Origin of the sequence: Streptomyces sp. NPDC050674, assembly GCF_040654575.1 — a bacterium.
In the GTDB taxonomy this organism is placed as follows: domain Bacteria; phylum Actinomycetota; class Actinomycetes; order Streptomycetales; family Streptomycetaceae; genus Streptomyces.
The window spans coordinates 230687-346029 of record NZ_JBFAIG010000003.1; the positions used below are offsets into that span (position 1 = coordinate 230687).

Below are 115343 nucleotides of genomic sequence, written 5' to 3' on the forward strand. Positions count from 1 at the left end.
GGCCGGTGTCCGCCTCCCGCACGGTGGCGGACACCGGCCCACGCCGCCGCGCGCACCACTGGCTCGACAAGCCGGACATGGCCCCGCTACGGCGGGACTTCACCCTGGTGGACCTGGCACGGGAGGCCGCGGCGGTGGGGATCGACCGAACGATCCTGGTCCAGGTTCTGCCGGAGACCGACGAGACCGCGGAGTTCCTGACCCTGGCCGCGAGGACCGATCTGGTGGCAGGTGTCGTCGGCTGGGCGGACCTGACCTCCAGCCGCCTCTCCGACACGCTGTCCGCGCTTCGGGCAGCGCCCGGCGGCGAACTCCTGGTGGGAATACGCCACCTGGTCCAGAGCGAACCTGATCCCGACTGGCTGACCCGGCCCGACGTACACCGGGGCCTGCGCACGGTCGCGACCGCGGGCCTCACCTACGACCTGCTCACCCTCCCGCACCAACTGCCCGCCGCCATCGCCACCGCACGAGCGCTGCCAGAGCTGACGTTCGTCCTCGATCACCTGTCCAAACCCCCCATCGCCCGGGGCGAACTCCAGCCGTGGGCGTCACTGATCCGTCAACTGGCGGCGCAGCCCAACGTCTTCTGCAAGCTGTCCGGCATGGTCACCGAGGCCGAGTGGGACCACTGGAACGCCTCCACCCTGCGTCCCTACGCCGACGTGGTGCTGGACGCCTTCGGCCCGGAGCGGGTGATGTTCGGCTCGGACTGGCCGGTGTGCCTCCTGGCCGCCTCGTACGAGGAGGTCGTTGCCGCCACCGAGGAGCTGACCGGTGGCCTCGCCGAAGCCGAGCGCTCCGAAATCTTCGGCGGTACGGCGACTCGCGCCTACCGACTGAGGAGGGAAGACCTGTGAAAGTGCGTCTTGCCTAGGGTCCTGCCGCTCCACCATGAGGCACCCGCGGACCAGACGGCCGTACTGCGCTCGGCCCTGCACAACCCCGTCGCCGGGCCACCCTTGCGTGAACGAGTACGCGGGGACCTGGTCATCCTGGTCGCCACAGGCACCCACCGCGGCAACAGCGAGGCCGAACTGCGCAGATGTTCGGCGACGAGACCGTGGACCGCGTGCGGATCATCAATCACGACGCCCGCGACCCGGGACAGCTGACCTGGATGGGCAGATACGGCGACCGGGCCGGTGTGCACAACACCGGCCCGGTCCTCGTCACCCGCGTCGCGCTGTAGGCCTGGACACCGGCCTGAGCTAAGCCGTACGCAGCCTCAGTCGGCACTGGTCGCCGCCGACGTGGAACGAACCCGCCACACCGTGCCGGCCAGCCGTATCCGCTACGGCATCGAGGTCACCCCGCATCGCCTGGCCCGCGTCGATCGCGCCGAGTTCGCGCTGCGCGCGCTTCTGGCCGCGCACGGGATCACGGTGGGCGATCTCAGGGCCCGCGACCTGGGCGACACCGTCCGCGTCGAGCTGGACGCTCCGCTTGCCGACCGCGTGTCCGCGCTGCCCGGCCTCCGGCGGACACTGACGGAAGCCGGATTCGGTGAAGGTGTGGATACCGGCGCGCATACCCCGCTCCTTGACGCTGTGCCCCGGTCGTGGGCGTCCAGGACGGCCATGGACCTGCCCGCCGCGACGACTTCCCGCGCCGCCGTCGGACCGGCAGGCCCGGCACCGATCACGACGACATTTCGCGCTGGGCTCGGCCTGAGGCATCGACGTCCTTCTTCCGGGCGCCGGTCATGAATCGCTCCGTTGGGCGGTGAGCGGGCGAGGCGAATCATGTGATGCAAGCGACTTGTGCAGTCGACTTGAGCGAGTGATAAAGTCGAGCGCACGGATCGATCCGAGTCGACGTGCGGCGCTGCACCGCCCTCCATTCCCCCAACCGTCGCTCGGCTACTAGAGCCGCCCACTGCTCGTCCGGCGTCCGTGTCGAGGCGTCCTGGAATCCCGTCACCGACTTTGGGAGTTCGTCATGGCTGTCCTGCTCCACCGGCTGGGCCGGAGTGCCTACCGTCACCGCAAGCTGGTGCTCGGCATATGGCTCGTGGTCCTGGCCGCGCTCATCACCTGCGTCGGTGTCTTCGGCGGCAAGCTCGACGACCGCTTCATCGTGCCGGGGACCGAATCGCAGCGGGCCCTGGACACACTCGGCAGGACGCTGCCCGAGGCCTCCGGAGCGGCCGCCCAGATCGTCTTCACCGCCCCCGAGGGCCACCGCGTCACCGAGGCCCCCTATACGGCGGCCATCACCGGAGCCGAGGCGGCGGCCGCGAAGGTGCCCCAGGTCAGCGCCGTCATAGGCCCGACCACTTCCGGCGCCGTCTCGGTCGACCGGACCACCGCGATCGTGCAGGTGCAGTACTCGGTGCAGCAGCCCGAGGTGCGCGCCTCATCCCTGGACGCCATCGAGCAGGTGGCCGAGGCGGCCGAGAAGGACGGACTCAAGACCTTCGTGGGCGGCAGCGTCTACGGCAGCAACGGTGTCCACATCGGCCCGTCCGAGATCATCGGTGTCGCGGTCGCCCTGCTCGTCCTCGTTGTCACGTTCGGCTCACTGCTCGCCGCGGGCATGTCGCTGCTGCCCGCCCTGCTGGGTGTGGCGGTGGGGCTGACCGGACTGCTGGCCCTCGCCCCGGCGGTCAGTATCTCCTCGACGGCCGTCACGCTCGCGCTGATGCTCGGTCTGGCAGTGGGCATCGACTACGTCCTGTTCATCCTCTCCCGCCACCGCCAGCAGCTTGCCCGTGGAACCGACCCGCAAGAGTCCATCGCGCTGGCCAACGGCACGGCCGGCAGCGCGGTCGTCTTCGCCGGCAGCACCGTGATCATCGCCCTCGCCGCCCTCAGTGTCATCGGCATCCCGTTCCTGACGACGATGGGCCTCGGTGCCGCCGGCGCCGTCCTCATCGCCGTCCTGGCCGCGATCACGCTGCTTCCGGCTCTCGCCGGATTCCTCGGCGCCCGGCTGACCCCCAAGGCCGGCAGCAAGGCGGCCCGGCGGGCCGTCGACTCCGGCGAATTGGCAGGAAGGGCCGCTTTGGGCACCCGCTGGGTGAAGTCGGTCGTCGCCAAGCCCCTGCTGACCGTTCTGGCCGTCGCGGGCATCCTGGTCGCGCTCACCCTCCCGGCGGCGGACCTGCGTCTTGCCCTGCCGGACAACGGCTCGGCCCCGGTGAGTTCCACCGAGCGCAAGGCGTATGACGTGGTCGGCGACAAGTTCGGCCCCGGCTTCAACGGCCCGCTCCTGGTGCTGACCGAGACCCACACCGGGCCCGGTGCGCAGGCGGGCACTCAGGCCGCGCGGAAGCTGCGGGACCTCAAGGGTGTCAAGGCGGTGCTGCCCCCCGTGCCGACACGTGATCCCGCGCAGACCGTCATCCAGGTCATCCCCGAGACCGGTCCCGACAGCGCCCGCACCGGCCGCCTCGTCCGCGACATACGGGCCGCGGCCCCGGACATCCGCGAGACGACCGGAGCGAGGGTCGCGGTCACCGGAACCACCGCTGTCAACATCGACGTCTCCAACCGGCTCAGCGACTCCCTGCTGCCGTTCATGGCGATCGTCGTCGGGCTGAGCCTGATCCTGCTGACCATGGTGTTCCGCTCGCTGCTGATCCCGCTCAAGGCCGCCGTCGGATTCCTGCTGTCGGTCGGCGCCGCGCTCGGCATGGTCGTCGCTCTGTTCCAGTGGGGCTGGCTGGCGGACGCCTTCGGCCTGGACCACACCGGTCCGGTCGTCAGCTTCCTGCCGATCATCCTGGTCGGCGTGCTGTTCGGACTCGCCATGGACTACGAGGTGTTCCTCGTCTCCGGGATGCGGGAGGAGTGGGTCCACACCGGTGTGGCCCGCGGGTCGGTGATCGACGGCGCGCGGCACAGCGTACGGGTCGTCACCGCGGCCGCCCTGATCATGTTCACCGTCTTCGCCGGGTTCTTCCCCCTCGACGATTCCCTGATCAAGCCCATCGCCTTCGCGCTGGCCGTCGGCGTGGCCATCGACGCCTTCGCCGTCCGCATGACCCTGGTCCCTGCCGTACTCGCCCTCGCCGGACGACACGCCTGGTGGCTGCCCGCCTGGCTCGACCGTGTCCTGCCCGACCTCGACGTCGAGGGCACACGTCTGCGGAAGTCCGTGTCAAAGCACAGCGAGCCCGCCTCGGAACCGAAGCCTGCCTCGGAACCCGAGCCGGTGTCCTGAGCCGGGACGCATCCCAGTCACGCGGGCGGCTGCACAGTGACGCTGTGCAGCCGCCCCATGCGCCGTGCGGCGCGTGCGTCGTCACGGGGCCGCAACGGCCGGCCGCTGGTGCGCGGCCGTCGCCCATGCCATCAGGACGTCGAGGGAAACCGTCGGTGGCTTCGGAGGGGCGGTGGGCTCAGTGCCGGGCGAACTGGACCCGGGTGGGCTGGACGACGTCCGCCCGCACCGGGAGCCCGGTGATGGTCAGCCGTTCGCCGTAGACATCGGTGATTCTGATCCCACCGCCGCACCCGCTGCCGTCGGCGGAGATGAAGTAGTTGTAGGCGGTGCGGGGCAGTCGCCGCCAGCCGCCCGCGGTGCGGACCTCCAGCCCGGCGACCGGGTTCCTGTGGTTGATCGCCTGGATGGCGCACCAGTGCTGGCTGGACCCGGTCTTGTACCTGATGGAGATCGGGCCGATCGTGCTCGGGCTGACCAGGCTCCAGGTGATGGGGAGTCGGCCGAGCTTGAGGTCGGCGAGTTTGGCGAAGGCCTGTTCACTGAGGTCGATCTGCCCGGGTGCGCAGGGCAGGGGGCATTCGTTGGTGATCCGTACCGTGACGGACTTGCCGTTGGCCGCCCGGACGAGCACGTACGCGCCGCATGCCTTGGACGTCTCGTAGTCGGTGGTGTTCATGGCCGCGATCATGAGGTCGGGGCTCGGGCCGAACAGGCAGGCGCCGTCTCCGACACCGGCCTTGTAGGCGGTGGCGACGCCCTGGTAGGTCGAGCCGGGCTTGATCCGTCCTGCCGACGGAGTGGTGGTCGACGCCTCTCGCGGGGGCTGACGGGTGCCTTTGGGTGACGGCGCTGCTGTCGTCGTGGTCGCGGAAGCCTTGGGGCTGGGGGAACCGGTCGGGCTCGCCGTCGCGCTCGGGGTGCTTGTCTTGGTGGCCGTGGCGGTGGCGGCCTTCTTGTGGGGGGTGGCGAAGGGGGTGGCCGCGGCAGGTTTCGCATCCGCGGTGCGGTCGGGTGAGGACCACATCAGCAGGTAGGCGAGAACGCTCACGGTGGTCAACGCCACCGTGGTGCCCAGGATGAGCCTGCGTCTTTGTCTGCGCTGCCGCGCGGCCTGCCTTGGAGTGTTCATTTACTGTCCGTTTCGGAAGATCGAGCCGGTGGTGCACTACTCAGTGACCGCGGGAAGCGAAAAGGTTGCCGACGATTTCCGGGGCCCTGGCGCCGTCTGAACCCATGGACAATGACCCGCTCGACGCCCGCGACCTCGGGTCTCTGGAGGACCGACCGCGCTCCTCGCGCGTGCATGGCAGCGGGCTGGCCGGTCATCCCGTCCCGACGGTTACGGGTGAGGGCTGGAGTGCTGTTGGGCAGAGGCCAGTGGTGTGCCACTCCGGTATCGCCCCTGGTACGTACGACGTCCCCATGCGCCGCCGCCCGGACGCATCACCCGCTCGGGCGCTCCCGCGGTGCCGTGCCGCGGCATGAGTGACCCGCCGCCGCCCGACCGGCATGGGAGGGGGCATCGGGCGGAGGGAGCACGGGAGACGGGCGCGGCCAGTCGGCGAGGGGTTCCTCCGGCGCCTCGTTCAGGCTGGCCGCCAGCCACTGTTCGACGGCGGTGATGTGCACCGTCGCGGCCGAGGCGGCCAGCAGCGCGTCGCGTGCCCGCAGGGCGCCGAGGATCTGCTGGTGGTCACGATGCGCGTTGTCCACGGTGCGCCGGGCCTGGGTGCCCCGGACGATGCGTACCCGCTGGGTGCGGGTGGACAGCACGCGCAGCAGCATGGACAGCACCGGGTTGCCGACGGCTTCGACGATCCTCACGTGGAAGGCGATGTCGTGGGCGATGAACTCCTCGACCGTGGCGGCCGATTTGGACCGCTCCAGGATGTCGCCGAGTTCTCGCAGGTCCTTGGGGGTCAGCAGCGCGGCGGCCAGCCCGGTCGCCTGTGGCTCCAGGAGCCTGCGCACCTGGAGCAGTTGCAGGGCGGTCCGTCCCTGGGAGACGTCCGAGGCGAAGGAGAGCGACTCCAGGAGGAGATGGGGCTCCAGGCTGGACACATAGGTGCCGTCCCCCTGCCGCACGGTGAGGATGCGCATCGCGGTGAGCGCGCGGACGGCCTCCCGCAGCGAGTTGCGGGACAGGCCCAGTTGCGAGGCGAGCAGCTCCTCCTTCGGCAGGCGGGAGCCGGGGGCGAGTTCACCTGCGACGATCATCGCCTTGATCTTGTTCATCGCCTCGTCGGTGAGTGCCACGTGCGTGCCTTCCTGTGCCGGGGACGTACGAGCGCCGCACCGCCACTCGGCACCGGGCCGGGGCGGAGCGGGCGACCGCTACTCCTGCTTCTCGCCGGAGGCGAATCGGGAGATGATCAGGGCGACGATGATGATGGCGCCGTTCAGGAACTGGTTCCACAGCGCCGGTACGCCCGCGAGCGTCATGACGTTGACGACCAGCTGGAGGGTCAGGACACCCGTGAGGGCGCCGAACACGGACCCCTTGCCGCCGTTCAGGCTCACGCCTCCGATGACGGTCGCGGCGAAGACCTGGAAGATCCAGCCGCTGCCCTGGGTGGCGGAGATGGAGCCGTAGTGGCCGCTGTAGAGGATCCCGGCGAACGCGGCGAGCAGGCTGCCGAGGATGAGGACGGCCCACACGATCCGGTCGACGCGGATGCCGGCGGTGCGGGCCGCCTCCGCGTTGCCGCCGATGGCGTACAGCGCACGGCCGTGCCGCAGCCAGGCCAGCGCGCTGCCCCCCGCCGCGAACAGCACCGCGCAGATCCAGATCGCCGCGGGTACGCCGAGCCAGGACGCCTTGCCCAGGTAGGTGAACGAGGACGGCAGGTCCACGATCGACTGGCCCTCGGAGAGGGCGACCTGGAGGCCGCGCAGCATGGTCAGACCGCCGAGAGTGACGATGAACCCGTTGAGCCGCAGCTTGAGGATGAGGAAGCCGTTCAGAACGCCGATCGCCACGCCGACCAGGAGGCACAACGGGACCGCCGTCCACTCGGGGAAGAGCCCGAGCCCGTTGAACCGTCCACCGGTCGTCGGCAGGACTAGCCATACGGCGATGACCGGGGCAACGCCGATGGTCGATTCCAGCGACAGGTCCATGCGCCCGCAGATGAGGATGAGTGCGGTGGCCAGGACGAGCAGGCTCAGTTCGGTGGACTGCTGCGCCACACCGATGAGGTTGTCGGCGGTGAGGAAGGCCGGCGAGACGATGAACCCGATGAGGCCCAGCACCAGGATGGCCGGGACCAGGGACAGTTCACGGAAACGGCCGAGGTCGAGCCGGCGCCGGGCGGTGTCCGCCGCGGCCTGCTCCGTTGTGCTCGGTGCGGGCTCCGTGACTTCTGTGGTGGCGGACATGTCTACCTTCCGTGCTGGTGAGTGCCGGACGCCGCGGACGCGGCGGATGCGGTGGTGGTGTCGGCGACGCCCTCGATGGCGGCGACGACGTGCTCGTCCTTCCAGCCGCGGTCGAACTCGGCGACCACCCGTCCGTGGAACATGACCACGACGCGGTCGCAGGTTCTGAGGTCGTCCAGTTCGTCGGAGACGATCAGGGCGGCCTTGCCCTCGTCGGCGGCCCGCCGGATCCTGCCGAGCAGGAACTCCTTGGATTTGACGTCGACGCCGTTGGTGGGGCGGATGGCCACCAGGACGTGGGGGTCGGTGACCAGGGCGCGGGCGACGACGACCTTCTGCTGGTTGCCGCCGGAGAGCGCGGAGACCGGGGTGTTGGCCGCCGGGGTCTTGATGTCGAGGTCACGGATCATGCGCCGGGCGAAGGCCCTGGTCCGGGCGGGCAGGACGGTGCCGAACGGGCCGAGCTGATCGGTGACGGTGAGCGTCGCGTTCTCCGCCACGCTCCGGTTGTTGACCAGACCCTGCAGATGGCGGTCCTCGGGGACGAAACCCACTCCGGCGGCCAGAGCGGACGGCACGCTGCCGGTGCGCACGACTGTGCCGCCGACGGTGATCCGGCCGGCCTTGGCGCGGTGCAGACCGGCGACGGTCTCGCCCACCCGCACATTGCCGCTGGCCGTCGCTCCGGCGAGCCCGATGACCTCGCCGGAGCGCACCGCCAGGGAGAGGTCCTCGCAGGCGCCGGGCAGGGTGAGGCCGTCGATGCGCAGCAGCTCCGCCCCGTCGACCGGTGCGACCGGGGACGCGCTCGCGGGGCCTGCGGCCACGGAGGCGGCGTCGCCGGTCATGGCCTCCACGAGGGAGTTGTGCCCCAGTTCGGCCACGGGCGCGGTCAGGATGTGGCGGGCGTCGCGGTAGACCGTGACGGTGGTGCAGAGGTCGTAGACCTCTTGCAGGTGGTGGGAGATGAAGAGGAAGGCGACGCCCTGCTCCTGCAGGTCCCGGAGCTTGTCGAAGAGGCGGCCGATGCCGCGGGCGTCGAGCTTGGCGGTGGGCTCGTCCAGGATGATGAAACGGGCACCGAAGGACAGCGCGCGGGCGATCTCCACGAACTGCCGCTGCTCGACGGTCAGGTCCCTGGCCCGTGCGGCGGGGTCGACGGCCACGCCGTACTCGCCGAGGAGTTCCTCCGCACGCTGCCTGAGCTGCTTCCAGCGGATGGGGCGCACCGCGCCGGGACTCTGCCGGTTCAGGAAGAGGTTCTCGGCGACGGTCAGATCACCGATGATCGTGGACCGCTGGTAGACGCAGGCGACCTTCGAGCGCCAGGCGTCGATGTCGCCGTAGGCGGGCGCCGGCACACCGGAGAAGCGCAGCGAACCGGTGTCGGGCTGCTGGAGGCCGGTGAGGATCGACACGAGCGTCGACTTGCCGGCGCCGTTGCGTCCCACCAGGGCGTGCGCTTCACCCGCGGCGATGCTGATGCGGGCGTCGCGCAGGGCGACGGTGGCGCCGAATCGTTTGCTGATGCCGGTCGCCTCGGCGACCGGTGCCCGGGTTCCGGGGCCGCTCGCCGGGCTGGTGGCGGTGTCCGCCATGGTGGATACCGTCCTTCGCGTACGGATGGTGGGGGCCGGGGATCGGGAACCGGGAGCAAGGAGCCGACCGGATCCGGGTCGCGGGTACCGCCGCCGGGGGAGGGGAACGAGGTCCCCCGGCGCTGACGCGGTCGGTGGCTGCCGGTCGTCAGCCGACGTTGTTGCCCCACAGAGACTTGTCGTCCACGTTGTCCTTGGTCACCAACGGGGCGGGCAGCTGGTCCTCCAGCCCGTTCGGGATCTTGATGATGGTGGAGTCGTGGTCGGTCGCACCCGGCTTGAAGGTCTTGCCCTCGGCCGCGGCCTGGGCGTAGTACAGCGCGTACTTCGCGTAGAGGTCGGCGGGCTGGGACACCGTGGCGTCGATCTGGCCCTTGCGGATGGCGTCGAACTCCTGCGGGATGCCGTCGTTGGACACGATGCTGATGTGGCCCTTCTCGCCGGCGGGCTTGAGCAGGCCCTTCTGCTCCAGCAGCGCCAGGGTCGGCTGGAGGAACGCGCCGCCGGCCTGCATGTAGATACCGTTCAGATCCGGGTGCTGGGCCAGCAGCGACTGCAACTTGGCGGAGGCGACGTCACCCTTCCACTCCGTGGGCAGCTCGAAGACCTTGATCTTGGGGAACTTGGTCTTCATGCACTCGGCGAACGCCTCCGAGCGGTCGCGGCCGTTGATGGAGTCCAAAGAGCCCTGGAACTCGGCCACCTTGCCCTTGCCGCCGAGCTGCTTGCCGAGGAACTCACAGGCCTTGGTGCCGTACGCCCGGTTGTCGGCGCGGACCACCATGTAGACCTCACCCTTGTCAGGCCTGGTGTCGACACTGACCACGGGGATCTTCTTGGACGCGAGGGTGTCGAGGGTGGAGGCGATGGCGCCGGTGTCCTGGGGTGCCATGACGACGGCCTTCGCTCCGGTGTTCTCGAAGACCTGGACGTTGGCGACGAGCTTGGTGACGTCGTTCTGCGAGTTGCTGACCGGCAGGGCGTTGATGCCGTCCGCCTTGATGCCCTTCTTCAGGTACTGCGCGTAGGAGTTCCAGAAGTCGGAGTCGGAACGCGGCAGGTCGATGCCGATGGCCGGCTTGTCACCGCCCGCGCCGACCGACTCCGAGCCGTTCCGGTTGCACGCGGTGGCGAGGGCGAGGACCGCGAGCACGGCGGTGGCGGCTGCGGCAGTGGAACGGGTGCGAGTGAGCTTCATGGCCGTGTTGTCTCCTTTTACGGGGCGGAGGACCGCGAGACAGCGATGAGAGGGAGGCGTACTCGCCTGCCGGAGGAGACCGGCGAGGCCGCGGGCCGGGCAGAGGGTGGCCCGGCACAAGGCAGTGCGGGACCGCGCCCGAGGGGGACGGAAAGGAGGGAGAGCCTGCCCGAGAGACGCAGGTCAGGGGCTGTATCCGACCGTTCGGAAGGGCTCCAGGCGCCCCCGGGCCATTCCTCCGATGTCTCTCGGACGTCGAGGACGTTACGACGGGGTGCCGAAGTTGACAAGACTCCGCGGCCGTTGAATCGCACAGCATGGCGAAACCATGCCGATCGGCCCCCCGTGAACGCGTGAGACGGTCTGGTGCGCCACCCTGGGACCTGCACCTATGCCCAATCGGTCGATCGCGTCGCACCGAGCGGACGAGCCTCACGATTCGGCAACGACCGCTGCGTCAGCTGGGCTGTCACGTCCACGGAACGGTGCTGCCGGGCTGCTGTCACCCATTCCGGTCCGGGTCGGCGGAGGAGGTCACGGCTCCCACCAGCGGTGTCTCCCGCAGATGGCTCGCCCGGAGTCATCGGACGAAAGCCCGGTCGTCACCCCACATCAGCAGCGACCGGGGCGCAACTTCCCTTCATGTCCGGATGAACGCTCACGGCAGAAGAAATACATCCGAGGAATCCGTTGCCAGCGGGTGGTCTTGCGTCTACAGTCTCGATGCCGCCATTCATCCGATGACTGAGGGAGCGGGCCATTGAGGCCCTCCACACGGTCCGGTCGGGGCGCTACCGGCGGCAATGGCCCGTACGACCGACCGTCACTCCCCCCTCCCTGAACCCGCCTATGGCAAGGGAAACGCCAGTGAAACTGCTACGAGTCGGCGCTCCCGGCGAAGAGCGGCCCGCTGTCCGCACCGACGACGGCCGGCTGTTGGACCTGTCCTCCGTGACCTCCGACGTCGACGGCGCGTTCCTCGCCTCGGACGGCATCGACCGTGCCCGTGCCGCGGTCGCGGCAGGAGCCCTCCCCGTTCTGGACGCTGACGGCCTGCGGATCGGTCCGCCCGTCGCCCGCCCCGGAAAGATCGTCTGTGTTGGTCTGAACTACCGGGACCACGCCGCCGAGACCGGTGCCGCGATCCCGGAGCGGCCGGTGGTGTTCATGAAGGACCCGGGAACCGTGGTCGGGCCCTACGACGAGGTGCTCGTCCCTCGGGGCTCGGTGAAGACGGACTGGGAGGTCGAACTCGCGGTCGTCATCGGCCGCCGGGCTCGGTACCTGGACGGCCCCGAGGCCGCGCACGCCGTCATCGCCGGGTACGCGATCAGTCATGACGTCTCGGAGCGTGAGTTCCAGCTGGAGTACTCCCCGCAGTGGGACCTCGGCAAGTCCTGCGAGACCTTCAATCCCCTCGGGCCCTGGCTGGTCACCGCCGACGAGGTCGGCGATCCGCAGGACCTCGGGCTGCACCTGAGCGTCAACGGCGTCAAGCGGCAGAACGGGCACACCCGGGACATGATCTTTCCGGTCGACCACATCGTGGCGTACCTGAGCCGGTACATGGTCCTGGAGCCGGGCGACGTGATCAACACGGGTACGCCCGCGGGCGTGGCTCTCGGTCTGCCCGGCACTCCTTACCTCCGCCCCGGCGACACCGTCGAACTCTCCGTCGACAGGCTCGGCAGCCAGCGCCAGACCTTCGGCCAAGCGTGAAAGGCACTCCCTTGACTGCCAACTCAGCCCGGATCACCGCGGTCGACACCTATGACGTCCGCTTCCCCACCTCGCGGGAGCTGGACGGTTCCGACGCGATGAACCCGGACCCCGACTACTCCGCCGCCTATGTCGTGCTGTGCACCGACGCCGGTGACGGGCTCGAAGGCCACGGTTTCACCTTCACCATCGGACGCGGCAACGATGTGCAGGTCGCCGCGATCGCAGCCCTGCGCCACCACGTCGTGGGCCGTTCCGTCGAGGAGCTGTGCGCCGACCCGGGCTCGCTGAGCCGCGACCTGATCGGTGACAGTCAGCTGCGCTGGCTCGGCCCCGAGAAGGGCGTGATGCACATGGCGATCGGCGCGGTCGTGAACGCCGTGTGGGACCTGGCCGCCAAGCGCGCCGGTCAGCCGCTGTGGCGCCTGCTCGCCCACGCCGAACCCGAGTGGCTGGTTTCCCAGGTCGACTTCCGCTACATCGCCGACGTTCTCACCCCCGAGGACGCACTCGCCCTCCTGCGCGAGGGCCGCACGGGGCTCGACGAGCGCGAGGCCGTGCTGGTGAACCGCGGATACCCGGGTTACACGACCTCGCCCGGCTGGCTCGGTTACTCCGACGACAAGCTGACCCGGCTGGCCAAGCAGGCGGTCGCCGACGGGTTCACCCAGATCAAGCTGAAGGTGGGCGCGGACCTGGAGGACGACGTCCGGCGTCTGCGCACCGCCCGTGCCGCCGTCGGTGACGGCATTCGCATCGCCATCGATGCCAACCAGCGGTGGAACGTGGACGAGGCGATCCGGTGGACCGACGCGCTCGCTGCCTTCGACCCGTACTGGATCGAGGAGCCCACCAGTCCCGACGACATCCTCGGACACGCCGCCGTGCGTGAAGCGGTCGCGCCGGTGAAGGTGGCCACCGGCGAACACGTGCAGAACCGCGTCATCTTCAAGCAGCTTCTCCAGGCCGGCGCCCTCGACGTGCTCCAGATCGACGCCGCCCGGGTCGGCGGGGTCAACGAGAACCTGGCCATCCTGCTGCTCGCCGCGAAGTTCGGGGTGCCGGTGTGTCCGCACGCCGGCGGGGTGGGTCTGTGCGAGCTGGTGCAGCACCTGTCGATGTTCGACTACCTGGCTCTGTCCGGTACCACCGAGAACCGGGTCATCGAGTACGTCGACCACCTCCACCAGCACTTCACCGTGCCCGTGGTGATGCGCGACGGGCACTACACCGCGCCTCTCGCACCGGGTTTCTCCGCCACGATGAAGGAGGAGTCCATCGCCGAGTACCGCTACCCGGACGGGACGTTCTGGGTCGCCGACCGCGCCGGGCAGGAGGAGGTGGCATGACCGGGATGTCAGGCCTCAGAGCCATGGTCACCGGCGGAGGGTCCGGCATCGGACTGGCCACGGCCCGGACGCTGGCCGCGCAGGGCGCAAAGGTCGCCGTGCTCGACCTGGAACCGTCCGGAGTGCCGGAGCCGCTGTACGCCCTCAAGGCCGACGTCGGCGACGACACCTCGGTCCGCCGCGCCGTGGAGGAAGCGGCCGCGCGGCTCGGCGGCCTGGACATCCTCGTCAACAACGCGGGCATCGGCGCCGTCGGCACCGTCGAGGACAACCCCGACGAACAGTGGCACCGCGTCCTGGACGTCAACGTCCTCGGCATGGTGCGCACCACCCGCGCCGCCCTGCCGTACCTGCGGCGCGCTGCCACCGCCCGTCCGGGCACCGCGGCCATCGTCAACATCTGCTCGATCGCGGCCACGGCCGGGCTCCCGCAGCGCGCCCTGTACTCCGCCAGCAAGGGCGCCGTGCTGTCCCTCACCCTGGCCATGGCCGCCGACCACGTCCGCGAGGGCATCCGCGTCAACTGCGTCAACCCGGGCACCGCCGACACCCCCTGGGTGGCCCGGCTCCTGGCCGCCGCCGACGACCCCGAGGCGGAACGTGCCGCCCTGAACGCACGCCAGCCGATGGGCCGCCTGGTCACCGCGGACGAAATCGCGGCGGCCGTGGCCTATCTGGCGTCCCCGGCCGCCGCCTCCGTGACCGGTACCGCCCTCGCCGTCGACGGCGGCACGCAGGGGCTCAGGCTCCGCCCGGCGGCCGGCTCATGAGGACAACGCCTCTGGGCGGCACCGGTGTCCGGGTCACCGAACTGTCGTTCGGAGCCGCGGGGATCGGCAACCTCTACCGCCCGGTCACCGCCGAGGCGGCCTTCGCCGCCGTGGACGCCGCCTGGGACGCGGGCATCCGCACCTTCGACACCGCGCCCCACTACGGGCTCGGCCTGTCCGAGCGCCGCCTGGGCACCGCGCTGTGCGAGCGCCCCCGGGACACGTACACCGTGTCCACGAAGGTCGGACGGCTGCTGGAGCCGAATCCGCGGGGCGGCGCGGGCGACGACCGCGCGCACGGCTTCGCCGTCTCCGACACCCATCGGCGTGTCTGGGACTTCAGCGCCGACGGCGTACTGCGCTCCCTGGAAGCGAGCCTGGACCGCCTCGGTCTCGACCGCGTCGACGTCGCACTCCTGCACGACCCCGACGACCACGCCGAGCAGGCCCTCACCGAGGCGTATCCGGCGCTGGAGCGGCTGCGGGACGAAGGCGTCGTCAAGGCGATCGGCATCGGGACCAACCACTGCGCGCTGCCCGCCCGCTTCCTGCGGGAGACCGACATCGACGTGGTCCTGCTCGCCGGCCGCTACACCCTGCTGGAACAGGAGGGGCTCGCCGAGGTGCTGCCCGAGGCCGCCGCCCGCGGAAGGAGCGTCATCATCGGCGGGGTGTTCAACTCCGGGCTGCTGACCGATCCGAGGCCCGGTGCGACGTACGACTACGCGCCCGCCCCGCGCTCCGTCCTGGACCGTGCCCTGCGGCTCAAGGCGATCGCCGCACGCCACGGTGTGCCGCTGCGCGCGGCCGCCCTGCACTTCCCGTTCGGCCACCGGGCGGTCGCGAGCGTCCTGAGCGGAGCCCGCTCCGCCGAGGAAGTGCGCGACACCGTGGACCGGCTGCGGCACCCCGTCCCCGCCGCCCTGTGGGACGAACTGCACGCCGAGGGGCTGCTGGCCCCGGACACGCCGGTCCCCGCCGCCACACCGTCGAAGGAGGCGCCATGAGAGTCGCCCTGCACACCAAGGTCCGCGCCGACCGCATCGCGGAGTACGAGGCGGCGCACCGCGAGGTCCCCGAGGAACTGACCGCGGCCATCCGCGCCGCGGGGGTCGGTGAGTGGACGATCTGGCGCAGCGGTACCGACCTGTTCCACCTCCTGGAGGTGGAGGACTACCCGGCGATGATCGCCGCACTCGAGAAGCTGCCGGTCAACATCGCGTGGCAGGCGCGGATGGCCGAACTGCTGGACGTCGTCCACGACTACTCCGCCGACGGAGCCGACGCCTCACTGCCCGTGGTGTGGCAGCTGTGACCGGGAACCACCCATGCGCATGGCCCTCTTCATCACCTGCTTCAACGACACGATGTTCCCGGACACCGGCCGGGCGGTCACTCGACTGCTGGAACGTCTGGGCCACACCGTGGAGTTCCCGCAGGACCAGGCGTGCTGCGGCCAGATGCACTTCAACACCGGCTACCGCCCCGAGACCCTGCCGATGGTGCGCCGCTTCGCGGAGGTCTTCGCGGGCTACGACGCCATGGAGGACTCCCCGCCGCTGACGCCAGGGCAGCTCGACGCGGCGGACGCGGTGCTCACCACCGCTGCGACCGCCATCGCCGTGACCGGGACCGGGATACCCGACCATGGCTCCGGCCAGGGGCGCCGGGCCCTGACCCTTCTCCCGGACCAGCACATCTGCGTGGTCCGCGCGGACCAGATCGTCTTCGATGTGCCCGAGGCTCTTGGCCGCGTCGATCCGTACCGGCCCTGACGCTCGTGTCCGGTCCCTCCGCCACCAGTGACATCGAGCTGGACCGCGTCGAGGGCGTGCACGGACCGCGGACGCTGGACATCATCGTCATCGGGGACACGTAGCGGCCGGATCCGGGTGGCAGAAGGCGCCTGGCGGGCGGTGTATCCGAGCGGTGGACCGTCGCCACGGCACAGGGATTGGGAGCGCTCCCGAAACCTGTGGTTGGAAGACTCCGGCTCGGGACACCCGGCGGGCGACGACGCTCGTCACGCCGATTCACGGACCTGCAGCCGCGTGCGGAGGATGACGTGGCGGTAGGCCACCGACGGCTCGTCCATGTCCTCCAGGAGCAGCCGGATCATGGCCCGGCCCATCTCCTCCAGCGGCTGACGCACGGTGGTCAGCGGCGGATCGGTGCGCTGAGCCAGCGGAAAGTCGTCGAAACCGATCACGGCGACATCCTCCGGTACGCGCCGTCCCGCCGCACGCAGTGCTTGCAGAGCCCCCGCCGCCGTGGTGTCCGACGCGGCGAGGACGCCGTCGATCTCCGGGTGCCGTGCGAGCAGTTCCGCCATCGCGCGGCGCCCGCTGTCCTCCGAGAAGTCGCTTTCGGCGACCAAGGACTCCTCGTACCTGGAGCCGGCAAGCGTCAGAGCATCCCGGTAGCCGCGCAGCCGGCACTGGGCGACGTACATGTCCAACGGCCCCGTGATGGTGGCGATCGTTCCGCGGCCCCGTGCCAGCAGGTGGGAGACGGCGCTGCGGGCACCGCCCACGTTGTCCGCGTCCACGTAGCTGACGTACTCGTCGCCCGAGCGGCGCCCCAGCATCACGGTCGGCAGCCGCGCCTCGGCGAGCATGTCCGGCAGCCGGTCGCCCGCATGCACCGACAACAGCAGAACCCCGTCGACCCGACCGCCGCGGGCATACTCCAGGAAGCGCTTGCGCTCGGTGTCCGAGCGGACCAGGGTCAGCATCAGCTGCATCCCGGTGTCCGTCAGCGCGTCCCCGAGCGAGCGGACGATCTCCGAGAAGAACGGCTCGGCGAACACGCGCCAGTCGGGCTCCGTCAGAACAAGAGCGACAGCATCGGTGCCGTGCCCGGCCAGGGAGCGCGCCGCGAGATTGGGAACGTACCCGAGCTCCTCGATGGCTCGCTGCACGGCTTCGCGCGTCGACTTCTTCACGCCGGCCGCGTTGTTGATGACGCGTGAGACCGTGCCACGCCCCACCCCGGCGTGAGCGGCCACCTCTTCCAGCGTCGGCGTACCGGGGCGTCGCCTGCCCATGACCACCTCCCCCACGAGATCATCCGATCTTACGGGGCGAAGGAGCGGGGCACACGGCTTCCAGGCGTGACCCGTGCTCCGTCGGCCAGGTGACGACGTCGTGTTCGCGTCATTCATGAGTGAATGCGCAGTGCACATCACCGGGTTCGTTCCGCGCACAGGGGAGCAGCGTCGAAACGGCGGGGGCCGTCGTCTGGGACGATGGTGGCATGGATGAGGAAGTCCTGCGGTTCCCCGATTCTCCGGCTCATGAGCCTGACTTCGAGGACGATTTCGCCGTTCCGCAGCTCAGGAAGGATCGCTGGGTCGATCACTATCTGCCTCATTGGACGTCACCCGAGCGCTCTCAGGCACGCTACGACATCGACGGTTCGGGGCTGCGGCTGCGGATCGACGCCGACCAGCCGGACTGGCGAGAGGAGGACGCTCCGCTTCGTGTGTCCAACGTGCAGACCGGGGTCTTCTCCGGCCCGGTGGGCTCCCACCGGGGAACACACCGACACCGTTCCGACGGACTCGTCGTCCGCACGGTGACCCCCCAGCGGCTGCTCTGGGCGCCCACGGCCGGACGGGTGGAAGTGACGGTGAGCGCGAGCGTGGACGAGGGATGCATGCTCGCGGCGTGGCTCGTGGGCACGGAACATCTGTCGGAGGGGGAGAGCGGTGAGGTCTGTGTCTTCGAGATCGACGCCGACGCCGTCGGCGAGAGGCGGAGTCACGCCCGGTGCGGGGTGAAAGCGCATTCGGACAGGCGGTTGACAACGGACATGACGGAAGTCGTCCTTCCCCTGGACGCCTCGAAACCCCACACCTGGACGGCTGTGTGGGGGCCATCGGGAACGGTCATCGGCTGTGAGGGCGTCATAGTGAAGCGGACGCGTCAGTCTCCCACCTACCCGCTCTTCTTGATGATCGACCTGTTTGAGATCGGCCCACGCTCGGACGCGGAGACCTCCTACCCCAAGACCGCTCATGTCCACCGTGTGCGTGGGTGGAACGCACTCGAACAGTCGGAGACGGGTGCCTCGTGAGAAGGACGGGGCCCGCCCGTCAGGCACGAGCCTGGCGGGCGGACCCCGGGTGAGCGGACGCGACTCGGGTCCGGTGTGTGCTCGGCAGTGGGGCGGCCGGCCGACCGGCGGCTCGGGTCAGGTGAGTCATTCCTGAAGACATCACGCGGTGGTGCAGGGCGTTCCGTTCAGGCTGAAGGCGGCCGGTTTGGCGAAGCTGCCGCTGTAAGAGGCCTGGAGGCCGAAGGAGACCTGGCCGCCAGGCGCAAGAGATGCGTTGTACGCCAGGTTGCGGGCCGTGACCGCTCCCGACGACGGAGAGATCCCGGCGTTCCACGCGCTGGTGATCGTCTGCCCCGCGGGCAGGGTGAACGCGAGATTCCAGCCGTTGACCGGCGAGGAACCCGTATTGGTCAAGGTGACATCGGCGGTGTAGCCGCCCTGCCACACGCTGGTGCTGTAGGCCACCTTGCATGCCGCGGGTCCGCCGGGAGTGCCGGGGCCGGGTGTGCCGCCGCCGAGGTTGACAGTGGACGAGAAGGAGTTCACCGCCAGTCCCGCGCCGTTCCGCCAAGGCTCGAAGCCCGCCTGAACGCTCGTCAGGTACCAGTCGGGCTGCGCGAGTCCGCGGGAGACGGCCTGCCGGACGAAGTCCATCGCGTCGAAGCTCCAGCTGTCGATCGCCGACGGCGCGACGAAGGAGAGCACGTCGTTGGAGCCGTTGCTGCCCGACCACACCTGCCAGGTGCGTCCGGCCACGCTCGCCGTACCGACCTGGGAGCCGATGGGCTGGATCGGGCCCACCTTGTTGAGCCAGATCATGATCTCGGTCCGGTTCACGCCGTCGGTGCGGGGCGTCGGGTCCAGCCAGATGTCGTACGAGGCGTTGTACGCGGCATCGCCGCCGACGTAGCTGTAGGAGATGCTCGTGGGTGCGTCGGCGATGGAGCTCAGTCGAGCGGGGAGCTTCGTGCCGGGGGAGCAGTTGGTGTAGTGGCAGCCGTTGTACACGGACGGGTAGGACTTCGGGGCGCCGTTCGTCGGGACCGAACCGTCGGCCTGGGTGACCCTGAAGCCCGAGTCCGTGACGGCGATGCACTGGGGCTGACTGGTCCCCCAGCGGTTGTTCTGCACGACGTAACGGCCCTGGATGGTGGTGGAGCCGAACGGCTCGCAGATCGTTGTGTCGGCGTGCGACGTCGAAGCGCTTGTGAGAAGCGCTGCCAGCGCGACGAGTGAGGTGAGCAGCGCACCGGACAGGGCTCGCACCCTGCGGGCGTAATGAAGTGATGGTTGCATGCGGCTCCTCCGCAGTGGATGTGGGGGAGAGGAGCACCCAGATTGGGAGCGCTCCCAATTCCTTCTTGCGAGGGGACTCTAGGAGACGGCCATGTACCTGACAAGGTGGCGGACGCAGTACTCTCGCGCGGATCCCGAAACCGCAGGTCGTTCCCGCGGAGGCCAACTCGATGCCAGGCCGACAGGCTCATGGGGCGGTGGAGAAACGGGCGGTCACCGGGCGGCCCCCGTGTGGCTGGGAGCCGCCCGGCGGGTGACCCCGTCTCCTTGTGACGGGGTCGCGCACGCGGGCCTCAGCGGGGGGTTATTCGAGGAGTTCCGCGTACGAGCTCATGGCCAGGGCGATGTCCGCCTGGGCCCAGAACCGGTGGTACGTGAAGGAGGGGGCGGCCCCGCCCTTCAGATAGGCCTCGATCTTCGACCAGGCCGGGTCGCTCTTGTAGAAGGACCGGATCGACTCGAACGTCGACGACGAGTTGATCGCGTCACCGTTCGGCATGGTGCCCGTCCAGCCGCTCGGGATGTAGACACCGTCGTCGAAGCGGTTGTAGTCGGTGCGGGTCTCCGGGACGGCGATGCCCAGGGCGTCCTGGTAGTTGGTCCACATCCCGTCCAGCAGTTTCTTCGCCGCGGACGCGGCCTCGGTGTCGCCGGACCGGTCGGCGTAGTACATCAGGGTCTTGGCGTACGCGGCCGCCACACCGACATCGTTGGTGTAGTCGGCGACGGTGACGTGAAGTCCGCTGTTGGCACCGGGACTTGAGGCGTTCCAGGTGTCGGGCTGGCCCGACCACTGGAGCGTCGACGGGATCCGGTAGGTGCCGTCCGGGTTGAACGTGGTCTTGGACAGCGCCCACTTGACCCACTTGTCCAGGACGGTCTTCGCGGTCGCGTTCCCCGTCTGCTGGTACAGCTCGGCGACCCGCTCCATCGACCACGCCTGGAAGCCGAACCACTGGTTGGACGGTGGGTCGTGGTAGACGGGCTTCTCGTCGTAGTACATGCCGTAGAACGTCGACTTGCCCGAAGGCGGGGTCGCGTAGCGGCCCTCCCAGCTGTTGGTCGCACCGCCGGCGATGGCACCCTCGCTGGACTGGAGCCAGCGGTAGAACTCCATCTGCCGCTCGAGCGACTTGGCCCAGTCGGCCTGCCCCGTCGCCGACTTCGGCTTCAGCGGTGCGTAGTTGGCGAGTGCGTAGGCCGCGAGGGGGTTCTGGTAGCCGCTGTGGGAGTGGCTGGAGCCGATGCGCCAGGCCCAGCCCGCCGAGGTGTCGGTGGCGCCGCCCCAGGCGTAGTACCAGGACATCAGGTAGTGCGAGGCGTCCTTGCCGGTGCCCGCCGGGCAGGTGGACGGGCCGACGCAGTTGCCGATCTTCTTGAAGTACTTGTCGTACATCGCGTAGCGCAGGTAGTCGCCCATCTTCGCGGCCTTGCTCACGGTCGTGGAGACGTCCGACCCCTTGCCCTGCTGCTTGGCCCAGATGTCGGCCCAGTAAGCGGCCTGCACCGCACGCGCGTCGGCGTCCGGGGCGTTGGTGAACTTCCACTGCTTGGCGTAGGAGGCGTCACCGGTGAACAGGTCCAGGTAACCGTTCTTGCCGCCGTACTTGAAGGCGTCGCAGGTCGGCTGCGGCACCGTCTCCCACACCGACTCCTGCGCACCGCGCTGGAAGGTGTTGATGTACGACGGACCGGTGTCCGACGGACCCGCCTCGCACTTGCCCGGCGAGTTGCCGAAACCGTAGACGTTGTCGACGTCCTGGAGCCAGTGCATAGCGTAGACGTCGTCCGTGCCGTACGCGCTCTTCAGCTCCGCCGCGATCGGGTCCCGGCCAGCCGCAACGGACGGGTCGAGCTTGGCCGGGTACTCGTTCGGGGTGTCCAGCTCGGGCGCGTACGTCGCAGGCTTGGAGGCGTTGTAGAAGGAGTTGGTCGGCTGGTCGGCATGGGTCGGGATCATGTACTTCTCCATGATCTCCCAGGCCCCGTTGAACTTGGACCAGTCACCCGTGACCTTGCCGTACATCGCCTGCAGCCACAGCAGGTAGCCGTAGGCCTCCGACGTGGTCTCGTGGCCGTGGTCCGGTGCCTCGACGATCAGCGTCTCCACCGAGTGGTAGGGGATGCCCTCGGGGGAGAAGTAGCCGTTCGCCGGGTTGGTGATCTTGCCGTACAGCTCCAGGAAACGGGCGTCGTACGCCTTCGTCGCTCCGAGCTGGGTGACGGTGACCGACGCCTTCGCGTGCCCGGGGGCCGCCGACTCGAAGGTCGCCGCGCCGGTACCGGAACCGTCGGCGGTGATGGTCACCTTCTGCGCCGTGTTCCAGTTCTGCGGCGTGAAGGTGAGCGAGGCGCCGCCGGTCACCGACAGACCTGAATTACCGCCCGTCCGAGCCGTGTCGACGGTGACATTCGAGGACGGCTGCTTCGACAGCTTCACCTCGTACGTGCCCGTCTTGCCCTGCTGGATGCCCAGTTGGGTGGGTGTTGCGACCACGGTGGGCCCTGAGGCGACCGTGATGCCCACGGGCGTGGACTCCGCTGACGCGCCCAGGCTGTCGTAGGCCTTGGCGAGCAGCGAATGACTGCCCACGGTCAAGCTGGAGACCGACAGCGAGTACGGCGCCGTCGTATCGGTGCCCAGCAGCTTGGTGTCGTCGTAGAACTCGACCTTGCTGATGGTGGCGTCGTCCGCGGCCGCGGCGGTGGCCGCGAGCGGGACCGCGTCGCCCTGCGTGTAGACCGCGCCGGCCGCCGGGCTGGTGAGCACGGTGATGGGGGGTTGGTGGGCACCGGTGCAGCTGGTGCCGTTGACCGCGAAGTTGCTGGGCGCGGCGTTGGTGCCGCTGTAGCTGAACTGCGCGCCGGTCGACACGGCCGCGCCGGCGGCGATCTTGCCGTTGTAGCCGGCGTCCTTCACGGTGATCGACTGTCCGGACTGGGACCAGGTGCCGTTCCAGCCGTTGCTCAGCTTCTGATTGCCCGTGTAGCTGTACGTCAGGGTCCAGCCGTCGATGACGTCCGTACCGCGGTTGGTGATCGTCAGATCCGCGGTGAAGCCGGAGCCCCAGTCATTGGTCTTGTAGTCGACACTGCACCGAAGTGCGGCGGCCTGGGCGGGAGTCGAACCCGTCGCCAGCAACGACATTGGCAGGGCTAAAGCGGTCGCCACGGCGGTCCACACCCGCCGAACGGCTCTGCGTTTGCGTCCGGGATCCATGAACTGGTTCCTCCTAGCGGCTTGCAGCTCGGGGAAGGACAAGTCTTGGCCAGTGGGAGCGCTCCCATCATGGGGATGCGGGCAGTGACGGTCAAGACGCTTGAAGAGTCGAAGGCGCAAAACCGTTGGATTCTCGAAAAGTTTCGCAGCACCTCTGGGCAACCGCGCCACTCGGCGCTACCTTCCTTCGCACCAGTGGGAGCGGTTCCAATCAGGCGACGCGTCGGTCACGGCGCGCTCAACTGCAAGGAGTCGCTCATGCGACACCCCCCACCTTCGTTACCTTCAGCCGTTGCGGGCGCCGGCACACTCGTCGCCACCACGGTCGTCCCGATGGTCTCGGCCCAGGGAGTGATGCCTTCCCTGTCGAGGGAGCACACCGTCGACGGCCAGTGGGGCAACGGCTTCCACGGATCAGCGCAAAGCACCGACGCATCCGCCGCGTCGAACAGTCGCACACCGCCGTTCGACTTTGGCGGACGGTCGCAAGCTCACCCAGGACCGGAACACTGCTTGGTCCCGGTCCGGAACGACGGTGCCCGCCACGACCGAGGGCTCCGAGCCGACCGGCAGCCAGGAGCGTCGACTCGGCCTGGCCGGCATCAACCCGGATCACGCGAGACCGTGGTCCTTGCCGACCCGTTCGGTGGGTCGTGCCCGGACCGCACGACCTGCGGTGTCGCGGACGTGCGGAAGTACCGGCGGCACGGTGACACGGCGGTGTCCGCCCAGGGGTCTCGTGCGAGGTCGCCGGCTCGGACCTGGTGGACGCTCATGTGCGCTCCACCAGAGCGAAGAACGTGATCCTGGCGGGTGGACCGGCATACCCCGGCAACCTCGATCTGTGGCTACTGCACGAGCCCACCGACCCGGCGGGCAATCCGGTCGCCCCCTGCGTGTCCACAACAGCAACAGCTGCTCCGACATCTGCACCGGGGAGAGCCGGCGGCCGGCCACGCTCGCTCCCAGCGCCGCGTACGTGCCTTTGGTGGCGCGAGAGACCGGTGCGGGCGCCTCCTCGCACGGCTTCACCGACAAGGTCATGAGTGGTCCGGCGACCGCACACCGCCCCACCTGGGATGGAGCGGGCACCCGGCACCGCTCCTCCGCCCCGTCCCCGGTCTCGAACCACGACGCCAGCCCGCACGCCATCGGACCGCGCAGCCGTCTGCGCGGCCGTGATCAGTAGAAGAATGTCGAAGGAGAAGGAACCCACACTCATGAGTCGCACCAGGACCTCACTGCTCGCCGCCCTCGCGCTGCTCACCGGAAGCTCAGGGGCTGCGCTTCTCACGGCACCGGCCGGTGCCGCCACCGCCTCCGCACCCTGCACGGTGGACTACAAGGTGCAGAACCAGTGGGACACCGGCTTCACCGCTGCCGTCACCATCACCAACAACGCGGCTGCCAAGTCGGGTTGGTCGGTGAAGTGGTCGTACGCGGGCAACCAGAAGATCACCAACTTCTGGAACTCGAAGATCAGCCAGAGCGGCGCCGCCGTCACCGCGGCCAACGAGAGCTACAACGCCGCGCTCGCCACCGGCGGCTCGGTCAGCTTCGGCTTCCAGGGCACCTACAGCGGCACCAACGCCATCCCGGCCACGTTCACCCTCGACGGCGTGACCTGCAACGTCGACGGCGGCCCGACGGACCCCGGCCCGACCGACCCGGGCCCGACCGACCCCGGCCCGACCGGGCCGAAGGCAGGCAACCCGTACTCCGGCGCCAAGGTCTATGTGAACCCGGAGTGGTCCGCGAAGGCCGCCGCAGAACCGGGCGGCAGCCGTATCGCCAACCAGCCCACCGCGGTCTGGCTGGACCGGATCGCCGCGATCAACGGTGTGAACGGCGGCATGGGTCTGCGCGCCCACCTCGACGAGGCCCTGAAGCAGAAGGGCAGTGGCGAACTCGTCGTCCAGCTGGTCATCTACGACCTGCCCGGCCGTGACTGCGCCGCTCTCGCCTCCAACGGCGAACTCGGACCGAACGACCTCGACAAGTACAAGAGCCAGTACATCGACCCGATCGCCTCGATCCTCGCCGACCCCAAGTACGCGGGCCTGCGGATCGCCACGGTCATCGAGCCCGACTCATTGCCCAACCTGGTCACCAACGCCGGCGGCACCCCCACCACCACCGACGCGTGCGTGACCATGAAGAGCAACGGCAACTATGAGAAGGGCGTTTCCTATGCCCTCGACAAGCTCGGCGCCCTCGCGAACGTCTACAACTACGTCGACGCCGGGCACCACGGCTGGCTCGGCTGGGACAGCAACCTCGGCCCGTCGGTGCAGGAGTTCCACAAGGTCGCCACGACCAACGGCGCGAGCGTGAAGGACGTCGCCGGCTTCATCGTCAACACCGCCAACTACAGCCCGGTCAAGGAGCCGAACTTCAAGGTCACCGACACCGTCAACGGCCAGACCGTGCGCCAGTCGAAGTGGGTCGACTGGAACCAGTACGTGGACGAGCAGTCCTTCGCCCAGGCGCTGCGTGACAAGCTCGTCGCGGCCGGCTTCGAGTCCGGCCTCGGCATGCTCATCGACACCTCCCGCAACGGCTGGGGCGGCACCGCCCGGCCCACGGGCCCCGGACCGATGACCTCTGTGGACGATTACGTCAACGGCAGCCGCATCGACCGGCGTATCCACGCCGGCAACTGGTGCAACCAGAGCGGCGCCGGCCTCGGCGAACGGCCCACCGCGGCACCGGCCGCCGGCATCGACGCCTACGTGTGGGTCAAGCCGCCGGGGGAGTCCGACGGCTCCAGCAGCGCCATCCCCAACGACGAGGGCAAGGGCTTCGACCGCATGTGCGACCCGACCTACGGCGGCAACCCCCGCAACGGCAACAACCCCACGGGGTCACTGCCGAACGCGCCCGTGGCGGGACACTGGTTCTCCGCCCAGTTCAAGCAGCTGATGCAGAACGCCTACCCGCCGCTTCCGTAACTCCTTGACGCGGTGAGCGTCCGCCGGTACCCAGCTCTCCCTGAGGGCCGGGCACCGGCGGATCGCGTCTGTATCGGCAGTGCGGCTCGTCCGGACCGCCCGGCACGCGCCGCGCCGCCGGTGGCTCAGCCGGCAGCTCGACGCGCCGTGCGGACTGCATGGTGCCGACTGAGATGCCGAGTCCGGCAGCGATCCGGCGGTCACCCGACCCGAACACGCGCTCATGCGCACCCGCCGTGACACTTCACGCGCTCCAGCGACCCGCCGAAGCGGATCAACCGCTCGGCAGAGCTCCTTGGATGAGGTCACGAGGTACGGCGACCATCTCCACGCGACCGCTGGCGAGGGCCAGCGTGGAGGAGATCAAGGCCTGGAGACAGGACAGTTCCGCCTCGTCGTCGGGGTGTGTCAGGTGTTGCAGCACGAGTCCGTCGAATCCGGCGAGGAAAAACCGCGCGACCGTGCTCGCCGGCTGTGCGAGCTGCCGGCCGGCGCGCTCGGCGGCGTCTGTCACAAGCTCCGATGTCACGCTGAGGACACCGAGGTTGTGCGTTTCGAGAGCCTCCCGGAGGTGGGGCGACCGGAGCGCGAACATGGTCAGTTCGGTGAGCAGTTGATAGCTCTTCGGCTGGTCGCGCACCGTGCGCCACAAGGCGGAGGCAAGCACTCCCAGGGTTTCCTCGAAGCCGGCGTCGACCGGTGCGGCCTGCCGCACCTGGCTCTCCATCTCCCGGGTCAGGTGCTGGATGACGGCACGGTACAGATCCTCCTTCGTGCCGAACGTGTAGTGCACCGTGGCCTGCGCGACACCGAGCTCGGCGGCGATCGCACGGGTACTGCCGGCAGCGACTCCCTCTCTCGCCATGAGCTCGATGGCTGCTTTGATCAACTGAGGGCGGCGCTCGGCCGCTGAGACATGAGCCATACGCCTACCATACCGACTTGATTGACCGAAGGAGTCACTCGAACAACTCGGATTTTCGCAGGTCGCGGCCTGGCGATCGGCTTCGCCCGGTCAATTCAGCCAGGGCGGCCTGGGCCGGGTGTGAGTGGTAGGTGACCTTCGCGCCGCTCCAGAAGTGAAAGGTGAGGGTTGCCGTCTCGCCGTCCTTGAGCGCGGACAGGTAGTCGGAGGTGAGGGTGCCGGCCGTGTAGTCGGGCTCGAACTGTGGTCCGAAAATCTGGAACGCGCTCCAGCCGAGAATCTGGCACCGCGAACGGTTCGGTCGCCATGGCCTCCACGTCCGGGGAAACCCGCGAATTCCCAAGCCGACCGCATGTCCGGGAGCACGGCTGCTTCACACCGGCCGCCCTCCTCCAGGCCCGGCGCGGGGGACCGGCACGGCAACCTGATCATGGTCCAACGGTCATGCGCCCGCCCCGTGCTCCAGCGCGACGGCGACCGCGCCCTCGCTGTGCAGGCGCGCGAACCCCGACGGCCTCGACGCTGCGTCCCCCTGACTCCGTCCCTCTGAGTGTGAACCGATCCAGGCTCTCATCCGTGCTCATGATAGATCGGATGTCTGGTGCGGTTCATGGAGTGAGAGGAGGGCTTCTGTCCGGCGGTCTCACGCGGGTGGCCACACGGAGTGGGCCAGCCGCCACCTGCTCTGCCGGAAGCGGTGACGCCGAACAGAATCGCCCATACCTTCGGCGCCCGAGCTCTGACGTTGTCTGGAGGTCGGACGAGCCATCCGCGAGAAACAGGCAGTTGTGCAGTTCAGATGTCGGTTGCGCTGAAGCTCATCGCTCATCCATCGACCGTCTCTCTTCAACGAAATCCGTCATGAACAAACAACCCCAGGAGAACGGATGCTGATCCACGGACACCCGCCCACTGGGCGCTGCCTACGCCGCCGCCTGCCGCGGACACTCGCCATGGTGTGCGCGCTCGTCATCGCAATGATCGGATCCATGCTCACCGCCGCCCCGGCTCAGGCCGCGACGTCGATCACCCTCGACGGCACCTCGGGCGGGCGTACCTTCGACGGCATCGGTGCCATCAGCGGTGGCGGGGGAAACAGCAGACTGCTGATCGACTACCCGGAGCCGCAGCGCAGTCAGATCCTGGACTACCTCTTCAAGCCGAACTACGGCGCCAACCTGCAGATCCTCAAGACGGAGATCGGCGGCGACACCAACTCGACCAGCGGCGCCGAGCCGAGCATCGAGCACACCAGGGGTGCGATCAACTGCAATGCCGGGTATGAGTTCTGGCTGATGGAGCAGGCGGTCGCCCGCAACCCCGGCATCAAGCTGGCCGGCCTCGCCTGGGGTGCGCCGGGCTGGATCGGCGGCGGCAACTTCTGGACCGCCGACATGATCGACTATCTGATCTCCTGGCTGGGCTGCGCCAAGTCGCACGGTCTGAACATCAGCTACCTGGGCGGCTGGAACGAGCGCGGCTACAACATCGGCTGGTACAAGAACCTGCGCTCGGCCCTCAACTCGAACGGCTACTCGTCGGTCAAGATCGTGGGCTCGGACGACCACAGCTGGGACATAGCCAACGACATACTCGCGGACTCCACGTTCGCCTCCGCCGTGGACATCATCGGCGCCCACTACCCGTGCGGCTGGCTCACCCCCCAGACCTCCTGCCCGAGCTCCGCCAACGCCAAGGCCACCGGCAAGCAGCTGTGGGCAAGTGAGAACGGCTCGCACGACTACAACAGCGGCGCCGCACCCATGGCTCGCGCGAACAACCGGGACTACATCGACGGCAGGATGACCGCGACCATCAACTGGCCGCTCATCGGCGCCATGACGCCCAACCTGCCCTATGCGACGACGGGCCTGATGGTCGCCAACCAGCCCTGGTCCGGCTGGTACTCCACGGGCCAGAGCCTGTGGGTCACCGCTCAGACCACGCAGTTCACCTCGCCGGGCTGGAAGTACCTCGACAGCTCCACCGGCTACATCGGTGGCAGCGCCTCCAACGGCAGTTATGTGACCCTCAAGTCCACCAACAACCGCGACTACAGCACCATCATCGAGACCACCCAGGCCTCCGCGGCGCAGACGCTCGACTTCACGGTGACGGGCGGTCTGTCCACCGGGACCGTCCACGTCTGGTCCACCAACGTCAACTCCACCGACTCCTCGACCGCCATGGTGCGCCGCAGCGACATCACCCCCTCCGGGGGCGCCTTCTCGCTCACCGTCCAGCCGGGGTACGTCTACACCATCACCACCACGACAGGGCAGGGCAAGGGCACCGCCGCCGGTCCGGCGAAGGGGTCTCTGGCACTGCCGTACGCCGACTCCTACGACAGCTACCCGACCGGCACCCAGGCGAAGTACGTCCAGGACCAGCAGGGCGCCTACGAGGTCGTCGGCTGCGGGGGCGGACGCTCCGGAAAGTGCGTCCGCCAGATGTCGGCCCAGGCGCCGATCACCTGGGCGCCCCTGTCACACCCTTACGCGCTCTTCGGTGACCTCGGCTGGAAGGACTACCAGGTCTCCAGCGACGTGCTGCTGGAGAGCGCGGGCTTCACCGAGCTGATCGGCCGTGCCACCTGGCAGCACTCCTTCGGTCCGGAGGGCCTGAACGGCTACTACCTGAGGGTCAGCAATACCGGTGCCTGGTCCATCCTGCGCAACGACACCGACAACAACTTCGTGACGCTGGCCGGCGGTACGGTCGCCGCGCTGGGCACCAACTCCTGGCACAACCTGAGGCTGGGCTTCTACGGCAACAGGATCACCGCCTGGATCGACGGCGTGAAGGTCGGTGCGGTCAACGACAACACCTACACCGAGGGGCAGGCCGGCTACGGCAACAGCCAGGGACAGACGGGCCAGTTCGACAACCTGTCGATCGGGTCGACCACGAAGGTCGTCGGCGCCGGGTCCGGCCGCTGCCTGGACGTGCCGGGCTACAACGACACCAACGGCACCCTGATGCACCTGTGGGACTGCCAAGCCGGTGACAACCAGCAGTGGACCTTGACCTCCGCCAAGGAGCTGCGGGTCTTCGGCGACAAGTGCCTGGACGCGAAGGACCATGGCACCAACAACGGCACACCCGTGGAGATCTGGTCCTGCAACGGCGGCGGCAACCAGCAGTGGACCGTCAGTGCGAACGGCACCGTGGTCGGGGTCGAGTCCGGGCTCTGTCTCGATGCCGTCGAGGGGCGCACCGCGAACGGCACAGGGATCCAGCTCTGGTCGTGCCACGCCGACACCAACCAGCGGTGGACGCGGAGCTGATCCGAGCCACGCACTGGCTGCTGCCACATCCGGCAAGACCGAGGTTCCGCCCGAGCCGGCCCTTCCGGCGGCTCGGGCGGTTCCCCCGGCGTGCCGACTCCTCTGACGAGACGGAGCCGGACGGCTCCGGACGGGGGCGTCGGCTTCACCGTCACCCGTGTGACCGATGAGGAGAAGCACGATATGAAAGCAGGGCTCATGAGAAGGTCCCGGCACAGGATGGCTGCCATGGGAGCCGCGGCTCTCGCGGTTCTGGGGCTGTTGCTCGTCCCGGCCGACGCGGCCACCGCCGCCACCGGGCCGCAGGACGGCCATGTATACGCGCTGACCGCGGCGCACAGCGGCAAGAACGCACAGGTCCAGTCGGCCTCGTCCGCCGACGCGGTGAACGTGGTGCAGAACACTCCCTCCGGCGGCCCGAGCCAACTGTGGCAGGCCGTCGCCGGCGGAGACGGCTCGTTCTCGCTGGTGAACATCAACAGCGGCAAGTGCATGGACGTGAACGGTGCGTCCACCGCGGCGGAAGCACAGGTCATTCAGTGGCCGTGTACCGGAAACGACAACCAGCGCTGGAGATTCAGCGGCTCCGCGATCGTTTCCGTCCACAGCCAAATGTGCCTCGACATCCCCGGCAACTCCACGGCCGACGGCACGGCGCTCATCCAGTGGCCGTGCACAGGCAACCCCAACCAGCAGTGGAACCTCACCGAACGCCCCCGGGTCGCGGCCTTCGGCCCTGGCATGACCGCCGGCGGTGAGACCTTCTCCGAGCAGACTCTGCGGATGGTCGTCCACACCGGTGTCGCCGGTTCCGGCGTGCGGATCCGGCTGTCCAACCTGCGCAGCACCACGCCGCTGTCCGTCGGCGCCGTCGACGTGGCCGTGCGCTCCGGCGGCGCGGCCGCGGTTGCCGGTACCCACCGCACCGTGACCTTCGGCAGATCCGGCAACCCGACCATCCCCGCCGGGGCGGAACTCACCAGCGACGTCATCCCGATGACGGTCACCGCGGGGCAGGACCTCCTGGTGAGCGTGTACCTGCGGGGCGCCACCGGCGCCTCGACCTTCCACCGTGACGCCTACCAGACCTCGTACCGATCGGCGGCCGGCTCCGGCAACCATGCCGGTGACGACGCCGCCACCGACTTCACCACCTCCATGTGGAGCTGGCACTACCTGTCGGGCGTGGACGTCGTGCCGACCGCCGTGACCACCGGAACCGTGGTGGCCTTCGGGGACTCCATCACCGACGGCGCCAGCACCACCTTCGACGCCAACCGGCGCTGGCCGGACCGCCTGGCCGCCCGGTTGCAGGCGGAGAGCGGCGGCCAGCGGTTCGCTGTCGCCAACGCGGGCATCGGCGGCAACATGGTGCGCGCCGATGCCGGCTGGGCTCCCCAGGGCCTGGCCGGCAGGGTCCGGTTCGCGCACGACGCCCTCGGTCAGCCCGGAGTACGCAGCGTGATCTTCATGGAGGGCATCAACGACATCAACAACAATCCCTCCCTCACCGCCGACCAGCTGATCGCCGGGTACCAGGACATCATCGCGCAGGCACACGCCGCTGGCGTGAGGATCATCGGCGGCACCATGCTGCCCTACTCCTCGCAGAGCAGTGCACAGGCCGGCATCCGGACAACAGTGAACAACTGGATCCGCACCAGTGGCGCGTTCGACGCGGTCGTCGACTTCGACGCCGTCATCCGGGACCCGGACAACCACGCCCGGATGCTTCCCGCGTACGACAGCGGTGACCATCTGCACCCCAACGACGCCGGAATGGCCGCCATGGCGAACGCCATCGATCTGGCCGTGCTGCGCTAGTGACCTGAGTCAGAGATGCGTCGGCAGGCCGCGGCCGCGGCGGTGAGGTCGTGGTGAAGGACCAGCACCGCCGCCCGTTTCGGGATGGCCTGCTACTTGATGCGGATCTCGGCGAGTTGGAGGCGGTACCTGTTGGCCTCGTCCGAGGCGGCCTTGCCGAGCTTCGAGGCCTTCAGCCGTACGTACCGGCCGGCGGCGGACGTGAGGGCGTACGTCTGAGCGGCTCCGCCCGGGTTGGGTTCGGCGGTGACCGTGCGGGCGGTGGTGTAGGTGGTCGACCCGTCGGGGCGGGTCTGGATGGTGAAGTCGACGGGGAATCCCGCCGTGCCGCCGCCGACTGCGCCGGCGTCGGTGCGGGGGTGGAGCGTGACGGAGCCGATGGCCCGGTCGGCGCCGAGGTCGATCTCGATCCACACGGGGGTGGCGCTGACGTCGGCGGAGGGGAAGTCGATGCTGGTGAAGCCCTTGGCGCCGGTCACGCTGGTGAGCTTGCCGTCGAGGACGCGTGTCTTGCCCCAGTCGCCGTTCTCCAGCGTGTAGTTGGCGGTGACGGTGGTCGCGGCTGTGGGCACGGTGAGTTCGGCGAGCTGGAGGCGGTACTTGGTGGTCTCGTCGACCGGAGGGGTACCGAGCTTGGTGGCTCGCAGCCGTACGTAGCGGGCGGTCGTGGTTTTGAAACCGTACGTCTGCACGAGCCCGCCCGGGTTGGGCTCGGCGGTGACCGTGCGGACGGTGGTGTAGGTGGTCGACCCGTCGGGACGGGCCTGGATGGTGAAGTCGACGGGGAAGCCCGCCGTGCCGCCGCCGGCCGCCGATGTGTCGGTGCGCGGGAAGAGCCGTACGGCGTCGAGGTCGGTGTCGGCGCCGAGGTCGATCTCCACCCAGACGGGGTTCGCGCTGACGTCGGCGGAGGGGAAGTCGACGCTCGTGTAGCCCTTGGCGCCGGTCACGCTGGTGAGCTTGCCGTCGGTGAGCCGGTTCTTGCCCCAGTCGCTGTTCTCCAGGCTGCTGTTGCTGGTGACGGGCCGGCCGAGGGCGAGGTTGTCGAGGCGGCCGGCGCCGGTGACGGTGAACGTCCAGCTGCCCGGCTGGAGGGTGAAGTAGACGTATGAGGAGTCCTTGCTCGCATAGCTGAGACCGGAGACGCCGCCGGTGGCGGAGCCGCCCGTGAAGACCGTGGTTCCGTTGGCCTTGATGGCCGGTGAGGATCCACGGTACGTCGGGACACCCACTCGCGCGGTCGTGCCGTTCGGGGAGGTGAGGGTCAGAGTGACCTGGTCGCCGTCGCGGGTGACGCCGAAGCGGATGTCGCCCTTGACGGTCGGCGTGACCGTGTTGATCTTCGTGAGGGTGCCGGTCTGCGGGACGACGTCGTACGTCTCCCAGCCGGGCTTGGTGGGACGGACGCCGGCGGCGTAGGCGGACAGGGTGTACAAGGGTCCGCCGTTCCAAGCGTGATTGTCGGTTCCGCCCGACTTGTCCCAAATCTCCCACAGTGTGTAGCAGGTGGGGTCGGCGACCTGGGCGGCGTAGCGGTTGCGCATCCGCTCCTCGGCGACGGTGGCCGCGCCCATCAGATACAGCGCCTCCAGGACGTAGAACTCCATGTAGGGGCTGGCGTTGAGGTGGGTGCGCAGCACCTCGGTGATCGCGCGGTAGCGGGAGGCGGGCGCGAGGCCGGCGACGACGGCGAGGCCGTTGGCGCGGTCATCGGTGTCGCCGTTGTAACCGGGTGAGCGGTATTCGTTCCTGGAGGCGTCCCACAGAACGCGGTCGAAGTTCGCCTTGATGCTGTCGCGCTTGGCCTGCCAGGCGGCGACGTCGCCACTGTTGCCGCTGAGGCCGGCGAGAGTGATGGCTGTGTCGAGGGCCAGGTAGTACCAGCAGTTGTCCAGGACGCGGGCGTCGATGTTGCTGCCCCAGTCCTCCCAGTCCCAGTCCCCGGCGCGGTGGTTGACCAGTCCGGCCGAGTCCAGGCTCCACAGGTTCAGGTATGCCTTCACCGCCGGATAAGTGCCGGAGACAGCACCGGAGTTGCCGGTGTAGAGGTGGTATGTGCCGAATCCCCACACCGAGGCGAGCATCTGGACGGGCAGTTCAGCGGTCCAGATGGTGGACGGGATCGGCGAGTAGAGCACGCCGCCGGGCTTCTGCCAGGCGGTCAGCTGGGCGATGGCCTTGGCGCCGAGGGCATGGGAGCGGGTGTCGAAGGTGTAGAAGCCTTCCTTGAGCTGGTTGACCACATCGCCCCACCACTGGGCGCGCTCGCGGGTGGGACAGTCCATGTAGTTGTCGCGCATGTTGACGTACATGGTGCGCGCCGCCTTGCCCCACAGGGTGTCGAAGAAGGCGTCATTGCTGCTGAACGATCCGGCGAAGTCGGTGTCGTAGCCGGACTCCCGGTACTTGAGGTCCAGGATGGTGACGCCCGTGGGAATCGTGTACTTCACCGCCGTGCCGCTCATCCAGGCCAGCGCCTCGAACTCCTGGACCCCGCCCGCGCAGACGTAGGTGGCGCGTATGTTGTTTTCCGCCCCGGGCGTGAGGCCGGTCAGGCCGTCGCCGTCAGCGTAGTGGTCGGTCTGCACGCCGATCACCGCGCCGGCTGGAGCGTCCACCTTCAGATATGGCGTGACCTGGAGGTTCGAGGGCAGGGTGGCTGTGATGGCGGTGGCGCCCTGCCCCGTGGACGGCAGCGACGACGCGTTGCCGTAGGACTTCAGGCTCGAGTACCGGAACTGTGGGACCGGCCGCCGGACGAGATCGATCCAGGGTGCGGCACCGGCCGCTCCGAAGTCGGTGGGGGCACTCCACGTGCTGTCGTCGAAGCCGGCCGACTCCCAGGCGGTCATGGCGGTGGCGTCGCGGGCGTCGTAGTAGACGTTCGACTCGGGCAGGCGGAAGTTGACCTGGGTGCCGCTGGTGTTGTTGGAGTAGCCCGGGTGGACGATGTGCTTCCAACTGGTGTCGCTGACGATCCGGGTGGTGGTGGAACCGGTGGTGATGTCGGACTGGAACAGCAGACCGCCCTTGCCGCTGCTGCTGTGCGAGAACCCCTGCTTGCCGAAGTACCACACCAGCAACGCCACCGTGTTGCGGCCGCTCGTGAGGTAGGGGGCGAGGTCGATCTCGTCGTAGTAGGTGCCCGTGCGGTTGGGGCCGCGCTTGAGCTGCCCGTCGAAGACCACGAGCGTGCCGTTGACCCACAGCCAGTACTTGGAATCCGCCGCGATCTGCGTCACCGCCTTGGCCGGCGCGGAGCCCAGGGTGAACGATCTGCGGAACGCCACCCACTGGTTCGCCGAGCTGGACGGAGCCCAGATCCACTTCGCGGTCCAGGAGACGGCGGCCGACGCCGCGGGAGTGAGCCCCGGCAGGAGTGCCGAGCCGAGGGTGGGCGCGAGCGCTACGGCTATGGCCGAGCGCAGGACGGACCGGCGCGATACAGAGGGCATGCGGGCTCCTGCTGTCTGTGGGCGGTGATGGGCGGGGCGGGGAGAGGCGTCCTGGAGATCGGGAAAGGGGGAGTCACAGGACGTCTGTCTTGAATCGTTTCATTAGCGTGTTTGCAGCGGGAATTCTTTGCCGCCGAGCGAGAGGGTGTCAAGGCTTGTGCAGGCGGCATAGGGAGACGCCTCCTCGAAGACGGGACCTCCGAGCCCCGGATCAAGTGACTTCGGCCGCCGGGCTCGTCAGGGGCACTCGGTGACGACGGGGAGGTCTCGTAGTCGCGAATCAGGCTCAAGGGTGAGCTCGTTGCGACGGGCGCAGCGCGGCGCGTGTCCGTCACACCACACGACACGACCCGCCATACCTCCTACGTATAAGGGCATCTAACCATCTGTGTGCGGGCGTCCGAGCATCGAACGTTACGTAAATGCAGGGTCATCAGACTGAGTCGGCAAGAACTCTGGACAAGTGGGGCGGCGATGCCCGTTAATACATCCGATGTCCAACGAGGTCAGCTTGAGCTCGGCCGGGCACGAGCCGCCGTAGTCCGTTGTCGGTGTCGCGTGCAGACAAGCGGCCGGCATCCCCTCGCTTCACCAGGAGCCGCACCATGCCTTCCGCACCCCTCAGCCGACGCTCGCTGATCAAGGCCGCCGCGCTCGCCGGCGGTACCGCCGCATTCGGTCTGCCGCAGGCCCTGTGGCCCGCCACCGCCGAGGCCTACTCCGTCTCCTCCAAGCTGGACTGGTGGTACCAGGCCCGCTTTGGAATGTTCATCCACTTCGGGTCCTACTCGCACCTCGGTAAGGGCGAGTGGGCGTTCAGCGAGGGCTGGACCAAGTCCGCCTGGCAGACGCAGGTCACCCAGGGGTTCAACCCGGTCAGCTTCAACGCCACCCAGATCGCCGATCTGGCCAAGAACGCCGGCATGAAGTACATCGTGATCACCGCCAAGCACCACGAGGGCTTCGGCATGTGGGACTCCAACGTTCCCAGCTTCACCGACGTCACCGGCACCAAGCTGTACAACCTGCACGACTACATCGGCTTCCAGCGCGACCTGCTGGGCGAGCTGAAGGCCGCGTGCGACGCCCGGGGCATCAAGTTCTGTCTCTACTACTCGATCCTCGACTGGAACCACCCCTCGCAGACCATCGACAGCCACTTCTCCACCATGTCGTCGATGACCGCCCGCACCAACTACATCAACGACATGAAGGCGCAGTTGACGGAGCTGATGAACGCCTACAACCCGGCTCTGCTGTGGTTCGACGGCGACTGGTGCGGCAACCCCTCCACGCCCACCCTCACCGACTGGTGGACCCAGGCCGACGGCCAGAGCCTGTACGACTGGCTGACCCGGACCTGGCCGAACGTCATCGTCAACGAACGCGTCAAGCGCGACCACGGCATGGGCGACTACGCGGTCGCGGAGTTCGGTTTTCCCAGCGAGCCGATGGACCGGCAGTGGGAGTACTGCGCCACCATGAACAACGCATGGGGCTACAACAAGGACAAGGAAACCCTGTACAAATCGACCCAGTACTTCATCCAGGAGATGGTCACCTGCGTCTCCCGGGACGGCAACTACCTTCTGAACATCGGCCCCGACGGCGGCTTCAACGCCGACGGCACCGCTGACGACGGCCACGTCACACAGGGATCGCTGAACATCCTGAACGGCCTGGCCTCCTGGATGGCGACCTACTCCGACAGCGTCCACGGCACCAGCGGCAGCCCCTTCGCCACCGAGCCGTCCTGGGGCAGGATCACCAAGAAGAGCGGCAAGCTGTTCGCCCACGTCTTCACCTGGCCCACGAACGGCACTCTGCAGATCCCCGCGGTGTACAACACGATCAACCGCGTCTATCTGATGAACAACCCCTCCGTCTCGCTCAACTACTCGGTCACCGGCGGCCAGATCAACGTCCAGGTCCCGGCCACCGCGCCCAACGCGAACGACTCCGTGGTCTGCGTGGAGGTCACCGGCATGCCGGCCGTACTCGCGGGCGGCGTCTACACGTTCGTCTGCGCCCAGAGCGGCAAGGCCCTCGACAACGCCAACACCACCGCCGAGGGCAACCAGTGCGTCCAGTGGACCCTCAACAGCGGCCCCACCCAGCAGTGGAGGGTCACTGACCTGGGCCACGGCTACTACAAGCTTGTCTCCGTCCAGAGCGGCAAGGCACTTGACAACAACAACAGCACCTCCGACGCCTCGACGGTGGTGCAGCGGACCGACAACAGCAGTTGGCAGCGGCAGCAGCAGTGGGCCATCGCCTCGCTCGGCAACGGCGGGTACCAGCTTGTCAACCGGGCCAGCGGCAAGGCGCTGGACAACGCCAACACCGCCCAGGAAGGCAACCCGGTCATCCAGTACACCAAGAACACCGGCCCCACCCAACGGTGGACCGCGACCAAGGTCGGCTGAGCACCCTGTGAGCGGATGAAGGAGCCGGTCGGGGCCGCGAGAGGCCGCGACCGGCTCTAGTGGTGCGCGCCCCCCGGCTGAGCGGGCGCGGCGCCACCGCCTACGAGGGATCCACGCGAGAGCGACTTGTCGAGGCGCTTCGACATTCGGTCGGCTGCGACCACCCCGGGCAACGAAATCCCCGGCGGCGGTGGCTCGTCGCTGCCGATACGGCTGTACCTCACCCCCACGCCCACCAGGAGGACGACGCGTGTGGGACACCGAGGAGCACACGACAACGCACTACTCAAGCTCAGGTGCTCCCCGCCCGGGCAGGCGGACGTGGCGAGGCAGAGGACCGGAAGCCCGCCGTCCCCGCCCTACAGGGGGAATGGTCGGGCGGGCAGCCCCGCCGCTCACTTCGCTGAAGCCGCTGCCGGACAAGGGAGACAAGGCGGGCAAGGCCATCGCGGGCCCCCTCCTGCTGCGGAACGTGCCCGAGGGGCTGCGCCTGTGCGCGGTCAACCCCCGGCCGGGGGCGCGATCGGCGCCTGCTTCACCGGCCGCTCGGTCACCCTCCGGCCGAGCTCGTCGTTCCCCGCGGAGGAGTGGCCGGTGAGGCGAGGTCGGGGAGGGGGCGCCGGGCGACTTCGTGGGCGTCGTCCGGTGGGACGCCCAGCATGCGCAGGACCATCTCGGCCAGGTCGACCGCGGCCTGGTCACCGTCCACGTCGGGGCGGGCGAACCTCAGCTCCACCAGGGCGAGCAGGGTGCCGCCCAGGGCGGTCAGGGCGACCGCCGGGTCGACGGGGGTGAAGCGGCCTGAGGTGAGGCCGGCCTCGAGGTCGCGCAGTGCCCGCCGGGCCAGGCCGTTGTCGGAGTGGATGTGACCGAGGCCGCGGCGGCGCAGGACCTGCATCAGCTCGGGGTGGGAGTCGGCCATGCGGGCGCTGAGCCGGAAGCCCGCCGCGACGAGTTCGGCCGGATCGTCGATCCCCGCAAGGCGCTCGTCGAAGTTCTGGCCGAACTCCTCCAGGGCGTCCACCACGGCTGCCTCGAACAGCTCCGCCTTCGACTCGAAGTGGTTGTAGAAGGAGCCGAAACCGACGTCCGCGCGCTCCGCGATCGCCTGGATGCTGGCGCTGGTGTCCCCGGTCTCGGCGAGGATCTGCCGCGCGGCGTGGATGAGCGCGCGACGGGTCTCGGCGCGGCGCCGCTCGAACCGGTTGCTGGGTGGGGCTGACGTAGGCATACCGAGAGTTTAACCGCGGGACCGATGATGGCAGCAGCTCTGATGAATGCATCATTTCCCGTTGGCGAATCCCTTGACGGCGATGTTGTCATAGTTGATGATTTCCTCATTACGGCAATGTCGCTCGGAGGGCACCATGTCTGAAACCCGCGTCGACGGGACCGCTGTCAAGACTGCCCACCAGGACCTGCACAGCGAACAGGGCGCCCTGCGCGGCGAACACCCCGGCCGCTCCCGGAACCCGGTGATCAAGGTGGCCGACCTGGCCTGGCTGGAGTTCGAGAAGCCGGACCTGGAGCGGGCGGAAGTTTTCGCCCGCGACTTCGGCTTCGGCATCGCCGCACGCACGGAGAGTGAGCTCTGGCTGCGGGGCACCTTCGCGGGCTCACCCTGCATGGTGATCCGGCGCGGGCGTACGTCCCGTTTCATCGGCCCGGCGTTCCGTGCGGCGGAGCGGGCCGACCTGGACCGGCTGGCGCGGGCCACCGGATCGTCCGTACGGGATGCCAACGTTCCCGGCGGCGGCAAGGTGGTCGACCTGCTCGACCCGTCGGGCTTCCCGGTGCGGGTGGTGCACTGCGGCGAACAGCTCCCCGCGTTGCCGGAGCAGCGGCCGCTGCTCCTCAACTTCGGCACGGACCACCGTCGTACGAACACCACTCAGCGTCCGCCGCGCGAGCCCTCCCGCATCCAGCGGCTGGGGCATCTGGTGCTGGAGACGCGGGTGTTCCGCCGGGCCCTGGACTGGTACCTGGACACCCTCGGGATGATCGTGTCCGATTTCCTGTTCCTGGACGGGCAGCGCGACCGCGGCCCGACGATGGCGTTCATCCGCTGCGACCTGGGCAGTGTGCCGGCCGACCATCACACGCTGGCCATGCACCTGGGACCGGGCACGGGGTACGTCCACTCCGCCTATCAGGTCACCGACCTGGACTCCATCGCCGTCGGCGGCGAATACCTCAAGGAGCGCGGATACATGCGCAGTTGGGGCATCGGTCGGCACATCCAGGGCAGCCAGCTGTTCGACTACTGGCGCGACCCCGACCGCTTCATGCTGGAGCACTTCGCCGACGGCGACCTGTTCTCCAGCGACGTCGAGCCCGGCTGGGCACCCATGTCGACCAGCGGCCTGGCTCAGTGGGGCCCGCCCGCCACCCGTGACTTCCTCGGCGCGAGCCCCTCCCCGCAGCGGGTCCGCGACGTCATCGAGGCCCTGCGTGGCGACAACGAGATGGACCCCGCACGATTCCTGGGCCTGCTCAAGGCCGCCAAGTCCTGACTCCCCGACCCCAGCACGAAGGTACTGTCATGAGCACCAATGTCCTGCGCACCACCGACGGATGGTGGGCGGTCCTCCCCCAAGCTCTCGACTCCGCTCGAGCAGGAGGGACCCCCATCGAGCGGGCCGTCCCCGTGGACACCAAGGCCGTCACCACCGCTGAGCTGATCGCCGACCGTGACGCCGTACGGGAGGCAGCGCTGTCGGCCGACGCGGGCACGCCCGTCGCGGACCTGGCCGCCCTCTCGCCGGTCACCACGCCCTGCCGGGTGGTCGCCCAGATGGTCAACTACCGCAGTCACGCCCGCGATTCGGGATTCACCGGAGACATTCCGCCCGCCTTCTTCCGGAAGGCGTCCGGCTCGGTCAACGGACCAGGCGAGGCCGTCGTCCGCCCCCCACACGTGAAGTTGCTCGACTACGAGATCGAGTTGGGCCTGGTCATGGGCGCGCCCCTGCCCGTCGGCACGGTGGTCGAGGAGCGGGACCTGCCGTCGTATGTCGCCGGGCTGGTGATCACCAACGACGTCAGCGCCCGTGAGGTGCAGCTGACCAAGACGCAGTTCTACGAGAGCAAGTCGTACCCGACCTTCACACCGACCGGACCGTACCTGGCGCTGCTGGAGCCGGAGGACTTCCCCCATCTTCTGGACCTGCGGCTGAAGTTGAGCGTCAACGGTGAGCTGCGTCAGGACCGCACCCTCGCCGACATGATCGTCCGCCCGGCGCAGGCCCTGACCCTGCTGGCCCGGTTCCAGACCCTCGACCCCGGCGACCTGCTGCTGACCGGCACGCCCGGCGGTACGGCGCTGAAGGCCCCGCCGAAGCCGGTGGAGAAGATCGGCGCCCTGCTGCCGCCCGCCGTGAAGTGGAAGGCGTTCTTCAAGAGCCAGGCCAAGAACCCGCACTACCTGGACCCGGGAGACGTGATCACGGCCACGATCGCGACCCCGGACGGCCGGATCGACCTCGGCGAGCAGCGCACCCCCGTCACGGACGCGAAATGAGACCCGAAGCATATGATCTTCGACCGTAACGGGGCAGACGTACCCGTGGTGATCGTCGGCGCCGGGCCGGTGGGCGTGACCGCCGCCCTCCTCCTGGCCCGGCGCGGAGTCCGCACCGTCGTCCTGGAACGCCACCAGGACGTCTACTCGCTCCCGCGGGCCGTCGCCGCCGACGACGAGGTCCGCCGGATCCTCCAGGCCGCGGGCGTGGGGGAGGAGTTCACCGCGATCGCCCGCCCGGCGAACGGGCTGCGGCTGCTGGACGCCCGGCACCGGGTGATGGCCGAGTTCCGGCGCACCGAGCACGGTCATCACGGCTACCCGCAGACCAGCATGTTCGACCAGCCCGGGCTGGAGCGGGTGCTGCGCGACGCACTGGCCCGGCACCCGGAATGCGAACTGCGGGGCGGAGTGGAGGTCACCGGCATCGGCCCCGACACCGTAGGCCCCGTGCGCGTTACCTACCGCGACGACGACGGTGAGCACGAGCTGTGGGCCGAGGCGGTGCTCGGCTGCGACGGTGCGAACAGCCTCACCCGCGAAGCCATCGGCGGCGTATGGGAAGACCTGCGCTTCGAGGAACGTTGGACCGTCATCGACGTCCGTACCAAAGCCGACGTCCGCTGCTGGGAAGGCGTCGACCAGGTCTGCGACCCCCACCGGCCCGCGACTTTCATGCGGGTCGGCGAGGACCGCTACCGCTGGGAGTTCCGGCTGCGGGACGGGCAGGAACCGGTCCGCGAGCTGATCGCGCCGTGGCTGCCGGCGTCGTACGACGGGGACTTCGAGGTCGTCCGTGAGACCCAGTACACCTTCCGGGCCCGCGTCGCCGACCGTTGGCGCAGCGGACGGGTCTTCCTGCTCGGTGATGCCGCCCACCTCACCCCGCCGTTCATCGGACAGGGGCTGTGCGCGGGCCTGCGGGACGCCTACAACCTCACCTGGAAGCTCGCCCGAGTCCTCCGACAGGGCGGTATCGAGCGGATGTTGGACACCTACGAGAGTGAACGCAAGCCGCACGCCCGGCATATGATCCGGCTCGCGGTCGCCACGGGCTGGGCCATGACCGGCGGCCAGGACAGTGCCGCCGCGATCCGCCGCAGGGCCCTGGCCGCGGCCTGCCGCATACCCGGCCTGACCGAACTGGCGGGCCGCGACCTCAGCCCGCCCCTGACCACGGGGCCTCTCGTACGCCGCCGCCTCCGCAAGGGCCTTGCGGGAACGCACTGCCCCCAACCATGGATCACCGCCGAAGGACGGCGCACCCGCCTCGACGAGGTGCTCGGCGACTCCTTCACCGTCCTGACCACCGCCGATCCCTGGCCCTCGCTGAACGCCCTCGCTCACGCGCTCGGTATCCGGGCCATCCCCGTCACCGGCCTCGGCGACGACGGCACCCTTGCCGCCTGGCTGCGCGCCGGCCGCGCGGACGCCGTCCTGCTGCGCCCCGACCGCGTCGTCATGGACGTCATCCCCGCCGGGGGCCGGGACTTCACCGGCACCGCCGCCTGGGCGCCCCTTCTGCACAGCACCCGCAGTCCCCACCCGCCGCGACGAACCGTCGACAACAGCCTGCTGAGGAGCGTCACCTGATGAGTGTGCCCGACCCTTTCATGACGCCCGATCCGCAGGCCGCCGCGGACAGCAACCTCATGGACTTCGCCCGCCATGTCGGGATGTCCGGCGCCGATTACGCCGACCTGTACCGCTGGTCGGTCACGGACCTGGAGGGCTTCTGGGGGGCGGTGTGGGAGTACTTCGACATCGACGTGGACACGCCGTACGAGCAGGTGCTGGCCGAGGAGCGGATGCCCGGCGCCCGCTGGTTCCCCGGCGCCACCCTCAACTACGCCCACCACGCCCTGCGCAACCTCGCCGACGACGCGGTGGCGGTCATCGCCCTCGACGAGACCGGCTCCTGCTACGAGGTGACCGCGAGCCACCTGCGCGCCCAGGTCGCCGGCGTCGCCGCGACCCTGCGCGAGCTGGGCGTGGGGGAGGGCGACCGGGTGGTCGGCTATCTGCCCAACACCCCGCACGCGATCATCGCGTTCCTCGCCGCCGCGAGCCTGGGCGCCGTATGGTCGGTGTGCGGGCAGGACTACGCGCCCAAGGCCGCCGCCGACCGCTTCGCCCAGCTCGAACCCACCGTCCTGATCGCCGCCGACGGCTACCTCTTCAACGGCACCACCCACGACCGCCGCGACGCCACCCTCGAACTCGCCCACGCGCTGCCGTCGTTGAAGGCGACGCTGCTGGTGGGCCATGTGGGCCTGCCGTGGCCGTCGAGGGCGTACCCGTCGCTGGTCGTCCCGTGGGAGGACGCCTCCACCCGCATCGAGGAACTCACCTGGGCGCCGGTGCCGTTCGATCACCCTCTGTGGGTCGTGTTCTCCTCGGGCACCACGGGCCTGCCCAAGGGCATCGTCCACGGCCACGGAGGCGTCCTGCTGGAGCACCTCAAAACCCTCGGCCTGCACTCCGACCTCGGCCCCGGCGAACGGCTCCTGTGGTACACCACCACCCACTGGATGATGTGGAACCTGGTCGCCTCCACACTCCTGACCGGTGCCGCCACCTGCACCTACGACGGCAGCCCGGCGCCCCTCGCGAAGCCAGACGTCCTGTGGGAGCTGGCCGCCCGCCACCGGGTGACCGTCTTCGGTACCAGCCCCCAGTACCTGCTGGGCATGGCCAAGTTCGGCATCGACCCCTCGGTGCACGACCTGTCGTCGATCCGCGTGGTCGGCTGCACCGGATCGACCCTGCCGGCCTCCGCGTACCCCTGGGTCTGCGACCACGTCGGCGAGCGCGTGCTGCTCGCGTCGATCAGTGGCGGCACGGACGTGGTGTCCGGCTTCGCCGGCAGCGCACCCAACACCCCTGTGTGGGCAGGTGAGTTGTCCGCACCCCACCTGGGCGTCGCGCTGGCCGCCTACGACGCCGAGGGCTTCCCGGTCGTGGACCGGGTCGGTGAGCTGGTCGTCACCCGCCCCATGCCGTCGATGCCGCTGTACTTCTGGAACGACCCCGACGGCACCCGCTACCGTGACGCCTACTTCTCGTTCTACCCGGGCGTCTGGCGGCACGGTGACTGGATCACGGTCACCAGCCACGGCTCGGTGATCGTGCACGGCCGCTCCGACAGCACACTGAACCGCAACGGTGTCCGCCTCGGCAGCGCCGACATCCACGACGTCGTCGAGCGCCTCCCCGAGATCGCGGAAGCCCTGGTCATCGGCGCGGAGGAGGACGACGGCGGCTACTGGATGCCGCTGTTCGTGGTCCCCGCCGCCGGAGTGACCCTGGACGACACCCTCCGCGACCGCATCCGTGAGGCCATCCGCAGCGGTGCCTCACCCCGCCACGTCCCCGACGAGATCCTCGAGGCGCCGGGCATCCCGCACACCCGCACCGGCAAGAAACTCGAAGTCCCCGTCAAACGCCTCCTTCAGGGCGCCCCGGTCGAACAGGTCGTCGACCTGGCCACCGTGGATGCCCCAGACCTCATCGCCTACTACGCCCGCCTGGGCGCTGAACGCAGGGACAGATCGGCATGACAACCGCACACACCACCCTCGCCGTCGCACTGGCCCTGGTCTTCCTCCCCCTGGGGCTGGCGAAGATCGCCGCGGTGCCGTTCATGCGTCAGGCAGCCGCGCACCTCGGCATGTCACCGGGCCTCTACCGCGTCATCGGCACCCTGGAAGTGGCGGGAGCCGCCGGACTGCTGCTCGGTCTGGCTTCGGCCCCGCTCGGAGTGGCCGCCGCTGCCGGGCTGGCTGTGCTCATGGTGGCTGCCGCGGTGGTTCACCTGCGCCATGGCGACCCGCCCGTGCGGGCCCTGCCCGCCGCCGTAATGGCCCTGACGGCGGTGGCGTACGCCGGGGTGGCGATCGCCGCCGGCTGACGGCCCGGGTGTGCGCCGCGTCGAGCGGGAGGCTGTCGATGCCCGACGCCTCACGGGCCTTCTGTCCGGCGTACCGTCGACAGTGTGGAGTACACGGCCGCCAGCCTTGTGTCCCGTGTCGCCGGCGACCTCGGGCCGATGGCGGACGAGGTGATCGCCGACGTGGTGCGGTGCCTGCGGCGTGAGGTCCCTGAGCTGTGGAGCAACCCGGATCTCGTCCGCATGACGTCCGAGAACATCGCCGAGCATGTCGCCGGCGTGCTGGCCGGCCTGGAATACGGCATCGAGCCGAGCGAGATGGATCCGCCGGCCGCCGAGCTGGAACGAGCACGTCGGCTGGCCCGGTACGGCGCGCCCGTCACGGCGCTGTTGCGGGCCTTCCGGCTCGGTCAGGGCGTCGTCCTGGACAGACTGCTTGCTGAAATGCCGCGGCTGACGAAAGACGCGGAGTTGATCAGCGCGGCGACGCGCCTCCTGCTCGCTATGGCGAACGGATACGTGGACGACGCGTCCGAACAGGGAGTCACGGCGTTCCAGGAGGAGCGGGACCGGCGACTGCGGTGGCGGCTGTCCTTGGTGAACGAGGCCGGTCTGCGCATCGGGACCACCCTGGACATCGCCCGCACCACCCAGGAGCTGGCGGACCTCGCCCTCGACCACTTCGCGGACCTGGTCACCGTCGACCTGCTCGACTCCGTGGTCCACGGGCACGACACACCGGCGCCGGGCCCCCTCGTACTGCACCGGGTCGCCCAGGCGCCGTCGACGCAAGGCGGTCCCGAGCCGGCGGTTGGGCCGGGGGCGGTGCACGCCTGTCCGGACGGATCGGTCATGGCTCGCGCCCTGGCCACCGGCCGGCCCTCCAGGCACACGGCGACACCGACGGATACGGTCGACGACTTCGGCATCCACTCCGCCCGCTCGACGCTGGTGGTGCCGTTGAGCGCCCGCGGCGCCACACTCGGTGTCGCGCGGTTCTGCCGCCACCGCAACCCGCTTCCCTTCGACGACGAGGATCTGGTCCTCGCCCAGGAGATCGCGGCCAGGGCGGCCGTGGCCATCGACAACGCCCGTCGCTACACGCACGCCCGAGCCACGGCTCTCACTCTCCAGCGCAGTCTGCTGCCACGGCGTACGGCTGAGCAGTCGGCCGTCGACGTCGCCTGCCGCTACCTGCCCGCCGGTGGCCAGGCCGGTGTGGGCGGCGACTGGTACGACGTCATCCCGCTGTCCGGGGCCCGGGTCGCCCTGGTCGTGGGCGACGTGGTCGGCCACGGCATCCACGCCGCCGCCACGATGGGGCGCTTGCGCACCGCGGTCCGCACCCTCGCCGACATCGACCTGCCGCCCGAGGAGCTGCTGACACACCTGGACGACGTCGTCATCCGCCTGTCCGCCGAAGCCTCGGCCGACCCGGACACGGAAACGGCCGGGGACATCGGCGCCACATGTCTGTACGCCGTGTACGACCCCGTCGACGGCCGCTGCTTCCTGGCCCGCGCGGGGCACGTGCTGCCCGTCGTAGTGAGCGGCGACGGAACCGTCGATCTTCTGGATCTGCCGTCCGGCCCGCCGCTGGGCCTGGGCGGACTGCCGTTCGAGGCGGCGGAGGTCGACCTGCCCGAAGGCAGTCTCCTGGCCCTGTACACCGACGGCCTGGTCCAAGCCCGCGACCGCGATATCGAGGCAGGCCTCGCCCTGCTGCGACACGCCCTCGCGCAGCCCTCCGCATCCCTGGAGGCCGCCTGCGACACGGTGCTCGAGGCCTTGCTGCCCGCGGGCCGACCCCACGACGACGCCGCTCTGCTGCTCGCCCGCACCCGTACCCTCGGAGACCACCAAGTCGGCGCCTGGGACGTGGACGCCGACCCGGCAGCCGTCGCCCGGGCTCGTTCGAGCGCCGTCCGGCAGCTGTCGTCCTGGGGACTGGGGGACCTCGGCTTCATCACCGAACTGGTGGTCAGCGAACTGGTCACCAACGCCATCCGCTACGGCCGGCCCCCCATCCGCCTGCGCCTCATCCGTGATCAGTCCCTCCTGTGCGAGGTGTCCGACGCCGGCGGTACCACCCCTCACCTGCGCCGGGCCCGCGCGTTCGACGAGGGCGGACGCGGCCTGCTCCTCGTCGCCCAGCTCGCCGAGCGCTGGGGAACGCGCCACGCCCGGCAGGGCAAGACGGTCTGGGCCGAGCTGGGCGAGGAGAAGCACGCCGGGCCCTGGGATCCGGCCTCCGCCCTTTAGCTTGCGTCGGCGGAGGAAGGGAGAACACCCGCAGTTCTGATGAGTTCATCGTTTTCTTTGCCGTAACTCTTGACGCAGCATTCCATCAAGCTTGAGTATTTCGTCATTACGGCGTTGCTGCGCCGACGGCGTCCGCCCGTGCACGGGATGGAGCGGGAGTTCGCCGAGGCTGCGCTCTCGTCAGCTGTCCGCGGCCCGCCCGCCCCAGCCGTACCCCCCGTCATGCCCCCGCTCTCTCACCGTCCCTTCAGGAGGGCTCTTCATGCCCATGCTTGCGGAGATTCCCGTCTACCACCCCGATCTGTACTCGACGTCGGCCATCCGCGACACTCATCCGCACTACGCCGCGCTGCGTGAGCTCGGCCCCGTGGTCCGGCTGAGCAAGCACAAGGTCTACGCCCTGCCGCGATACGCCGAGTGCAAGCAGGTACTGCTGGACGACGACACCTTCGTCTCCTCGGGCGGCGTCGGTCTGAACCCCGTCGCCAACCGCGTGGGCCAGGGCACCACGCTGTTCAGCGACGGCGATGAGCACGCCCGTCGCCGCTCCCTTCTCGCCCACCGCCTCACTCCCCGGGCGCTGCGCACGATGCGGGACACGGTCGACCAGCAGGCGGCCGCGGTGGTCGAGGCAGCTGTAGCCCGCCGAACGGTGGATGCGGTGGAGGTCGCCACGGCGCTGCCGATGTCGGTCGTCCCCGACCTGGTCGGCTGGCCCCAGCAGGGCCGTGAGCACCTGCTGCGCTGGGCCGGCGCCACCTTCGACGCGCTGGGTCCGTTCAACCGCCAGGCGGTGCGCACCCTCCCCGCGTCCCTCGGCATGATGCGCTACGCCCGCGGTGTCGTCCGCGACCGGTCCGTGCTGGACGGCAGCATGGGCCACGACCTGCTGCGCGCGTCCGACGAGGGCCGGATCATGCCCGCCGAGTGCGTCACCATGATGATCGACTACCTGGCGCCGTCCCTGGACACCACGATCAGCGCCATCTCCAGCGCCCTGTACCTGTTCGCCACCCACCCCGAACAGTGGCGCCTGCTGAAGGCGGACCCGGACCTGGTCCCGAAAGCGGTCAACGAGATCGTCCGCTACGAATCCCCGATCCGCGCCTTCTCCCGCACTGCCGCCCGCGACACGGAAGTCGCGGGCGTCCCGCTCCGCAAGGGCTCCCGGGTGCTGGTCCTCTACGGCTCCGCCAATCGCGACCCGCTGGAGTGGGACGACCCGGACACCTTCGACATCCGCCGCGACGCCGCCCGCCAACTCGGCTTCGGGCAGGGCACCCACGGCTGCGCCGGCCAGGGCCTGGCCCGCCTGGAAACCTCCGCGATGCTCCGCGCCCTGATCGAACGCGTCGACCGCATCGAGCCGACCGGCACACCCGAGTGGGCCCTGAACAACGTCATCCACCGTCTCGAGCGCCTGCCGCTCGAACTCATCCCCGCCTGAACCCCGCCGCTCGCCCGTTCGAGGACAGCTGAGGACAGCACCATGAAGATCTCCGTCGACCATCCACGCTGCGAAGGCCACGGCCTGTGCGCCGACCAGGCCCCCGACGTCTTCAGCCTGGACGACGACGCCGAACTCACCTACCACTTCGAGGGCACCGACGTCCCCGACGAGCATCAGCCCGCCACCCGCGCGGCCGTCAACGCCTGCCCGGTCGCCGCCCTGCGAGTCCTGTCGTGACCGCACCGCGCTCGGTGCTCATCGTCGGCGAGTCACTCGCCGGCACCACCGCCGCCCGCCACCTGCGCACCCTCGGCCACACCGGACCCCTCACGATCATCGGCGCAGAGGAACACGGCGCCTACTCGCGCCCGCCCCTGTCCAAGGTGGTCCTGAAGGACACCGCCGCGGACCAGACCCTGGGCCTGGCCCTCGACGGCCTCGACGCCGACGTCATCCGCTCGCCCGCCGTCACCGCCGACACCCGGCACCGCACCGTCACGACCGCCGACGGCCGCCAGGTCGGGTACGACGCGTTGATCGTCGCCACCGGCGCGGACGCTCGCAGGCTCGCCGCCCCCGGGCAGCGAGGCGAACTCGTCCTGCGCACCCTGGACGACGCCCGCCTGCTCCGCGCCCGCCTGGCGGACGCCGGCTCGGCGATCGTGGTCGGCGCCGGCTTCCTCGGCATGGAGGTGGCCAGCGCCTGCGCCGCCCGCGGCATCCCGGTCACCGTCGTGGACGCCGACCGCCCGCTGGAACGCATCCTCGGCGACCACCTGTCCGCCGAGATCACCGCACGCGCCTCGGCACACGGCATCCGCTTCATCCAGGCCACCGGCTTCGCCACCCTGACCGGCGACCCCGTGAGCGGCGTGGCGCTCCCCGACGCCACCGAGCTCACCGCGGACCTGGTGGTCACCTGCGCCGGAGAAGTACCCGGCACCGGCTGGCTGGCAGAGACCGGCCTCGCCGACCGCCTCGGCGTCGGAATCGACGATGCCTGCGCCACCACCGTGCCCGGCGTGTTCGCCGCCGGCGACGTCACCTACCTCCGCGGCGACGGCACCCGGCCCGACCGGCGTGCGCCCTTCTGGTCCAACGCCGTCGCCCAGGGCAGAACCGCGGCGGCCTCCGCTCTCGGTCTCCCACCGCCGGGACCAGCGCAGGACGACTACTTCTGGACCGAGGTCGCCGGCCTCACCGTCAAGATCGTCGGCCGTCTGCCACTCCTCGGCCAACCCGCCACGGTGCAGGGCAGCGTGGCCGACGGACGCGCACTGCTGACCTGGAGCCATGCAGACGGAACGTCGACGGCGGTCGCCTACGGACTGCGCAGACCGGTCGCCGCGCTGCGGGCCTTGGCCGCCACGTCTTTGCCGCCCTCGCCGTGACGGCGGCAGATGAGCGCCCGGTGCCCAGCTCCGATGATCTGATCCCTATGCCTGCTCGGCTCTGCTACCGCATGCCGCTCGCCACACCCTGAGGCCAGAGGCACTTCCCGGGGGAGGCACCCGCCGGACGGCGGGGTCACCAATGCCGTGCTTGAGCGTCCGTATTCTTTTGAAGATCCGAGACCCTGCCACCGGATTCAGTCGTCGCCGTCATCATTCACGGGATTTTCAGCCGGTGACCGGAATGTTTCCCGAGAGGCCGCTGTCTCTCCGCACGATTCCCGGATCACCAATGCACAGTCGAGCAAGTGGGATTCCACCGAGCCGGCACTGATCGCCTCGATCAGCATGTCCACCGCCAGCGCCCCCATTCTGGTCACCGGCTGCGAAACCGTGGTCAGCGGCGGATCCAGCAGCTGAAACCAGGGCGGATCGTCGAACCCGGCCACCGCGATGTCGCTGCCGATCCGCAGGCCCCGCCGACGCGTTTCCTGAAAGACTCCCAAGGTCATCAGGTTGTCGATGGCGAACACCGCCGTGATCGGGTCGTCCAGGTCAAGCAACTCGGCAGCGGCCCGCCGGCCGCTGTCCGCCTGGAAGTTTCCGAAACGCACGAGCTCATCCGGAAGGTCCAGCGAACGTGCCCGCATCGCGGTGCGGAAGGCGGCCAGCCGTTCGCGGCCGGTGACCGACGCTTGAGGGCCGGTGATCACCGCGATCCGTTCATGCCCCAGATCCACCAGGTGATCGACCAATTGTGAGATCGCCAGGCTCCCGTCCGCACGCACGACCGGAGCCTCCATGCTGGCCAGCGCCCGGTCGACGAACACCATCGGCACGCCCTGGCGTGCCACGGCGCGCAGGGCCTCCGACTCCTCCAGCACCGGCGTCAGCAGCAGACCGTCGACACGCCGGGCCAGCAGCAGCTCCACGTACCCGTCCTGGCGGTCGGTCTCCTCGTTGGCGTTGCACAGGATGACGCTGTAGCCGTGCTCGTGTGCCGCCTCCTCGATGGCCCAGGCGAGCTCGCTGAAGAACGGGTTCACCATGTCGGGGATGATCAGTCCGATCGTCTGCGTCCGCGTGGTCCGCAGCGAACGAGCGACGGTGTTCGGCCGGTATCCCAGGGCTTGAGCTGCCGCGATGACGCGTTCCCGCACCGCCGCGCTCACGCCGTCCGCACCCGACAGTGCCCGTGACACCGAGGCCGTCGAGACCCCGGCACGCCGAGCGACGTCTGCGACGGTCACCCCCATAGCCACCTCCCACACCTGGACCAAGGCCCTTGTAATCGATTACACCCCGCAGCGTCAAGGGTCCGGAGTCACATCAGTGCGATGACATTTCACCCTTGACACCCCTTACAGGCCGTGGTTTAAATAACTCGCCATCACCAACGTAATCGATTACGTAACTCTTTACAGCCCTCTTGGCTGACTGTTCCTGGAAGGGACGTGCGTGATGCAGCCTTGCGAAATAGTCGGCTTGTCGCGCGTCGCCAGCCAATGGACGTGGGCATTGCCGCCTCGAGATGACAATCGGAGCCGGCCCGGACCCGGAACTTCGCTCACTCCGGGGGAATTCCAGTCCAATCGGCCGGGCTTACCCTCCTTTTCCTTTTGATCCACTAGGTGGCCGAGGCCGGGCGGCGAACGGAATCAGATGAACCAACGCCCCATGGCGCAGGGATGAGCAAAGCCCATCACTCCCATGTGATTTCCACAGTCCGTCAGTCTGCCCACGCCGCTCGGCGCTGAGCGCTCAGCCGATCTGGCCGCGGCGCCGCTGCGTCGCGATGGCGGCACAGCGGCTACGGCGTCGACCTGTACGCCGAACACGTCATGCCGCGCGTCGGTTCCCCCTGCCGGTAGAAGATCGACGGCAGTCGGAATCGCCGATCCCTGAACCCTTGTCATGGCAGCCCGCCTGCCCGGTCGTCCGGGACATCAGCACCGGTCGGCTGCCCCCCACCGCACCCACCGCCGACGCCGCCGAGCGGACCCGTCGGCGGGTCGCATCCGCACCTTCGGCACGTACCGGCCGGAGGCCGGATCAGCCCTCGACTCCACGCTTGTAACGGAGCATCCCCGCGGCCCACTGCCCGGGCCACCTTCTCCCGGTCGACACGGATCCGACCGGACGCAATGACGCGAAGAAAGGCACACCGCCATGACCAAGCACACCAGACGCAGACTGCCCACCGTGACCATCGCCATCACCCTGCTCGCCGCAGTGGCGGCCTGCGGCCGGGGCGGACAGAGCGACGGCAGCGGAAGCGCTCAGAGCAAGGACGCACCCCGCATCGCCATCGTCACCCGTGACTTCACCAACCCCTACTGGGCGGCCCTGCGCGACGGCGCGATGGCCGAGGGCAAGAAGCTGGGCGTCACGGTGAACGTCCAGGCCGGTCAGTCGGAGACCGACTCCACCGGGGAGAACGCCAAGTTGTCCGCCCTGGCCGGGCAGAACTACAACTGCTTCGGCGTGGTGCCGGTGAACGCCACCAACGTGATCACCCCGCTGGTCCCGGTGGCGCAGAAGAAGATACCGATCCTCAACCTGGACACCCAGATCGACCCGAGCGCCTCGAAGCAGGCCGGCGTGTCCTACGCGTCGTTCATCGGCTCCGACAACCTGACCGCGGGCAAGCAGGCCGGAGAGGCGCTGCTGAAGCGCATGGGCGGACATGGCGATGTGGCCATACTGCAGGGCATCGCCGGTGAGCAGAACGGCATCAACCGCCAGAAGGGCTTCTCCGGGGCGGTGGCCGGCAAACTGAAGATCGTCGCCACCCAGCCGGCCGACTACGACCAGGCCAAGGCGCAGACGGTCACCGAGGCCATTCTCAAGGCGCACCCGGGGATCACCGGGATCTTCGCCGCCAACGACTCCATGGGTCTGGGCGCCGCACAGGCGGTGAAGAACGCGGGGCTGACCGGGAAGGTGTCCATCATCTCCGTGGACGGCATCACCGCCGCGCTGCAAGCCGTGAAGGCCGGCACGCTGAGCGGCACCATCTCCCAATACCCCTACGCCGAGGGGCAGATGGCCGTGCAGGCGTGCATCAACCTGGTCAAGCACAAGACCGTGCCCAACCGGATCGTCTCGCCGACGGCGCTGATCGACTCCAGCAACGTGGACAAGGCGATCAGCTCCTTCCCGCAGCCGATCGAGCCGTTCACCAACCCGCTGACCACGGACGGGAAGTGAGTCGACGATGACAGACGTTCAGGCGCCCGGACACCTCACGGGGCGCCTCTCAGTCGGGGCGGCGGCGCGTCTCGCCGCCCCGATCGGGGTGGTCGCGGTGTTCGTGGTGTTCTTCATCGCCACGCCCGACTTTCTGACCGTGAGCAACATCAGCGACCTGCTGGTGTCCACCTCGATCCTGCTGGTGCTCGCCATGGGCCAGCAGCTGGTGGTCACCGTGGCCGGTATCGACCTCTCGGTGGGGTCCAACCTGCCTTGGTCGGCGGCGGTGCTGGGATACGCCTACACCCACGGCTGGGGACTGCCCGTCTCGGTGCTCCTGGCGCTGCTGGCGGGCCTGGCGGTCGGTGTGGTGAACGGCCTGATGGTGGCCCGGCTGAACATGACGGACTTCATCGTCACACTCGGTTCACTGTCCGTGGTCAGCGGCCTCACCCTGCTGCTGAGCAGCGGCAACACCGTCGCGGTGAACTCCGGCTCCCTGCGCGATCTGGCTTTGGACGGGATCGGCCCGGTGCGCTGGTTCTGGTTGGTGGCCGTCCTCGGGGCCGCGGTGATCGGCTTCCTGCTCTTCCGTACGCGCACGGGCACGTATCTGCTGTCCACCGGCGGCAACAGGGACGCCGCCCGGGAGGCCGGCATCCACGTCGACCGCATGCGGCTCATCGCCTACGCCAGCTCCGGGCTGGCGTGCGGAATCGCCGCCGTGCTGTTCGTGGCCCGCACCGGCGGCGCCGACCCGAGCCTCCAGACCGACCTCCTGCTCGGCTCCATCGCCGCCGTCGTGCTCGGCGGGTCCAGCCTGTTCGGCGGGAAGGCCTCCGTGCTGGGCTCGGTGGCCGGCGCGGTGCTGCTGCAGTCCCTGGTCAACGGCTTCACCCTGCTCGGCATCTCGCAGTACTACCAGCCCGTCGCGGTCGGTGCCGTGGTGCTCGGCGCCGCGTTCATCTCCCGGTTCCAGAAGTAGGGACAGCCATGACAGATACCGCAGCCCGCACGGCGGGCGATGCCTCCGCCGTCGACCCGCCGCTCGTCACGATCAGCGGACTGTGCAAGTCCTTCGACGCGGTACGCGCACTCCAGGGTGTGGACCTGACGCTGGCCGAAGGCGAGGTCACCGCACTGCTGGGAGACAACGGGGCCGGCAAGTCCACCCTGGTGCGCTGCCTGACCGGGGTGCATCCCCCCGACGCCGGTGAGATCCGGTTCCGGGGCGAACCGATTCGGCTCAACTCCCCGGACGACGCACGTCGGCTGGGCATCGAAACGGTGTACCAGACCCTCGGACTGATCGAGGACCTTCCGGTGTGGCAGAACCTGTATCTCAACCGGGAGTTGACCCAAGGGTTCGGGCCGTTCCAGGTGCTGGACAGGAAGTCCATGATCGGCCACAGCAAGGACATCCTGGCCCGGCTGGACGTCAACGTGCCCAACGTACGGGCCACGGTTCGCCGTATGTCCGGAGGCCAACGGCAGAGCATAGCCATCGCCCGGGCGGCCAACTGGGGCAAAACTCTGGTGATCATGGATGAGCCGACCGCCGCGCTGGGCGTGCGGGAGACGGCGGCTGTGGAGGCCCTGATCCGCCGGCTGCGCGACGCGGCGGTGACCGTGCTGCTGATCAGCCACGACATGGCACAGGTGCTGCGGGTGGCGGACACCGCGTACGTCCTGCGCCGTGGGCGGACCGCCGCGCGACGGACCGTCGCCGACACCAACGGCGACGAGTTGGTCGGCCTGATCACGGGAGCACTCGAAGGGGACGCTCGTGTCTGAGTCCCGGCCGCCACGGGTGGTGGTGATCGGCTCGGTGAACATCGACCACGTCGTGGTGTCCGACGCCTTCCCGTCCCCCGGGGAGACCATCCTCGGCCGGTCCACGCAGGTCACGCTCGGCGGCAAGGGAGCCAACCAGGCCGTGGCGTCGTCCGCCGCCGGCGCGCGTACCGCGATGATCGCCAGGGTGGGCGCCGATCCCCAGGCCGCGCTCGCACGTGCGGGGCTCCTCGACAGAGAGGTGGATGTACGCGGGGTCGTCCCGGTGCCCGACGCCGAGACCGGAACCGCGTGGATCACCGTGGCGGCCGGAGACAACACCATCATCGTGATCCCCGGGGCCAATCACCGGTGGCCGTCCCAGGGCGACCCGCTGGAAGGCGCCGGCGCGGACGCGGACGTCGTGCTGGCCCAACTGGAGATACCGCTGGACGTGGTGGAGCGTGCGGCGGCCGCCTGCACGGGCCGGTTCCTGCTCAACGCCGCCCCGGCCGTCGGACTGCCGGACCAGCTGATCTCGCGGTGCGATGTGCTGATCGTGAACGAGCACGAACAGGCGGTGGTCTCCGGACAACCCGCCCCGGACAGGGCCGCGGACCCGTCCGCCGTGCGGGAGGCACACGCCGCGCTGCGCGCTCGCGGCGCCAAGGCGGTGATCACCACGTTGGGAGGGGCGGGCGCGATCATCACCGATGCGGACGGCACCACCACCGCGATCCCGGCCATCCCCGCCCCGGTCCGGGACACCACCGGTGCCGGCGACGCGTTCGTCGGGGTGCTCGCCGCCCGGCTGGTCGCCGGTGACTCACTTCTGGAGGCCGCCCGGCTGGGGACGGCCGCCGGATCCCTAGCAGTCCGCGCCGCCGGTGCCCAGCAGTACCGCGCCGACCTGGACGCCCTGCGCGCCACCCTCGCCACCGTCACCCCCGCAGAGAAGGGCTGAACCCGTGATACGAAACGGCATCATCCACCAGGAGCTGTCCGGCCTGATCGCCGGGCTCCGGCACACCGACACCTTCGTGATCAGCGACGCGGGACTGCCTCTGGCACCGGGGACCCCCGTGGTGGATCTCGGCTACCGGTACGGCCAGCCCCCGTTCCTGGACGTCGTGGAGGCCGTACTGGCGCAGGTCGTGGTCGAGCACAGCTGGGTGACCGACCGGATCCGCGAGGTCAACCCCAGTGTCCACGCCGGGCTGCGCTCCCTGGGGCTCGACCCCGAGCCACTCGATCACGACGAGTTCAAGGCGAGAGTCAGGGCCGCACGCTTTGCCGTGCGCACGGGTGAGGACAGCTTCTTCGCCAACGTCCTCTGCCGTGCCGGAGTCCCGTTCTCCGGAGGGCGCTGAGCATCTGGGCGCACCGGCTTCCCCTGCCTGCTGGCCGGCCGCGACACTGCGCGAATTCGCCGCCGTCCTGTGGCTGGACCGCCTCCCCCCTTGTCGGGCTCAGCCCGTTGCTGGCAGTGCCGGTGGCAACAGCGGTCTTCGAGCCCTGGAGCGCCGGTCGCTGACCTGCGCGAGGTGCGCCCGCGCGACCTCAGGGTCCGAGGCGGCTGGGCATCTGGCCCGGAGAGGGGTGCCGGCGTCACCGAGCAGACCCGCCCGATGCGGCACAGACCCCGCCCATGGCGGCGGTGCTCGGCCCCCGGGCTAAAGGCCGGCTCCAGCTCTGTGACGGCTTCGGGGGTGGACGGTCATTCGGAGGGCGCGCGGCCGTATGGTGAGCCGGGCGACTTGGCGAATGGGCTTGCCCTCGGCGAGTTCCAGCCGTACCGAGCGCAGCATCGTTGCGAGGGCCGTGACCATCTCGGTGCGTGCGAATCGCTCGCCCATGCACCTGTGCTTGCCGTCCCCGAAGGGCAGGAACGCGCCCGGCGGAAGCTCCTGCGCGGGGTCGTTCCACCGGTCCGGGTCGAAGGTGAGCGGGTCGGGGAAACGCTCGGGGTCGCGGTGCAGGGCGTGCTGGCAGTAGGCCAGCTCGGTCCCGGCGGGCAGTGTCCACCGGCCGAGCCGGGTTTCCTCGGTGGTTCGGCGGGTGACCAGCCAACCGGGGTGGTGCAACCGCAGCGTCTCGGTGATCACCCGGTTCAGGTACGGCAGCTCGGTCACGTCGTCAAGGGTGACCGGCCGTCCGCCGAGGACCTCGTCCAGCTCGGCCAGGATTCGGGCCTCGATGCCGGGGTGCCGGGCGAGTTCGTACAGGGTCCAGGACAGCACCGAGGCGGTGGTCTCGGTGCCCGCCACGGCCAGGGTGAGAATCTCCGAGCTGATCTGATGCCCGGTCAGCGGCGCGCCGGTCTCCTCGTCGATGGCGCGCAGCAGCATGGAGAGCATGTCTCCGGTGGCGTGCCCGGAAGCCTTCAGCTCGTCGACGGCGGTGTTGACGGTCGCGCGTACGCCGGCCCGGGCCCGGTCGAAGCGGCGGTTGAAGGGCAACGGCAGGCGCTCGGCCCAGTCGGGCAGCATGAGGCGCACACCGACGCCGTTCATCACCACCGACAGGTCGCTGCGCAGCCGGCGGAAGACGGCGTCGTCGAGGCTGCCCGCGAAAATCGTCGCGGCCAGCATGTCGAGGCTCAGCCCGACCATCGCCTCGCGCACGTCGAGGGGCCGACCCGACTCCCAGCCGGCAACGGTGGCTGTGACCTCGTCGCGCATGAGGTCGACGTACCGCCTGATCTCGGTGTGGGCGAAAGCCGGTTGCAGCTGGCGGCGTTTGCGTACGTGAGGCCGGCCGGTGGCGGTGACGACGCTATCGCCCAGCAGCTGGCCCAACTTGTCGTAGAGCCGGCCCTTGTCGAGAGTGGGTGCCAGGGCCTTGAGCATCTGGTGGATCAGTGCCGGGTCCTGGACCACGACGGTGCGCGTTCCGGGTTGCAGGACGATCTCGACGAGCGGCTCACGTGTGTCGCGCAGCGAGTCGATGAAGCCGAGGTTGTCGCGCATTTTCAGAGCGTGGCCGATGAACGGAAGCGATCCTGCGGCCCGGGGTATGGGGAGAGGCGCAGCGGACGTCACGGGTCATCCCTTCACGGAATCCATGGGCGTCCTTATGGCTTCCCTGAACGTTCCCCGACGCAATCCTGTCATGAGCGTGTCCTGAACCACGTGGACGAGCCGGTCGGAGAGGGGACACCCAGCCGAGAGCGGTGCACGGGAAGCCCCTGCGGCGAGCGGCCGGGAGGTCGGCCGCCCCAACGGGAGTCTTCGTCCAGGTCGGCCGGCAGCACAATCCGGTCATGGACATGCTGTTAGGCTTCGCCCACTCGCGTGGGGGGCGCGGCCGGGGGCCGGGGGACATGCCAGGGCGTTGTCGTCGTCCCGCCATGCCTTCTTCTTGCCTTCCAGGAGGAACGGTGGCCCGACTCGGCCGACACAGTCACAGACCGGCGCTCGGCTCACGTCCAGCACAGCCTGGACGGCGGGCGGCACGTACGGCGGCCGTCCTGGTGACGGCGCTGACGCTGGGCCTCCCGCCGGCCGCCCTGCCGTCCCCGGCGGCAGCCGCGCCGCAACCGACGCAGACGGCCGGTGAGTTCGTGCTGCCCGCCGCTCCACGGGCCGTTCCCCGGGCCACGCAGATCCTCAATGCGGGGAACATTCGCCGCACCCTAATCCGCCGGGACCCCGAGCAGCACGGCGACAACGTGGCGGCCCAGTTCGAAGCCGCAGCCAGGGCAAGCCTGGAGGCCGGGCAACTGAGTCAAGCAGAGGACCTACTTGGTAAGGCGGTCGCCATCCGGCAACTGGTCCTCGACCTGTGCGGCCAGCCGGCCGACCGATGCGCACTGGCCAGCACTCTCGCCCAGTACGCCGGCGTGCTCTCCCGGATGGGCCATCAGCGTGAGGCCCTGCCCCACCTGTACACGGCGCTGGAGCTAACCCGCGAGGCGCAGCCGCACACCGAGCCAGACCAGCACGCGCTCGCCGTCGCCACCTGCCACTACAACCTCGCGGACACCCTCCCCTGGACCGGCGCCTTCGACGAGGCACTGCTCGAGGTAGCGGCCTCCGAGCAAAGCCTGGCCCCGCTCGCCGACGCGAACCCCGACCTGTATGCGCGTGAGATGGCCGACTGCGCCCAGTTGCGCGCCGAGATCGTCAGAGCGGCGGAACACGGTCTTCCCGAACGGCGTCATCCTTGACCCACCACTTCAGGATGCCCTTCGCGTACGGGGAGCAGCACTGATACAAGTCGCTGTCGATGCATCGAGACCGGCACCGACTCCTACCGGCTCGCGAGCACCTAGTGCTGTGACCGCGTAGGTTCGCCGGGTCGGCGGCGTCGGTGCTCGCACCGGCTGGACTCGGTGTGGGAAGAATTTGAGCGGTCGCGGAGCCGATCGAGCTAGTACTACAGCACCACTCAGCGCCTGAACAGGTACTTGCCGACCTGCGAGACGTCCTGAGCGCGGCCTCTTGGTCCGTGATCTTCCAACAGGAGCACTCAGCAGTCATCACCGCCATGCGTGAACAACTCCCTCGTCTACCAGGCTCGGGACGACAGCCGTGGACCGACATCATCAATGACGTGGAGGCTCGTGCGCCCTTCGGTCCCAGATGACGCTGTAGAGGCCAGCTCATCCGAGAGGAACTCAACTCCTTCCAGAGCGCTCCACCCAGCCTCGCCGGTTCAGAAGGGTGGTTCGTCGGTGTATCCGCCTGCCGACGGGGTGGATGAAGGCGGGGTTGTGGCCCACGGGTCATCCTGCTTCGGCTGCGAGGGGGTACGACGGGCCGGAGGGCAGCTCGGGCTGCACCTCGTCGATGTCGTCGTAGAGGAGCTGGCGCAGGTGCTGCCGGCATGTGGTCGGATCGCCGTCATCGTTCCAGTCGCCGGTCTCCTGCCATCGCCTGCGGTCCGGGTCCTGATTGGCGACCTCGCACAGGGCACGCAGGACCGCGTACGCCCGCAAGGCGGCGGGCGACGACGGGCCGGTGACCGCGAGTGCCTGGCAGCGATCACCTTCGTGTCCACATCGGGCTGCACCTGGCGGCAGCTTCCGCCGGTGTTCGGTGCAGCGTGGCCCACGGTCTACCGGCGCTTCGCGCACCGGAGCCGGACCCGTGTCTGGGCCAGGCTGCACCGCGCCATCCTCGACGAACTCGGCGCGCTCGGTGCGCTGGACTGGTCCCGTTGCGCCATCGACTCCGTAAGCATAAGGGCCGCAAAAGGGGGTTGCCGACGGGACCGAATCCGACCGATCGCGGCAAGCCAGGGTCGAAAATCCATCTGATCACCGACCGGAACGGACTGCCTCTGGCGCTAGGCATCTCCGCGGCCAACCTGCACGATAGTCAAGGTCTGATGCCGCTCGTACGAGGTATACCGCCGATCCGGTCTCGCCGGGGCCCGCGTCGCAGGCGACCTGGGAAACTCCATGGCGACAAGGGCTACGACTACGACCATCTGCGTCGATGGCTCCGCAGCCGCGGCATACGCCACCGCATTGCCCGTAAAGGCGTCGAATCCTCACAACGGCTCGGTCGCCACCGATGGGTGGTGGAGCGAACAGTGTCCTGGCTGGCGGGCTGCCACCGTCTCCACCGCCGCTACGAGCGCAAGCCCGAGCACTTCCTGGCCTTCGTGGGCATCGCTGCCCTCCTCATCGGCCATCCGCGCCTCACACGGATCCGATAACTCACTGGTCTGAGGCATTCTCCTCGGTCAGGATTCGGCCATGGACCAGCCCGCCACCATCGCCTGGAAGTACGCGGCGAGCCTCATCCGCGTGGAAGACCTGCCCATGGTGGCGGCCCACCTACTGGCTGCCGGCCACGACTCTCCTTCACTGCGTGACCTGGCCGGCCGTTCCCGGCATGAGCACCCAGCAGAGATCCGCCAACTCTTCGGGCACACCATGGAGGAGCTCGGGATCCAGATCCCGGACTACGAGACCGCTGAACGTTGCCTCCTGCATGACATAGCGACACAGTTGTCCGCCGGTGCCATGTCACCGAAGGAGGCCGCAACTCGAGTCTGGCAGGGGATCGAGGCGGTGACAGATCCTGAGCGGAAGTTCGTGGCGGCCATGGGCCTGGAGTACCACCTCGACTACATGTCACCCGAGGAGGTCCGGGCCTGGGAGAACGCTGTACGCCTCGCCGCGAAGACTCTGTCTGGAACAGCATTCCCGCATGCACGGTGACCCCGGCGAAGGCCAAGCCACCACTCCCTGGCAGCCAGCCCTCACTCGCCCCATAAGAAACGGCGTCTTAGACGTCGTTTCGCCTGGTGAGTCGGCGGTAGCTGATGAGGGCTGCGGCTATGCCGACGAAGGCAGGAAGTGCTCGGCCTTTCGCTCGTAACGGCGGTGCAGCCTTCGGCATCCAGCCAGCCAGGAGACTGTTCTCTCCACGACCCAGCGGTGTCGGCCGAGCCGCGTGGACGACTCGATGCCTTTGCGGGCGATGCCGTGGCGGATGCGGCACCCGCGAAGCCATTTCCGCAGGCGGTCGGAGTCGTATCCCTTGTCGGCGCGGAGCTTGGCCGGGCGACGGCGGCGCGGGCCGCGGCGGGAGCGGATGGGCGGGATCCCTCGAACGAGTGGTTCCAGGCCGAGGCTGTCGTGCATGCTGGCGCCGGAGATGCCCAGCGATAGCGGCACGCCGTTTCGGTCGGTGATGAGGTGGACTTTCGATGCCGGCGTGCCACGGTCTGTCGGATTCGGTCCGATCAGGGCCCCGTTGCCGCCCGGACGCTGACGGAGTCGACCGCGCACCGCGACCAGTCCAGCTCGCCCCGAGCGCCGAGTCCGTCGAGGACGACCCGGTGCAGCCTGGCCCAGACCCGGTCCCGGCTCCACCGGACGAAGCGACGGTAGACGGTGGGCACGGCCGGCCCGAACACCGCAGGCAGCTGCCTCCAGGTGCAGCCCGAGGTGACCACGAAGATGATCACCGCCGGGCACTCGCGGTCACCGGCCCTCCGTTTACCGCCGCCCTGCGGGCGTATGACCTCTGTCGGCTGGACCACCCGCCCGAAGAGCGTCCACCACTCGTCCGGTACCAACCGCTCCACCAGAGCCGTCATACACGGCTCAACGAACGATCACGCCATCAGAAACGACGTCTTAGCCTCGGCGGCCCGCAGTCCGCCGTAGGCCAGCTTGCACTGGAGGTCGCGCCGTAGTGCGCCGAACGCGGGATCTTAAGTGGACTTCGTCACGATCCCGGCCGAAGAGAACGTCGTCAGTGCCGGACAGTAGACGTTCGACCAGCCGCTGGTGCGCCAGGCGACAGCCTCGAGGTCGATCAGACCGCCACCGTCCAGACGGGTGCAGATGACGCTGGCCCTGTAGTGGCCGCCATTGCTGTGGGAGCAGCGGGCCATAGCGCCGTTGTCGAAGTTGTTCTGATATGTGCAGCCCGTTGGCCACCCAGTTGCCCCGGTGGGAGCTGCGGAGGCTCCACCCTGGAAGCCGAGAGTGAAGGCGATCACTACGCCGCCTGTGATGAGAGCCGAACGCTTCTTCATTGACGTGAAGCCCTTCGATGTGTGGCCATGGAGGTGCGGTGTGGGGGGAGGCTGGCGCATGGCGTTCAGGTCACCTTGGTTTCGATGCCGGGTGACGGGTTCCTGTACGAGCCCTGGCAGTAAGCCTTGGAGAACGAGCCATTGTTCCGCCAGTCGCCCACGAACTCTTGGACGCGGCCGGTTTCCTCGTCCTTACACACCGCGAGGGCGCGGTAGTGACCGCCGTTCGCGTCGCTGCATGCGGCCGCAGTCATCTGCGAGTTGACGACCTGGTAGTGGCATCCCGTCGGCCTTCCCGTAGCGGCCGCTGATGCCGTAGCGGGCGCCGAGAGCATGAGTCCGAGCATCGCGGTTCCTGCGAGCATGATTCTTGATGTCGTGCGCACTGTTGGATTCCCGTTCGTTTGGATTCGGTTTCCCTGTGCCTGAATCGGTCATCCCTCTTTCCCCTTCCTCACCGCAATAGCCGAGCAGACCGAGCGGGTGATCCCGGGGGGGAGGGCTGCACGCGATTGAGGTTGTCAGGGCCATGGGGCAACTGTCGTGCGCACTCCGTCCACGGTTCCCCATGCAATACGTCCACGAGGGCGCCTGCCCGCAGCGGAAAGAGTGCCTGCAGCCAGGCCGACAACGCTTCCATCTCCCGCTGGAGGGCGTGGACTCCGTCGTGCCGATCACATGGGACGAAGTGCGCCGATCCGGTCGAGTCGATGCGCCTCACACAGATCGACAACAACACCGACCCGCTACCCCGACGACCGTCGCAGACGCGGACGGCGGTGCTCAACAACCCCGAACCACGCTCTACGAGAGATCACAAACCTCCTCATGTACGGAGTCCGGACTGTCCGGGCCTCACGTGCCACAGGGTCCCGAGGCCCCGGCCCTCCTGTCCGGCCCCGACTGCAACCTGTGATGAAGGGAAGTGAACTGGCCGAGAATGCCATACACGCCGTCACCGCCCATGGCAGGCGAAGGCCACCAGGCCGATTCATTCACCCCCACGGCCTGCAACGGCAGCGCTGGCAGAACATGGGCTTGCCGAACTGGCACAACATCGGCAGCCAGCAGTGGCCGACCGGTGCTTGGCGAGTGGCCCCACGCCCGACGCACGCAGGGATGGGAAACCTCGGGTCGGCTGGCTGCGGGCGTTTCAGAACGCCGGACTGACCGGGAACTCCGCCCAGGGCTACAGAGGGACCTTCCAGGAGTACAGCACGACCGTCTGCGTCACCCCGGCGAACGGCGCGGCTCCTCGGCGCGACGCCCGCCGCATCGTCCGGCGATCAACGCAGGAGATGTGTGGTGGACAAGTGACCACTACAGCACCTTCCACCAGATGGGCGGGACCTGGATGGTGTTCTTCTGACGGGACTGCTCCGGTTCCACATGAGGTGGCTGCCTCGAAGCCGTGGAGGGCATCCCCTCGTGTGGAACCGCGCTCTACTCATCAGTTGCCCCCCAACCGATCGCACGCCGCCCTCGCCTGTACCCGCAGGCGGTACTCCATGGGCGACACCCCGTACGCGCTCCGGAAGGCTCGCGCGAAGTCGGAGGCGCGGACCATGCCCCAGCGCGTGGCGATGGCGTGGACTGGCGTGGAGCTGAGGTTGGCGTCCGCCAGGTCGCGGCGGGCGCCTTCCAGGCGCTGGTCACGGATGAAGGCCGCGACCGTCTCGCCGGGAGTGTCCTCCTTGAAGATCTGGTGCAGGTGGCTCAGCGAGATGTGGTGCGCGGCCGCTATCACGGGCGGTGTCAGCTCGGGGTCGTGCAGGTTCTGGCGGATGAATGTCCGTACGCGTGTCGTCAGAGCCCGCTGGCGGGTCTCCGGCGGCAGCGCGTCCTCTGCCTCCAGCACCTGCGCGAACCAGGCGGACAGCAGGTCGATCAACACGGTGCCGAGGCGGGGGGCCACGGACGGCTGGAGGACGTCGGCCTGCTGCTCCAGACCGGTGAGGAACCCCGTCAGCAGTGCCCCCACCCCTTCCCGCCCCGACAGCCGCCGCCCCAGCAGCCGCTGGACACGGGCGGACGGCAGGGGCAGCAGCGCCTTGGGAAATTCCACGCCCACCCCCGTGAGCACCTGACGGCCCAAATCAGCCGGCACGTGCACTTCGTACGGCCGCGACGTGTCGCTCACCCACACATCGTTCGGCCCGTACGCCTCGGCCCGCCCCACATGCTCGAACCCCAACCCGCCGCCGAGCACCAGAGACAGGTGGTACATCTCCGGATCGGACTGCCGCACCAGCTTCTCGGTACGCCGAAACCCCGTCGGCAAGTGCGCCGTCGGCCACGCAAGCACCGGCCCCAGCTCCAAGAGCCGCTGCCGCGCCCAGAAGTCATCGGCAAACAGGCTGCTCATGTGACTGGGCGCGATCGCCCGGTGCGTCAACTCGCACCAGTACTCAAACCGGTGCTCCCTCGGGACGTCGTCGCTCCTAAAGACCGTTCCGATCATGTCAGGACCAGACGGAAGCGGCGTAGGGGACAAAGCTCGCCCATACGGTGGGGACGAGGGAAAGCTGGAAGCCGATGGTGTTCATCAACTTGCGGATGCGCCGCGCGCGGTGAGGCCCCGACACCGGCGTCCCGCACTTCCCCATCCAAGTCCAGGACGACGAGCTCGGACTCCTGCTCGTCGAAGACAACAACGGCGGAGAACACGCCCGCCCTCCTCGGATTACCGGCATGAAACGACCGCCACTACGATACCGCTCGCCAGCTGATCGACCCCGCCACCGACTATGTCGGCCACCTCCAGTGAGCTTCGGCTGACCGCCACCGATCACCGGGCCCGCGAAACGACCGAGGCCATCGTCGGCGCAGTCACTGGCAGTCTGACCTCGCCGCGCAGTCTGCTGCTACGACCAGCAACGCCTGCAGCACATCGGCCGCACCACCACACTCGCCCGGGCCACCAGCCCGGTAATAGCCGGCCATCTCACCCCGGGCGGGCCCGAGCACCCCTGGACGGACTGGACCTTCTCCGCCGGGTGGGGCACCCGAGAGACCTTGACCGTCACGTTCGTGCATCCCGAGTTGGTAGTCGAGGTCGGCGTCGACGTGGCCCGTGATGCTGGCAGCTGGTGGGTCGCCATCCCGCGCGCCTACACCGCCTTCGGGCCGACCTCTGCCCGAACGATGTGCCCTCATTCGAGGCCACCGCAGAAGAATCGTAGTCCGACGGTACGGTGGCCAGGTGGCGAACATCTTCTCCGGTGGAGACCGGGAGCTGGATCTGCCCAACGGCGCCACTGAGGCGTTTGTTGAGGTGCTGATGCTCGCTGTGTCCGATCTTGCATCCCAGGCCTGGAACCTTCGCTTCACGGCGCTACTGATCTTGCAGGACCAGAACGTGATGGGCCGTGGTGCAGTCGGCGTCCACCTGGAAGAGGTCGACTGGGGCGCCGGCGAGTCCGAGCGCGCGCGGTCCAAAAACTTTGTACTGCGCACCACCGCTCTCGCAGCGGGCGGGCATCGCTGGAGCGAGTTGGGCTACCACCCGCCCCGCGTGCATGACTGCCTTGTTCAATTCAGGATCATGGTGGAATATTTCACCCCGCTGGCCGACAGCGGCCCGTACCACCACTTCCCGGGGGCCGGACGGGGCGGCGATGGCGTCGTGCACGGTCACCGCGTCCTCAGCGGACTCCCGTAATGGGATGGCTGCTTCCTGTGTATCCAGACCCAATAGCTGCACTGGCCGGATGGATCCAGCCCGCGCCGGACGACTCGGCGGTGCTGGGCTCACGGGATCGCGATGGCACGGAGCGGCGTCATGACCGCAGCCCTCCTAGCTCGCGGTCGCCGGGCGTACAGCAGGGAACGAATACGTCCGCGGTGTCAGCTGCCCACACCGACCTCTCCCCCACCGACGTCCCCGATCTCGTACTCGTACTGGTCGCGGGCGGTTGTCGGAGCTCAAAATCGTCTGTCAGCGTGCGACTTCAGTGTTGGTCAGCACGAGCAGGGCCCGCAGCAGCGTCGTCGCGTAACGGGCCGACAGCCGAAGCTTGGTGATTATGCGCCAGTTCTTCAGGTGCGCGAACGTGTGTTCGCAGACCGCGCGGACGGACGCGATCAGCTTGTCGACCTGCTTCTTCGCCGGGTGAGCGGTTTGGTGCGGGCGGCCTTGTAGCCGGTGATGACCACGGGGTTGTCCGGGGCGTCTTCCAGGCCGGTGAAGCCGAGGTCGCCGATGGCGCCTAGCCGTATTGATCATGAGCGTTGTTGACGCCTGTCGGGCTTGATCATGGCGAAGACCTCCGGTGTGGTGGAGCTGTCTAGGACTGCACCGCACGGAGGTCTTCGTGTCCCACCGTAATGCCCGGCTGACCGTTCATGGCAGGCGGCTGCTGGTCGAGCGTGTCCGTTCCGGCCGCCCCGTCGCGCACGTCGCCGCCGAGATGGGGATCTCGCGGGCCACGGCCCACAAGTGGCTGCGCCGCTGGAGGGCAGAGGGCGAAGCCGGCCTGCACGACCGTTCCAGCCGGCCCCGCAGGACGCCGCACCGCACGGCAGCAGCGGTCGAGGACCGCATCTGCCGGCTACGCTCACCGCAGACCTGCTTGACCATGACCGGCGCGTCTGCCCGCCGCACCACATCCATGATCCGCTGGTAGTCCTCGGGCAGGACCGCTTCGTCCACGCCCCGCTCGCGCTGTGGCACCAGCAGCACCGCATGGCCCGTGACCTGCCTGGCAGCCTGGGCCGGCGTCGCTTCCCGCTCCGTTTCCATGCGCAGCTGCTCGGCCAACCGACTCGCGACCCGCTCGGCGACTGCGAGCTCCTCCAACTCGTCGCGCACCTCCTGAAGCTGCTGGCTCAACTTCTCTGCCTGCACCTCCAGTTCGGCGCTACGGGCCGTGATCAACTCACGAAGGTCGGGTTCCGCGTCCTGGGCCACCTGACGCACCTCCCGCCCGGATCGTACGGACAGGCGTCCCGCGCACGCCGGGAATCCCCGAATCAGTGATCACCGCACCGGGACCCGGGCTCCGAACCGGTCAAAAGTACGGTAGCCGACAAGGGAACCATGCTATGGACTGATGCTGGGAAGAAGGTGGAATTCCAGGATGAGGGCATGCCAAATTCAGACTCCCCTCCGGCATTTCATGCAGAGGGCTTGACGAAGAAATACGGCCGCCGGGGCAAGTTGGCCCTGAGCGACGTGAACCTCACCATCCCCTCCGGCCGTGTCATCGGCCTGGTCGGCCCGAACGGGGCCGGCAAGTCGACCCTGCTGCACCTGGCCTGCGGGCTGATCGAGCCGACGTCCGGCTCGCTGACCGTGCTGGGATCACGTCCCGCGGCGAACGCCTCGCATCTGGCCCGGGTGGGGTTCGTCGCGCAGAACACGCCGGTGTACGGCTCGTTCACCGTGGCCGAGCACTTGAAGCTCGGCGCGAAGATGAACCCGGCGTGGGACCCGGCCCTGGCCGAGCGGCGTATCAGCCAGGTGGGGCTGAACCCCACGCAGAAGGCTGGGCAGCTCTCGGGTGGCCAGCGAGCGCAGCTGGCGCTGACCATCGCGGCGGCCAAGCGGCCCGAGCTGCTGATCTTCGATGAGCCGGCTGCGGCGCTGGACCCACTGGCTCGCAAGGGGTTCCTGCAGAACCTGATGGAGTTCGTTCTCGAGCTCGGTGCCAGCGCCGTGCTGTCCTCGCACCTGCTCGGCGACATCGAGCAGGTCTGCGACTACCTCATCGTGCTGTGCGACTCGCGGGTGCAGGTCGCCGGCGATACCCGGGATCTGCTGGCCGGGCACGCCCGATTGGTCGCGCCTCGCGGCGAGTTCGACCGGCTGGCCGCCAGCATCGAGGTGATCTCGGTGGAGCACAGCGGCGCGCACAGCAGCGCGGTCGTCCGCACCGACAGCGAGCCCGAGGCCCTGCATCATCAGGCCGAGCCCGTCACGCTTGAGGAACTCGTCCTCGCTTACATGACCCGGGCAGCCGCCGTACCCGCCGCCCGGACCGAGGCCGCAGTCTGGGGGGCCCAGCGATGATGTGGTTGAGCTGGCGGCAGTTCCGCATCCAGGCGCTGTTCGGCGCCGGCGCACTGGCCGTTCTTGCCGTGTGCATGGTGTACCTCGGCGCAGACATCCGCGACGCCTACGGCGCCTACCAAGCCAAGTGCGAGGGCTCGGCCAACTGCGCCGAGGCAAGGAGCCAGTTCCGCAGCGCATACCAGAACACCCTGCTGTTCCTGGCGACCGGACTCGCCCTGATTCCCGCCGTCATCGGCACCTTCTGGGGCGCTCCCCTGGTCGCCCGGGAACTGGAGAACGGCACCCACCGGCTGGTGTGGAACCAGAGCACCACCCGCCCGCGCTGGCTCCTCAACAAGATCCTGCTCATCGGCTTGGCCGCTGTGATCGTGACCGGCGCGGCTGCGGCCCTGCTCACCTGGGCGGCCCGCCCCTTCGACGAGGTGGTCAAGGAGCAGTTCGACACCTTCGTGTTCGGCGCCCGCAACATCGCCCCGATCGGCTACGCCGCGGTGGCCTTCACATTCGGCACGGTCGTCGGGCTCCTGCTGCGCAAGACCCTGCCCGCGATGGCTGTGACGCTCGTCGTCTTCCTCGCCTTCCAGTTCTTCTTCCCCAACGTGGTGCGGCCCAGCCTCATGCCGCCGGTCAAGGCCACGCTGCCGATGACGGTCGAAGCCATCAATGGGGTGCAGAATCTGGGCAGCATCGGCGGTGGCTCCGTCATCGGCGGGGTGAGGGTTCCACACGCGCCCGACGCGTGGATCGCCGAGACGAGCCCGCTGCGCACCGCAGACGGCAAGACCCTCAGCGCGAGCAAGTTCAACGACTGCCTCGACAGCCCGCCCAAGACCGGCGCGGGCGGCACGTTCGGCGACACGGCAGTGTGCCTCGCCAAGCACAACCTCCATGTCGACGTCCAATACCACCCCGGCAGCCGCTACTGGTCGTTCCAATGGCTGGAGACCGCGGTCTACCTGACACTCAGCGGGATCCTCACTGCGTTCGGCCTTTGGCGGATCCGGCGCCGGGTGAGTTGACCCCCGTGTCAACCGGCGCCGTCCAGGCGCCGCCGGGGCTTTCCCGGCGGCGCCCTTTCCTCTCCTGGCATGGCCCGGGCCTCGCGGACGGCGAGGACGACCTCTTCGGCGAGTTGCTTACGGTGTGGGAGCAATTCGGGTTCACCGTGGGCCTGTCCGGCAGCTTCTGGGGTTGGGAGGAAACTTGCTGCTCGCCATGAGGATGGCTTCGATGATGCGCGAATGGGGCCTGCCGTCACTGCACCCCCGCGCGTTGACTCAACCCGACCGTGCGGAATCTTACGGTCGTGCTGAGGGAGTGAACTGTTTACTCAGAGGTGCTCTCGACGATGCGGTTCTCCCAGGCCCAGACGGCGATCTCGGTCCGGTTGCGCAGCCCGAGCTTGGTCTGAATCCCCGACAGGTGGCTCTTGACCGTGCTGAGGGAGATGAACAGCTCGGCGGCGATCTCCTGGTTGGTGCGGCCACGCGCGATGGCCTGCACGACCTCGAGCGCGCGTTCGGACAGCTGTGGCGACTGCCTAGCGCAACCGCGGGGCACAGCCCCAGTCTCGTTCAGGTGCTTCAGCAGCCGTAGGGTGACCGAAGGCGAGACCAGCGCCTCGCCGTTGTAGGCGGCACGGACGGCCTCGATGAGCAGGGCGGGCCCGGCGTCCTTGAGGACGAACCCCGCCGCGCCGCCGCGCAGTGCCCCGTACACGTACTCGTCGAGATCGAACGTGGTGACGACGATGACCCGTATCGGATCGGTTGCACCCGGGCCGGCCAGCGCGCGGGTGACCTCGATGCCGTCGAGCTTGGGCATCCTGATGTCCACCAGGCACACGTCCGGCCGTAGCCGCCTGGCCATCGCGATCGCCTCGGCGCCGTTCACGGCCTCCCCGATGACGGCGATATCGGGCTGGTCCTCCAGGATCAACCGCAGGCCGCGGCGGATCATCGCCTGGTCGTCGGCGACCAGAACCTTGATGGTCATCGGGGCTCCCTGGTGGGGACGGGCAGGGTCGCCCGCACGGACCAGCCGGCGCCGGGCCGGGGACCGGCGCACAGGGAGCCGCCGAGCGTCTCGACGCGTTCGCGCATGCCGATCAAACCGTACCCGCCGCGGTGATGGGGCCGGGCGGAGTTCGGCGGGGCGTCGTCGGTGACCTCGACGGTGACGGCCTCGGCGTCGCGGCCGACGGTGACGCCGATGGAGCGGGCGTGCCGCGCGTGCCGCAGGACGTTCGTCAGCGCCTCCTGGACGATGCGGTAAACGGTGCTGGTCACTTCCGGCGGCCACTCCATGTCATCGTTGGGCACGCTCAGTCGCACTTTCGGGCCCTGGAGGCTGAAGCGTTCGACCAGCGTGCTCAGAGCCTCCGGCCCGGGTGAGGCGGGCGCCGCGTCGTTGGTGTCGCGCAGCAGCCCGACGACCCGGCGCATCGCGGCCAGGGCCTCGGACCCGGCGGTCTCGATCTCGGTCAGCGAGTTCGACACGTTCTCCGGGGCCCGCCTCGCGACGATCTGGGCGGCCTGCGCCTGGAGCAGCATCCCCGTGATGTGGTGGGCCACGATGTCGTGCAGCTCCCGGGCAAGTTCCAGCCGTTCGGCCCTACGCACCTGTTCGGCGGTGGCTTTCGCCCGGCCGTCGAGCATGCGCAGCGACAGCCCGACCCCGAGGGCGGCCAGCCAGGCCGCTGCGGCGATGGCCACGACGGCCGACGTCGGCTGGGCGGCGGACTGGGCGGCGATCACCAGCAGCCCGGCGCCCGCGATGGCCCCGGCCCGCACAGTCGGCAGCGCCCTGACCGCGGAACCGATGAGCACGCCCAGGCCCAGGGCCATGGAGGGTCCGAGCCCGGCGGGAAGCTCGGTACCGGGCAGCAGCGGGATGAGGACCGCCAGCGCGGCAACGACGAGGCCCGCAACCGTCGTCCAGGTCCGCTCCCGATGACGCATCATCGCGAGCCCGCACATCACCACGGCGGCGGCGGCCCCGGGTACCCAGAACGCGGCTCCCCAGGTCTGCGCGATTGCGATGGCCTGGATGACGATCGCCGTGAGGAACGTGACGCCAAGCCCGACAGTGGAGACGCCCCTGGCCCATCGATCCGGAATGGTCACGTTGATCAGATTACTGAATCTCTGCCCGCGATCAGCGCCGTTCAGCGGGCCCGCGGGCGGGCCAGCGGTCAACTCCGCGGTAGGGGCAGCGGACTGGGCGGCGCTCACCGCGTCCGCCAGTTCTCCGGCCACGCTACGAACGCGGCGGGTTGGCCCAGGAGCCCTGCGGGGCGGGGGCGTTGGCGCGCCGGTTGCGGTCGAGGCCGCGCAGCACCGACCCCATCACGAGGGCGGCGATCATCCCCATCGTGGCCAGGCTCGTCACGCCGGTCCACCCGTCGAACCAAGTGCCCCCGGTCACCACGACGCCGCCCACAGCGATCCCGGCGGCCGGTCCCATCGGCAGCGTCCTGATTGAGGAGCCGACGAGCACCGACAGGGCCAGCGCCGTGATGGGCGCGGGCTCCTGCGGCAGGTCGTCCCCGGCGATCAGGGACACCGCGACGCCGACGGCCGTCACGGCCAAGCCCCCGACCGCGGTCAGCATCTTCTGCCGCTCGCGCATCAGCGCGAGGCTGCCCACGATGATCGAGACGGCGGAGCCGAACACCCAGGAGGCGCCGCCCCGACTGTCCATGAGCATGAACGTCGTGAAGACGATCCCTGGGGTGAACACGACGCCGAGCCCGATGTTGAACATCATGCCATCCGGCCTTGTCGGCCGATCCCCTGTACTCATGCTGCTCAGGCTAGAAAGCCGAAGCGCATCGCGTACCGGCCGAAAGTACGGAAGAGCGTTGACGGAGCCGTGCTTTGGGCCAGTTCTAAGAGGTCGTTTTCTCCCGTTGTTTCATCCTGGAATCTGCCGTTTGGTCTGTGGTGTCGGGTCGCGCCAGGAGATGGTGTTCTCGCTGGCGAGGCCGGCGGGCCATGAGGTCCGCCATGGCGATGTGGATCATGGCTTCGGAGCGGGTGGGGAGGGTTTCGTAGTCGCGGGCCAGGCGGCGGTGGAGCATGAGCCAGCCGTAAGTCCGCTCGACCACCCACCGCTTCGGGATCGGGGTGAACCCCCTGCTCCCGGGCTTGCGTTGAGTGATTTCCATGTCGATGCCGAGGCTGGCGGCGTGCTCGACGAGGTGCTGGCGGTAACCGCCGTCGACCCGCACCTTGCGGATGCGGGGATGTTCGGCGGCGACCTGGTCCAGGAGCCGGGTGCCGGCGATGGAGTCCTGCACGCTCGCCGCGGTGACCAGCACGGCGAGGACAAGGCCCCTCGTGTCAGTGACGATGCTTCGCTGCCTCCCGACGATCTTCTTCCCGGCGTCGATGCCCTGGCCAGAGGCGAGCACGCGCCGGTACGGTCCACGTACAAGATCGCGTCCATGATGTCGCGCAGGTCGTGTTCGGGCGGCCGGCCGAAGTCCAGGGCTCGGCCGCGGCGCTCGAAACACCAGGCCGCCAAGACCGGCTCGATCAACTCCCAGCGGGCATCGGACAGATCACTTGGATACGGGCGTCGCTTCGACATGCTTCCGGCGTACTACCGCGAACCGAGTGCGCCCAGTCGCACGCCAACGGCGGTCGAAGCACACCACCTCGAAGATCGGGCATCCTGGGATGAGACAGGATTGTGGCCTCTTCCGTCCCATCCGCAACCTTCCACGACTCGCCGACATCGACGGCCTCCGTGACCTCGCCCGTACCGCCACCTACCGCTTGAAGAATCGCCTGATAAGCGGGCACAGTAGATGAAAACAACCTCTGAAGACGGCGGGAAGCGCAGAACCTCAGCGGCCGACCGCACGTAATCCCTGCATGAGGCCGATCACCGAAGCGCACGTGGCAGAGCCGGGCCTGGCTGTGGTGGAGGTTGCGGCGCCGATGACGAGACCGCCTTCGCCATCCAGGGGCTGCTCGCCGTGCGGTACGCGATCGCACCGGCGGACCGTACGGCCCGGGAGCCGGGCGAGCCCGGTGTAGAGGGCGTCGGCCCCCTACTATGGCAGGGTCAGCATGGCGACCTGCGGATTCGCAGGCGAGCGCGGCGGAGGGCACGGGCGGTGGCCGCCGGGTTGTCGAGGGAACTTCGGCCTGGCCCACAGAGGCGTTGTCGCTTCTGACCTTGGTCGGGCCTTCGTGGTCGGGGCTCTGGTCGGGGCCGGCTTCGGACTGTCCTACCTCTTCCAGGGACCGCGCGCCCGGCTAAAGGCTGTTGCACAACGCCCAGGAAGATCGCGCAGCACCTCGCGCGCGAGATCAACCGGCGTCGCCAGTCAGCAGGAAGCCAGACAGACCGAAGCGCCCGGCAGGTCCGATCATGGCGGGAAGCCAGCGCCGGTCCCGTTGTACAACAGCTTTCAGGGTCTGTTGTGAAAGTGGATCTTAGTCGTTAATGATCACGGCCTGTGCGACGTGGTGATCTGACGAACGACCAGTGGGCCCAGCTGGAGCCGTTGAGGCCGAAGGGCATCAAGCCGGGCCGTCCGCCGCTGTGGACGCGGCGGCAGCTGATAGACGGCATACGGTGGCGGACCCGGACCGGCGCCCCTTGGCGTGATGCGCCAGAACGCTGGGCCCTGGGACCGGGTGTACGACTCGTTCCGGCGGTGGCAGCGGGACGGTACCTGGACGCGGATCGTTACCCAACTCCAGGCCCAGGCCGGCGCGACGGGTCTGATCACGTGGGACGTGAACGTCGACTCCACCGTCTGCCGGACTCACCAGCACGCCGCCTGGGCGTCGAAAAAGGGGACCTGCAGAAGGAGCCGCCCGGCGGCATCGCCGTTGAACCGGCGGACCATGGTCTCGGACGCTCCCGGGGTGGGCTAACCACAAAGATCCACCTCTCCGTCGAGCAGGGACACAAGCCGCTGTCGATCGTGATCACGGCCGGTCAGCTGGGCGATTCCCCGCAATTCGAGCCGGTCCTAGACGCGATCCGGGTGCCCCGACTCGGCCCTGGACGGCCTCGTCGGCGACCGGACCGGGTGCGGGCCGATAAGGCGTACGACTCCCGCAGCAACCGGGCTTACCTGCGCAGACGCGGAATCAAAGCGACCATCCTTGTCCCGTCAGACCGGGTCCGCAACCGCCACAAGCTCGGCTCCCGGGGCGGTCGGCCTCCGAAGTTCGACAAGACCGACTATCGCGAGCGGCATGCTGTCGAGTTCGGGATCAATCGCCTCAAGCGTCACCGGGCTGTGGCCACGAGGTACGACAAGCTCGCAGTCCGATACGAGGCGACCGTGCCGGTCGCAGTCCTCAACGAGTGCCTGTGATCAAGGAGGCCGGCGTGCTGACGTCTCCCCGAATGCCCTGCCCCACGGCCCAGCCGGAGGTAGGGTCCGGATGTGCGTTGATCTCCCGGGCGGCGGCCCTGTGCAGCCGCAGACGGTGCAGGGCGCCTCTCGAAAACAAGGGGCCGCCCCAGCAAGCATACCCGTCATCACTCCAGCGGAGATCTACACCATGACTGCTCAGCAGCCTCTCACCTACGACGCACTCGTCGAACTCGCCGCCGCCGACCCAGCCGTCGTCGGCCTCGTCCTCAAAGGCTCCCGAGCCCACGACGGCATGATCACTCGGCACTCCGACCACGATCTGTACGTGGTCCTCGCCGACGACGCCACGACCGATCTCACCCGGTTCGCCGGCCACCGCACCACCGAGCTGGACCTCGTCCTCATCTCCCTCACCGAGTTCCGCGCAGCCGGAATGCCCGGCTTTGAACGCTACGCCCTCGCCCGAGCCCACGTTGTGCTCGACCGGCTCGATGGAGGCATCGCCCGGATCCTCGCCGACAAGGCGCGCCTGGATGCAGATGAAGCATTCCAAAACGCCAGTGGCTGGCTCGACGCCTACGCCAACTCGCTCTACCGCTCCATCAAGAACCACCGGGACGGCCAGGCCCTGGCCGCTCGCCTGGACGCAGCCGACAGCATCGGGTTCCTGCTCGAGCTGCTCTTCGCCATCGACCGCCGCCCCCGCCCCTACAACAAGTACCTGGAGTGGGAGCTTGCCCGACATCCGCTGCCGGGCTGGGACACCGACGTGTTGCTCCGTGCCGTGGACCATATCTCGGCAACAGGCGACCCATCCCTGCAGCGGAATCTGTTCGCCCTTGTCGAGGCGGCGGCCCGAGAGGCCGGACACAGCAGGGTACTGGATGCATGGGGCGAGGACCTGGACCTCATGAGACCGCAAAAGGAGACGGAGACACTCCCTGCGTCCGTGGCCTACAGCTGCAGGCGATGCCGAGACTTTCGCAACAGGCCCTAAAAGCTGTTGCACAACGGGATCGGCGCTGGCTTCCCGCCATGATCGGACCTGCCGGGAGCTTCGGCTTGTCTGGTTTTCGTCTCCGCGCGCGGTCAGGCAGTCGAATAAGTCGTCCCTGAAGCGTGACGCTTTTGCGAACGCTTCCCCGGGACCGGCATCAGTCAGCAGACTCACCTTCACGGCCTTCGCCTCAGATTGGTGCACCTTGGTCGGAGCACATGATCAGCCGAGGTCGCCCCCCGTCCGGCGAACGCCATCCGTACGATCAAGTTCGAAGACTCGTTCGACTGCGCCAGCGAGGGACGTAATGCCGAAGATCGTTCAATGGCTCGTGGACTGGCATGCCGCACAAGAACACAAACTCCGCTCTCGCGGGATCAGCGCCACGGTGAATCAGCCAGCCCCTGGGACAGCAACCAGAGGGCGCCCGAAGGCAACGGCCGTGAGCCTCACTCTGGAGTCAGACGAGCGCCTGGGGAAGCTGTTCCTATGGGAACGGGGAAGCGCTTCAACACTCTTCATCGACTCCCAGACCGAGTACACCTGGCAAGACCAGCAGGTGATCACCTCGGAGAACGACCTGCCCGGGATCCTGGCTCCGCTAATGAAGCTCGTCGAAGGATCCGCTGACCAGGGTTAAAGAACAAGCTTAGAATCTGTTTCACATGATGCGTCAAGTGTTTTCCTACATGGCCTGGGAATCATGGTGTCTCTGGTCGGACGACGAGTTCTGCCAGGTCGAGGAAGGCGCTCAGGGTCGGTGTCCGCAGGCTACGCAATTCCCGGAACCCCGGGAAGTGCAGGGATGGATCGAAGGGGACGGCGATCACTTGGTCAGCGGGGACACCGAGCTGACCGTGCAGGCCGATTGGAAAGGAGCGGCCCGGTGACCTGCTGATCTCAGTAATCACGATTGCGGCGTCGTCCGCCAGGTGCTGGCGGCCGGATCCGCGCAGCCGGCGCAGCAGCCGCTCCGCGGCGTCGAGGGCCGGGGCGGTGGTGTCACTACACAGGATTAACTGGTCCGCCAGGTCGAGCACGGGATCGGCCGACCGGTCGAGCCGCAGCGGTGCCCAGTCGGTCAGGACGAAGGAGTAGTACGGCGCGGTGCGGGTCAGGACCTGCGCGTAGGCCTGGACGTATACCAGGTTCGGACTGATGTGCCCCTCCGGGTGTGCGGCTACTTCGAGGCCCGATGCTAGGCGTGTGGTGCGGGCGCGGACTTCCTCGTAGGAAGGGTCGGGCGGCAGGTCCGCCAGGTCTCGCACGGTTGCTGGGTTCCGGTGGGTGAGGAATGCGTCCAGCGCTCCTTCGTAGGCGGCTCCGTCGAGGGCGAGGACGGGCTCCGCGCGGACGGTAGCAAGTAGAGAGCCGAGCACCATGGTCGTGGTCGCCCGTCCGCTGCGGTGATGGGCGCCGACCAAGGCGAGACGCCGGCCGTGGCGCAGGGGGGCCCGCAACCGCTCCAGACGGGTTTTGAAGGCGTGGCGGGCGGCGCGGAACCGGGGGCAAGCGGACCGGAAGGTTCTCGGTGGGGCCCAACGCGGCGGCCGGGGGCAGGGCGAGCGGTACCCGTGTCGCCGGCCGGGAAGCGGGTGACGACTGTGAGGGCGGGGCGGTGTGTTCCACGCGGGACAAGGCAATGTAGCGGGCCAGGACGTCTGCGGTCTCTCCCGCGGTGGGGCGTTCGGCCGGATCGGCCGCGAGGCAGCGCAGCACGAGCCGTCGCAGCTGTGCCCAGGTGTCGCCCTGCCACAGATGCATGGTCTCGGGACGGTTCGGCAGGTTCCGGCCGGGCTTAGTGCTGACGAGCTGGAGCAGTTCGCCCAGGGCACGCAGGTTGTCCTCGGGTGTGGGCAGGGGGCCCGGACCCGCGTACTGCCGGTCCACGGCGCAGTCCGAGAGGTCGTCGAGCATCACCGAGCGCCGTAGCACGAACACGTTTTCGGCGTCGAAGTGCGCGGGCACGAGCCCGTGAAGGTGGCACAGGGCGAGGGCGCTCGCCAGGTGCCAGCCGACCAGGAGGGCGGTGAGCTGGTCGAAGGGCGCGGTACCGGTGGTGAGGGCCTGGTTGAAAAGGTCCGCGAGGCGGGGCGGTGCGGTCTGTATGGAGCCGTCGTGGATCGGTGATCTCGCCAGCCACGGCGGGTCGTCCCGCAGCCCTTCGGCAAGCAGGGTGGGCGCGTACTGGCCGGCCAGCCGACGCAACGCCTCGGCCTCCACCGGGATCAATGGGGCGCTGTCGAAGGGGAGGCCGGGGCGTGCGGTTCGCACCATGGCGCGGATGCCCCGCTCGTCGACGCCGTCGTACTCGGTCACCCGCCGCAGGTGCCGTCGCCAGTGCAGTCGGTACGGTCCAAGGTGTGGGGGATCCTCACTGGTCACCGGCTGCCAGCCGTCCCCGGTGGTGGCGTCGTCCCCCCTGTTCCACTGCAGGCCGTGCACCTCTTGGTCGAACGACATGCCGAACCGTGCTAGCAGCCTCCGTTCCACGCTCGTGAACGGCCGGTGGGATCCGAAGAGCTGGGCGGAGCCGTTCGGATGGGCGAGCCAGGCCGGGAAGTCGGGGGAGTTGCCCGCGAGCCGCTCCAGATGCCGCCCGATCCTGCGGCTCGTGGTGAGCAGTTCGGCGTGGGGGACCGCGTCGAGGAACACCGACTTTGCTCTCTCGGAGAAGTCGAAGACCAGGTGTTTGGCTGGCAGTGGTCCCGGCACGGGCGCGGGGTGCGGTCGCATGAGGCCGCCGAGGAACACCTCCGCCAGGTGAGAGGTGCGCGCCCGCCACGGCACTGCCGTCTGCACCAGCCGCATCACCGGCACGGTGAGCGGCGAGACCGCCGCGAGATGGGCCGCGAGGCGGTACGCCTCAGGGGTGGCCGCGTCCCGGAAGCGCTGGATGCCGTCCTGGGCGGGGGCTGCAGCCTCGGCGTACGGGCCGGGCCGGGACAGCAGCGGCAACTCCACCGTGGCGCCGGGCGAGGCGAGCAGGCGGGCCCAATCTCGCAGCGAGGCGGCCACCGGTTCCAGCACCGGCACCGGCACGCCGTCGAAGGCGGCGAGATCGGGCGGAAGCACTGGATCGGTGATCATCCAGGAAACGTTGGCACCGCCGATCCGCCGGGTCGTGGCCTGCCAGCGCTCGGCGCGGATGCTGGAGCCGTCCCACAGTTCGCGTGGCAGAGTGTGCAGGAGCGCCACGGGCCCTTTGGACGCCCAGCGAGCCAGCAGGGCATGCATCGTGCCGTTGCGCCAAGCGGTCCCCGTACCGTCGCTGACCACGAGCATCAGGGTGTGTCCCGACGGGTCGTTGACCGTGCTGAGCGGCACGGGGGCGCTATCGTGCCGGAACGGGCGGGTGTGCAGGTGCGGTCCGCGCGCGGTGCGGGTGTCGAGGCCCAGGACGCGGGTGGTCGCGAAGGCGCCCAGGCGCTCGAGCAAGGTGCGCAGTTCGGCGCCGAGGCGGTGCCACAGCAGCATTGACAGGCCGTCGTCGACGAGGAGCACCAGATGCAGCCATCGCTCCTGCACGGGCCGCTGCACCACGTCGGGCAGCCGAGTTTCGGCGAGTTCTGCGGCCGTGCGCTCCTCGTCGATCTCCTGACGGTGCGGGCTGCCACGGCGGCGGCGCAGCGGCTTGAGGGCACGACCGAGCTCGAGTTCGTGGGGAAGAGCTTTGTCCTCCGGCACCCGTACGGGCAGCGCCCGGCCCGTACCGGGGCCCTTTCGCCGCGCGCCGGGAGCCTGCGCGGGGGCCGGTGCCGATGTATGCCGTGCCGCCGCGTACAGCGAGGGAGCTGTGAGGTCGGGCAGATCGAGGTCGTTCGGCCCTGGAGCAGGGGGCCGGGGCGGGGCGGGGGTGTCCGGTTCGCTGGCGGGGGGCTGCGGCTGCTCCGGACGGGCGGGGTGCGGGGTGTGGCTGAGCGGTGCGGTCGGCCCGGCGGGCAGCCGGCGGGCCAGCCAGAGCACGTCCAGAACCTGTTCGGCGTCCAGTTCCTGGCCGCAGGCCGACAGGACCCGCAGCGCTTCGGTGAGTCGCGCGCCGCCACCCGCCATGGTCACATCGCTCCGGTGAGCTGGTGCAGTACAGCCTCCAGCAAACCCTCCGTGTCGAGGTCGACGCCACCGACCCGCAGGAAGACGGCGTTGAGGAGCTGGTCGGTGGCGAGTTCGCCCGGGGCGCGGCGGCGCAGGAACGCGTCGATCAAGTCGTCCGCCTCCCGCAGTGCCTCCTCACCGAGGTGCGCAGCGACGATGGCGCGCAGCCGCGCCTCGTCGGGCACGGGCAGGTCGAGCCGGATGCAGCGACGCAGGAAGGCAGGCGGGAAGTCGCGTTCGCCGTTGCTGGTGATGACGACGACCGGGAACTCCGCGCACTGGATCCGCCCTTGGTGCACCAGCACCGTGCCCCGGTGGTCGGCAGTCTGTACCTCCACGTCGGTCATGTCCTCCGGCAACCGCGTCAGTTCGGGGATGTCGAAGTAGCCCTCCTCGAACACGGTGAGCAGGTCGTTCGGCAGGTCGACGTCGCCCTTATCCATCTCGTCGACCAACAGGGCGCGCGGCGTGGCCGAGGGCACCAGGGCGGTGCCGAGCGGGCCGAGTCGGATGAACGTGCCGATGGAGGGCTGATGCTCGCCCCGGTCGCGGCTGAGCGTCGTCTCCCGCAGGCGGCCGATCGCATCGTACTGGTAGAGGGCCTCTCGTACGGTGGAGCGGCTGCTGATGGACCAGCGCAGCAACTCGCCTAACTGATCGTTTCAAAATGAGATGCGCAGGCTGCGGTGGCACATCGGGCTGCCAGCAAGGTCGAGCAGATATGGACTAGCGTGTCGGCCATGTGGACGGACGACTGGTTGGCCGACACCCGAACCTCCTACGACACGGCCGCGGTTGGCTACGCCGACTACGTGCGCGATGCCATCGACCGGCTTCAGTACCTGCGTGCGGCTCTGGCGTTGTTCGCCGAAAGTGTGCGTGCCGCGGGCGGCGGACCGGTGGCAGACATCGGCTGCGGCCCCGGTCACGTCACTGGCCACCTTCACACTCTCGGCGTCGACGCCTTCGGCATCGACCTTTCTCCCGGAATGGTCGCGGTTGCCCGGCGCGACCATCCCGGCCTGCGGTTCGAGGTGGGCTCGATGACGGACCTGGACCTCCCTGACGCCTCGGTCGCCGGATTGCTGGCCTGGCAGTCGTTGATCCACATCCCCGATGATGAGGTGCCGTCTGTGATCGGGCACTTCCATCGGGCACTGCGGCCGGGCGGACCGCTGCAGCTCCTGTTCCACGTCGGCGACGAATCACGACTGAAGACCGAGGGCTACGGCGGCCACCCGATGAAGGTCCATGTCCACCGTCGTCAGCCGAGCCAGGTGGCCGCGTGGCTGCGCGACGCTGGATTTGAGGTCGAGGCCCAGATGCTGCTTGCCCCCGAAGAGAAAGCATCGCAAGCGATTCTTTTCGCACGGCGTAGCTGATCGTTGAACAGCACGTTGCGCTGCGGGTCTTGTGTCAGGCGACCTTGGTCGACAGGCTGTCCGCGTGCGTGCTGATCTTGCTCCTGACGACCTGTGGGAGCGGGTGGCTCCGATGTTGCCGCCCGCTCCCGAGCGGCGGCACCGCTACCCGGGCAGACTGCGTGTTCCCGATCGGGCGGCCCTCGCCGGTGTCATGTACGTGTTGCGGACGGGCGTCGCCTGGCGCGACGTCCCCGCGGAGACCGTTGGCTGTTCCGGGGTGACGGCCTGGCGCCGGCTGCGGGACTGGACGGAGGCCGGCGTGTGGCCCCGTCTGCACGCCACCTTGTTGACCGAGCTGCGTCGCGCCGACCTGCTGGACTTGGACGACTGCGCTGTAGACGGTTCGCATGTCCGGGCGCTCAAAGGGGGGATCACGTCGGGCCGTCGCCTGTTGACCGCGCCCGTCCCGGTTCCAAACATCACCTGATCGTCGACCGTCACGGCACACCGCTTGCCGTCAGGCTGACCGGCGGGAACCGGCACGACGCCACCCAGCTCCTGCCGCTGCTGGAGGCAGTCCCATCGATTCGTGGCCTCCGGGGACGACCTCGCCGTAGACCCCACCGCCTGTATGCCGACCGGGGCTACGATTTCGACAAGTACCGCCGCCTGCTATGGAAGCGTGGCATCAAGCCGATGATCGCCCGCCGCGGCGTCGCCCACGGTTCCGGGCTGGGTAAAGTGCGCTGGGTGGTCGAACGCGCCTTCGCCTGGCTGCACCAGTTCAAACGACTTCGCATCCGCTATGAACGACGGGCCGATCTCCACCTGGGTCTGCTCGAACTGGCCTGCAGCATCATCTGCCTCCGTCGCCTGCGAACCTCATTCTGAAACGATCAGTTACTCGCCCGGTGAGCCGTCGGCCCCTGAGCGCAGATCGTGAATGGTGAACGTCGCGAGTGAGGGGAGTCCCTCGCATCCCTCACCGTGCAGTTCCTTGGGGCGTAGTGCCCAAGCGATGGCCTCGCCCTGGCCGAAGTACGAGGAATCGAGGAGGAACCTGGTCCTGGTTCCGTACGGCCTGCGCGCGAGACACTCTTCCCAGGCGCCTGTGGGAGCCACCCCGTCCAGCTCCTAAGCGGACAGTCGCAGCTCGATGTGGCTCCGAACGGGTGGTACAGGCCACTGCCTGCGGCAGGCTCCTCTGTCGATGGACAGATCGGGACTACGGTCGCCTGCTGACTGCATAGGCAGAACACGGTGAAGCACTGCGGGGAGACACCATGAGGTACAGCGCTGGCTTGATGGCCCGCGTCAGTGTGTGCGCGGCGGTATTCGGGCTCGTCGCAGCGTGCGGTTCGGAAGGAGGGGCGGAAATCCTGGGGAGAGCCCCACTTCTTCGCGGCCAAGCGCCACCCTGACGTCGCCGTCACCCTCGCCGTCACCGACGTCGCCATCACCCTCGCCTTCCGGCAGTTCTTCTTCCTACAGTGGCGAATCAATCCCTCCGCCCGACCCCGTGCCGTCGAATACAGGACCGTCGGACGACGGAGGCCCGGGCATCACTCCGACTGAAAGCACTCCGCCTCCGGCCTGCCCCGGTGATCCGGCGTGCCCGCCGTCACCGGACGGTACGTGAACGAACCGGGGCCCCGTTCTCCAACGAGGCTCGAATGGACAGGCCCGCGAGCCGGGACGCCCCCAACGGCTCTGATCAACATCGTAGTCGCGCAAGCGTCGTTCATCGCCGCGCTGATGTTCTACGTGGGAGTGATCTACACAGGCGCGTACTACGGGTACTTCCACCTCTCCCCGTTCGCGCTCGGCTTCGGCTTCGGTGAATTCGTTCTGCACAGCCTGCACTTGGTGACGTTTCCGGTTCTTGTAGGCGCCGGCGCGCTGTTCTTCGTCGTGGCAGCCGCCGGACATCACCCGACGGGACTCAACGGTGCCCTGATGCGCAGCGCTGGACGGTGGGCGTCGGCTATGGCCCGCCTCTACCTGGTCGTCGTGGCCGCAGGCTTGCTTCTGCTCGTGCTGTGGTGGCGGTGGCAGGTGCTGCTGCCGTACCGCTGGGTGGGGCCCCTCCTCGTCGGTTTCGGCTTGGTGCTCGGGGTAGTACGGCAGGGTGGCCTGAGCCGCCCAAGCAGCCCCTGGCAGGCGGCTACGCTCGTTCTGGCCGCCGGACTGTTCCTGCTCTGGGCAGTCACTCTTGTCTCCGGCCAACTCGGCGAACGGAACGCCAGGAACGACGCGCGCAACGTAACTCTGCGCACCGGTCTGGTGGTCCACAGCGCACAGTCACTCGGCCTCTCATCCTGGGCGCCAGGCCTACGCCATCGGGATCTCGGTGCGGGCGTCCACCTTCGCCACCGCTACGAGGGCCTGCGGCTCGTTATTGAGCGCGCCGGGCGCTATTACGCCGTACCGATCGGCTGGCAGGCGCGGACCGACAATGTCTTCATCCTCAGGGAGGGTGAGGGCGTGCGCATCGAGCTCACGCCCGGCGTGCTGTAAAGAGGAGTGGATCTGCGATCTCACTGAGCGGACCCGCATGTTCGGCGATCAGCTCCTGGCGAAGCGACCCTGCGTCTCCATCTCCGTAGCAGGAACGTGTGCCGGCTCTTCACCAAACTCCAGCGGCGCAAAGCCGAACGCGAGCACGGCGGCGCGTCCGGCCCGCGAGCCCGGAATGGATCGTCCAGCTCGGCATGGGTACCGGACGCCCGCCCGTCCCGGTCCACGCCGGCGACTGCTACGCCGCGGGCAACCGCCGCCGCACGATCGACCGGGACGAGGACCGCCGCCTCCTGGCCTCCGGACTCACCGCCTGCCCCCACTGCCAGCCCGACATCGACCTGCGCATCCTCGACCGACCCCACCCGGCCGGCCCCGTCCAGACCGCAGACGGGCCGTAGTGCACTCGAACGGCTGAGGATACTGGTGGAAGACATCGTGTGTGACGTGGACGCTGCCAGAACCGATGCTGAGCTTGCCGGTACCCGAACCCCGGCTGCGCTCCGGCTGGGCTGCGAAGTTGAAGTGGGACGGGTTCCGCGCGCTCGTGTCCGTCGACGCCGGAAGGGTGATGCTGCGCTCCCGGCGCGGCAACGAGGTGGCCCCGCCTTCCCGGAGATCGTGGCCGGCGCAGTGCAGCTGCCGGACGTGACCGCCCTGGACGGCGAGCTCGTCGTGTGGGAGCACGGCCGGCTCGCTTTCGAGCGGTTGCAGAACTGGCTCCAACGGCGCGGCGCAGGAGCGGCCCGGGCCGCTGACGAGACACCGGCCCACTTCGACGCCTTCGACCTGCTCCGCCTGGCCGGCACGGACACCACCATCTGGCCGTAGCGGCGGCGCAGGCCGCGCTCGCGTCACTGTTCGCCGCCCAGCGGCTGTCGGCGCCGTGGACGCTGTGCCCGTCGACCACCGACCCGCAGACCGTGAACGAGCGGCCCACCTGCGCAGCGGTCGGGATGGAAGGCGTGGTCTTCCAGCAGTTGGACAGTGCCTACCAGCCGTCGGGGGAGATGGAGATGCGCCGCCACGCCGACGACATCCCCCGCAGTGAACGAGGACTACTGACCGTGTACTGGGCGCTGTCCGGCTACGGCCTGCGAGCCTCCCGGGCCCTGGCCTGGCCCGGGACGTTTATGCTCCTCACCATCGTCCTGCTGATGGCCTTCGGCCTCCGAAGGACGCCCCGAAGCAGACTGCGACCGGCACCGTCCCGGCCGGGGCAAGGTCACCTTCGAGATCGACAAGGACGATCCCCAGAACCCCACCGGCGACCGGTTCACCGGCGAGCGCTTCGAGGAAGCCCTCAACGTCACCCTCAACTCGGTGGTGTTCCGGTCCTCCGGCCAGGACCTGACCACCGCCGGCACCTACATCGAGATGACCTCCCGCCTGACCGAAACCCGTCCTGTTGGGCTTGGCCGTCCTCGTCGTCCGTAGCCGCGTCAAACGCTGACTGCCCTGCCCTGCCCTGCCCCGGCCTGGCGGAGCCCTGTGAACGGTTCGACCGAACCGTTTCCGGCTACGTGCCCTACTTGCGTATCACTCGTGCTGGCTGATGGTCAGGCACGTGAGCGACGTTGAGGTTCAGCAACATGCCTGTCGGTTATCCGGGGGGGGGGGCTGGTCAGGCACGCTGACGATGTCTGGGATCCGGCCATCCATTTCCGGGACCAGTGCTGGTTCAGTCCAGGTCGTTCCAAGTCCACGCAGGGGCAGCACTCCCGTCAGGCTCACGCCCAAGTCGGTACTGCTCCTGGTTTCTCCCGAGGTTGATAAACCAATCGAAGTGTCCTACTGCAGGTAGCCGTTCGGTCAGAGTGGCGATCTGTTCGTCCGCCCCGGCCTCCCGCAGCGCCTCCAGCAGCCTGGCGACGGCACCCGGGGCGTCGAGCAGGGCGTGCGCGGCAGTCCGTTCGGCCAGCACGGTGACCTGTTCGTCCGCCCCGGCCTCCCGCAGCGCCTCCAGCAGCCTGGCGACGGCACCCGGGGCGTCGAGCAGGGCGTGCGCGGCAGTCCGTTCGGCCAGCACGGTGACCTGATCGTCCGCCCCGGCCTCCCGCAACGCCTCCAGCAGCCTGGCGACGGCACCCGGGGCGTCGAGGACGACGTGCGCGGCGGGGTCGCGGGCCAGCAGAGCGGTGACCTGATCGTCCGCCCCGGCCTCCCGCAGCGCGCGCAGCAACCCTGCGACGGCACCCGGGCTGTCGAGGACGACGTGCGCGACGGTCCGCTCCGCAAGCACGGTGACCTGTTCGTCCGCCCCGGCCTCCCGCAGCGCGCGCAGCAGCCTGGCGACGGCGTCCGGGCTGTCGAGGACGACGTGCGCGACGGGGTCCCGGGCCAGCAGAGCGGTGACCTGATCGTCCGCCCCGGCCTCCCGCAGCGCGCGCAGCAACCCTGCGACGGCACCCGGGCTGTCGAGGACGACGTGCGCGGCGGGGTCCCGAGCCAGCAGAGCGGTGACCTGATCGTCCGCCCCGGCCTCCCGCAGCGCGCGCAGCAGCCTGGCGACGGCGTCCGGGCTGTCGAGGACGACGTGCGCGGCGGGGTCCCGGGCCAGCAGAGCCGCAATCTGATCCGTCGCCCCGGTCGCCCCTAGCCGGTCCAGCCTCCGTAGCGCGTTCAGCAGGTAGTCCACGGCTTGCGGACTGCTGAGGGCAGCTTTGGTGACGGCCCGCTCCGCCAGCGCCGTCACCTGATCGTGCGCCTCGACCTTCCATATCCGCAGCAGCCAGGCAAGGACGTTTGTTGCGGTATCGGGGTTGACGTGCGCGGAGGCACGCTTGGCTAGTGCAGTGACCTGCTCCGTCGCCCCAGTGTCGTACAGCACGTCCAGTAGCCAGCCCACGTCATGTGGGTCGTCGAGGGTGGCGTGGGCGGCAGGGTCCCGCGCCAGCAGCGTTGCGATCTGGTCTTTCGCTCTGACCCTTCGCAGCCCATCTAGCAGCATGGCCACGGGGACTGGATCCTGAAGTGCGATGTGGAGGACAGCCCGCTCGGCCAGAGCCGTTACTTGCTCGTGCGCTCCGACCGTCCGCAGTCTGCCTAGCAGCCGGCCCACACGGTCCGGATCGTCAAGGTGGGCGTGCGCGGCGGGGTCCCGGGCGAGCAACGTCGCGATTTGATCCGCTGCCCCGGCCCTCCGCAGCACGTCGAGCACCCGATTGGTTGCGTGCGGGTTGTTGAGGGCGGCATGGGCGGCGGCCCACTTGGCGGGACGAGGGTCGGTGGGGTGCAGGGTCTGGAAATGTTCCACGAGAGCGGCTGCGGCGTGGGGGTTGCCGTACATCGCGGCCCGTTTGTGGAGTTGGGCGGCGTCGCGGTACAAGCCGCGTTTCCAGGCAGCGTTGCCGAGTGAGTCCAGGTCGTTGGGGTGAGCGTGGCGGGCGGCCGCGGTCCAGAAGTCGATGGGAGGAATGCTCTCGGCGCGGTGATGGCGGCCGTGCTGGTCGAGGTAGTCGGCCAGCAGGTAGCGCGGCCCCTGCGCACTAGAGGCGAGCCGGTCGGCGGGGATGCCACTCGCGGCGGGCCGACGGCGGGTGCGCTGGTTGCGGAGTCCTTTGGTGGTGACAGGGGTGAGGATGCCGGGGAGGCCGTTGCAGGGCGTGGTGACGTAGGCAAGAGCCTGGGTCAGCCAGTCGCGATCGAGAGTGTGGTACTCGTCCTCGTCGAGGTAGCCGAGGGCGGCGTCGGCGAGCCAGTCCAGCGGGAGGTGAAGGCCGGCGCCCAGACGGCGAGCGTCCATCGCGGCATGGATGAGGGCCAATGTGGCTCCCCTTGCTGCCTTGTAGCGGGCCATCAGGAAGGGCACGCCAGCGAGGTACTGCGTGATCTGCCCACCCTTCGCGTGCTGGGCGGCCTGTGCGAGCCGGGGGTCGGCGGAGTCGAGTGCGGCCAGGTCGGCCGGGGTGAAGGAGTCCGGCACATCGATCTTGTGCCCGCCGAGCAGTTCGCGGGAGTTGACGTGTCGGTCGTCGTCGGTGCGGGTGGTCAGGGTGTCCCAGTGATCCAGCCACAGGGTGCCCAGGACCAGCACCGGGGCTCGGGACGGATCGTGCAGCAGTTCCCGCAGGCCCGCCGCGACCTGCTCACCGAGCGGGGCCTGGGCCAAGTAGTGCTGGGTCTCGTTGAGCCACACCACCGTCTTCGGGGCGATGTCCGGCAGGGCGGCAAGAGCCGCATCAGGGGCGGTGGGGCTGAGGGGATGCCACAGCCGCCAACCATCCGGCAACCCGCTGACGGCCTCCCACAAAGCGCGGGTCTTGCCCGTGGACGATCCCCCGACCAGGACCGCGATCCCGCTGCGCCCGACTTTTGCCGCATCGACCACCGTCTTCAGGTGCGCGTCGTGGTCCCGCGGGACATAGTCGGGCAGGATCCCGAACCGGTCACGGGCGCCGCCGGTGTCCAACGCCGGGTGGACCCCCAGACCTCCGTCCATAACGAGCCGGAGATCGCGGCGGAGGTCGCTGATCGGGCGCCCCGCCCCCTGCGCCATCCCAGCCTGCACCCACAGCTCACGCACGCGCCCCGCCAAATCCTGGGCATCCCACGCGGCCCGACGGGCCAGCACCGTGCCGATGGCCACCACATCGGCCTGCTGGCCAAGCCGTTCGCCGTCCGTGATGACGCGGTGGACCGTGTCCCGACTCGGCGACCCCGCCAAGTCGTCGGTGGCGGCGATGTCGCCGGTGATCTCGTCCAGGCTGGGGGCGCCCGCTGCCAGGTACACCTCGTATAAAAGCTCTTTGAGCTTACGCAGCGCCAACGGCCATCCCACGCGCGCGCGCTTCAGCGGTCGCTGGCGCTTCGGACCTTCCCTCAGGCCCGGCCGGCCGCCCCCAGTGTCGCCACTCATCGCACCATCGTCTCCAATCCCGCCCCCCGCCACGGCGTGAACAGCGGAAATGGCCGCGCCCGTTGAGGGCACGTCGCAACTCGGCGTTGATCTCCTCGGGGGCCTCAGCGTGGACAGCAAGCCGGCCGGCTGCCCTATCCACTCACCACGCTCTGTGGAGGCTTTCATGTCCCGCATGCGCTTGACCCGCCGCGAACGTCTCGCTCTGGCCGCAGCAGCCCTGGGCGGTGCCGTCTCCGGCATCCTCCGCCCCGTCATCACGTGGCTGCTGGACCACCTCACTTAAGCCCACACCCCGCCACGAAGATGTCAGGCCAGGGCCGATCACACACGGCCCCGGCCTGGCGCACCGCATACATGCCTCACTTCCCTGAATCCACATCGGTTTCTTGACCTGCTGGAACAGCTAAGTGGCTGTTGTCTTTCCGGGCTTGAGGGCTGCGTTTCCGCTGTTCAGGTATTGGGGGCGGCGGTCTCTGGGAGTGGTGACGTGTCGTGTCGTCGCTCTGCTGGAGGTTGGGGATGCCGTCGGTCGTGGGGCTGATGGAACAGCGTGAGCTGGCCGCTCGCCGTCGTGTGGACGCCCTGCGGGAGGAGGCGGACCGTATCCAGGCCGAGCTGGTCGCGGCCGAGCAGGAGTGGAACGAGTGGGTCATCGCCCGTTCACGTGTCGGCGAGGTGCTGTCGGGCGAAGGAGGCACCGCTGGCCCGGCCGTCGCCGAGGAGCTTTCGGATCGCGTTGAACCGCCCGCACTGCCTGCAAGTTCGGAGGCGGCGAAGCCGAAGTCGGGGGTGCCGACGTGGCGTGCGGGGCTGGCCTGGTCGGCACTGTCGGCGGACTATCAGCGCATCGTGCAGGCTCTCGCGGACCGGAACCGGCTCGGTCAAGGACCTTGACATGCCAGGAGATGGCTGGCTGCTTCGGTCTGGACCCTGTTCCCGCGAAGATCGAGGCGTTGCTGTCGAAGGCGAAGCGGCTGACAGCGCGCGGGTGGCTGGCCGAGCCAAGGCCGGGCCGTTTCACGCTCGCGAGAGCCGTGGTCGGGCCAGGCGGCGGGTCATGAGCAGGGTCATCGACCAGTAGACCATCGCCTCCGCGCTGCCGGTGGACCGTTCGAAGTCCCGCGCGAGGCGGCGGCTTCGCATCAGGTGGGCGAAGAACCGCTCCACGATCCACCGTTTGGGCAGCACGACGAAGCCGCGCGTGTCGTCACTGCGCTTGACGATGGCCAGGACCAGGGCAGGACGGTGAGGGCATACTCGACGAGGCTGCCGGTCTAGCCGCCGTCGGCCCAGACCAGCGTCAGGCGGCGGTGCGCGGCCGCGGACCCGGGCGAGCAGGACCTGCCCGGCAGCGCGGTCGCTGATGTCCGCGGCGGTGACCATCACCCCCAGGAGCAGGCCGAGGGTGTCGACCACGGCATGCGTTTTTCGGCCGTTGATCAGCTTGCCGCCGTCGAACCCGCGGCTGTCGGCCCCGACGACGGCGTCCGCCTTGACGGACTGGGAGTCGATCACGCCCGCGCTCGGCCCCTGCTCCGCCCGGCCTGCTCGCGGACCCTGCGGCGAAGCCGGTCGTGGAACTCGCGGACCAGACCGTGGTCACGCCAGCGGCGGGAGAATGCGTAGACACGGTCCCATGGCGGGAAGTCGGCTGGCATAGCCCGCCACTTCGTTCCGTTGTCGACCAGGTAGCGGACCGCGTCCAACATCGCGCGGTGACAGTGCACCTCCGGCTGTCCGCCCCGCCCGCGGAGCCAGCCCGGCATCGGCAGCAGCGGCCGGACCACCGCCCACTCCGCATCGGACATGTCCGTCGGGTAGCGGCGCTCACGAACCCCGTGATCGCTGGCGTTCCCGAACCGGTGCGCCAGGCAGTCACACTCGAGAGTGACCGAAGTGGACCCCGATCGCGCGGCGCCGTAGAAACGTGGCAACAGGGTCTCCCGGAGCGTTCGGCGTGTCGACATCGCTTGAACTACCAAGAGGCCGCGCTCCTACGCAGGCCAGGCGCCGCAGTCACCCGATCGAGGCGAACGGTGATCCGGGGCAGGCAGCTGCAGTCGTCCCCAGCACAGAAGCGATGCCGGACGAGGTGCCCCCGACGAAGGGAAGACCACTCGGCGCCGCGGGCGCGGCGTCCTCCTCTCCCGTACCGGGCGACGGCCGAGATGCCACGTCGCTCAAACGGCAGCGTGCCGGGGTCGAAGCCGAACAGCCGGGCACCCGGGCTGGCGCGCCCGTCGAGACTGGCAGTGGCGGGAGCGTCTTCCCGCAACACGCCTTCGATAGTACGTTCGCGCGCATCACCCGAGCCCGTCCGGAGGACTTTGGCATGCCTGCACGCTACTTCGAGGACTTCACGCCCGGCCGCGGGCGGCTGGCGCCACGCGCGGTCCTGGACTCCGACGCCCCCCGGATCGACCTCAACGGGCAGTGGGCGTTCCGGTTCTCGTCGGTGCTGCGGGCCGAGCCGGACGGGTTCCAGGACCCGGAGTTCGACGACGGCTCCTGGGATGCCCTGCCGGTCCCCTCGCACTGGCAGCTGCTCGGCTACGGCCGGCCCGTCTACCTCAACATCGCCTACCCCATTCCGCTCGATCCGCCCTTCGTTCCGGAGGAGAACGAGACCGGTGACTACCGCCGCGTCTTCGACCTGCCGGACTCCTGGCAGGGCATGCCGGTGGTAGTGCGCTTCGAGGGAGTGGACTCCTGCGCCCGGGTCTGGCTCAATGGCACGGAACTCGGCGTCACCTACGGCAGTCGCCTGGCGACCGAGTTCGATGTGACCGCGCTGCTACGGCCCGGCCGCAACGTGCTGGCCATGCGGGTGCACCAGTTCTCCGCCGGCACCTACCTGGAGGACCAGGACACCTGGCGCCTGTCGGGCATCTTCCGCGACGTGACACTGCTGGCCCGCCCCGCCGGCGGCATCCGGGACGCCTTCGTCCACGCCGACTACGACGACGCCACCGGCGAGGGCCGGTTGCGCGTGGACGTGGACACGGACGCACCCGTGCGGATCAGCGTCCCCGCCCTCGGCATCCACGACCAGCCGGCCGACAGCGAGCTCCGGTTCCCGGCAGTGCGCCCCTGGAGCGCGGAGGACCCGTACCTCTACGAGGCACACCTGGCCACCGGCAGCGAACGCGTGCGGGTCCGGTTCGGCTTCCGCACCATCGTCATCGACGAGAGCGGCGTCTTGCGGGTGAACGGGCGCCGCGTCCTGCTGCGCGGAGTCAACCGGCACGAGTTCGACCCCGACCACGGTCGTACCCTCTCCCTGGAGGCCATGCGTCGCGACGTGGAGCTGATGAAGCGCCACAACATCAACGCCGTCCGCACCGCCCACTACCCGCCGCACCCAGCCTTCCTCGACCTGTGCGACGAGCTCGGGCTGTACGTGACGCTCGAATGCGACCTGGAGACCCACGGCTTCGAGTACGCCGGCACCACGATGTGGGAGCGCAACCCCTCCAACAACCCGCGCTGGCGCGGCGCCTACCTGGACCGCATCGAGCGCACGGTCGAGCGGGACAAGAACCATCCCAGCATCATCATGTGGTCGCTGGGCAACGAGGCCGGTAACGGCCAGAACCTGCGCGCGATGGCCGACTGGGCACACCGACGCGACCCCTCCCGCCCGATCCACTACGAGGCCGACCGGCTCGGCGAGTACGCCGACGTCCACGGCCAGATGTACCGCCCGCCCGCGGCCGTCGCCCGCATCGGCCGTGGAGAGCTGCTCCCGGGTGAGATCCATTACCCGGCGCGCGCCGGCTCCGGCGACCCGGCCGACGATCCGCGCAACCGCATGCCCTTCCTCCTTACCGAGTTCGGCCACGCGATGGGCAATGGACCCGGCGCCCTGGCCGAGTACGCGCAGCTCTTCGACGAGTACCCGCGGGTGCAGGGCGGCTGGGTGTGGGAGTGGATGGACCAGGGGCTGCGCACGCGCGACGCCCAGGGCCGCGAGTTCTTCGGGTACGGCGGCGACTTCGGCGAGGACCTGCACGACGGCAACTTCTGCTGCGACGGCCTGGTCTTCCCCGACGGCACCCCCTCGCCCGGGCTCTTGGAGTACGCCAAGGTCATCGCCCCTGTCCGCATCAGTACGGGCCACGAACCCGGAACGCTGAGCGTCGAGAACCGCTTCGAGGTCCTGGACCTCTCCCACCTGCGCTTCACCTGGTCGCTCGCGCGCGAGGGCGTCGAACTCGCCGCAGGCACACTGCCGACGCCGAAGGCGACCCCGGGGGACCGCGTCGAACTGCCGCTGCCCGCGCCCGCCCTGCGGGCCGACGACGACGGCGACGGTGACGGCGGTGAACTGTGGCTCACCGTCCAGGCGGAGCTGGCCGGGCCCGCCGACTGGGCACCCGAGGGCCACGTCATCGCCTGGGGACAGCTCCAGCTCTCCGCACCAGGCCGCGCCCACTCGCAGGCACCCCTGCTGAGCCCGCACGCCACGGACGGGTTCATGACGCTCGGGCCCGGCCGGTTCGACCACGCCACCGGCAGCCTCCTCCTCAACCTCGACGGACTGCCCCTGCAGGGCCCCACGCTGGGCCTGTGGCGCGCACCCACCGACAACGACCGCGGCTGGTCCCAGCGCGACGCCACCTACTGGAAGGACCGCGGCCTGGAACGGCTGCGCCACCGCACGGTCTCCGTCACGCCCGACGCCGAGGGCCTGACCGTCGTGGTCCGCAGCGCCGCCGCCACCCCTTGCGGCTACCTCACGACCTACCGCTGGACCAGCGAAGGGACCGGCCTGCGGCTCCACGTGCATACCGAGCCGGTCGGCCACTGGCCCGAGCGGGCGGACGACTTCGCCGACACCATGGTGGATCCCGACCTGCCGCCCGAAGAGCACCGGGAACTTCTACGCCGCAACACCTCCCGTTCCCTGGCCCGGATCGGTCTCGACTGGCAACTCCCCGCCGACTGGTCACAGATCGAGTGGTTCGGCGCCGGCCCCGGCGAGGCCTACCCGGACTCGCGGCAAGCGGTTCGCGTCGGACGGTTCCACACCACGGTCGAGCAGATGCAGACGCCCTACGTGCGCCCGCAGGACAACGGCAACCGCGCGGACGTACGGTGGGCCGAGGTCAGTGACGGCTCCGGCGCCATTCACGTCCGGGGCGAGGAGCTCTTCCACCTCTCCGCCCGCCGCTGGACCGACCGGCAGCTCGATGCGGCCCGGCACCAGACTGAGCTGACCCCCGGCCCGCTCGTGCACCTGCACACCGACCACGCCGTCCAGGGCGTCGGGAGCGCCGCATGCAGACCCGGCGTCCTGCCCCAGCACCGCCTCCAACTCGGCACCGCCGACTTCACCCTCAACCTCACGCCCTTCCATCGCCCATGACACCGGAACCGGTCCGCCCGCGCGGGCGGACCGGTCCAGCGGTGCCCGGACATCCCATCCGGGCACCGCAGCACAGGGCGCGCACCGGGGACGGCCGACAGGCTCACCTACTCCGCTCCACGGCGCCGCCGCTCCAGCGAACACACCAGATCCGAACGCTGCCGAAGCCGCCCCGGCCCGCACGGCATCCTGCGCGCAGCGTACGGACGAGCAACCGACCCCGGGCAACGGCTGCGAGAGTGGTCGCCCAGCGCATCGAAGAGGCCGGTGAATGACGGAACGCAACCCTCCGTTCGATCGCCCGACTCCGTGATCGGTACGACAACGGCTACTAAGCCCCGTAGCCACGATCACCCTTCGCCGTCACCAGGGCGCGACACTATCGCTCGTCGCTCCCCAGAGTGAGTCGCATGCCTACGAACTCCACCATCATGAAGCCCGCCGGGGACGCGGCGGAGGAAACCGCCACGGCCGTCACCGCGACCGCCCCGTCCCGCTCCACCAACAAGGCGGCCCCCGCGCCAGACGTCGTCGGCCCTGCCCTGGCTGTTCTCACCGGGGCTCTGACCGCGCCACAGGCTTCCGCCGAGCCCCCTCACCACAAGCCGAAGCTCGTGACCGCCAAGCCGTGCACCACCAAGTGGGAGATGACGGGGCAGAAGGTGGCGGTGCGAAGGCCGACGGGGAACGAGGGCCCGGTCGCGAAGACCACCAGCCCGGTACACCACTACCTGCATCGCGGAGACCGGGTGACCTCGTGCATCATCGCGATTGCCCGGACCAAGAGCGGTCCGGCCTACCGCAAGTGCGGCAAGACCGGGAATGTAGTTCTTCGATGCCGGTCACAGGGTGTTCCCTTCGGTCGGGGGCGGCGGGCACAGGACGCTTCCCAGGAAGCGGGTGGCGTGGCATTCATCGGAGCGGACGGCGGCCAGGGGCACGCCCAGGAGGGCGGAGACGTTCTCGGGCGGCATGTCGTAGAGCCAGCGCAGCACCATGACGTCGAGCTGGTGGGCGGGCAGGCGGCTCATGGCCGTGAACAGCTGAAGGCTCTCGGCGATCTGGTGCAGGCCACCGGCCGGATCGGTGCAGAACTTCAGGGCGACGGTGTCGAAGGCGGCCATGCCCAGCTCGGGCCAGCCGTCCCGGTGCGGGATGCGGGCCATGACCGTGGCGCGCAGGACGTTCCAGGCGTAGCGGCGGGTGTCCTGGCTGGCCAGGGCGTCGTCCCAGGAGAGCCAGAGGATGTCGAAGGTGTCGTCGACGGCGGCGTCGCGCTGGTCGTCGTCGAGGAAGGCCTGGGCGAACAGGAGGTAGTCGGTCTCCAGCCTTGAACCAGCGTGGATGGCCTCAGGGCCGTCGGGGGACAGCCCCGGTGCACAAGCAGCAAGGTCGATCTTGAAAGGTAACGGTGACGCCCCCGCTGTTGTGGCCAAGGCCCGCGTGGGCAGGCCAAGGCGCCATGGCGCAAATGGGCCACTCCCGACGCCTTCCAGTCCAGCCTTACTGACGTCGACTCGTCGAGGTTACGCGTTGCGGTTTGTCGGACAGGGATTGGATTGAGGGCCAAGGGACGTCGGCCGCGCTCGCCTGCGTGGCAGCGTCCCTCGGCCGTGTCACATGTTCCCGTTCCCGCCAGAGTCGCTGAGCAGCGGCCGTGTGGTCGACGGCCGGGCTCGACGCGTCAACCGGGCGATCGAGGCCGGGAAGCAGGCCCTCGCGCAGGACCGCAAGGCGCTCAAGGCGCTGGCCCGCGAGGTCCTGGGCGACGAGGCGCCGTAGCGCCTGGCCCGATCAACGGCGCGCTGGGGTCAGGAGTTGCGCGGGGCTACCAGGCCGGATTCGTAGGCAAGGACCACGAGCTGGGCGCGATCACGGGCGTGGAGCTTGGCCATGGCCCGGTTGATGTGGGTCTTGGCGGTCAACGGGCTGATGACCAGGCGGTCGGCGATCTCGTCGTTGGACAGGCCCTGTGCGGCCAGGGCGACCGCCTCGCGTTCGCGGCTGGTCAGCTCCTCCAGCCCGCTGCCGGCGCGGGTGGGGGGCGGCTGGTGGACGTACCGGTCGATGAGCTTGCGGGTGATCGCGGGCGCGAGCAGAGCGTCGCCGCGGGCGGCGACACGTACAGCGTGCAGGAAGTCTTCCGGCAAAATGTCCTTGACGAGAAAGCCGGCGGCGCCGGCGCGCAGCGCGTCGAAGACGTACTCATCCATGCCGTAGTTGGTCAGCATGACGACGTGCACCCCGGCCAGGGCCGGGTCCGCGGCGATGCGCCGGGTCGCTTCGATGCCGTCCATAACGGGCATCTGGATGTCGATGAGCGCGACGTCGGGCAGATGCTCATGGATGAGCGCCAAGCCTTCTTGACCGTCGGCGGCCTGGGCCACCACCTCGATGTCGTCTTCGAGGTCGAGTAGCGCGCGGAAGCCGCTGCGGATCAGCGGCTGGTCGTCGACCAACAGGACACGGATCACGACGCTCCGTTCGTGGGGAGTTCGGCCTGGACGGTGAAGCCGCCTGCGCTGTGCGGCTCGGTGCGCAGTCGGCCGCCCAGAGCCGTGACGCGTTCGCGCATGCCGAGCAGCCCGAGGCCGGGCCTCGGCGTTAAATGCGGGGTGGCCTTTCCGTTGTCGTCGACGCGGATTGCGAGGGCGTCCGGCCGGAAGTCGATGAGCACTGAGACAGTGGTTGCGGCGGCGTGCCGGGCAACGTTGGTGAGCGACTCCTGAACGATCCGGTAAGCGGTACGGCCCACTGCGGCTGGCACGTCGTGCGGATGTCCTTCGATCGTCAGCGTCGTCTCCAGGCCGGTTGTTCGGAACCCTTGCACCAGGTTCGAGATGTGGTCGAGTCCGGGCGGCGGGGTGGTGTCGTCGTCGCGCAGCGCCTCGAGGGTCGCGCGCAGCTCCCGGCTCGCCTCCCGGCCGGCTTCCTGGATCGCCAGCAGGGCCTCCGGCACCTGCTCGCCCCGCCGCCGGGCCACGTGGACGGCGACCTCGGACTGCACCTTGATGACCGAGATCTGGTGAGTGAGCGAGTCGTGCAGCTCCCGTGCGATGCGCAGCCGCTCCTCGTCGGCCCGGCGCCTGGCGGTTTCCTCGCGGGTGCGCTCAGCTTCGTCCGCCCGCCGTTCAGCCTGCCGAACCGCCTCCCCGGCGGCGAAGGCGGCGATCAGCCAGGCGATCTCAAGGGTGTTCCGGGCCTGCGCCACGACCTCACGCGCGGGCCCGTCGTGGGAGACCAGGGCGGTGAGGTGAAGCACGGCCACCAGGCCCACGGATGCGGCCACTGCGACGGCACGGTGCCCAGCACGGACCGTGCCGTAGACCGCCACCAGGTAGGAAACGGCGAGCACCTCGAACCCGGCCGCAAGATAGCCCACCGCGGAAAGCCCGGTGACACCCAGGACCACGAGCGGTGCCCGGCGGCGCGCGGCCAGCGCCAGCCCGCCGGCCGCCAGCAGCACGGAGCCGAGCAGCGCGCGGCCCCCGGCCGGGTGTGGCCCGGACAGCCCGGTGCCCAGCAGCAGCGCCGCCACGCCCACGGCGATCGCCCAGTCGGTGACCGCAGCCGGGACAGCGAACCGTCCTTTGTCCATGGGTGCACCGTAGCCGGACGCGGTGGTGGGCGAGTCCGGCTCATGGACGAGCGGTCGGCTACCGCGTGTGCGGTACTGGCGCGCCACCTGCCGCCGCCGCGGTATCCGGATGCCGCAGCGGCGGCAGGGGAAAGTGCCTGCGTCTACTGGACGATCGGCAGGGGGTCGGGCGTGCATGCTCAAGGCGCATCGAACCTTGCAGTCAGCGACAGAGAAGGAGGAGAGCGGCATGAGTGCTTCAGCAGCGCTGATAGTGGCCGCCGAGGGCGGGATCATCGGCGAGGGGCGGACCGGGGCCAACCTGGCCTTGGGGGTAGGGCTGCTCGGCCTGGCTATCGGCTGGCTGGCCCTGGCCCGCGCCGACGGCCGGATCAGCATCGGCAACGCGCGCACCGCCGGGATGTCGGCCGTCGTGATGGGGCTGACCGGCACGGCCCTCGCGATGCTGCACCTGGCCACCTCGAGCGGCGGTCCCGGCACCGGTAACGGGCTCGTCGGCGCCATCGTCGCCGTCCCGCTGGGGCTGGGCGTCGTGCTCCTCGGCCGCCGGGCGCTGACCCGCTCCCGCAGCGCCGACCGGCCGATCGATCGGATGACCGTCTGACCGCCATCCCGTCACGGCGTGCTGGTGACCACAAATGACTTTCCATGGTGGAGCTGTGACGCCGAGCCCCCGAGTGACGTCAAAACAAACCGACATCGAACTCGGTCAGATGGTGACTCCCACAGTCACATCGAAACGGCTCCCGAAGTCACGCACATAATCAGGCGGGTGCACGCGCGACGGAACGCGGGCTTTTCGTGCACCGTCTCGACCCGCGCGTTGATCCGGGCGAAGGCGTGCTCGACGCGGGCCCTGACCTCGCGGTGCGAGGCGTTGTGCTCCTCTTTCCAACTCGGGAGTTCGGTCCGGCCGGAGTCACGACGGTGAGGGATGATCAGGCCAGTGCCCAGGTAGCCGCCGTCAGCGATCACGGTCGGCCGGCCGATGGCGTCCTTCGCTCCGGACAGCTCCCATGCCTTGCAGTCGTTGCGCTTGCCCGGGACCGGCCGGCCGACAGCGACAACCAAACGAGTGTCGGCATCAATGACGACCTGGCGGTTGGTGGAGTACCTGTAGTTCTTCGACTGCTCGGCGATCGTGTGGTCCCGGGTAGGGACCAGGGTGCCGTCGACGATCAGCACTGTGTCCCTCCGGAACCTCATGCGCGGCCGCAGGACGAGCAATGGCCCGAGGTGGGCGATGATCCGGTCCGCGGCGGACTTGGAGACCCCGACCAGCGGGGCCAGCTGCCGCAGGGTGAGGTTCGTCCGCCAGTACGCGGCCACCGACAGGAAGCTGTCTTCCAGCGGCAAACCCCAGGGCGGCCTTTGCGTACCGGGTCGGCGCCCTCCCGCCGCAATGCGGTCACGAGCTTTGTGAACTGTCGTGGGCTCAGCCCGGTGAACGGGGCTATCCAGCAGGGTTCGAGCCCCAACCCCAGGGTGATTGTGAGTTCCTCCGCGTCCGCGCCGCTTATGAGATGAGGGATAGGCGGCTCGATGCCGAGGGGGTGGGCGCTGCCCTCACTCACGCGGTCTCCGGGGTGTCCGAGGGCGCGGTCCACTTTGCGGCAGCCGCCTACAGATCATCAGCTCTGTCGGGATGGGCGTGACGTCGGAGAGGTGAAACCCGCTGGCCCCTCGCCGACTTCGTCTGGCAGGGGCGGCAGGACTCGAACCTGCGGCATCCGGTTTTGGAGACCGGCGCTCTGGCCAGCTGAGCTACGCCCCTTCGGTAGGAGTCAGCGTGGCATGACCGACCGGCTCTTCTCCATGGGATTTCTGCTCAGAGAGGCCGCAGGACGCCGATGACCTTGCCGAGGATCTGCGCCTGGTCGCCGGGGACCGGCTGATAGGGCTGCGCCGGCAGGACGGTCAGGTGTGGCTGATGCCCCGCAACCCCGCACAACGACACCGAGATGGCGGACTCCTGAGGGAAGACCGACTGGATGACGCCCACGACCAGGACGAGGACGAGGACGAAGCAGGTGAAGGCCAGGGCGGTCAGCCACCACGGGGAGCCGATCAGGACCAGGACGATGCCGCCGATGCCAGTGGAACCGGTCAGGGCCAGGACCAGGGCGGGCAGGGGGCCTGTGTCGAGGGCGTGAGGACGTGGTGGCGGGGCAGTTCGGCTGTCCCGTTCTCCGGCGGTATTGAGTGGCGTCCGCAGCGTCCTGACACGTACTACCTCAACGGTGCGGTCTAACCCGCGAAGGTTGAGGCGGCGCTGGCACGGCTGAGCCGTCTCTCCGCGCCGGTGTCAGTGCCGCGTGCCACACTGCCAGCCATGTCGCTCGCTGATTTCACTCTTGACCTGTGGCGGACCTTCGACGAGGTCAGCGCCCGGTGGATCGCCCAGAAAGCCGCTGACCACGTGGACGGCCGAGTGTCACTCGTCGAGGCCACGGAACACCTCGGTGCCCCGCTGTACCGCGTCCGGGTCGAGCGGGACGGGCAGGAGTTCGCCCTGATACCCGGAGGCCGGGTGTCCCTGGGCTTCGACCTCAACACCTGGCAGCCGACCGCGCAGCAGGCCGCCGACTACGCCGAAAGCCGGGAGCAGGGCTACGGCTACGCTCCGGATCTGCGGACCCACCTCACGCGGATCCTCAGCGCTCCCCGCAGCGTCCACCTGGACACCGTCCTCATGGCCGTGGACGACGAGCCGCTGACCGAACCCCCGGCCGACGTACCCACGGCCCTCTCTGCCCGTGGCCTGCGGATGCCAAGCCCCGACGAGTGGGAACACGCCTGCGGCGCCGGGTCCAACACCTTGTTCCGGTGGGGCCACGACTGCCCCCTCGACCGCATCCCCTACGGCGACGACACCGGCCCGCACAACGAACTGAACGCCTTCGGCCTGCACATCGCCTACGACACCTACCGCGCCGAGCTGACCAGCGATGCCACCGCGGTCCACGGCGGCGACGGAGGCGAGTCGGTGTGCGGCGGCTACGGCCACCTGCTGGCCTGGCTCCCCCTGGCCACCGCCAACCGCAACCCCGAAACGGCCGAGTTCGCATACGGACCGGACGGAGAGAGCCTGTACGAAAACTACTCCACCCGACCGGTGCTCACGCTCTGAGCGACCGCGCGCGGACGCCCCCGGTCGACGACCGCGCCGCGGCTGGTGGGACAGACCCGCTCCCCCGCCCCGTGGTCAGAGCAAAGAACGACTGGCTCGCCGACTATCTGAAAAACGCCTACCGGTCGAGCTCCTTCTGCCCGCCGTGCCGCCCCTTCCTGGTGGGCCTCCGCTCAACCCCCTACTCCTCGGCCGCGCGGCGCAGCAACTCCTGATGCTCCCGCGGGCGGGTTGCGTACTCGGCCTGCTGGCAGGCGTCGGCCGCTTCGCGGCGCGGGTTGCCGATCGTATCGAGGAGCGTCTGGTCGTGCGGCCGGCCAAAGCGCCGGAAGACCGCTTCGGCCGGGCCGTGCTCCTTCAGGTGCTTCATGCCGGTGACGACGATGGGCAGCACAGCTTGCCGTCGTACATATGTGTCGGCGGTCGCGTAATTTCCCAAAGTTCATGGTCACGTAATTCCCCAGCTGATGGTCGTGGCAGCGTTCGAGTACCGGGAAATCGCGTGAGCAGCTGACTAGTAGTCTGCGGTCACGTCTGATCCCGTCCACTTTGCAGGCGGCGAATTTGCGGATCGACCAGCGGGTGAAGGGTTGACCGACCTTGGTGGGGCGGGAGGTGGCCGTCTGGATGACGAAGTCCTCGTCCTCAGGGGTGAGCAGGCGGGGACGGCCTCCCACCCATGGAGGGTCCAGGCAGGCCAGAACCATCTCGTTGAACCGGTGGATCACATCACGCACCGTGTCCTCGTCCGCCTGGACCAGCTACGCGATCACCGGGACGCGATTCCCGCCGGCGGACGCCAGCAGCATCATCGCCCGCCGGTAGCGCACCGAGCTGGTCCTGCCCCGGCGCACGCTCTGCTGCAGCTTTTGCCCTCCCTGATCGGTCAGTCTGCGCACCCGCACAGGCTCAGCCACCACACCTCCAGCGGTCGGAACGAACGTCATCGCCCATCCAACCGGCCCAACCACCAACCCGGCGAACCTTCCCGGTCACAGCACTAGACGATCACTCGCCCTCTGATGGATGGCACTCCTGGTGAGCGTCGGCCTGGGCGGTATCCGGGTGGGACGGATTCCAGAGCCGGTCGGCCTCACCGCGGACGACATGATCCTCATAGATCCGCACCTTGTGCCGCATCACGTCCAAGGCCACTTGCAACTCCCGGATCTGCGCCTCCACGTGGTTTTCGTGCCTGCGCAGCAACTCCAGCCGCTCATGTTCGTTGCCCGGGCCCTGGCGGACCAGATCGATGTATTGCCGGATTGACGCCAGTGACATGCCGGAGGAGCGCAGCTTGGTGCAGATCGCCAGCCACTCCAGATCTTCCTCGTGATAGACGCGACGGCCGTTGGACAGGCGGCGTACCGGGTTGGCAAACAGGCCCTCCCGCTCGTAGAACCGCAGAGCGTGAACGCTCAGCCCACTGCGCTCCGCCACCTCACCGATGCTCAGGTCCATGAGCGACTCCCGTCACACAGTCATTGATCTAGACCCGACTCTATGTTCTAGCGTCGAGCTGTTGGCCATTCGGGCGATCGGAATGTGGGAGAACATGAGCGTTTGGTTTGTCACGGGTGCATCGCGTGGGCTCGGCGCGGAGATCACCCGGGAGGCGCTGAATCGAGGGCATAGCGTGATCGCTACGGCGAGAGACGTGTCGGCGGTGCTCCAGGCGTACCCGGAAAAGCCGGACGGACTGCTGGCGGTGAGCGCGGACGTGACCGAACCGGAGCAGTTGACGGGTGCGGTGAAGGTCGGCTTGGCGGAGTTCGGACGGATCGACGTCGTGGTCAACAACGCTGGTTACGGCCTCGTGGGCGCGATCGAGGAGACGTCCGACAAGGCTGCCCGGGATCTGTTCGACGTCAACGTGTTCGGCGTGCTCAACACGTTGCGGGCGACCCTGCCGACGTTGCGTGCCCAGCGATCCGGACATGTCTTGAACATCGGCTCCGTGGGTGGCTTCGCCACCGCTCCGGCCGTGGGCTTGTACGGCGCGTCGAAATTCGCCCTCGAGGGAATCTCCGAGGCGCTGCACGGCGAGCTGGCCCCGCTTGGCGTCCGCGTCACGATCATCGAGCCGGGCGGCTTTCGCACTGACTTCCTCAGCAGCTCCAGCATCCAGGTCGAACCAGCAGCCATCGCCGACTACGTCGCCGGCGCGGGGCCGGTGCGCGAGGCACTGGCCGAAAACGACGGCCGCCAGCCAGGCGATCCGGTGAAGGGAGCCAAAGCCATCGTCGACGTCACTGAGGTCGCCGAGCCGCCGTTGCGCCTGCAGTTGGGCGCGGACGCGGTCGAGCGTGTCGAGGCGAAGCTAGACCTGGTACAACGTGAACTCGACCAATGGCGCCATGTAGCGCTCTCTACCGCCAACTGAGATGCCATCCGCTTACCGGGCTGCCGGTTCGAACGCGGGTTCCTGATCGGGTGATCACACCGGGGGCGACGCATGAGCACGGGACCTCCTGGTAGCTCGGCGATGCGAGTCAGCTGAGCACCGGGAGGTCCTGTGTCGTGGTTGTGCGCGTATCCGTCCGCGCGGCATCCTGCGCGAGCCGCGGTCGGTCTAATACCCGGGGCTGGTGCGCACCCTGACCAAGTCACCGGTGGTCAGCCGCGACATCGACCTGCTCGCCACTCTGCCCAACACGGAGGTCGGCATGACCTCCGTGACCACCTCCGACGACAAGGTCAGCCGCTGTCGGCCGGCCTCTGCCGGTGAATTGGGCGGGCGACGGGTCAGGTGTGATGCCTGTCCAGTTCCTCCGTGAGCGCTGAGGAGAAAATGGTTCCTGCCAGCCAGGCGTCCTTGTCGGGTCCTTGGGCTGGGATGATTAGGCGTCGGCGGATCCAGGGATCTTCTTGATCGGGCAGGTGCACCACTGCGTCTACCCAGACCCCTTCCTCGTCCTCCGAGAACGTAAGATCACCCAGAGTCGCGCCATGCTCGGAGAGTGCCGGCGGGAGCCCTTGCCGAACCTCTGCACGGAATTCGTCGAGGTACGTTTCGCACTGCGTGATCTTCGTCATTCGTACCTAGCATCCACAGTTGTAGCAGTAGGCGGTGATGACGCCGACGGGTCGGTGGTCCCGTGACCGGGAGTCCACTCGCTAGGTGAACACCACTTTCATGCCGCCGGCGCGGGGGTTTTTGAAGGTGTGGCTGTCAAGTTACAAGTGATCTTGCTGCCGCTGGTCGTGCACCGTCCACGATCCAGCGTCTTGTCGATGTCTTGCTTCATGTTCGACCAGCTGGAGCTCTGATCGGCGTGGCCGGACTCGATGTGGCGCTTTCCGAAGCCGTCGATGCTGCCGGCGTCCTTCTGTCCAACCCGCAGCGGCACGTCTTCCCCGTCGGGGCCGATGTGCGTTGAGTACACGGTCCAGCTGATGGGGGTTGGGATTGGTCGCCGCCTGCGGGGGTGCGGTTGCGGCACCGAAGACGCACGCTGTGGCGATCAGGGTCACGGCTGTGGAACGTCGACGAATGAGTGAACGCATTCTTCCCCCAGTGGAAGTGAAAAGCCCCGCTGCCATGGTCAGTTGACAGCAGGTGACCGAGCCCATCCTGTCCGCGCCCGAGCATGACGACCAGGAGCCGGAGGCCGGACGCGGGGAGGCGGGCCTCCAGGACGCGTTCACCACGGCGGCCGACCGAGCCCGCGCCACCATGGACCGCTACGGCTTGCGGCCGGGGGCGCGAGCGGCTGCTCGGGCATCGCCGCCTGATGGTGCGCGACGACGTCGTACGCCCGGCCCCGTACGGCGGTGGCGGTTGTCGTGGTGGTGAGCAGCTTCTTCCGGACCATCGCGCGGGCGAGGACGGCCCGGTCGCAGTTCAGCCGAACGCGTGGTATCTCCCGCTCCCCCGCCCTCTGGTCGGACGCCGGGGCGCAACAGGCGCATCCGGATCGGCCGGGGGCCGCTCCTCCGGATCGAGCGCGGGGACCTCCCGCTTCAGATCACCGGCACCTTCGTACGACGTAGCACGGCAAGCAACTGAGAAGGCGCTGCGTACGCTGCCGCAGTGGAAGATGCGCTGGCGCCTACAAGGCCATCGTCCCGAGAATCGCACGGAAGACGGCCAAGGTCTGGCACCGCGCCCGGCCGCCAAGGGCACCCGGCCTCCGAACCCGATGCTCTCCTCCTCCACGGATATCACACAGAAGTTCAGGAGGAAAGAAGAGGATCATGACAACGCGGCGCGCGGCCGTATCTGCGCGGTGACCAGGGCTTTCTCCGTCGGGCTCGTGCCGGGCACCAAAGCGGGTTCCCCAGTGGCTTCCCGAGTGCGCACCACAGGAAGCCAGAGCGGCTTGCCCGGCGCTGGTCACAGGATCCCGATGGAGACGGCCCAGGCATGCCCGGCCCACGTCAGGGGAGGCAGGAAGAACGGTCCACTGATGCCGAGCAGCAGGGCTGCCACAGCAGCCGCAGCGGTGACATGGGCGGAAGTCCGGCCGAAGGCGTCGCGATGTCCGTAGGCGACGAAGAGTGCGGAGGCGGTCAGCAGCCCCCACAGGCCCAAGGTGAGGGGGAAAACCAGAATGATGTAGGCGACGAGCTGAGCGATGGTCAAGCCGGCGTCGTCGCGCCAGGTGACGACGAAAGACGCGACGTTGATGTGCAGGACGACACAGGCACTTAAGGTCGCCGCCGTGGTGTAGATACGCACGGGCAGCCGGTGGCGGAACAGGAGCGCGTCGCGTTCGTGCAGCCTGGGTGCACTCGGCTTCTGCCATGTGAGGTAAGTGCTACCGGGCCTGCCGGATTGCAGCTGACGGATGCGCTGCTGCAGTTGGCCAACAGTCACCAACAGCTCGTGGGTCATCTCCTGTTCGTCGTTGATCTCCTCCTGGGGCCGGGCGGCACGAATAATGCCGTCGAGGCCCCTCACAGCTAGGGCGGTACTCTCCACGGAGCTTTCCAGCGCGGCCTTCCAGCCTCGGTCGCGCTCGGCCTTCAGTTCCCTTTGCACTGCCCGCAGTTGCTTCGACAAGTCAAGGATCTCCTGCTCGCTACGGGCGAGTTGTTCCTGAAGCTCCTTTATGCGCTGGTCGGCACCGGAGCGGTGAGCGGCCTCGGCGGCTTCCAGCCGCTTCTCAAGCTGGCATATCTTTTCCCTGGCTGCGTTCAGCTGCGTCTTGGCGGAGCCGACGTTTTCGGCGCGGCGCCGCAACGTGTGCACGCGTTCGGCTTCTTCCGCACGGGCGCGGGCGTTCACCTCGTTGTCCGCGCTCGTATCGGTGGCCTCGACGAGCTTGAACAGCTCGTCGACGAACTCGGCCGGAGCGATGCGTTCGCCCGAGAAGTACTTGCTCACCGCCGCCTCGGAGAAGTTGGCGGATAGGGCCAGCTGCGCTTGGCGCACGCCGCGGCGCTTGGCAGGAGCCCACGCCTTGCGCAGCGCGGCCGCATAGTCACGGATGGGACCACTGGCGGCCCGCTGGTGGTAGGCAGGCTCCCCTTCGCTTTTGATACGCCATCCCCCGATGCGCTGGGCGGTCTGCCTGCAGCAGACCGTGGAGGGGTAATTCTCCAGCTTCATGGCGAAAGCCGAGAAGCCCCCTGCATGACACTTCCCGGAAAGGCCGATCCACCTGGCCTTTCCGCTCCCGACAGACACCCCCGGGCCGCAACGCTGGCAGGCAACGCATCCGTACAGACAGGAACCCACTATGCAGGACTTGCCCCGCTCTCTGCCCCCCGCTCCGCTCGTCGAGATACGAGTAGGGTCCCTCCACCTGACCATCGAGCGGCTTCCCATCCGCCTTGTGACCTTCGTGGCCACCCTGGCCGGATCTGCCGGCGCAACTTTCCTCATCAGCCGCTGAGCTACCCCACCAACACGCCACCTGCACCCGGCCGCCAGCACGGCGGCCGGCACAGGCCGACCACCAGTAGCCGGTGACCGGGCCGTAGGCACGAGCCGTTTGGGTCGGCGTCAACGTCGCCCGAGACGCCAGCGGCGGGTGACGTCACGCAGAACGCCTGCACCGCATCCGCGCGGACGTCGACATCCACGAGGTGCCGCTGTTCGGCGAGGGCAGCACCTTGTCATGAGTCAGGACCGGACCGTGGTGGGCGACTACGACGGCCGCGGTGAGCGGCTGGCGCAGGTCCAGGTAACAGCGCAGCCATACGCCGAGCTGACCGGCGTCCCGCCCCGTCTGCTCCGGGTGTGGCTGTCGCCCACCGTTCGTCGAGTATCTGCCGGAAGGCCAGGCGGTGCCTTCGTCGGTCTGGGGAGCTGAGCACTTCCGGTCGGCAGCCGGCTCGGGACGTCCGGTTCCCTCTCGGTGACGGTGTGGGACCACCGCACCGCAGCTGCCGGTGGTGCGGGCCGCCGACCCGGACAGGGTCGGACAGCACGGGCTGGAGATCGTCAAGGCGCTCTGCCGAAGCTTCGAGGTGCATCGCGAGCCGGTGGGCAAGCGCATCACCGCAACGATGCCGCAGTGAGCAGCAGCCACAGCGGCTGAGCTCCCAGTCCGGCCACGGTCGTTCGGCGGTCCGGGCCGCAGATCGTGGGGAACAGGAGGTGGAGGCCGGCGACGTCCATGAAGGGCGTGTCGGTCAGGTCCCACTGCAGTTCGGTCACCTGCGACGGCAACGCATCGGCGGCGGCGCGCAGCGGCGGCAGGGTGTCGTGGTCGATCTCCCCACACGGGCGGATGTGTGCGGTGGTGCCGTCGATGGGGTCGCACACAGCCACATGGGGAAGTCCCGTTCGCCCTCCGGTCAGGTGTGGATGGCGAGCTTGAATTCGGCGAGCACGAGATTGCGAGCGGCGCTGTCGTTGTGAGAGACGAGCAACGCGAGCGGCGTGCCGACGGCGGTGAACAGGCCGTGGCCCTTGGTGAAACACTGCATGCCAGGTGACGACGGACGGTGGTCGGTGGCCGTCGAGTCATTGCCAGTAGACAGGTTCAGCGGATCGCGGACGAAACGGTCCCGCAGCTCGGTGTAGGAGCCGTCCGCCCACTGGATCATCGCGTACAGCTGGCCCCAGCCCGCGGTGGAGGGCCAGATCAGGCCGGCCCGGTCGTCCGTGGCCCAGTTGGTGACCGTGTAGCCGTCCGGCTGGGCAGTCTGGTGCATGTTGTGCGCATCGTACGACTCGCCGGAGCCGAACGGGAAGCGGACGATGTGGTAGGCGCCGTCGGCGGGGATCGACTGTGGAGCCTCGGTTTTCAACGAGCATATGTAGACGGTCACTTGGGTCTCCTATTCCGTGGGCTGTATGACGCGGGTTTGACTTCTGTTTGGACGTCGTTTCAGTTGGTGAGTCGACGGTAGCTGATGAGAGCTGCGGCTATGCCGACGAGGCATTGAGCGACGGGACGTGCGCAATGCCGAGCACGACCTGGAGCGAGGCGAGCGCTAGGAACCCGCGGCGTACCAGATCGGCCGGGGCGAGCCGCCGCCCGGCTTCCACGCCGGCACCGCCGCGAGCGCGTACAGCATCGACGCCCCGCACATCACGCGCGCCCCGACACCGTGCAGCATCTGCCCATAGGACGAGGTCAGCAGCAATCCGGCCTTCGCCTGAAGGAAGATCGTCAATGTCTGCACGCTCGAAGGCCGCCCAGGGCCTTCGTCAAGAACGCCGACGGTTCCTGCAACCTCACCGGCGCGACCGCGGGCGGACCGCTGACCCTCCAGAGCGCGGCCTCAGGCGGTTCGCAGGACTGGCGGCTCGTCCGGGGCACCCGGCGCGGCGGCTCGTGATGCCTGCATCCGCGGGCCGTTGAATGGCTTGGACGCGGCGCCTCCTGCTTCCCGCAGAAGGCGCCGCGTCCCTGCCTCCTCGTGGGGCCTGCCGATGAGACTGAGCGGTGCAACGGCAGGGGAGGCCAGGCCGTTCAGGGGGCGGACAGTTCGAATCGCGTCACGCGGACCGAGCCGCCCAGCGCCTGCGTGGCGTGGTTGAAGAGGGCGAACCGGTAGCCCATGAAAAACCGCCAGTCGTTGCCCATGGAGAAGGCGGGGCCCAGGCGGGTGAAGGTGACGCCGTCGGTGCTGTAGGAGAAGGTGCCGGGCCGGGACGCTCCGGGGCGGATGTCGGCGTTCGCCCGCAGCCAGAGGCGACCGCCCGGCACGCTCGCACTCGCCCGCTCGATCCCGGTGCCGGTGGTGTTCCAGTTGCCGTCCATCGTCAGGCCGTCGACCATGACCACCCGCGTCGCACCCCCGTCCCGCTTCAGGCCGATCCAGGCGGAGGAGTTGCGCAGCAGCGCGAGCCCGGCCCGGTCGCCGTCCCGCATCGCGGAGTGGTCGAGCTGGACCGTTGCCGTGGAGGTGGGTCCCTGGATGCGGTGGGTGAGGGTGTTGCGCGCCCAGTAGAGGTCGTTGGTGACCGTGGCGGTGCGCAGGGTCAGGCCGTTGTTCACCGACCAACGGCCGTTGTCCGGGTTGTGGTTCCACTCCCACCTGGGCTTGAGGACCGTGCCGTCGAAGGTGTCGGCACCGGTCAGGGGAGTGACCTGCCGGGGTGGCGGCGGTACGACAGGGGTGGGATACGACCTGCCCCACGCGCCGTTCACGAGCTGGAGGACCGGCCAGCCGTCCGAGGTCCAGGTGACGGGCGCCAGGGCGGGCATACGCCCGCCGGGGTAGGCGTCGACGAACGCCATGTAGTACCAGGCACCGTTCTGGGTCCGCACCAGCCCGCCCTGGTGCGGAACGCCGCCGCCGGAAATCGGTCCAGGCAGGTCGAGCAGAACCTGCCGCAGGGTGTAGGGGCCGAAGGGGCCACTGGTGGACCGCAGGATGTACTGACCGTTGGCCGGGCGGGTCAGGAAGATGTAGTAGCTCCCGTTGATCTTGTAGAAGCGGGACCCCTCCAGGGTGCCGATGCTCGACGGAGTGCTGAACACCTGCTGGGCCCGCACCTGGCTGCGGCCGTCCGCCGACAGCTGGGCCACGCTGATCGTGCCGTTGCCGTACGCCACGTACAGGGTGTTGTCGTCGTCCACCAGCAGGCCCGCGTCGTAGTACACCTGAGGGAGCGTCGCGTGCCTGCTCCAGGGTCCCTCGACGGAGCGGGCCGTGTACACGTGGGTCCGGGCGAAATCGATCTGGCCGAGCCAGTAGAACGTCCCCTCGGCGGGGCGGTACGCCAGGGACGAGGCCCAGATTCCCCTGACGTAGCCGCGTCCGCCGTTCAGGTCGTACTTGGCGCCGAAGTCGAGGACGGGCACCGCGTGGCCGGCGATCTCCCAGTTCACCAGGTCGTACGAACGCAGGACCGGGGCGCCCGGCGAGTAGTGCATCGTCGAGGCGGAGCAGTAGTAGGTGTTGTCGACGCGGATGATGTCGATGTCCGCGAAGTCCTGCCAGATCACGGGGTTCGTGTAGGTCGCGGCCGGTCCGGCCACGGCTGCTCCCGCCGTGCCGTGAGGCAGCAGGGCGCCGGCGGCCAGGCCGCCGGTCGTGGCCAGGGCCGCACGGCGACTGAGGATATGACCGGTCCATGTCATTCGAAATCCGCCTCGGGAGTGGGGGCTGCCATGAAAGGGCGGGTGGACTGTCTGTTCTGCATGTCGAACGTCAGCTGTCCTGTCGAACGTTCTGGATGATACGAGCAACACCTGACGGGCCGTCAATACATCTCGCAGCATTCGATGCCGACGGCGAAAGGTTTCGCTCCACCCCCGGGTGGGGTCAGAACGGGCGGGTGCCGTCGTCCAGCGCCACTGCGTGAACGCCTCCAGGCTGGCCGTGCCCCCAGCCCCGCAACCGCCGTCAGAATCACGGCCCGACAGCTCCCGCGCCCGCAAGAAGCGCGGCTCCTTCGCGGCGGCCGGCCACCGAACGCGTGGCTGTGAGCTGCGACGTCAGGTCAGACTGTGGCGTGCCGTGGCGAGAAACTCCGCCTTGAAGGGCTCCAAGCGCTCGGCCAGGTTCCCCTCGTCACGCCCCTGCCAGACCGCTTGATCAAGGGCATGGGCGTAGGCCGTCGTCGGTGAGTGAAGGCTCGGATCGCGCGGGATGAATACGCGCGGTCCGCCAGGACGGCCTCCGGCCGAGTCCTCGGTCTCCCGGGACCGGTACGAGGAACACGGATGCTCGCCATGACGGTCTCGAAGGCCGGAGCGTCACCCGCCTGGCCAGCGGTGACCCTGAGGGCCAGAGGCCGTGCCAGGCTGTCGCCGGCGAGGTGAATTTTCTTACTCAGGCCACCGCGGGAGCGTCCGAGTGCATGGTCGTCCGTTTCGGCCCGGTCCGGCGCCCCCTTTTGACACACGACGGGACCGTCACCCCAACTCCCGTGCGATTACCGGTGGTCGAACGCTGCCGGGCCCTGACCGACACCCGCTGGTTCGCGGCAGCCGTCCTCACACTCATCCTCCCCACAAGCCCCCCGTCACCTCCCATCCCCACCCGGTAACCTGCTGATCCGCGCCGGGGTTCCATACATCCATCGATGAGACAGCCGCCAAGTGGCGCGGACGGCGGCCGTCAGAGGTATGTAGTGCGTAGCACAACGGGGAAGATTCTTACGCTGACCACCATGGCGGCACTGGCGCTCGGTGTCAGCGTCTCGCCGGCCTCTGCGGCGACGACGGACAAGACGATCCGCAAGGTCAACGGCGTCTACGGGACGAGCGGCGAGTACTGGTACACCAACGGCAAGTCCTGGCGTGCCCTCAACTCGGTCGGCGCCCACAAGTCCGACATCACGGGCACGAGGAAGCCGACGCTGTACGCCCGCTTCCTCTACAAGAAGCCCGGCGGCACGTACAAGGCCGCCAGTGGCTGGAAGAAAGCTGACGTCTACAAGATCAGCGGCAAATGGGAGGCCCATGCCGGCTGGGGCAAGAACGGCTCCCACACGGGCACGAAGTACCCCAAGAACACTCTGATCTGCACCCAGTTCAAGGGAAGCACCGTCAAGACCTGCGCCCCCCTGAAGTAACGATTCACCAGTGACCGACCGGAGGCGGCACACCGGACCGCCTCCGGCACGGCCTCTCCGTAGGCGGAACACCTCTCCCTGGGAGCCGCTCCCTGAAATCGGCTCCCAGGTGGCTCCCGGAACCCGGCACGGGGGTGTCGACGCCCCTACGCCCGGTGTGACAGGTCGTCCACCACGAGGTCGAGGGTCACCTCTTCATGGAGCGCGACGCCGAGGGCGGTCATGGCGGGGCGAGATCCGGGCCCGAGTCCGCGTTCACCGGCTGGCCGTCGAGCGCCAGTTGAGGGATGCCTCAGCCTGGCTGCGAGCGGCAAAGTGCTCGGGCACTCATGCGGTTCCTCGTCTCAACGGCACGCTGATGCTGCACCGCCGACTCGCCCGCGAGTACGATCACCGGCCCGGCACGTCCACCTCGCGCGTCTACTGGACCTCCATCGCGAACAAGACCCGCCGCCTCACCACACCCGCTCCGTCCTGGCGCGACACCTTCTGACTGGCCGCGTGAACGTCATCGAGCTCCTGGCCGACCTCCAGGCCCAGCACGACGAGACCGCAGCCCGGGCCAGCGAACTGCGCGACCAGATACAGCACTTGACCGCCACCCCGGCCGAGACCGAAGCGCGACTCGCGGACCTGGCCACCACCCGGCAGGTCATCTCCGAACTCGCACCGGCTGGAGGCCAACCCGCACCACCCGAGACGAACACCGCCTACCAGGCCATCGCGAACACCTTCAACCAGCATCCCGATCAAGAGTTCCGAGCCCGCGAGCTGCACGAACTCCTCGGCATGCCCACCGACGAGGCATCCGTCAACATCACCCGCAGCCGCCTCGGACGCCTCACCCGCCAAGGCTTCCTCACCCAACCCGGACGAGGCCGCTGCCAGCACGGACTAAACGCCCACTCAATGGTTGCGGTTACGGCAGTTGGAAGTCGAGGCCGGTCTTGGCGGTGAGGCCGTCGATGAGGCCGGGCCTGTACTGCATCTGTGGACCGGCCTACCGCGCGTGCGAAAAAGACGGGAGCCTGTGGCGGATCGTGCCGGGCGGAATCCTCAGTCCAGGAGTAGCGGGCACCGGTCGGTCTGGTGCAGTAATGCACACGATCGGGCCCATGTCGGTTCAGGGGGTGAAGACCTGCTCGAGACGGTCGATGGCTCCGTCGGCGCCCAGGTGGTAGCGGAAGACCAAGCCGCTGTCGGGGTGCGCTTCCAGCCAGTCGAGAAGCTCCTGCACGCCGATGGGCTGATTCTCTGTGCTTGCCACGATGGGGTCGGTGACGGTGACGTACGCGGCCTGGTCCATGGGCAGGTAGGTCTCCTTGCCCACCGTTTCAAACGGTGCGCCGTCGGAATCCGGGGTGCCGCAACCCCAGTTGCCGTGTCGGATGATCAGACTCAGGGAGCCGCCTTCGGGTGTGTAGCGGTATACGGCGATCTCATCCGGCGAGATCGGCATCTTGTGATCGCACCCGTCGTCTCCATCACCGGTGCCCGCTGATGCCGTCGAGCCAGAGGCCGACGCAGCGGGTGTGCCCGTCGGTACCGCGGGTGGGGACACCTTGCCGCCTGCCGAAGGTGAGACCTTGTCGGCGGGCAGCGCCTGAGGGGACGCGGTTCCGTCGGTACCCTGCTCGCCCTTGGTCGGCGAGGAAGTGACGGCCGACGTCGCCGTGCCGCCCGCGCTCGGGGAGTCCGGGGAGCAGCCGGTGAGCGCCACGAGCCCGGCCACGCAGGCGCCCAGGGTGAGCGTCCGGAACGCGATCGGTCTGTAGCGACGTGTGATCATCACGATAGTCCCCCGTTGTGGTGGCAGCGGTTACTGAGTAGCCGTGTCAGCTTGAGAGACCATATTCAGCCACGGTTGCCAGATTGTATTGTGCTCTGCGCCGTCTGTTGCGGATCGGTGACCGTATGCGGCACCCATGGATACCCCGTTACTTCCCGATTCTCCGCCCGTACGCGGACGCCGGCCCCGCCAGCTGGCCACCGCGCCCGAGCTGGTCGGGCTGCGGGCTGGTAGCAGCCGGGCGAAGCCGACCGGGTCCAGGTCAGCCGTCCTTGCATAGTCACCCAAGGGCTTGACGGGTGGGTAGTCCGTTGAGCATCTTGCGGAATCCGGGTTCTCCCCGATGGGTGGCGGCCAGGGGACCGCGAGGCACGCCGGCCTGGTCGTCAACCTCTGCGAGGTGTCCCGCGCTGGCGTCGGCGCGGGCGCGCGGACCGCCACAGCTTCGGCCGACCGCCGGGGTACTGCCGCGATGGACGCCGGAACGGCGGCGGCTTCGGAGACGGATACAACGCCGCAGGCCTCGGCCCTCTGCGTCGCCTCCAAGACGTGCGCGCCCGGCCGCACCCCTTCAGGTGGCCCGGCGATTCAGTGAACGACCCGGCCCCAGGCGATGGCCTGGGGCTGAAACGGGTTGATGCAGTAGGTGGTGGCCTGCGAGGTGTGCGGGGTGAGGAGGCCTGCAATTCGTCCGCTGCGACCTTAAGAAGGTCGCGGTCGGCGTGGAGGGTTTCGAGAACAAAGGCGACGTGAGTGGAGCCCTCGGTAACGCGGGTGCGGTGGGCGTCGCGGTGGTTCCAGTGGCGGGTCAGGATTTCGGTGGCGTCCGCGTAAATGATCTCACTACGCCCCGTACCGGGCGGCGGGCAGCGGTCCACAGCGCCGTTGTCCTCGCCCCCGGCACGGTGGCCGAGGGGTAACCGGACGGCACTGAGAAGGCAGCGGTTCGGCAGTTGCCACATCCTCACGAATGTTGTGTCACACCTGTGTGCAACTATCGCCCCGACACCGTTGATCCAGGGGGGATCCCTTGTCCGACACCAACTCGTGCCCACCCACGAGAGGCCGAAGAGCGGCCGTCTTCGCCGCTGTCGTCTCGCTCTTCGCCTCACTCCTGACCCTGGCGGGGGCGAACCACGCCGTCGCCGCCGACGAGGAGTGCGCGCCGCTCGCGCTCGCGCCGTTCGGTGACCCGGGGGACGCCGTCGCAAAGGCGAACGTCCCGGCCCAGGAAGGCGTCTGCTTCACCGTGACGGCCTCGGCGGCCGGCCTGTACCTCGTGTCGCTCGACCACCTGGACGCGCATCTGTACGCCGCCGACGGCACCGAGGTCGACTGCTACGACGAGCAGTTGTCGAGGGACGGCCGGTGCCAGGTGCCCGTCGCCGGCACGTACACACTCAAGATCGTCAACAGCGGCTGGGCACAGGCGCAGGCTTCGCTCACCGTGGTGCCGCTCGGCGCAGGCACCCCGGGCTGCTTTCAGTCCGTCGGCACGGGCTGGGACCAGCAGCCGGTGAGCCGCTCCTCGACAGGCGAATTGGAGGTCGGCTGCCAGGAGTTCGAGGGCAAGGCGGGCGAACGCGTCCGTCTCACCTACGGCACGAGGTACTACGGCGACAGCCTCGCCTGGATCACCGACGCCACCGGCGCATGGATCTGCCCGCGCGTCACCGAGGACGACGAGGACACCCGCAGCTGTGTGCTGCCCGGTGACGGTCCCTACCGGGTGCTGT

General features: G+C 68.9%; 88 protein-coding genes, 1 tRNA gene and 17 pseudogenes (2 of these 106 running past the window's edge). 57 read left to right on the forward strand and 49 right to left on the reverse strand.

The features are described 5' to 3' along the window. Both AB0I06_RS07960 and AB0I06_RS07965 read left to right on the forward strand, forming a co-directional pair. Window positions 1-860, forward strand: the 3' portion of a protein-coding gene (locus tag AB0I06_RS07960) for an amidohydrolase family protein (protein ID WP_363117901.1). 34 nt of this gene lie to the left of the window's left edge; only the last 860 of its 894 coding nucleotides appear in the window; the start codon falls outside the window, past its left edge; its stop codon occupies window positions 858-860. A gap of 185 nt (window positions 861-1045) precedes the next feature. Then, on the forward strand, window positions 1046-1192 hold the full coding sequence (locus AB0I06_RS07965) for a hypothetical protein (RefSeq protein WP_363117902.1): 147 nt from the start codon (window positions 1046-1048) through the stop codon (window positions 1190-1192). 19 nt (window positions 1193-1211) lie between these two features. On the opposite strand, the gene AB0I06_RS07970 is transcribed toward AB0I06_RS07965, so the two are convergent. After that, on the reverse strand, window positions 1212-1532 hold the full coding sequence (locus tag AB0I06_RS07970) for a hypothetical protein (RefSeq protein WP_363117904.1): 321 nt from the start codon (window positions 1530-1532) through the stop codon (window positions 1212-1214). A 409-nt stretch (window positions 1533-1941) separates the two neighbouring features. On the opposite strand from AB0I06_RS07970, the gene AB0I06_RS07975 reads away from it, so the two are divergent. Continuing rightward, a complete protein-coding gene (locus AB0I06_RS07975; RefSeq protein WP_363117905.1) occupies window positions 1942-4167 on the forward strand; it encodes an MMPL family transporter in 2226 nt (741 codons plus the stop codon). Between the two features lie 178 nt (window positions 4168-4345). Here AB0I06_RS07975 and AB0I06_RS07980 read toward each other — a convergent pair whose 3' ends face one another. The 5 genes and pseudogenes from AB0I06_RS07980 to AB0I06_RS08000 all read right to left on the reverse strand — a co-directional run bounded on the left by AB0I06_RS07980 (window position 4346) and on the right by AB0I06_RS08000 (window position 10344). Next, window positions 4346-5299: an expansin EXLX1 family cellulose-binding protein gene (locus AB0I06_RS07980; protein WP_363117906.1), complete on the reverse strand. Its 954-nt coding sequence runs from the start codon at window positions 5297-5299 to the stop codon at window positions 4346-4348. A gap of 446 nt (window positions 5300-5745) precedes the next feature. Beyond that, window positions 5746-6426, reverse strand: a pseudogene (locus tag AB0I06_RS07985) (FadR/GntR family transcriptional regulator); the annotation flags it as partial. 78 nt (window positions 6427-6504) lie between these two features. Next, complete coding sequence (locus AB0I06_RS07990; RefSeq protein WP_363117907.1) at window positions 6505-7548, reverse strand: ABC transporter permease; 1044 nt, start codon at window positions 7546-7548, stop codon at window positions 6505-6507. A gap of 2 nt (window positions 7549-7550) precedes the next feature. Beyond that, on the reverse strand, window positions 7551-9146 hold the full coding sequence (locus AB0I06_RS07995) for a sugar ABC transporter ATP-binding protein (RefSeq protein ID WP_363117908.1): 1596 nt from the start codon (window positions 9144-9146) through the stop codon (window positions 7551-7553). 148 nt (window positions 9147-9294) lie between these two features. Next, window positions 9295-10344: a sugar ABC transporter substrate-binding protein gene (locus AB0I06_RS08000; protein ID WP_363117909.1), complete on the reverse strand. Its 1050-nt coding sequence runs from the start codon at window positions 10342-10344 to the stop codon at window positions 9295-9297. Window positions 10345-11211: 867 nt separating this feature from the next. Between AB0I06_RS08000 and AB0I06_RS08005 the strand changes: the two genes are divergently transcribed. The 7 genes and pseudogenes from AB0I06_RS08005 to AB0I06_RS08035 form a co-directional block, all read left to right on the forward strand. Beyond that, window positions 11212-12063: a fumarylacetoacetate hydrolase family protein gene (locus AB0I06_RS08005; protein ID WP_363117910.1), complete on the forward strand. Its 852-nt coding sequence runs from the start codon at window positions 11212-11214 to the stop codon at window positions 12061-12063. 11 nt (window positions 12064-12074) lie between these two features. Continuing rightward, window positions 12075-13412, forward strand: a complete 1338-nt coding sequence (locus tag AB0I06_RS08010; protein WP_363117911.1) for an L-fuconate dehydratase — start codon at window positions 12075-12077, stop codon at window positions 13410-13412. Next, window positions 13409-14182: an SDR family oxidoreductase gene (locus AB0I06_RS08015; RefSeq protein WP_363117912.1), complete on the forward strand. Its 774-nt coding sequence runs from the start codon at window positions 13409-13411 to the stop codon at window positions 14180-14182. The genes AB0I06_RS08010 and AB0I06_RS08015 overlap by 4 nt, the downstream gene beginning before the upstream one ends. Further along, window positions 14179-15189 (forward strand): aldo/keto reductase, encoded by a 1011-nt coding sequence (locus AB0I06_RS08020; protein WP_363117913.1) that lies wholly within the window; start codon window positions 14179-14181, stop codon window positions 15187-15189. The genes AB0I06_RS08015 and AB0I06_RS08020 overlap by 4 nt, the downstream gene beginning before the upstream one ends. Continuing rightward, window positions 15186-15497 (forward strand): L-rhamnose mutarotase, encoded by a 312-nt coding sequence (locus AB0I06_RS08025; RefSeq protein WP_363117914.1) that lies wholly within the window; start codon window positions 15186-15188, stop codon window positions 15495-15497. The genes AB0I06_RS08020 and AB0I06_RS08025 overlap by 4 nt, the downstream gene beginning before the upstream one ends. 13 nt (window positions 15498-15510) lie before the next feature. Then, a pseudogene (locus AB0I06_RS08030) lies at window positions 15511-15726 on the forward strand ((Fe-S)-binding protein); the annotation flags it as partial. An 18-nt stretch (window positions 15727-15744) separates the two neighbouring features. Further along, a pseudogene (locus tag AB0I06_RS08035) lies at window positions 15745-16061 on the forward strand (LUD domain-containing protein); the annotation flags it as partial. Window positions 16062-16205: 144 nt separating this feature from the next. Here AB0I06_RS08035 and AB0I06_RS08040 read toward each other — a convergent pair. Beyond that, a complete protein-coding gene (locus AB0I06_RS08040; protein ID WP_363117915.1) occupies window positions 16206-17228 on the reverse strand; it encodes a LacI family DNA-binding transcriptional regulator in 1023 nt (340 codons plus the stop codon). Window positions 17229-17437: 209 nt separating this feature from the next. Between AB0I06_RS08040 and AB0I06_RS08045 the strand changes: the two genes are divergently transcribed. Beyond that, the gene (locus AB0I06_RS08045) at window positions 17438-18259 is read left to right on the forward strand and encodes a hypothetical protein (RefSeq protein ID WP_363117916.1); all 822 of its coding nucleotides are present in this window, start codon (window positions 17438-17440) and stop codon (window positions 18257-18259) included. A gap of 141 nt (window positions 18260-18400) precedes the next feature. Here the strand turns inward: AB0I06_RS08045 and AB0I06_RS08050 are convergent, their stop codons facing one another. Together AB0I06_RS08050 and AB0I06_RS08055 are read right to left on the reverse strand one after the other, a co-directional pair. Further along, window positions 18401-19537, reverse strand: coding sequence for a cellulose binding domain-containing protein (locus AB0I06_RS08050; RefSeq protein WP_363117917.1), 1137 nt, complete (start codon window positions 19535-19537; stop codon window positions 18401-18403). Window positions 19538-19841: 304 nt separating this feature from the next. Beyond that, window positions 19842-22757 carry a glycoside hydrolase family 48 protein gene (locus AB0I06_RS08055; RefSeq protein WP_363117918.1) on the reverse strand — a complete coding sequence of 972 codons (2916 nt, stop codon included), beginning with the start codon at window positions 22755-22757 and terminating at the stop codon, window positions 19842-19844. Window positions 22758-23977: 1220 nt separating this feature from the next. On the opposite strand from AB0I06_RS08055, the gene AB0I06_RS08060 reads away from it, so the two are divergent. Beyond that, complete coding sequence (locus AB0I06_RS08060) at window positions 23978-25708, forward strand: glycoside hydrolase family 6 protein (RefSeq protein ID WP_363117919.1); 1731 nt, start codon at window positions 23978-23980, stop codon at window positions 25706-25708. 274 nt (window positions 25709-25982) lie between these two features. Here the strand turns inward: AB0I06_RS08060 and AB0I06_RS08065 are convergent, their stop codons facing one another. Both AB0I06_RS08065 and AB0I06_RS08070 read right to left on the reverse strand, forming a co-directional pair. Then, window positions 25983-26633 carry a TetR/AcrR family transcriptional regulator gene (locus tag AB0I06_RS08065; protein ID WP_363117921.1) on the reverse strand — a complete coding sequence of 217 codons (651 nt, stop codon included), beginning with the start codon at window positions 26631-26633 and terminating at the stop codon, window positions 25983-25985. A gap of 34 nt (window positions 26634-26667) precedes the next feature. After that, window positions 26668-26976 (reverse strand): hypothetical protein, encoded by a 309-nt coding sequence (locus tag AB0I06_RS08070; protein WP_363117922.1) that lies wholly within the window; start codon window positions 26974-26976, stop codon window positions 26668-26670. A gap of 544 nt (window positions 26977-27520) precedes the next feature. Between AB0I06_RS08070 and AB0I06_RS08075 the strand changes: the two genes are divergently transcribed. Further along, entirely contained in the window at window positions 27521-29920 is a 2400-nt protein-coding gene (locus tag AB0I06_RS08075) for a ricin-type beta-trefoil lectin domain protein (protein ID WP_363117923.1), read from the forward strand. A gap of 228 nt (window positions 29921-30148) precedes the next feature. Beyond that, a complete protein-coding gene (locus AB0I06_RS08080; RefSeq protein WP_363117925.1) occupies window positions 30149-31744 on the forward strand; it encodes an RICIN domain-containing protein in 1596 nt (531 codons plus the stop codon). A 92-nt stretch (window positions 31745-31836) separates the two neighbouring features. Here the strand turns inward: AB0I06_RS08080 and AB0I06_RS08085 are convergent, their stop codons facing one another. Continuing rightward, window positions 31837-35199 (reverse strand): discoidin domain-containing protein, encoded by a 3363-nt coding sequence (locus tag AB0I06_RS08085; RefSeq protein WP_363117926.1) that lies wholly within the window; start codon window positions 35197-35199, stop codon window positions 31837-31839. A 605-nt stretch (window positions 35200-35804) separates the two neighbouring features. On the opposite strand from AB0I06_RS08085, the gene AB0I06_RS08090 reads away from it, so the two are divergent. Further along, window positions 35805-37625: an alpha-L-fucosidase gene (locus tag AB0I06_RS08090; RefSeq protein WP_363117927.1), complete on the forward strand. Its 1821-nt coding sequence runs from the start codon at window positions 35805-35807 to the stop codon at window positions 37623-37625. A gap of 550 nt (window positions 37626-38175) precedes the next feature. Here the strand turns inward: AB0I06_RS08090 and AB0I06_RS08095 are convergent. Continuing rightward, the gene (locus tag AB0I06_RS08095; RefSeq protein ID WP_363117928.1) at window positions 38176-38856 is read right to left on the reverse strand and encodes a TetR/AcrR family transcriptional regulator; all 681 of its coding nucleotides are present in this window, start codon (window positions 38854-38856) and stop codon (window positions 38176-38178) included. 136 nt (window positions 38857-38992) lie between these two features. Here AB0I06_RS08095 and AB0I06_RS08100 point away from each other — a divergent pair, with 136 nt between their 5' ends. The 9 genes from AB0I06_RS08100 to AB0I06_RS08140 all read left to right on the forward strand — a co-directional run bounded on the left by AB0I06_RS08100 (window position 38993) and on the right by AB0I06_RS08140 (window position 50137). Continuing rightward, a complete protein-coding gene (locus AB0I06_RS08100) occupies window positions 38993-40138 on the forward strand; it encodes a VOC family protein (protein WP_363117929.1) in 1146 nt (381 codons plus the stop codon). A gap of 29 nt (window positions 40139-40167) precedes the next feature. Then, window positions 40168-41145: a fumarylacetoacetate hydrolase family protein gene (locus tag AB0I06_RS08105; RefSeq protein WP_363117930.1), complete on the forward strand. Its 978-nt coding sequence runs from the start codon at window positions 40168-40170 to the stop codon at window positions 41143-41145. 12 nt (window positions 41146-41157) lie between these two features. Next, complete coding sequence (locus AB0I06_RS08110; protein ID WP_363117931.1) at window positions 41158-42738, forward strand: bifunctional 3-(3-hydroxy-phenyl)propionate/3-hydroxycinnamic acid hydroxylase; 1581 nt, start codon at window positions 41158-41160, stop codon at window positions 42736-42738. Next, entirely contained in the window at window positions 42738-44705 is a 1968-nt protein-coding gene (locus AB0I06_RS08115; RefSeq protein ID WP_363117932.1) for an acetoacetate--CoA ligase, read from the forward strand. Before AB0I06_RS08110 ends, AB0I06_RS08115 begins: the two co-directional genes overlap by 1 nt. Next, on the forward strand, window positions 44702-45055 hold the full coding sequence (locus tag AB0I06_RS08120; RefSeq protein WP_363117933.1) for a DoxX family protein: 354 nt from the start codon (window positions 44702-44704) through the stop codon (window positions 45053-45055). The genes AB0I06_RS08115 and AB0I06_RS08120 overlap by 4 nt, the downstream gene beginning before the upstream one ends. A gap of 84 nt (window positions 45056-45139) precedes the next feature. Next, window positions 45140-47296: a SpoIIE family protein phosphatase gene (locus tag AB0I06_RS08125; RefSeq protein ID WP_363117934.1), complete on the forward strand. Its 2157-nt coding sequence runs from the start codon at window positions 45140-45142 to the stop codon at window positions 47294-47296. Between the two features lie 262 nt (window positions 47297-47558). Then, entirely contained in the window at window positions 47559-48743 is a 1185-nt protein-coding gene (locus tag AB0I06_RS08130; RefSeq protein ID WP_363117935.1) for a cytochrome P450, read from the forward strand. 42 nt (window positions 48744-48785) lie between these two features. After that, the gene (locus AB0I06_RS08135; protein WP_363117936.1) at window positions 48786-48983 is read left to right on the forward strand and encodes a ferredoxin; all 198 of its coding nucleotides are present in this window, start codon (window positions 48786-48788) and stop codon (window positions 48981-48983) included. Beyond that, a complete protein-coding gene (locus AB0I06_RS08140; protein WP_363117937.1) occupies window positions 48980-50137 on the forward strand; it encodes an FAD-dependent oxidoreductase in 1158 nt (385 codons plus the stop codon). Before AB0I06_RS08135 ends, AB0I06_RS08140 begins: the two co-directional genes overlap by 4 nt. A gap of 197 nt (window positions 50138-50334) precedes the next feature. Here AB0I06_RS08140 and AB0I06_RS08145 read toward each other — a convergent pair whose 3' ends face one another. Then, window positions 50335-51393 (reverse strand): LacI family DNA-binding transcriptional regulator, encoded by a 1059-nt coding sequence (locus tag AB0I06_RS08145; protein WP_363117938.1) that lies wholly within the window; start codon window positions 51391-51393, stop codon window positions 50335-50337. A 913-nt stretch (window positions 51394-52306) separates the two neighbouring features. On the opposite strand from AB0I06_RS08145, the gene AB0I06_RS08150 reads away from it, so the two are divergent. From AB0I06_RS08150 to rbsD, 5 genes are read left to right on the forward strand one after another with little or no spacing between them, the layout of a single operon-like run. Further along, entirely contained in the window at window positions 52307-53347 is a 1041-nt protein-coding gene (locus AB0I06_RS08150; RefSeq protein ID WP_363117939.1) for a substrate-binding domain-containing protein, read from the forward strand. Between the two features lie 7 nt (window positions 53348-53354). Next, window positions 53355-54314: an ABC transporter permease gene (locus tag AB0I06_RS08155; RefSeq protein ID WP_363117940.1), complete on the forward strand. Its 960-nt coding sequence runs from the start codon at window positions 53355-53357 to the stop codon at window positions 54312-54314. Between the two features lie 8 nt (window positions 54315-54322). Continuing rightward, a complete protein-coding gene (locus AB0I06_RS08160; RefSeq protein WP_363117941.1) occupies window positions 54323-55123 on the forward strand; it encodes an ATP-binding cassette domain-containing protein in 801 nt (266 codons plus the stop codon). Further along, the gene (locus tag AB0I06_RS08165) at window positions 55116-56066 is read left to right on the forward strand and encodes a ribokinase (protein ID WP_363117942.1); all 951 of its coding nucleotides are present in this window, start codon (window positions 55116-55118) and stop codon (window positions 56064-56066) included. Before AB0I06_RS08160 ends, AB0I06_RS08165 begins: the two co-directional genes overlap by 8 nt. Before the next feature lie 4 nt (window positions 56067-56070). Further along, window positions 56071-56472, forward strand: coding sequence for a D-ribose pyranase (rbsD, locus tag AB0I06_RS08170; RefSeq protein WP_363117943.1), 402 nt, complete (start codon window positions 56071-56073; stop codon window positions 56470-56472). Between the two features lie 303 nt (window positions 56473-56775). On the opposite strand, the gene AB0I06_RS08175 is transcribed toward rbsD, so the two are convergent. Beyond that, entirely contained in the window at window positions 56776-58143 is a 1368-nt protein-coding gene (locus AB0I06_RS08175) for a cytochrome P450 (protein ID WP_363117944.1), read from the reverse strand. Between the two features lie 431 nt (window positions 58144-58574). Between AB0I06_RS08175 and AB0I06_RS08180 the strand changes: the two genes are divergently transcribed. Continuing rightward, window positions 58575-59270, forward strand: a complete 696-nt coding sequence (locus AB0I06_RS08180) for a hypothetical protein (RefSeq protein ID WP_363117945.1) — start codon at window positions 58575-58577, stop codon at window positions 59268-59270. A gap of 558 nt (window positions 59271-59828) precedes the next feature. Here the strand turns inward: AB0I06_RS08180 and AB0I06_RS08185 are convergent. Further along, window positions 59829-60041, reverse strand: coding sequence for a hypothetical protein (locus tag AB0I06_RS08185; protein ID WP_363118046.1), 213 nt, complete (start codon window positions 60039-60041; stop codon window positions 59829-59831). Here AB0I06_RS08185 and AB0I06_RS08190 point away from each other — a divergent pair. Beyond that, a protein-coding gene (locus AB0I06_RS08190; RefSeq protein ID WP_363118041.1) for an IS5 family transposase occupies window positions 59970-60766 on the forward strand; the annotation gives its coding sequence in 2 pieces (ribosomal slippage) (window positions 59970-60306 and window positions 60306-60766; 798 coding nt in all). The genes AB0I06_RS08185 and AB0I06_RS08190 overlap by 72 nt on opposite strands. Before the next feature lie 40 nt (window positions 60767-60806). Continuing rightward, window positions 60807-61274 (forward strand): hypothetical protein, encoded by a 468-nt coding sequence (locus AB0I06_RS08195; protein WP_363117946.1) that lies wholly within the window; start codon window positions 60807-60809, stop codon window positions 61272-61274. A 67-nt stretch (window positions 61275-61341) separates the two neighbouring features. Here the strand turns inward: AB0I06_RS08195 and AB0I06_RS08200 are convergent. The 3 genes and pseudogenes from AB0I06_RS08200 to AB0I06_RS08210 form a co-directional block, all read right to left on the reverse strand. Beyond that, a pseudogene (locus tag AB0I06_RS08200) lies at window positions 61342-62158 on the reverse strand (IS5 family transposase). A gap of 509 nt (window positions 62159-62667) precedes the next feature. Next, window positions 62668-62967, reverse strand: coding sequence for a hypothetical protein (locus AB0I06_RS08205; RefSeq protein WP_363117947.1), 300 nt, complete (start codon window positions 62965-62967; stop codon window positions 62668-62670). Between the two features lie 1085 nt (window positions 62968-64052). Next, window positions 64053-65063 (reverse strand): AraC family transcriptional regulator, encoded by a 1011-nt coding sequence (locus AB0I06_RS08210; RefSeq protein ID WP_363117948.1) that lies wholly within the window; start codon window positions 65061-65063, stop codon window positions 64053-64055. 741 nt (window positions 65064-65804) lie between these two features. Here AB0I06_RS08210 and AB0I06_RS08215 point away from each other — a divergent pair. Then, window positions 65805-66263, forward strand: coding sequence for a hypothetical protein (locus AB0I06_RS08215; protein WP_363117949.1), 459 nt, complete (start codon window positions 65805-65807; stop codon window positions 66261-66263). A 276-nt stretch (window positions 66264-66539) separates the two neighbouring features. On the opposite strand, the gene AB0I06_RS08220 is transcribed toward AB0I06_RS08215, so the two are convergent. After that, window positions 66540-66827, reverse strand: a complete 288-nt coding sequence (locus AB0I06_RS08220) for a transposase family protein (RefSeq protein ID WP_363117950.1) — start codon at window positions 66825-66827, stop codon at window positions 66540-66542. Window positions 66828-66915: 88 nt separating this feature from the next. Between AB0I06_RS08220 and AB0I06_RS08225 the strand changes: the two are divergent. From AB0I06_RS08225 to AB0I06_RS08235, 3 genes and pseudogenes are all read left to right on the forward strand, one after another. Beyond that, window positions 66916-67158, forward strand: a pseudogene (locus AB0I06_RS08225) (leucine zipper domain-containing protein); the annotation flags it as partial. 572 nt (window positions 67159-67730) lie between these two features. After that, window positions 67731-68612: an ABC transporter ATP-binding protein gene (locus AB0I06_RS08230; RefSeq protein WP_363117951.1), complete on the forward strand. Its 882-nt coding sequence runs from the start codon at window positions 67731-67733 to the stop codon at window positions 68610-68612. After that, the gene (locus tag AB0I06_RS08235; RefSeq protein ID WP_363117952.1) at window positions 68609-69634 is read left to right on the forward strand and encodes an ABC transporter permease subunit; all 1026 of its coding nucleotides are present in this window, start codon (window positions 68609-68611) and stop codon (window positions 69632-69634) included. Before AB0I06_RS08230 ends, AB0I06_RS08235 begins: the two co-directional genes overlap by 4 nt. 307 nt (window positions 69635-69941) lie before the next feature. On the opposite strand, the gene AB0I06_RS08240 is transcribed toward AB0I06_RS08235, so the two are convergent. From AB0I06_RS08240 to AB0I06_RS08255, 4 genes and pseudogenes are all read right to left on the reverse strand, one after another. Further along, the gene (locus tag AB0I06_RS08240; RefSeq protein WP_363117953.1) at window positions 69942-70610 is read right to left on the reverse strand and encodes a response regulator transcription factor; all 669 of its coding nucleotides are present in this window, start codon (window positions 70608-70610) and stop codon (window positions 69942-69944) included. Next, window positions 70607-71740, reverse strand: coding sequence for a sensor histidine kinase (locus tag AB0I06_RS08245; RefSeq protein ID WP_363117954.1), 1134 nt, complete (start codon window positions 71738-71740; stop codon window positions 70607-70609). Before AB0I06_RS08245 ends, AB0I06_RS08240 begins: the two co-directional genes overlap by 4 nt. Window positions 71741-71873: 133 nt before the next feature. Next, window positions 71874-72419: a metal transporter gene (locus tag AB0I06_RS08250; RefSeq protein WP_363117955.1), complete on the reverse strand. Its 546-nt coding sequence runs from the start codon at window positions 72417-72419 to the stop codon at window positions 71874-71876. 111 nt (window positions 72420-72530) lie between these two features. After that, window positions 72531-73208, reverse strand: a pseudogene (locus AB0I06_RS08255) (transposase). 287 nt (window positions 73209-73495) lie between these two features. Between AB0I06_RS08255 and AB0I06_RS08260 the strand changes: the two are divergent. The 3 genes and pseudogenes from AB0I06_RS08260 to AB0I06_RS08270 all read left to right on the forward strand — a co-directional run bounded on the left by AB0I06_RS08260 (window position 73496) and on the right by AB0I06_RS08270 (window position 75958). Next, a pseudogene (locus tag AB0I06_RS08260) lies at window positions 73496-73800 on the forward strand (DUF6207 family protein). Window positions 73801-74085: 285 nt separating this feature from the next. Then, window positions 74086-74958, forward strand: a pseudogene (locus AB0I06_RS08265) (IS5 family transposase). A 190-nt stretch (window positions 74959-75148) separates the two neighbouring features. Further along, on the forward strand, window positions 75149-75958 hold the full coding sequence (locus AB0I06_RS08270; protein ID WP_363117956.1) for a hypothetical protein: 810 nt from the start codon (window positions 75149-75151) through the stop codon (window positions 75956-75958). A gap of 701 nt (window positions 75959-76659) precedes the next feature. On the opposite strand, the gene AB0I06_RS08275 is transcribed toward AB0I06_RS08270, so the two are convergent. The 3 genes and pseudogenes from AB0I06_RS08275 to AB0I06_RS08285 all read right to left on the reverse strand — a co-directional run. Beyond that, a complete protein-coding gene (locus AB0I06_RS08275) occupies window positions 76660-76998 on the reverse strand; it encodes a hypothetical protein (protein WP_363117957.1) in 339 nt (112 codons plus the stop codon). Next, entirely contained in the window at window positions 76964-80011 is a 3048-nt protein-coding gene (locus tag AB0I06_RS08280) for an SAV_2336 N-terminal domain-related protein (protein ID WP_363117958.1), read from the reverse strand. The genes AB0I06_RS08275 and AB0I06_RS08280 overlap by 35 nt, the downstream gene beginning before the upstream one ends. Before the next feature lie 2 nt (window positions 80012-80013). Next, window positions 80014-80706, reverse strand: a pseudogene (locus AB0I06_RS08285) (MoxR family ATPase); the annotation flags it as partial. An 87-nt stretch (window positions 80707-80793) separates the two neighbouring features. On the opposite strand from AB0I06_RS08285, the gene AB0I06_RS08290 reads away from it, so the two are divergent. The 6 genes and pseudogenes from AB0I06_RS08290 to AB0I06_RS08315 form a co-directional block, all read left to right on the forward strand. Beyond that, the gene (locus AB0I06_RS08290) at window positions 80794-81435 is read left to right on the forward strand and encodes a class I SAM-dependent methyltransferase (RefSeq protein WP_010031903.1); all 642 of its coding nucleotides are present in this window, start codon (window positions 80794-80796) and stop codon (window positions 81433-81435) included. Window positions 81436-81547: 112 nt separating this feature from the next. Beyond that, window positions 81548-82308 (forward strand): IS5 family transposase gene (locus tag AB0I06_RS08295; protein WP_237556514.1). Its coding sequence is split into 2 segments (ribosomal slippage): window positions 81548-81839 and window positions 81839-82308, totalling 762 coding nucleotides; the frame shifts between segments, so codons are not numbered across the junction. Window positions 82309-83172: 864 nt separating this feature from the next. After that, window positions 83173-83934, forward strand: coding sequence for a hypothetical protein (locus tag AB0I06_RS08300; RefSeq protein WP_363117959.1), 762 nt, complete (start codon window positions 83173-83175; stop codon window positions 83932-83934). 194 nt (window positions 83935-84128) lie between these two features. Continuing rightward, window positions 84129-84335, forward strand: a complete 207-nt coding sequence (locus AB0I06_RS08305; RefSeq protein ID WP_363117960.1) for a DUF6233 domain-containing protein — start codon at window positions 84129-84131, stop codon at window positions 84333-84335. Window positions 84336-84555: 220 nt separating this feature from the next. Next, window positions 84556-84765 carry a hypothetical protein gene (locus AB0I06_RS08310; protein WP_363117961.1) on the forward strand — a complete coding sequence of 70 codons (210 nt, stop codon included), beginning with the start codon at window positions 84556-84558 and terminating at the stop codon, window positions 84763-84765. Between the two features lie 173 nt (window positions 84766-84938). Then, window positions 84939-85387, forward strand: a pseudogene (locus tag AB0I06_RS08315) (hypothetical protein); the annotation flags it as partial. Between the two features lie 228 nt (window positions 85388-85615). Here AB0I06_RS08315 and AB0I06_RS08320 read toward each other — a convergent pair. Continuing rightward, entirely contained in the window at window positions 85616-88792 is a 3177-nt protein-coding gene (locus AB0I06_RS08320) for a hypothetical protein (RefSeq protein WP_363117962.1), read from the reverse strand. Between the two features lie 522 nt (window positions 88793-89314). Here AB0I06_RS08320 and AB0I06_RS08325 point away from each other — a divergent pair. Beyond that, window positions 89315-89856 (forward strand): annotated as a pseudogene (locus tag AB0I06_RS08325) (hypothetical protein). Here the strand turns inward: AB0I06_RS08325 and AB0I06_RS08330 are convergent. Further along, window positions 89813-90310: a transposase gene (locus AB0I06_RS08330; RefSeq protein ID WP_363117963.1), complete on the reverse strand. Its 498-nt coding sequence runs from the start codon at window positions 90308-90310 to the stop codon at window positions 89813-89815. The pseudogene AB0I06_RS08325 and the gene AB0I06_RS08330 sit on opposite strands and share 44 nt — an antisense overlap. Further along, window positions 90307-90603: a transposase gene (locus AB0I06_RS08335; RefSeq protein ID WP_363117964.1), complete on the reverse strand. Its 297-nt coding sequence runs from the start codon at window positions 90601-90603 to the stop codon at window positions 90307-90309. Before AB0I06_RS08335 ends, AB0I06_RS08330 begins: the two co-directional genes overlap by 4 nt. A 524-nt stretch (window positions 90604-91127) precedes the next feature. Between AB0I06_RS08335 and AB0I06_RS08340 the strand changes: the two genes are divergently transcribed. Beyond that, window positions 91128-94163, forward strand: coding sequence for a glycoside hydrolase family 2 TIM barrel-domain containing protein (locus AB0I06_RS08340; protein ID WP_363117965.1), 3036 nt, complete (start codon window positions 91128-91130; stop codon window positions 94161-94163). Between the two features lie 842 nt (window positions 94164-95005). Here AB0I06_RS08340 and AB0I06_RS08345 read toward each other — a convergent pair. Then, window positions 95006-95599, reverse strand: coding sequence for a sigma-70 family RNA polymerase sigma factor (locus AB0I06_RS08345; protein WP_363117966.1), 594 nt, complete (start codon window positions 95597-95599; stop codon window positions 95006-95008). A gap of 184 nt (window positions 95600-95783) precedes the next feature. Between AB0I06_RS08345 and AB0I06_RS08350 the strand changes: the two genes are divergently transcribed. After that, entirely contained in the window at window positions 95784-95945 is a 162-nt protein-coding gene (locus AB0I06_RS08350) for a hypothetical protein (protein WP_363117967.1), read from the forward strand. Between the two features lie 29 nt (window positions 95946-95974). Here AB0I06_RS08350 and AB0I06_RS08355 read toward each other — a convergent pair whose 3' ends face one another. Together AB0I06_RS08355 and AB0I06_RS08360 are read right to left on the reverse strand one after the other, a co-directional pair. Continuing rightward, window positions 95975-96637: a response regulator transcription factor gene (locus tag AB0I06_RS08355; protein ID WP_363117968.1), complete on the reverse strand. Its 663-nt coding sequence runs from the start codon at window positions 96635-96637 to the stop codon at window positions 95975-95977. Continuing rightward, complete coding sequence (locus AB0I06_RS08360; RefSeq protein ID WP_363117969.1) at window positions 96634-97761, reverse strand: sensor histidine kinase; 1128 nt, start codon at window positions 97759-97761, stop codon at window positions 96634-96636. The genes AB0I06_RS08355 and AB0I06_RS08360 overlap by 4 nt, the downstream gene beginning before the upstream one ends. A 229-nt stretch (window positions 97762-97990) precedes the next feature. Between AB0I06_RS08360 and AB0I06_RS08365 the strand changes: the two genes are divergently transcribed. Beyond that, window positions 97991-98365, forward strand: coding sequence for a DUF6223 family protein (locus AB0I06_RS08365; RefSeq protein WP_363117970.1), 375 nt, complete (start codon window positions 97991-97993; stop codon window positions 98363-98365). A gap of 221 nt (window positions 98366-98586) precedes the next feature. Here the strand turns inward: AB0I06_RS08365 and AB0I06_RS08370 are convergent. The 3 genes and pseudogenes from AB0I06_RS08370 to AB0I06_RS08380 all read right to left on the reverse strand — a co-directional run. After that, window positions 98587-99251, reverse strand: a pseudogene (locus AB0I06_RS08370) (transposase); the annotation flags it as partial. A gap of 207 nt (window positions 99252-99458) precedes the next feature. Next, window positions 99459-99535: transfer RNA gene (locus AB0I06_RS08375), tRNA-Trp, on the reverse strand. Window positions 99536-99589: 54 nt separating this feature from the next. Next, window positions 99590-99763, reverse strand: a complete 174-nt coding sequence (locus AB0I06_RS08380) for a hypothetical protein (protein ID WP_363117971.1) — start codon at window positions 99761-99763, stop codon at window positions 99590-99592. Window positions 99764-100093: 330 nt separating this feature from the next. Between AB0I06_RS08380 and AB0I06_RS08385 the strand changes: the two genes are divergently transcribed. Beyond that, the gene (locus AB0I06_RS08385) at window positions 100094-100891 is read left to right on the forward strand and encodes a hypothetical protein (protein WP_363117972.1); all 798 of its coding nucleotides are present in this window, start codon (window positions 100094-100096) and stop codon (window positions 100889-100891) included. Between the two features lie 181 nt (window positions 100892-101072). On the opposite strand, the gene AB0I06_RS08390 is transcribed toward AB0I06_RS08385, so the two are convergent. The 3 genes and pseudogenes from AB0I06_RS08390 to AB0I06_RS08400 form a co-directional block, all read right to left on the reverse strand. Next, complete coding sequence (locus AB0I06_RS08390; RefSeq protein ID WP_363118047.1) at window positions 101073-101285, reverse strand: hypothetical protein; 213 nt, start codon at window positions 101283-101285, stop codon at window positions 101073-101075. A gap of 169 nt (window positions 101286-101454) precedes the next feature. After that, a pseudogene (locus tag AB0I06_RS08395) lies at window positions 101455-101808 on the reverse strand (helix-turn-helix domain-containing protein); the annotation flags it as partial. Between the two features lie 91 nt (window positions 101809-101899). Continuing rightward, window positions 101900-102352, reverse strand: a complete 453-nt coding sequence (locus tag AB0I06_RS08400) for a MerR family transcriptional regulator (RefSeq protein ID WP_363117973.1) — start codon at window positions 102350-102352, stop codon at window positions 101900-101902. On the opposite strand from AB0I06_RS08400, the gene AB0I06_RS08405 reads away from it, so the two are divergent. Further along, complete coding sequence (locus AB0I06_RS08405) at window positions 102351-103274, forward strand: oxidoreductase (RefSeq protein ID WP_363117974.1); 924 nt, start codon at window positions 102351-102353, stop codon at window positions 103272-103274. The genes AB0I06_RS08400 and AB0I06_RS08405 overlap by 2 nt on opposite strands. A gap of 362 nt (window positions 103275-103636) precedes the next feature. Here the strand turns inward: AB0I06_RS08405 and AB0I06_RS08410 are convergent, their stop codons facing one another. From AB0I06_RS08410 to AB0I06_RS08420, 3 genes are all read right to left on the reverse strand, one after another. Then, window positions 103637-103927: a hypothetical protein gene (locus AB0I06_RS08410; protein WP_363117975.1), complete on the reverse strand. Its 291-nt coding sequence runs from the start codon at window positions 103925-103927 to the stop codon at window positions 103637-103639. 98 nt (window positions 103928-104025) lie between these two features. After that, the gene (locus AB0I06_RS08415) at window positions 104026-104277 is read right to left on the reverse strand and encodes a hypothetical protein (RefSeq protein WP_363117976.1); all 252 of its coding nucleotides are present in this window, start codon (window positions 104275-104277) and stop codon (window positions 104026-104028) included. A 950-nt stretch (window positions 104278-105227) separates the two neighbouring features. Beyond that, entirely contained in the window at window positions 105228-106445 is a 1218-nt protein-coding gene (locus AB0I06_RS08420) for a hypothetical protein (protein ID WP_363117977.1), read from the reverse strand. A 511-nt stretch (window positions 106446-106956) separates the two neighbouring features. Here AB0I06_RS08420 and AB0I06_RS08425 point away from each other — a divergent pair. Continuing rightward, on the forward strand, window positions 106957-107151 hold the full coding sequence (locus AB0I06_RS08425; protein ID WP_363117978.1) for a hypothetical protein: 195 nt from the start codon (window positions 106957-106959) through the stop codon (window positions 107149-107151). A gap of 39 nt (window positions 107152-107190) precedes the next feature. Then, window positions 107191-107359: pseudogene (locus tag AB0I06_RS08430) on the forward strand (ATP-binding protein); the annotation flags it as partial. Here AB0I06_RS08430 and AB0I06_RS08435 read toward each other — a convergent pair. From AB0I06_RS08435 to AB0I06_RS08455, 5 genes and pseudogenes are all read right to left on the reverse strand, one after another. Next, window positions 107337-107606, reverse strand: a complete 270-nt coding sequence (locus AB0I06_RS08435; RefSeq protein WP_363117979.1) for an STAS domain-containing protein — start codon at window positions 107604-107606, stop codon at window positions 107337-107339. The pseudogene AB0I06_RS08430 and the gene AB0I06_RS08435 overlap by 23 nt on opposite strands. Before the next feature lie 32 nt (window positions 107607-107638). Then, a complete protein-coding gene (locus AB0I06_RS08440; protein ID WP_363117980.1) occupies window positions 107639-108115 on the reverse strand; it encodes a hypothetical protein in 477 nt (158 codons plus the stop codon). Between the two features lie 97 nt (window positions 108116-108212). Next, window positions 108213-108472, reverse strand: a pseudogene (locus AB0I06_RS08445) (hypothetical protein). Between the two features lie 290 nt (window positions 108473-108762). Next, window positions 108763-110379: a glycoside hydrolase 43 family protein gene (locus AB0I06_RS08450; protein WP_363117981.1), complete on the reverse strand. Its 1617-nt coding sequence runs from the start codon at window positions 110377-110379 to the stop codon at window positions 108763-108765. Between the two features lie 476 nt (window positions 110380-110855). After that, window positions 110856-111098: pseudogene (locus tag AB0I06_RS08455) on the reverse strand (transposase); the annotation flags it as partial. A gap of 315 nt (window positions 111099-111413) precedes the next feature. Between AB0I06_RS08455 and AB0I06_RS08460 the strand changes: the two are divergent. From AB0I06_RS08460 to AB0I06_RS08470, 3 genes are all read left to right on the forward strand, one after another. Then, window positions 111414-111818, forward strand: a complete 405-nt coding sequence (locus AB0I06_RS08460; protein ID WP_363117983.1) for a hypothetical protein — start codon at window positions 111414-111416, stop codon at window positions 111816-111818. 358 nt (window positions 111819-112176) lie between these two features. After that, window positions 112177-112311 (forward strand): hypothetical protein, encoded by a 135-nt coding sequence (locus tag AB0I06_RS08465; protein WP_363117984.1) that lies wholly within the window; start codon window positions 112177-112179, stop codon window positions 112309-112311. Between the two features lie 8 nt (window positions 112312-112319). After that, window positions 112320-112775: a hypothetical protein gene (locus AB0I06_RS08470; RefSeq protein WP_363117985.1), complete on the forward strand. Its 456-nt coding sequence runs from the start codon at window positions 112320-112322 to the stop codon at window positions 112773-112775. Window positions 112776-112941: 166 nt separating this feature from the next. Here the strand turns inward: AB0I06_RS08470 and AB0I06_RS08475 are convergent, their stop codons facing one another. After that, a complete protein-coding gene (locus AB0I06_RS08475) occupies window positions 112942-113607 on the reverse strand; it encodes a hypothetical protein (RefSeq protein ID WP_363118042.1) in 666 nt (221 codons plus the stop codon). A gap of 588 nt (window positions 113608-114195) precedes the next feature. Then, window positions 114196-114449, reverse strand: a pseudogene (locus AB0I06_RS08480) (hypothetical protein); the annotation flags it as partial. A gap of 188 nt (window positions 114450-114637) precedes the next feature. Here AB0I06_RS08480 and AB0I06_RS08485 point away from each other — a divergent pair. Continuing rightward, window positions 114638-115343, forward strand: the 5' portion of a protein-coding gene (locus tag AB0I06_RS08485; RefSeq protein WP_363117986.1) for a Tat pathway signal protein. The gene runs 2525 nt beyond the window's last position; 706 of the gene's 3231 nt are visible here — the first part of the coding sequence; it begins with the start codon at window positions 114638-114640; its stop codon lies beyond the right edge, outside the window.

What these genes read in the sequence shown, in the direction of transcription:
- AB0I06_RS08085 (WP_363117926.1), bottom strand. Translation starts at nt 35,199, where the DNA reads ATGCCCTCTGTATCGCGCCGGTCCGTCCTGCGCTCGGCCATAGCCGTA.
- AB0I06_RS08000 (WP_363117909.1), bottom strand. Translation starts at nt 10,344, where the DNA reads ATGAAGCTCACTCGCACCCGTTCCACTGCCGCAGCCGCCACCGCCGTG.
- AB0I06_RS08020 (WP_363117913.1), top strand. Translation starts at nt 14,179, where the DNA reads ATGAGGACAACGCCTCTGGGCGGCACCGGTGTCCGGGTCACCGAACTG.
- AB0I06_RS07990 (WP_363117907.1), bottom strand. Translation starts at nt 7,548, where the DNA reads ATGTCCGCCACCACAGAAGTCACGGAGCCCGCACCGAGCACAACGGAG.
- AB0I06_RS07975 (WP_363117905.1), top strand. Translation starts at nt 1,942, where the DNA reads ATGGCTGTCCTGCTCCACCGGCTGGGCCGGAGTGCCTACCGTCACCGC.
- AB0I06_RS08080 (WP_363117925.1), top strand. Translation starts at nt 30,149, where the DNA reads ATGGGAGCCGCGGCTCTCGCGGTTCTGGGGCTGTTGCTCGTCCCGGCC.
- AB0I06_RS08290 (WP_010031903.1), top strand. Translation starts at nt 80,794, where the DNA reads ATGTGGACGGACGACTGGTTGGCCGACACCCGAACCTCCTACGACACG.
- AB0I06_RS08115 (WP_363117932.1), top strand. Translation starts at nt 42,738, where the DNA reads ATGAGTGTGCCCGACCCTTTCATGACGCCCGATCCGCAGGCCGCCGCG.
- AB0I06_RS08160 (WP_363117941.1), top strand. Translation starts at nt 54,323, where the DNA reads ATGACAGATACCGCAGCCCGCACGGCGGGCGATGCCTCCGCCGTCGAC.
- AB0I06_RS08335 (WP_363117964.1), bottom strand. Translation starts at nt 90,603, where the DNA reads ATGTCCGATGCGGAGTGGGCGGTGGTCCGGCCGCTGCTGCCGATGCCG.
- AB0I06_RS08425 (WP_363117978.1), top strand. Translation starts at nt 106,957, where the DNA reads ATGAGTCAGGACCGGACCGTGGTGGGCGACTACGACGGCCGCGGTGAG.
- AB0I06_RS08195 (WP_363117946.1), top strand. Translation starts at nt 60,807, where the DNA reads ATGGACCAGCCCGCCACCATCGCCTGGAAGTACGCGGCGAGCCTCATC.
- AB0I06_RS08025 (WP_363117914.1), top strand. Translation starts at nt 15,186, where the DNA reads ATGAGAGTCGCCCTGCACACCAAGGTCCGCGCCGACCGCATCGCGGAG.
- AB0I06_RS08365 (WP_363117970.1), top strand. Translation starts at nt 97,991, where the DNA reads ATGAGTGCTTCAGCAGCGCTGATAGTGGCCGCCGAGGGCGGGATCATC.
- AB0I06_RS08015 (WP_363117912.1), top strand. Translation starts at nt 13,409, where the DNA reads ATGACCGGGATGTCAGGCCTCAGAGCCATGGTCACCGGCGGAGGGTCC.
- AB0I06_RS08100 (WP_363117929.1), top strand. Translation starts at nt 38,993, where the DNA reads ATGTCTGAAACCCGCGTCGACGGGACCGCTGTCAAGACTGCCCACCAG.
- AB0I06_RS07970 (WP_363117904.1), bottom strand. Translation starts at nt 1,532, where the DNA reads ATGCGCGCCGGTATCCACACCTTCACCGAATCCGGCTTCCGTCAGTGT.
- AB0I06_RS08130 (WP_363117935.1), top strand. Translation starts at nt 47,559, where the DNA reads ATGCCCATGCTTGCGGAGATTCCCGTCTACCACCCCGATCTGTACTCG.
- AB0I06_RS07980 (WP_363117906.1), bottom strand. Translation starts at nt 5,299, where the DNA reads ATGAACACTCCAAGGCAGGCCGCGCGGCAGCGCAGACAAAGACGCAGG.
- AB0I06_RS08300 (WP_363117959.1), top strand. Translation starts at nt 83,173, where the DNA reads ATGTTCTACGTGGGAGTGATCTACACAGGCGCGTACTACGGGTACTTC.
- AB0I06_RS08385 (WP_363117972.1), top strand. Translation starts at nt 100,094, where the DNA reads ATGTCGCTCGCTGATTTCACTCTTGACCTGTGGCGGACCTTCGACGAG.
- AB0I06_RS08065 (WP_363117921.1), bottom strand. Translation starts at nt 26,633, where the DNA reads ATGGCTCATGTCTCAGCGGCCGAGCGCCGCCCTCAGTTGATCAAAGCA.
- AB0I06_RS08120 (WP_363117933.1), top strand. Translation starts at nt 44,702, where the DNA reads ATGACAACCGCACACACCACCCTCGCCGTCGCACTGGCCCTGGTCTTC.
- AB0I06_RS08305 (WP_363117960.1), top strand. Translation starts at nt 84,129, where the DNA reads ATGGGTACCGGACGCCCGCCCGTCCCGGTCCACGCCGGCGACTGCTAC.
- AB0I06_RS08040 (WP_363117915.1), bottom strand. Translation starts at nt 17,228, where the DNA reads ATGGGCAGGCGACGCCCCGGTACGCCGACGCTGGAAGAGGTGGCCGCT.
- AB0I06_RS08135 (WP_363117936.1), top strand. Translation starts at nt 48,786, where the DNA reads ATGAAGATCTCCGTCGACCATCCACGCTGCGAAGGCCACGGCCTGTGC.
- AB0I06_RS08340 (WP_363117965.1), top strand. Translation starts at nt 91,128, where the DNA reads ATGCCTGCACGCTACTTCGAGGACTTCACGCCCGGCCGCGGGCGGCTG.
- AB0I06_RS08150 (WP_363117939.1), top strand. Translation starts at nt 52,307, where the DNA reads ATGACCAAGCACACCAGACGCAGACTGCCCACCGTGACCATCGCCATC.
- AB0I06_RS08270 (WP_363117956.1), top strand. Translation starts at nt 75,149, where the DNA reads ATGACTGCTCAGCAGCCTCTCACCTACGACGCACTCGTCGAACTCGCC.
- AB0I06_RS08350 (WP_363117967.1), top strand. Translation starts at nt 95,784, where the DNA reads ATGTTCCCGTTCCCGCCAGAGTCGCTGAGCAGCGGCCGTGTGGTCGAC.
- AB0I06_RS07965 (WP_363117902.1), top strand. Translation starts at nt 1,046, where the DNA reads ATGTTCGGCGACGAGACCGTGGACCGCGTGCGGATCATCAATCACGAC.
- AB0I06_RS08410 (WP_363117975.1), bottom strand. Translation starts at nt 103,927, where the DNA reads ATGACGAAGATCACGCAGTGCGAAACGTACCTCGACGAATTCCGTGCA.
- AB0I06_RS08220 (WP_363117950.1), bottom strand. Translation starts at nt 66,827, where the DNA reads ATGATCAATACGGCTAGGCGCCATCGGCGACCTCGGCTTCACCGGCCT.
- AB0I06_RS08320 (WP_363117962.1), bottom strand. Translation starts at nt 88,792, where the DNA reads ATGAGTGGCGACACTGGGGGCGGCCGGCCGGGCCTGAGGGAAGGTCCG.
- AB0I06_RS08405 (WP_363117974.1), top strand. Translation starts at nt 102,351, where the DNA reads ATGAGCGACTCCCGTCACACAGTCATTGATCTAGACCCGACTCTATGT.
- AB0I06_RS08240 (WP_363117953.1), bottom strand. Translation starts at nt 70,610, where the DNA reads ATGACCATCAAGGTTCTGGTCGCCGACGACCAGGCGATGATCCGCCGC.
- AB0I06_RS08460 (WP_363117983.1), top strand. Translation starts at nt 111,414, where the DNA reads ATGGCGGCACTGGCGCTCGGTGTCAGCGTCTCGCCGGCCTCTGCGGCG.
- AB0I06_RS08045 (WP_363117916.1), top strand. Translation starts at nt 17,438, where the DNA reads ATGGATGAGGAAGTCCTGCGGTTCCCCGATTCTCCGGCTCATGAGCCT.
- AB0I06_RS08075 (WP_363117923.1), top strand. Translation starts at nt 27,521, where the DNA reads ATGCTGATCCACGGACACCCGCCCACTGGGCGCTGCCTACGCCGCCGC.
- AB0I06_RS08400 (WP_363117973.1), bottom strand. Translation starts at nt 102,352, where the DNA reads ATGGACCTGAGCATCGGTGAGGTGGCGGAGCGCAGTGGGCTGAGCGTT.
- AB0I06_RS08360 (WP_363117969.1), bottom strand. Translation starts at nt 97,761, where the DNA reads ATGGACAAAGGACGGTTCGCTGTCCCGGCTGCGGTCACCGACTGGGCG.
- AB0I06_RS08250 (WP_363117955.1), bottom strand. Translation starts at nt 72,419, where the DNA reads ATGAGTACAGGGGATCGGCCGACAAGGCCGGATGGCATGATGTTCAAC.
- AB0I06_RS08465 (WP_363117984.1), top strand. Translation starts at nt 112,177, where the DNA reads ATGCTGCACCGCCGACTCGCCCGCGAGTACGATCACCGGCCCGGCACG.
- AB0I06_RS08280 (WP_363117958.1), bottom strand. Translation starts at nt 80,011, where the DNA reads ATGGCGGGTGGCGGCGCGCGACTCACCGAAGCGCTGCGGGTCCTGTCG.
- AB0I06_RS08060 (WP_363117919.1), top strand. Translation starts at nt 23,978, where the DNA reads ATGAGTCGCACCAGGACCTCACTGCTCGCCGCCCTCGCGCTGCTCACC.
- AB0I06_RS08105 (WP_363117930.1), top strand. Translation starts at nt 40,168, where the DNA reads ATGAGCACCAATGTCCTGCGCACCACCGACGGATGGTGGGCGGTCCTC.
- AB0I06_RS08420 (WP_363117977.1), bottom strand. Translation starts at nt 106,445, where the DNA reads ATGAAGCTGGAGAATTACCCCTCCACGGTCTGCTGCAGGCAGACCGCC.
- AB0I06_RS08095 (WP_363117928.1), bottom strand. Translation starts at nt 38,856, where the DNA reads ATGCCTACGTCAGCCCCACCCAGCAACCGGTTCGAGCGGCGCCGCGCC.
- AB0I06_RS08210 (WP_363117948.1), bottom strand. Translation starts at nt 65,063, where the DNA reads ATGATCGGAACGGTCTTTAGGAGCGACGACGTCCCGAGGGAGCACCGG.
- AB0I06_RS08155 (WP_363117940.1), top strand. Translation starts at nt 53,355, where the DNA reads ATGACAGACGTTCAGGCGCCCGGACACCTCACGGGGCGCCTCTCAGTC.
- AB0I06_RS08090 (WP_363117927.1), top strand. Translation starts at nt 35,805, where the DNA reads ATGCCTTCCGCACCCCTCAGCCGACGCTCGCTGATCAAGGCCGCCGCG.
- AB0I06_RS08205 (WP_363117947.1), bottom strand. Translation starts at nt 62,967, where the DNA reads ATGCTCGCAGGAACCGCGATGCTCGGACTCATGCTCTCGGCGCCCGCT.
- AB0I06_RS08110 (WP_363117931.1), top strand. Translation starts at nt 41,158, where the DNA reads ATGATCTTCGACCGTAACGGGGCAGACGTACCCGTGGTGATCGTCGGC.
- AB0I06_RS08235 (WP_363117952.1), top strand. Translation starts at nt 68,609, where the DNA reads ATGATGTGGTTGAGCTGGCGGCAGTTCCGCATCCAGGCGCTGTTCGGC.
- AB0I06_RS08050 (WP_363117917.1), bottom strand. Translation starts at nt 19,537, where the DNA reads ATGCAACCATCACTTCATTACGCCCGCAGGGTGCGAGCCCTGTCCGGT.
- AB0I06_RS08055 (WP_363117918.1), bottom strand. Translation starts at nt 22,757, where the DNA reads ATGGATCCCGGACGCAAACGCAGAGCCGTTCGGCGGGTGTGGACCGCC.
- AB0I06_RS07995 (WP_363117908.1), bottom strand. Translation starts at nt 9,146, where the DNA reads ATGGCGGACACCGCCACCAGCCCGGCGAGCGGCCCCGGAACCCGGGCA.
- AB0I06_RS08450 (WP_363117981.1), bottom strand. Translation starts at nt 110,379, where the DNA reads ATGACATGGACCGGTCATATCCTCAGTCGCCGTGCGGCCCTGGCCACG.
- AB0I06_RS08475 (WP_363118042.1), bottom strand. Translation starts at nt 113,607, where the DNA reads ATGATCACACGTCGCTACAGACCGATCGCGTTCCGGACGCTCACCCTG.
- AB0I06_RS08145 (WP_363117938.1), bottom strand. Translation starts at nt 51,393, where the DNA reads ATGGGGGTGACCGTCGCAGACGTCGCTCGGCGTGCCGGGGTCTCGACG.